88 protein-coding genes, 1 tRNA gene and 1 riboswitch are annotated in these 96,760 nt (G+C 45.9%); of the genes, 43 read left to right on the top strand and 46 right to left on the bottom strand.

The genetic code is table 11. From position 1 onward, the window contains the following. A partial coding sequence (gene glnE, locus AND4_RS12615; protein WP_009843362.1) for a bifunctional [glutamate--ammonia ligase]-adenylyl-L-tyrosine phosphorylase/[glutamate--ammonia-ligase] adenylyltransferase occupies positions 1 to 1,108 on the bottom strand: 1,108 nt, incomplete at its 3' end. A 119-nt stretch (positions 1,109 to 1,227) separates the two neighbouring features. Beyond that, positions 1,228 to 2,484, bottom strand: a complete 1,257-nt coding sequence (locus AND4_RS12610) for a methyl-accepting chemotaxis protein (RefSeq protein ID WP_009843361.1) — start codon at positions 2,482 to 2,484, stop codon at positions 1,228 to 1,230. An 82-nt stretch (positions 2,485 to 2,566) separates the two neighbouring features. On the opposite strand from AND4_RS12610, the gene AND4_RS12605 reads away from it, so the two are divergent. After that, positions 2,567 to 3,340: an ion transporter gene (locus tag AND4_RS12605; protein WP_009843360.1), complete on the top strand. Its 774-nt coding sequence runs from the start codon at positions 2,567 to 2,569 to the stop codon at positions 3,338 to 3,340. Between the two features lie 24 nt (positions 3,341 to 3,364). On the opposite strand, the gene AND4_RS12600 is transcribed toward AND4_RS12605, so the two are convergent. Further along, positions 3,365 to 4,897 (bottom strand): inorganic triphosphatase, encoded by a 1,533-nt coding sequence (locus AND4_RS12600; RefSeq protein ID WP_009843359.1) that lies wholly within the window; start codon positions 4,895 to 4,897, stop codon positions 3,365 to 3,367. 205 nt (positions 4,898 to 5,102) lie between these two features. Here AND4_RS12600 and AND4_RS12595 point away from each other — a divergent pair, with 205 nt between their 5' ends. The 3 genes from AND4_RS12595 (at position 5,103) to AND4_RS12585 (ending at position 7,979) form a co-directional block, all read left to right on the top strand. Next, the gene (locus AND4_RS12595) at positions 5,103 to 5,783 is read left to right on the top strand and encodes a TIGR00153 family protein (RefSeq protein WP_009843357.1); all 681 of its coding nucleotides are present in this window, start codon (positions 5,103 to 5,105) and stop codon (positions 5,781 to 5,783) included. Positions 5,784 to 5,914: 131 nt separating this feature from the next. After that, positions 5,915 to 7,174, top strand: a complete 1,260-nt coding sequence (locus tag AND4_RS12590) for an inorganic phosphate transporter (protein WP_009843356.1) — start codon at positions 5,915 to 5,917, stop codon at positions 7,172 to 7,174. A 193-nt stretch (positions 7,175 to 7,367) separates the two neighbouring features. Further along, on the top strand, positions 7,368 to 7,979 hold the full coding sequence (locus AND4_RS12585) for a TIGR04211 family SH3 domain-containing protein (RefSeq protein ID WP_009843355.1): 612 nt from the start codon (positions 7,368 to 7,370) through the stop codon (positions 7,977 to 7,979). A 255-nt stretch (positions 7,980 to 8,234) separates the two neighbouring features. Here AND4_RS12585 and AND4_RS12580 read toward each other — a convergent pair whose 3' ends face one another. Beyond that, complete coding sequence (locus AND4_RS12580) at positions 8,235 to 8,957, bottom strand: general secretion pathway protein GspB (RefSeq protein WP_009843354.1); 723 nt, start codon at positions 8,955 to 8,957, stop codon at positions 8,235 to 8,237. Beyond that, on the bottom strand, positions 8,957 to 10,582 hold the full coding sequence (locus AND4_RS12575) for an ExeA family protein (protein WP_009843353.1): 1,626 nt from the start codon (positions 10,580 to 10,582) through the stop codon (positions 8,957 to 8,959). Before AND4_RS12575 ends, AND4_RS12580 begins: the two co-directional genes overlap by 1 nt. Before the next feature lie 326 nt (positions 10,583 to 10,908). Between AND4_RS12575 and AND4_RS12570 the strand changes: the two genes are divergently transcribed. Then, positions 10,909 to 12,129: a multifunctional CCA addition/repair protein gene (locus AND4_RS12570; protein WP_009843352.1), complete on the top strand. Its 1,221-nt coding sequence runs from the start codon at positions 10,909 to 10,911 to the stop codon at positions 12,127 to 12,129. An 82-nt stretch (positions 12,130 to 12,211) separates the two neighbouring features. Here AND4_RS12570 and AND4_RS12565 read toward each other — a convergent pair whose 3' ends face one another. From AND4_RS12565 to folB, 3 genes are read right to left on the bottom strand one after another with little or no spacing between them, the layout of a single operon-like run. Next, positions 12,212 to 13,015, bottom strand: a complete 804-nt coding sequence (locus AND4_RS12565; RefSeq protein WP_009843351.1) for an undecaprenyl-diphosphate phosphatase — start codon at positions 13,013 to 13,015, stop codon at positions 12,212 to 12,214. 14 nt (positions 13,016 to 13,029) lie between these two features. Beyond that, the gene (gene folK, locus AND4_RS12560) at positions 13,030 to 13,512 is read right to left on the bottom strand and encodes a 2-amino-4-hydroxy-6-hydroxymethyldihydropteridine diphosphokinase (protein ID WP_009843350.1); all 483 of its coding nucleotides are present in this window, start codon (positions 13,510 to 13,512) and stop codon (positions 13,030 to 13,032) included. Then, the gene (folB, locus tag AND4_RS12555) at positions 13,509 to 13,868 is read right to left on the bottom strand and encodes a bifunctional dihydroneopterin aldolase/7,8-dihydroneopterin epimerase (RefSeq protein WP_009843349.1); all 360 of its coding nucleotides are present in this window, start codon (positions 13,866 to 13,868) and stop codon (positions 13,509 to 13,511) included. Before folB ends, folK begins: the two co-directional genes overlap by 4 nt. A gap of 262 nt (positions 13,869 to 14,130) precedes the next feature. On the opposite strand from folB, the gene plsY reads away from it, so the two are divergent. Continuing rightward, a complete protein-coding gene (gene plsY, locus AND4_RS12550) occupies positions 14,131 to 14,742 on the top strand; it encodes a glycerol-3-phosphate 1-O-acyltransferase PlsY (RefSeq protein WP_009843348.1) in 612 nt (203 codons plus the stop codon). Positions 14,743 to 14,779: 37 nt separating this feature from the next. Here the strand turns inward: plsY and AND4_RS12545 are convergent, their stop codons facing one another. Then, positions 14,780 to 15,595 carry an alpha/beta fold hydrolase gene (locus tag AND4_RS12545; RefSeq protein ID WP_009843347.1) on the bottom strand — a complete coding sequence of 272 codons (816 nt, stop codon included), beginning with the start codon at positions 15,593 to 15,595 and terminating at the stop codon, positions 14,780 to 14,782. A gap of 183 nt (positions 15,596 to 15,778) precedes the next feature. After that, positions 15,779 to 16,795 carry a tRNA (adenosine(37)-N6)-threonylcarbamoyltransferase complex transferase subunit TsaD gene (gene tsaD / locus AND4_RS12540; RefSeq protein ID WP_009843346.1) on the bottom strand — a complete coding sequence of 339 codons (1,017 nt, stop codon included), beginning with the start codon at positions 16,793 to 16,795 and terminating at the stop codon, positions 15,779 to 15,781. Between the two features lie 258 nt (positions 16,796 to 17,053). Between tsaD and rpsU the strand changes: the two genes are divergently transcribed. From rpsU to AND4_RS12515, 5 genes are all read left to right on the top strand, one after another. Continuing rightward, positions 17,054 to 17,269 (top strand): 30S ribosomal protein S21, encoded by a 216-nt coding sequence (gene rpsU / locus AND4_RS12535; RefSeq protein WP_004396009.1) that lies wholly within the window; start codon positions 17,054 to 17,056, stop codon positions 17,267 to 17,269. Positions 17,270 to 17,297: 28 nt separating this feature from the next. Beyond that, the gene (locus AND4_RS12530) at positions 17,298 to 17,741 is read left to right on the top strand and encodes a GatB/YqeY domain-containing protein (protein WP_009843345.1); all 444 of its coding nucleotides are present in this window, start codon (positions 17,298 to 17,300) and stop codon (positions 17,739 to 17,741) included. Between the two features lie 141 nt (positions 17,742 to 17,882). After that, positions 17,883 to 19,643, top strand: a complete 1,761-nt coding sequence (dnaG, locus tag AND4_RS12525) for a DNA primase (RefSeq protein WP_009843344.1) — start codon at positions 17,883 to 17,885, stop codon at positions 19,641 to 19,643. Positions 19,644 to 19,742: 99 nt separating this feature from the next. Next, positions 19,743 to 21,605: an RNA polymerase sigma factor RpoD gene (rpoD, locus tag AND4_RS12520; protein ID WP_009843343.1), complete on the top strand. Its 1,863-nt coding sequence runs from the start codon at positions 19,743 to 19,745 to the stop codon at positions 21,603 to 21,605. A gap of 144 nt (positions 21,606 to 21,749) precedes the next feature. Continuing rightward, a tRNA-Ile gene (locus tag AND4_RS12515) sits at positions 21,750 to 21,825 on the top strand. Between the two features lie 95 nt (positions 21,826 to 21,920). Here AND4_RS12515 and AND4_RS12510 read toward each other — a convergent pair. From AND4_RS12510 to AND4_RS12495, 4 genes are all read right to left on the bottom strand, one after another. Continuing rightward, a complete protein-coding gene (locus AND4_RS12510; RefSeq protein WP_009843342.1) occupies positions 21,921 to 22,193 on the bottom strand; it encodes a hypothetical protein in 273 nt (90 codons plus the stop codon). A 212-nt stretch (positions 22,194 to 22,405) separates the two neighbouring features. Next, positions 22,406 to 23,125: an SIMPL domain-containing protein gene (locus tag AND4_RS12505; protein WP_009843341.1), complete on the bottom strand. Its 720-nt coding sequence runs from the start codon at positions 23,123 to 23,125 to the stop codon at positions 22,406 to 22,408. A 366-nt stretch (positions 23,126 to 23,491) separates the two neighbouring features. Further along, complete coding sequence (gene glmS, locus AND4_RS12500) at positions 23,492 to 25,324, bottom strand: glutamine--fructose-6-phosphate transaminase (isomerizing) (RefSeq protein WP_009843340.1); 1,833 nt, start codon at positions 25,322 to 25,324, stop codon at positions 23,492 to 23,494. Between the two features lie 112 nt (positions 25,325 to 25,436). Next, positions 25,437 to 26,198: a DeoR family transcriptional regulator gene (locus AND4_RS12495; protein WP_009843339.1), complete on the bottom strand. Its 762-nt coding sequence runs from the start codon at positions 26,196 to 26,198 to the stop codon at positions 25,437 to 25,439. 432 nt (positions 26,199 to 26,630) lie between these two features. Between AND4_RS12495 and pykF the strand changes: the two genes are divergently transcribed. Beyond that, positions 26,631 to 28,043: a pyruvate kinase PykF gene (gene pykF / locus AND4_RS12490; protein WP_009843338.1), complete on the top strand. Its 1,413-nt coding sequence runs from the start codon at positions 26,631 to 26,633 to the stop codon at positions 28,041 to 28,043. Positions 28,044 to 28,192: 149 nt separating this feature from the next. Then, entirely contained in the window at positions 28,193 to 28,876 is a 684-nt protein-coding gene (locus AND4_RS12485) for a GntR family transcriptional regulator (protein ID WP_083796289.1), read from the top strand. A 178-nt stretch (positions 28,877 to 29,054) separates the two neighbouring features. Here AND4_RS12485 and ilvN read toward each other — a convergent pair whose 3' ends face one another. From ilvN to AND4_RS12455, 6 genes are all read right to left on the bottom strand, one after another. Further along, positions 29,055 to 29,549 carry an acetolactate synthase small subunit gene (gene ilvN, locus AND4_RS12480; protein ID WP_009843336.1) on the bottom strand — a complete coding sequence of 165 codons (495 nt, stop codon included), beginning with the start codon at positions 29,547 to 29,549 and terminating at the stop codon, positions 29,055 to 29,057. Position 29,550: 1 nt separating this feature from the next. Continuing rightward, the gene (locus AND4_RS12475) at positions 29,551 to 31,275 is read right to left on the bottom strand and encodes an acetolactate synthase 3 large subunit (protein ID WP_009843335.1); all 1,725 of its coding nucleotides are present in this window, start codon (positions 31,273 to 31,275) and stop codon (positions 29,551 to 29,553) included. 447 nt (positions 31,276 to 31,722) lie between these two features. Beyond that, positions 31,723 to 33,531, bottom strand: coding sequence for a long-chain fatty acid--CoA ligase (locus tag AND4_RS12470; protein WP_009843334.1), 1,809 nt, complete (start codon positions 33,529 to 33,531; stop codon positions 31,723 to 31,725). 299 nt (positions 33,532 to 33,830) lie between these two features. Beyond that, entirely contained in the window at positions 33,831 to 34,790 is a 960-nt protein-coding gene (gene calR, locus AND4_RS12465) for a LysR family transcriptional regulator CalR (protein WP_009843333.1), read from the bottom strand. Between the two features lie 529 nt (positions 34,791 to 35,319). Beyond that, positions 35,320 to 36,366, bottom strand: a complete 1,047-nt coding sequence (locus AND4_RS12460; protein ID WP_009843332.1) for an MJ1255/VC2487 family glycosyltransferase — start codon at positions 36,364 to 36,366, stop codon at positions 35,320 to 35,322. 35 nt (positions 36,367 to 36,401) lie between these two features. After that, entirely contained in the window at positions 36,402 to 36,947 is a 546-nt protein-coding gene (locus AND4_RS12455) for a phosphatase PAP2 family protein (protein WP_009843331.1), read from the bottom strand. A 489-nt stretch (positions 36,948 to 37,436) separates the two neighbouring features. On the opposite strand from AND4_RS12455, the gene leuA reads away from it, so the two are divergent. The 5 genes from leuA to AND4_RS12430 all read left to right on the top strand — a co-directional run bounded on the left by leuA (position 37,437) and on the right by AND4_RS12430 (position 43,236). Continuing rightward, a complete protein-coding gene (gene leuA, locus AND4_RS12450) occupies positions 37,437 to 38,984 on the top strand; it encodes a 2-isopropylmalate synthase (RefSeq protein ID WP_009843330.1) in 1,548 nt (515 codons plus the stop codon). Positions 38,985 to 39,074: 90 nt separating this feature from the next. Then, positions 39,075 to 40,166 (top strand): 3-isopropylmalate dehydrogenase, encoded by a 1,092-nt coding sequence (gene leuB, locus AND4_RS12445; protein ID WP_009843329.1) that lies wholly within the window; start codon positions 39,075 to 39,077, stop codon positions 40,164 to 40,166. Between the two features lie 72 nt (positions 40,167 to 40,238). Continuing rightward, positions 40,239 to 41,657, top strand: a complete 1,419-nt coding sequence (gene leuC, locus AND4_RS12440) for a 3-isopropylmalate dehydratase large subunit (protein WP_009843328.1) — start codon at positions 40,239 to 40,241, stop codon at positions 41,655 to 41,657. An 11-nt stretch (positions 41,658 to 41,668) separates the two neighbouring features. After that, a complete protein-coding gene (leuD, locus tag AND4_RS12435; RefSeq protein WP_009843327.1) occupies positions 41,669 to 42,271 on the top strand; it encodes a 3-isopropylmalate dehydratase small subunit in 603 nt (200 codons plus the stop codon). 182 nt (positions 42,272 to 42,453) lie between these two features. Then, the gene (locus AND4_RS12430) at positions 42,454 to 43,236 is read left to right on the top strand and encodes a DUF547 domain-containing protein (protein WP_009843326.1); all 783 of its coding nucleotides are present in this window, start codon (positions 42,454 to 42,456) and stop codon (positions 43,234 to 43,236) included. A 150-nt stretch (positions 43,237 to 43,386) separates the two neighbouring features. Here AND4_RS12430 and djlA read toward each other — a convergent pair whose 3' ends face one another. Continuing rightward, a complete protein-coding gene (gene djlA, locus AND4_RS12425) occupies positions 43,387 to 44,241 on the bottom strand; it encodes a co-chaperone DjlA (RefSeq protein ID WP_009843325.1) in 855 nt (284 codons plus the stop codon). Between the two features lie 266 nt (positions 44,242 to 44,507). Here djlA and lptD point away from each other — a divergent pair, with 266 nt between their 5' ends. The 6 genes from lptD (at position 44,508) to apaH (ending at position 51,267) form a co-directional block, all read left to right on the top strand. Next, positions 44,508 to 46,853 carry an LPS assembly protein LptD gene (gene lptD, locus AND4_RS12420; RefSeq protein ID WP_009843324.1) on the top strand — a complete coding sequence of 782 codons (2,346 nt, stop codon included), beginning with the start codon at positions 44,508 to 44,510 and terminating at the stop codon, positions 46,851 to 46,853. Positions 46,854 to 46,913: 60 nt separating this feature from the next. Further along, entirely contained in the window at positions 46,914 to 48,197 is a 1,284-nt protein-coding gene (gene surA / locus AND4_RS12415; RefSeq protein ID WP_009843323.1) for a peptidylprolyl isomerase SurA, read from the top strand. Then, complete coding sequence (pdxA, locus tag AND4_RS12410) at positions 48,187 to 49,185, top strand: 4-hydroxythreonine-4-phosphate dehydrogenase PdxA (protein WP_009843322.1); 999 nt, start codon at positions 48,187 to 48,189, stop codon at positions 49,183 to 49,185. Before surA ends, pdxA begins: the two co-directional genes overlap by 11 nt. Then, positions 49,182 to 49,994 (top strand): 16S rRNA (adenine(1518)-N(6)/adenine(1519)-N(6))-dimethyltransferase RsmA, encoded by an 813-nt coding sequence (gene rsmA / locus AND4_RS12405; RefSeq protein ID WP_009843321.1) that lies wholly within the window; start codon positions 49,182 to 49,184, stop codon positions 49,992 to 49,994. Before pdxA ends, rsmA begins: the two co-directional genes overlap by 4 nt. Positions 49,995 to 50,067: 73 nt before the next feature. Beyond that, positions 50,068 to 50,448, top strand: coding sequence for a Co2+/Mg2+ efflux protein ApaG (gene apaG, locus AND4_RS12400; protein ID WP_009843320.1), 381 nt, complete (start codon positions 50,068 to 50,070; stop codon positions 50,446 to 50,448). A gap of 12 nt (positions 50,449 to 50,460) precedes the next feature. After that, positions 50,461 to 51,267 carry a bis(5'-nucleosyl)-tetraphosphatase (symmetrical) ApaH gene (apaH, locus tag AND4_RS12395; RefSeq protein ID WP_009843319.1) on the top strand — a complete coding sequence of 269 codons (807 nt, stop codon included), beginning with the start codon at positions 50,461 to 50,463 and terminating at the stop codon, positions 51,265 to 51,267. Between the two features lie 72 nt (positions 51,268 to 51,339). Here the strand turns inward: apaH and folA are convergent, their stop codons facing one another. The 6 genes from folA to rplU form a co-directional block, all read right to left on the bottom strand. Further along, entirely contained in the window at positions 51,340 to 51,819 is a 480-nt protein-coding gene (gene folA, locus AND4_RS12390; RefSeq protein WP_009843318.1) for a type 3 dihydrofolate reductase, read from the bottom strand. A gap of 9 nt (positions 51,820 to 51,828) precedes the next feature. Then, positions 51,829 to 52,302 (bottom strand): threonine/serine exporter family protein, encoded by a 474-nt coding sequence (locus AND4_RS12385; RefSeq protein ID WP_043991659.1) that lies wholly within the window; start codon positions 52,300 to 52,302, stop codon positions 51,829 to 51,831. Next, complete coding sequence (locus AND4_RS12380; RefSeq protein WP_009843316.1) at positions 52,302 to 53,102, bottom strand: threonine/serine exporter family protein; 801 nt, start codon at positions 53,100 to 53,102, stop codon at positions 52,302 to 52,304. Before AND4_RS12380 ends, AND4_RS12385 begins: the two co-directional genes overlap by 1 nt. Positions 53,103 to 53,268: 166 nt before the next feature. Then, positions 53,269 to 54,444 carry an Obg family GTPase CgtA gene (gene cgtA / locus AND4_RS12375; RefSeq protein ID WP_009843315.1) on the bottom strand — a complete coding sequence of 392 codons (1,176 nt, stop codon included), beginning with the start codon at positions 54,442 to 54,444 and terminating at the stop codon, positions 53,269 to 53,271. A gap of 211 nt (positions 54,445 to 54,655) precedes the next feature. Then, positions 54,656 to 54,913, bottom strand: coding sequence for a 50S ribosomal protein L27 (gene rpmA, locus AND4_RS12370; protein ID WP_005383095.1), 258 nt, complete (start codon positions 54,911 to 54,913; stop codon positions 54,656 to 54,658). A gap of 20 nt (positions 54,914 to 54,933) precedes the next feature. Next, on the bottom strand, positions 54,934 to 55,245 hold the full coding sequence (rplU, locus tag AND4_RS12365) for a 50S ribosomal protein L21 (protein ID WP_009843314.1): 312 nt from the start codon (positions 55,243 to 55,245) through the stop codon (positions 54,934 to 54,936). Positions 55,246 to 55,502: 257 nt separating this feature from the next. Here rplU and ispB point away from each other — a divergent pair, with 257 nt between their 5' ends. Further along, positions 55,503 to 56,474 carry an octaprenyl diphosphate synthase gene (ispB, locus tag AND4_RS12360; RefSeq protein WP_009843313.1) on the top strand — a complete coding sequence of 324 codons (972 nt, stop codon included), beginning with the start codon at positions 55,503 to 55,505 and terminating at the stop codon, positions 56,472 to 56,474. A gap of 91 nt (positions 56,475 to 56,565) precedes the next feature. Here the strand turns inward: ispB and AND4_RS12355 are convergent, their stop codons facing one another. After that, the gene (locus AND4_RS12355) at positions 56,566 to 56,757 is read right to left on the bottom strand and encodes a hypothetical protein (RefSeq protein WP_009843312.1); all 192 of its coding nucleotides are present in this window, start codon (positions 56,755 to 56,757) and stop codon (positions 56,566 to 56,568) included. A gap of 122 nt (positions 56,758 to 56,879) precedes the next feature. Further along, the gene (mdh, locus tag AND4_RS12350; protein ID WP_009843311.1) at positions 56,880 to 57,815 is read right to left on the bottom strand and encodes a malate dehydrogenase; all 936 of its coding nucleotides are present in this window, start codon (positions 57,813 to 57,815) and stop codon (positions 56,880 to 56,882) included. Between the two features lie 358 nt (positions 57,816 to 58,173). Here mdh and argR point away from each other — a divergent pair, with 358 nt between their 5' ends. The 4 genes from argR (at position 58,174) to AND4_RS12330 (ending at position 63,356) form a co-directional block, all read left to right on the top strand. After that, positions 58,174 to 58,644 carry a transcriptional regulator ArgR gene (gene argR, locus AND4_RS12345; RefSeq protein WP_009843310.1) on the top strand — a complete coding sequence of 157 codons (471 nt, stop codon included), beginning with the start codon at positions 58,174 to 58,176 and terminating at the stop codon, positions 58,642 to 58,644. A 379-nt stretch (positions 58,645 to 59,023) separates the two neighbouring features. Then, positions 59,024 to 59,992: a TAXI family TRAP transporter solute-binding subunit gene (locus tag AND4_RS12340; RefSeq protein WP_009843309.1), complete on the top strand. Its 969-nt coding sequence runs from the start codon at positions 59,024 to 59,026 to the stop codon at positions 59,990 to 59,992. Positions 59,993 to 60,295: 303 nt separating this feature from the next. Further along, complete coding sequence (locus AND4_RS12335; protein ID WP_009843308.1) at positions 60,296 to 62,875, top strand: TRAP transporter permease; 2,580 nt, start codon at positions 60,296 to 60,298, stop codon at positions 62,873 to 62,875. A 43-nt stretch (positions 62,876 to 62,918) separates the two neighbouring features. Beyond that, positions 62,919 to 63,356 carry a universal stress protein gene (locus tag AND4_RS12330; protein WP_009843307.1) on the top strand — a complete coding sequence of 146 codons (438 nt, stop codon included), beginning with the start codon at positions 62,919 to 62,921 and terminating at the stop codon, positions 63,354 to 63,356. Between the two features lie 67 nt (positions 63,357 to 63,423). Here AND4_RS12330 and thiQ read toward each other — a convergent pair whose 3' ends face one another. The 5 genes from thiQ to mpl form a co-directional block, all read right to left on the bottom strand. Further along, positions 63,424 to 64,128, bottom strand: coding sequence for a thiamine ABC transporter ATP-binding protein (thiQ, locus tag AND4_RS12325; protein ID WP_009843306.1), 705 nt, complete (start codon positions 64,126 to 64,128; stop codon positions 63,424 to 63,426). Then, positions 64,128 to 65,714, bottom strand: coding sequence for a thiamine/thiamine pyrophosphate ABC transporter permease ThiP (gene thiP / locus AND4_RS12320; protein WP_083796287.1), 1,587 nt, complete (start codon positions 65,712 to 65,714; stop codon positions 64,128 to 64,130). The genes thiQ and thiP overlap by 1 nt, the downstream gene beginning before the upstream one ends. A gap of 14 nt (positions 65,715 to 65,728) precedes the next feature. Then, positions 65,729 to 66,721, bottom strand: a complete 993-nt coding sequence (thiB, locus tag AND4_RS12315) for a thiamine ABC transporter substrate binding subunit (RefSeq protein WP_009843304.1) — start codon at positions 66,719 to 66,721, stop codon at positions 65,729 to 65,731. 68 nt (positions 66,722 to 66,789) lie between these two features. Beyond that, positions 66,790 to 66,939, bottom strand: a riboswitch (TPP riboswitch). A gap of 32 nt (positions 66,940 to 66,971) precedes the next feature. Beyond that, entirely contained in the window at positions 66,972 to 67,610 is a 639-nt protein-coding gene (locus AND4_RS12310) for a flavin prenyltransferase UbiX (RefSeq protein WP_009843303.1), read from the bottom strand. Next, the gene (gene mpl / locus AND4_RS12305; RefSeq protein ID WP_009843302.1) at positions 67,607 to 68,968 is read right to left on the bottom strand and encodes a UDP-N-acetylmuramate:L-alanyl-gamma-D-glutamyl-meso-diaminopimelate ligase; all 1,362 of its coding nucleotides are present in this window, start codon (positions 68,966 to 68,968) and stop codon (positions 67,607 to 67,609) included. The genes AND4_RS12310 and mpl overlap by 4 nt, the downstream gene beginning before the upstream one ends. A gap of 313 nt (positions 68,969 to 69,281) precedes the next feature. Here mpl and fbp point away from each other — a divergent pair, with 313 nt between their 5' ends. Next, the gene (fbp, locus tag AND4_RS12300; RefSeq protein WP_009843301.1) at positions 69,282 to 70,298 is read left to right on the top strand and encodes a class 1 fructose-bisphosphatase; all 1,017 of its coding nucleotides are present in this window, start codon (positions 69,282 to 69,284) and stop codon (positions 70,296 to 70,298) included. A 125-nt stretch (positions 70,299 to 70,423) separates the two neighbouring features. Beyond that, the gene (gene ppa / locus AND4_RS12295; RefSeq protein ID WP_009843300.1) at positions 70,424 to 70,960 is read left to right on the top strand and encodes an inorganic diphosphatase; all 537 of its coding nucleotides are present in this window, start codon (positions 70,424 to 70,426) and stop codon (positions 70,958 to 70,960) included. Between the two features lie 71 nt (positions 70,961 to 71,031). Here ppa and AND4_RS12290 read toward each other — a convergent pair whose 3' ends face one another. From AND4_RS12290 to AND4_RS12275, 4 genes are all read right to left on the bottom strand, one after another. Further along, the gene (locus tag AND4_RS12290) at positions 71,032 to 71,391 is read right to left on the bottom strand and encodes a DUF2799 domain-containing protein (RefSeq protein ID WP_009843299.1); all 360 of its coding nucleotides are present in this window, start codon (positions 71,389 to 71,391) and stop codon (positions 71,032 to 71,034) included. 120 nt (positions 71,392 to 71,511) lie between these two features. Then, complete coding sequence (locus AND4_RS12285) at positions 71,512 to 71,859, bottom strand: gamma-glutamylcyclotransferase (RefSeq protein ID WP_009843298.1); 348 nt, start codon at positions 71,857 to 71,859, stop codon at positions 71,512 to 71,514. A 33-nt stretch (positions 71,860 to 71,892) separates the two neighbouring features. Continuing rightward, complete coding sequence (locus AND4_RS12280; protein ID WP_009843297.1) at positions 71,893 to 75,708, bottom strand: translocation/assembly module TamB domain-containing protein; 3,816 nt, start codon at positions 75,706 to 75,708, stop codon at positions 71,893 to 71,895. Beyond that, positions 75,705 to 77,417 (bottom strand): autotransporter assembly complex family protein, encoded by a 1,713-nt coding sequence (locus AND4_RS12275; protein ID WP_009843296.1) that lies wholly within the window; start codon positions 77,415 to 77,417, stop codon positions 75,705 to 75,707. The genes AND4_RS12280 and AND4_RS12275 overlap by 4 nt, the downstream gene beginning before the upstream one ends. A gap of 166 nt (positions 77,418 to 77,583) precedes the next feature. On the opposite strand from AND4_RS12275, the gene msrA reads away from it, so the two are divergent. Beyond that, positions 77,584 to 78,222: a peptide-methionine (S)-S-oxide reductase MsrA gene (gene msrA, locus AND4_RS12270; protein WP_009843295.1), complete on the top strand. Its 639-nt coding sequence runs from the start codon at positions 77,584 to 77,586 to the stop codon at positions 78,220 to 78,222. An 80-nt stretch (positions 78,223 to 78,302) separates the two neighbouring features. Here the strand turns inward: msrA and AND4_RS12265 are convergent, their stop codons facing one another. After that, a complete protein-coding gene (locus AND4_RS12265) occupies positions 78,303 to 78,503 on the bottom strand; it encodes a DUF1107 domain-containing protein (RefSeq protein ID WP_043991658.1) in 201 nt (66 codons plus the stop codon). Positions 78,504 to 78,718: 215 nt separating this feature from the next. On the opposite strand from AND4_RS12265, the gene AND4_RS12260 reads away from it, so the two are divergent. The 7 genes from AND4_RS12260 (at position 78,719) to AND4_RS12230 (ending at position 84,333) form a co-directional block, all read left to right on the top strand. Continuing rightward, positions 78,719 to 79,270 carry a YtfJ family protein gene (locus AND4_RS12260; protein WP_009843293.1) on the top strand — a complete coding sequence of 184 codons (552 nt, stop codon included), beginning with the start codon at positions 78,719 to 78,721 and terminating at the stop codon, positions 79,268 to 79,270. A 169-nt stretch (positions 79,271 to 79,439) separates the two neighbouring features. Next, the gene (locus AND4_RS12255) at positions 79,440 to 79,739 is read left to right on the top strand and encodes a DUF2607 family protein (RefSeq protein WP_009843292.1); all 300 of its coding nucleotides are present in this window, start codon (positions 79,440 to 79,442) and stop codon (positions 79,737 to 79,739) included. Positions 79,740 to 79,837: 98 nt separating this feature from the next. After that, positions 79,838 to 80,539: a DUF2796 domain-containing protein gene (locus AND4_RS12250; protein ID WP_009843291.1), complete on the top strand. Its 702-nt coding sequence runs from the start codon at positions 79,838 to 79,840 to the stop codon at positions 80,537 to 80,539. 52 nt (positions 80,540 to 80,591) lie between these two features. After that, positions 80,592 to 81,320 carry an ABC transporter ATP-binding protein gene (locus tag AND4_RS12245; RefSeq protein ID WP_009843290.1) on the top strand — a complete coding sequence of 243 codons (729 nt, stop codon included), beginning with the start codon at positions 80,592 to 80,594 and terminating at the stop codon, positions 81,318 to 81,320. Continuing rightward, positions 81,317 to 82,576 carry an ABC transporter permease gene (locus AND4_RS12240; RefSeq protein WP_009843289.1) on the top strand — a complete coding sequence of 420 codons (1,260 nt, stop codon included), beginning with the start codon at positions 81,317 to 81,319 and terminating at the stop codon, positions 82,574 to 82,576. The genes AND4_RS12245 and AND4_RS12240 overlap by 4 nt, the downstream gene beginning before the upstream one ends. Before the next feature lie 5 nt (positions 82,577 to 82,581). Continuing rightward, positions 82,582 to 83,076 carry a DUF3299 domain-containing protein gene (locus AND4_RS12235; RefSeq protein ID WP_009843288.1) on the top strand — a complete coding sequence of 165 codons (495 nt, stop codon included), beginning with the start codon at positions 82,582 to 82,584 and terminating at the stop codon, positions 83,074 to 83,076. 351 nt (positions 83,077 to 83,427) lie between these two features. Then, complete coding sequence (locus AND4_RS12230) at positions 83,428 to 84,333, top strand: TIGR03899 family protein (protein WP_009843287.1); 906 nt, start codon at positions 83,428 to 83,430, stop codon at positions 84,331 to 84,333. 91 nt (positions 84,334 to 84,424) lie between these two features. Here the strand turns inward: AND4_RS12230 and cysC are convergent, their stop codons facing one another. The 5 genes from cysC to cobA form a co-directional block, all read right to left on the bottom strand. Beyond that, positions 84,425 to 85,042 carry an adenylyl-sulfate kinase gene (gene cysC, locus AND4_RS12225; RefSeq protein ID WP_009843286.1) on the bottom strand — a complete coding sequence of 206 codons (618 nt, stop codon included), beginning with the start codon at positions 85,040 to 85,042 and terminating at the stop codon, positions 84,425 to 84,427. 25 nt (positions 85,043 to 85,067) lie between these two features. Further along, entirely contained in the window at positions 85,068 to 86,792 is a 1,725-nt protein-coding gene (locus AND4_RS12220) for an SLC13 family permease (protein WP_009843285.1), read from the bottom strand. Positions 86,793 to 87,001: 209 nt separating this feature from the next. Beyond that, entirely contained in the window at positions 87,002 to 88,432 is a 1,431-nt protein-coding gene (gene cysN / locus AND4_RS12215; protein WP_009843284.1) for a sulfate adenylyltransferase subunit CysN, read from the bottom strand. 18 nt (positions 88,433 to 88,450) lie between these two features. After that, a complete protein-coding gene (gene cysD, locus AND4_RS12210; protein ID WP_009843283.1) occupies positions 88,451 to 89,359 on the bottom strand; it encodes a sulfate adenylyltransferase subunit CysD in 909 nt (302 codons plus the stop codon). Between the two features lie 58 nt (positions 89,360 to 89,417). Then, positions 89,418 to 90,293: a uroporphyrinogen-III C-methyltransferase gene (cobA, locus tag AND4_RS12205; RefSeq protein WP_043991657.1), complete on the bottom strand. Its 876-nt coding sequence runs from the start codon at positions 90,291 to 90,293 to the stop codon at positions 89,418 to 89,420. Positions 90,294 to 90,568: 275 nt separating this feature from the next. Between cobA and cpdB the strand changes: the two genes are divergently transcribed. Beyond that, positions 90,569 to 92,530 carry a 2',3'-cyclic-nucleotide 2'-phosphodiesterase gene (gene cpdB / locus AND4_RS12200; protein ID WP_043991652.1) on the top strand — a complete coding sequence of 654 codons (1,962 nt, stop codon included), beginning with the start codon at positions 90,569 to 90,571 and terminating at the stop codon, positions 92,528 to 92,530. A 123-nt stretch (positions 92,531 to 92,653) separates the two neighbouring features. Continuing rightward, complete coding sequence (locus AND4_RS12195) at positions 92,654 to 93,226, top strand: Crp/Fnr family transcriptional regulator (RefSeq protein WP_009843280.1); 573 nt, start codon at positions 92,654 to 92,656, stop codon at positions 93,224 to 93,226. 80 nt (positions 93,227 to 93,306) lie between these two features. Here the strand turns inward: AND4_RS12195 and dbpA are convergent, their stop codons facing one another. Further along, a complete protein-coding gene (gene dbpA / locus AND4_RS12190; RefSeq protein WP_009843279.1) occupies positions 93,307 to 94,686 on the bottom strand; it encodes an ATP-dependent RNA helicase DbpA in 1,380 nt (459 codons plus the stop codon). 146 nt (positions 94,687 to 94,832) lie between these two features. On the opposite strand from dbpA, the gene AND4_RS12185 reads away from it, so the two are divergent. After that, positions 94,833 to 95,285, top strand: a complete 453-nt coding sequence (locus tag AND4_RS12185; RefSeq protein ID WP_009843278.1) for a GNAT family N-acetyltransferase — start codon at positions 94,833 to 94,835, stop codon at positions 95,283 to 95,285. After that, entirely contained in the window at positions 95,286 to 96,146 is an 861-nt protein-coding gene (locus tag AND4_RS12180) for a DMT family transporter (protein WP_009843277.1), read from the top strand. Between the two features lie 83 nt (positions 96,147 to 96,229). Here AND4_RS12180 and AND4_RS12175 read toward each other — a convergent pair. After that, positions 96,230 to 96,760, bottom strand: a 531-nt coding sequence (locus AND4_RS12175; protein ID WP_009843276.1) for a LysM-like peptidoglycan-binding domain-containing protein, incomplete at its 5' end; no start/stop codon positions are given.

Here is a 96,760-nt window from a genome sequence, read left to right as displayed (position 1 = left end):
CCTCTGGTTGAGTCAATTGACCCAACTCACCGATTGCGCTCAAGGTTTCGAGTAGGCCGCGGCCACGCAAAGACGGCTCGCGACCACCACGAATTAACTGGAAAACTTGAGCAATAAACTCAATCTCGCGAATGCCACCAGCACCAAGCTTAATATTGTTGCTCAAACCACGACGACGCACCTCGCTACTGATCATCGATTTCATACGGCGCAGAGATTGAATCGCACTGAAGTCGATGTAACGACGGAAGACAAACGGACGCAGCATCTGACGCAACGCTTGGTATTGTGGGTACATTTCACTGCCCATCACACGCGCTTTGATCATGGCGTAACGCTCCCAATCTCGTCCTTGCTCTTGGTAATAGTCTTCAAGTGCTGCATAACTCATCACTAATGGACCACTTTCACCAAATGGGCGTAAACGCATATCAACGCGGTAGCAAAAGCCATCAAAGGTGTGTTGGTCGAGCGCTTTGATGATGCGCTGCCCCAGGCGGGTAAAGAACTGTGCATTGGCAATGCTGCGACGCGCACCTTGAGTCTCACCATTTTCTGGATAAGTAAAAATCAGGTCGATATCGGAAGAAAAATTCAGCTCACCGCCACCAAGCTTGCCCATACCGATGATCAGCATAGGTTGCGCTTTTCCTTCGGCATTGGTTGGTGTCCCCCACTCACGGCAGCAAATCTGGTATTGCCACTGGTAAGTTTCGACGATCATGGCTTCGGCCAGTTGCGACAGATGGCTGAGCGACGCTTCTAATGTCCAAGCATAAGTGAAGTCCTTCCACGCAATGTAGACCATTTCGCGATTACGAAACTGGCGCAGCGCCCGATGACCAGCCATTTCATCTTGGCATTCCGCTAAAAGCGCGGCGAGGCGTGCTCGATAAGTTTGGTGTCGACTGCTTTCTGCTAACATGATGGGTAAGTCTTGCGCCAGTCTTTCATCACGATGAATCGCTTCAGTAATAAAGGAGCTAAGACCAGAGACAAAATGAAATTGATCGGCAATCTCACTTGGCCATTGTTGAAAATATCCCGCTTGCTCGGCATTGTGAACCGCAGCATCGGCGGCAGAGATCAGTGACGAAGGCAGCTGCATGTTTCTTCCTTGTGTGAAAGCACGGTAGTTTGAGGGCGACAGTCCCTTTTATACCAGAGTTAGCGCAAATAAAAACGCCCACAAAAGGTTTGTGGGCGTTTTATCAAAGCTTGCTTAAGCTAGACTTCAAAAGATTTAATTTTCTTATCCAGTTCTTCCGCATTGTTTTGCATTATCTCAGAGGTTTCTAGTAGCTCGGAGACAACCACAACCGATGCTTCTACTAACTCACGCACATTCGTCAAGTTCTGGCTCATCTCTTCTGCAACACTACTTTGCTGGCCTGATGCCGTGGCGATTTGTAGGTTCATGTCATTGATCTGTGTTACTTGACCAACAATACCATCTAACTCGCTCCCCGCATTCGAAACCAGCTCGACACCTTCTTCCGCTTCAACCACGCTTTTCTCCATCAATGTAACCGCTGAGGTGGCGCTTGATTGCAGTTGAGAGATCATCTCTTGAATTTCCACTGTTGCCTGCTGAGTGCGCTGCGCAAGATTACGAACTTCATCCGCAACCACCGCAAAGCCACGGCCTGCTTCGCCCGCTCGTGCTGCTTCTATTGCGGCATTCAAAGCTAACAGGTTAGTTTGCTCAGAAATGCCTTGGATGGTACCAACGACACTGCCGATCGAATCAACTCGCTCTTCGACTTGATTAACCGCACTCGCCGAAGATGCGATATCAGTAGACAACTCACTCATCTTAGAAACGGTTTTCTGGAGGAATTTCTGCCCCGTCAAGGCTTGGGTTGATGCTTGCTCAGTGAGTGCAGAAGCACTTTGAGCATGGTCTGCAACCGTCTGAACTGTCGAGGACATTTCACTCATAGCCGTTGCAAGCTGGTCGATCTCGTTAAACTCTTCTTGCGCTGAATCTTTGGTTTCCGACATGCTGATTGTCATCACTTCCGTCAAGGTTGCGAGTTCATCAGATGCATTGATCTGCATTTGGATGACATCGTGCAACTGACGCCGTGTTTTCTCCAATTCACGCGCTACGTCACCGTATTCGTCTTTGCACTCCATGCCGAATGGCACCGATAAATTTTTGCTCGCCATTAACTTGATTGCGTCACTCAAATATTGTGTTTGGCGCAGCATGACGCGCGCTGCGGCCAAAAGCAGAACCACAAACACAACAATCAACAATACCGTTTGCCATGCAACTTGAGTGAGGTAAGCTTCATAGTGTTGTTGGGCAACTTGTTCATTCTGTGTTGCCGCAAGTAGTGAGTGATAAAAGGTGTTGGCGTCCCACAACTGCTTCACCACAATCAAGATGGTACTGAATACCATCAACATGACCATTTTCGGAACGAGCTTGATGTCGGATATCACCCTTTCCCACGGCTTAAATGCCAGCTTTTCCATTGTCAGTTCTCCGCTGAGTCTAATATAGTCATTAACTTCGATAACTTATCGCCACCGTTGTGCGATTTATTCCGAGCCTAGTATGAAAAACCATGATATCAAAGACAGTACGAAACCAATGGGGTTGCTATCACTAATCTTGTCCTTCATGGCGCTATTTGTGATCTCTGGGTTGTTGTTTTTCCCGCTCGATCACGAACCTCGACAAGTGCTTATCGGTCTGGATGTTATTATCTGTAGTATTTTCCTATTTCAGCTCACTGTAGATTTGATCCGATCCACAGATCGTCGGTCATTTCTTAAGCATCACTGGATCGATTTTGTTGCCAGCATCCCAATGATCGAACCATTACGCTATGCTCGCTTGTTCCACATTTTGCGCGTCATTTTGGTTTTACGTTCTTCCAAGTTTATTCTTTTCCAGCTTAAGCAAAACCGCCGTGAAACCACACTAGCCTCAATTTTATTGTTGATGGTCGTACTCATCACTCTGGGTTCGAGCGCGATGCTATTTATTGAAGGACAAAACCCCGAGGCTAACATTCAAACCGGAGCAGACGCTTTGTGGTGGGCTTTTGTCACCATCTCAACCGTAGGTTATGGCGATCACTATCCGGTCACGACTGGCGGAAAATTGTTAGCCGTATTGATCATTATTTGTGGTGTCGGCATCTTCGGTATGATTTCAGGTTTGATTACGTCAATTCTTACCGCGCCAACTCGCCAGCAAGACCATCGTTCAAAAAATAAAGAAAAGCTGTTAGAGCAGGTACTAGAAAGGCAGGAGCAGATCTTACATCGACTCCAATCGATCGAAAATGAACTGGACGAGCAAAAACAGCAGACAAAAAAATAGGACCTTAGGCCCTATCTTTTGCTCTTAGTCACGCCAGTATGGCTCGACTTCAACACCAATGGCGCGAGTCTGATCCATTGCGTGAAGGATAGAACGCTCTTGGCGGTGCAACCAACGTTCTAACTGGACTTGCTCTTCTCCTTCTAGCATGCCCACTAATGGCAGCAGATGGTTAAGCATCAGCAGGTCATCAATACCATGTACTAAGTCTGCCCACGGTAATCGAAAACTGTTGCGCTCTTCAGCATCATACAAACTCGCGAAACCAATTCCAGTGTAGAGGTTACGCAGCAGACGATAGCGTTGATCGACATAGTCTTGTGCCGACAAATCACGCTCAGCAGGAAACGCTTCCATTAACTCAGCCCAAGTGCGATCGAGTTGTTTCACTGAGAAAGCTTGAATGTTACTCGACATCTTCTCGCGCGCTTTGTCATCGAGGAATGGCTGCCAGCCACGCGTTAAAATCCAGCGGCTCAAGTCCAGCAGCAAACTGGTGTAACGCGCTGAACTTAATAGCTCTAGTACTGCTTCGCGGCGTGGTAGCTCACCTAATTGTTGAGTCAGCTCAGAGATAAGGAACTTACGTGCATCAAGCTTACGAAGCACGTTGCCTTTGTCTTCTAGTAACTCTTCTAAGTGCGCGTGTTCATCCAGCCACTCGAGTTCCTCTTCTAGCCACTTCATTTCTTGACGCAAAATCGCACTGGCTCGGCGCGGCACTGTACTGCCAAAAATCGTAAAGGTTTGGCGAATAAAACGAATCGCGTTGACGATTTCACGTAGTGCTTCAGCGCAATCACGTTCGGTGTAGATTTGCTCGTGATAATGCCAGTGCGATAATGCATGCTCCAGCGAGTTAATCAGACAATATTCCAAAGTATCGTTTTTCGTACTGTCTACTAAGGTGAGCGCTTTCACCTCATCACCAGCATAACCACTTGCTAAGCGGTACCCTTTGGCTGCTTTACTCAAATTGCCCAGACGCATCCCTCCTGCTTCACATAAGCTGCGAGCAAGCGTGAATAGAGCATCGGTTTGGCCCGATTTCAGCTCAAGTTCGACTTCACAGATAGGGTCTTGCTTCTCTTCGCTATCAGAATCTTGAGCAATCACCGCACCTTGATCAAAAGCGACTTCAATTTGGCTACCATCGGGCATACCAATCAGCCATTGCTCACGAATGAAGTTGGTAGAGAAGAGAGGGGTCAGTTCTGCTTGCAGAGTCGCAATACCTTTACCTGTTGGCCAGATGTCGGCAGGATGAAGCGTGAGGTCTGGCTCATTACTGATGTGCTCAGCGTTATATTCCGGTCTCTGATGAAGACCAGCAACGACACGTCCCGCTGTTTTTACGGTTTGAACATAAACATCATCAAAGCGGCGAATTCTTAAACCAATGTCGTGCTTTCTTAACCATTTGTCAGCGGTATCAAAGTAGATGTTGCCCAAGTCACGACAACTGTGCTGAAGCACCTTTGTTTCGGCGATTTTAGCTCTTAAAGTTTCTGAAAATTCTGGAGAAACAAAAAACTTAAGTTCTATCTCGGTTTCCATAGCTATACCTTTCAAAGCAGATAGAAACAGGATATTGCCTAATTTCTTACTCGGCAAGAAAGAAATATCACCGGAATGATGATCTAAAACTGTTTTAATGAGCGATTTAATGCGTTAACATGCGCGCCTTTATAGCCATAGTTCAACATTTCGCCAAGAAATAGTGTATGTTTTTTTAAGGTTATAGTTATTAGGTTGAATGACCATGCCAGTAAATACAATTATGGGGTTATTTGCAAAGTCCCCAATTAAGCCTTTGCAACGCCACGTTGTCTGCGTCAACGAATGTTGTTCATACCTAGTTAATTTCTTTGAAGTTTCTTCAAAGGGTGACTGGGAAAAAGCAGCTGAAATCCGTGCTCAAATTTCTCACCTAGAGAAAGAAGCAGATGTGCTGAAACGTGAAATCCGTCTAAAACTGCCTCGCGGTTTGTTTATGCCAGTCGATCGTACTGACATGCTTGAGCTTCTCACTCAACAAGACAAGCTTGCTAACCTGGCAAAAGACATTGCTGGCCGTGTATATGGTCGTCAACTTGTCATTCCTGAGGCTCTCCAATCAAACTTCCTCGCATACGTTCAACGTTGTCTTGATGCAGCTGACCAAGCGCAAAAAGTAATCAACGAACTTGATGAACTGCTAGAAACTGGCTTCAAAGGCCGTGAAGTAACACTCGTTGCTGAAATGATTCATCAGTTGGACGAAATTGAAGATGACACCGATTTAATGCAGATTGAACTTCGCCAACAATTGATGGCGATTGAAGCTGACATGAATCCTATTGATGTTATGTTCTTATACAAAATTCTTGAATGGGTAGGTGGTATTGCCGACCAAGCGCAGCGCGTGGGTGCTCGTTTGGAAGTCATGCTATCTCGATCTTAAAACATAAAGTTAACGACATAACGAAGAGCATGATTAACGCGCGCCAGATAGACGATGACAGAACTCACCGTCATATGGCTTAATGCGCTTTATAGATTGCTCCGCTTGTTATAAAACAACTAGGTATTACGATGGATATCCTTGCGAACTACGGTACTGTCCTGATTATTGTTGCTGCGCTCTTTGGATTAATGATGGCAGTTGGTATTGGCGCGAATGACGTTGCTAATGCGATGGGCACATCTGTTGGCTCAAAAGCACTTACCGTAAAACAAGCCATCATCATTGCGATGATCTTTGAATTTGCTGGTGCATACCTTGCTGGCGGTGAAGTCACTGACACCATCCGTAAAGGTGTTATCGAAACATCGCTATTTGCTAGCCAACCTGACATCCTTGTCTACGGTATGATGTCAGCGCTTCTTGCTGCTGGTACTTGGCTTTTACTGGCTTCTTACATGGGCTGGCCTGTCTCAACCACTCACTCCATCATTGGTGCGATCATCGGTTTTGCATGCGTATCCGTAGGTACAGAAGCCGTTGATTGGGCCAGCGTTCAGGGGATTGTCGGTAGCTGGATCATTACCCCGGTTATCTCAGGTTTCTTTGCTTACCTGATTTTTGTCAGTGCACAGCGTCTGATCTTTGATACAGAGAACCCGCTATTTAACGCCAAACGTTTCGTTCCGGTTTACATGTTCATCACGACTATGGTGATTGCGCTTGTCACCATTAAGAAAGGACTAAAACACGTTGGTCTTCACTTAAGCAATGGTGAGGCATGGATGTGGGCATTAATGGTCTCTGCTGCAGTAATGATTGGTGGTTACTTCTACATTCAGAAGAAATTCGCAAATCGCGAGGAAGATCGTGGCTTTGCTGGTGTAGAAGGCATCTTCAGCGTGCTAATGGTTATCACAGCATGTGCGATGGCATTTGCTCATGGCTCAAATGACGTAGCTAACGCCATAGGTCCACTGTCTGCCGTTGTTTCAACCGTTGAACACATGGGTGAAGTCACAGCGAAGAGCACTATCGCGTGGTGGATTCTTCCTCTGGGTGGTTTCGGAATCGTGGTTGGTCTTGCGACACTCGGTCACAAAGTAATGGCAACCGTTGGTACAGGTATTACTGAACTAACCCCAAGCCGTGGTTTTGCCGCTCAGCTAGCAACGGCATGTACCGTTGTTCTCGCTTCAGGCACTGGCCTGCCAATCTCTACAACGCAAACACTTGTTGGTGCGGTGTTAGGTGTAGGTTTTGCTCGCGGTATTGCTGCACTTAACCTAGGTGTGGTTCGTAACATTGTTGCATCTTGGATCGTGACGCTACCTGCAGGCGCACTATTAGCCGTCATCTTCTTCTACAGTATCCAAGCAATGTTCTCGTAAGCTGTGTTAGCATAATGCGTCGAGTCAATGCAATGTAAACGCATTGTCATTATTGACTCAAACACACAGAAAGGGAGGTCTTGCCTCCCTTCTTTGTTGCACCAAAGTTTGAAACTGAATACTATTCATCTATTTCCGGCTCCAATAATTCGGTGCCAAAGCTGTATCCAAGAAAATCGTTAAGGGATTTACTGTGAAAAAACTAATCATCACGGTTTTGTTTACTTTGCTAGCAGCGCCAGCAGCACTAGCGGCAGACCGTTATATTTCTGATGACCTATTCACTTTTATGCACTCTGGCCCAAACAACACTTACCGCATTATGGGCAGTGTTAACGCCGGCTCTAAAGTACAACTTCTTCAAACAAACAAAGACACGGGTTACACAAAAATCCGTGACGCTCGCGGCCGTACAGGCTGGGTGCAAAACAAGTTTGTGACAAACCAAGAAAGCATGGCCATCCGCCTTCCTCGTATAGAGAAAGAGCTGAAAGAAGTGAAAGAACAATTGGCGAACGCACGCCAGAACTCAGACACTGAAAAGGCGGGTCTAGTGACGTCGCTGGAAACTCGCAACCAACAGATTTCAGATCTAGAAAAGAAATACTCTGAAATCAGCGATCAGCTGACTTCTGTTGAAACAGAAAACCGTGAACTTCGCGCGAAGCTAGACACTCAAAAAGACGACATGCTACTTAAGTACTTCACTTATGGTGGCGCTGTTGCTGGTCTGGGTTTGCTCTTTGGCTTGCTACTGCCACACCTCATCCCTCGCAGAAAGAAATCGCCAGCAGGTTGGGCATAATCGCTTTCAGCTAACGGATAAGATCTCGAATCAAAATAGCCAGTCATATGTGACTGGCTTTTTTGTTGGCCTCATCTCACCGAGCTCTGTGTAACGCCATCAATAAACCCTTTCGATATTTTACCCTCTCCCGCTGAAGTCATTAAAAATGACAAACGACGAGTAGGAGATACAAAAAAACCAGCGGTAGAAACTCACTGGCTAATTGAACTAAGAACAAAAGTAAGCGGATTAATTACCCTTTCCACTCATGCATTACCCCTCCCACTCATACAAAGCGGGTACACGGATTTGCTCACCTTGGAATTGAATGATCACCGCTTGTGGCTGGATCTCTTCCAAAGTCACTTGTCCATCAACCACATCCCCCTGATGGTAATCCACGTTATTGATCTTCACCCGACGGCGGTTCACATCACTTGAGTACAAGTGCGTCTGTAGGTTCAGCGCTGGCAATCTACCTTGCCACTGTTGCGTCTCACCTTCCAAATTACCGATGGATGAAGAAGGCTTCAGCAGCGGTTGATTATTGTTTGCTAGGGCGTTCTCGACCTTCATCGCCAGATCAGGTGACAATGAGGACAAGTCGATATCATTCAGTGATAAACCTTGATCATCATGCCTTTGCATTGTCGGGCTGGTTTTTAGCGTTTGCGGCAAAAATTCCAGTCGCTCCTGCTCTTTGGGAGTCGTATTGTTCGCCACGTAGTCTTGCTCAACAGCGGTACTGAAATTTTGCGGTAATTCGGCGATTGGCCACTCTCGATCGAGTGGCATCAATTGCGATTCATCGGGATAACTCAGGCTTTCAAATTTTGCTTTGACCACGGGTATTATTGGCTCGGCTACAGGTTGCGCTTTCTCTGTATCCATAGGAACGGCCGATTCTCGAGCAAACAGTTCCAAATACCAAGCGGCACCAACCGCAGTAAGAGTGATTGGCAATAGAAAGAGCCCAACATGCTTGATGACAGACATTATGCGTCCTCCTCATTAATCTCTTTAAGCGGCGGGGCATCAATTTGGACACTCTGCTGCAATCGTTCTAAGGTCTGTTTACCTGCAATGCCATCGACACCGATTCCTTGCCAACGTTGGAACAGCTCAACCCGCTCTTTGAGTTCACTGTCGTAAACCTCGCTCCCAAGCGGTTGCTCGTTTACCGCTTGTGCCAATAATTGGTCAAGAACATCAATCGCAGGCCCTTCCATATCTGAGCGCAGCGTATCTCTCAGCGGGGCTTGCCATAATTCGATAATGTTGCCCTGCCATAGCGGCTTGAGCCATGACACTGGCAAGCGAAGGCGCTGGCTACCATTGAGCACGTCGACTTTGTTGTCACCAAGCGCGTAAAGAATCACATAACCGACTTGGCTCTGGTAATTCAGTTCTAAAATCACTGGGCGGTTTTGTTGCACCAATAATGGCCATGTTGCCATTTTACGCTCACAACGCATGGTCGATTGAGGCTCTGATAAACACAAGTTGTCACGTACCGCAGCTCGATATCCCCATAACTTGTAAAGCTCGTTCACCGCTAGATTCGACTGAGTCTGCTGTAACAGCAAATTACGCTGTTCATCAGTGAGTTGTTCATCAATCGCAGGGACAACCGCTTGTGGTGCCATCACTTGAGCCATTGGCACGGGCTGAGCATCCAGAGTGGAGGGTAACGGCATTTGTTGCATGACTGCCCAGCCGATACCAACGGCAGCACAAACACCAATAAGAGCCGAGCCCCAAATTGGCCACTCAAAACCGCGACGAACGGGTCGCTCTTGCTGATAAATCTCCGCTTGGAATTGAATCACCTCTTCACAAGCTTGATGCACCGTTTGCTTATCGACAACCACATTTCCTTTGTGATAACTCATGTACAGCGATTTGTCACAAATTAGGTTAATCAAACGCGGGATACCATGGCTGTATTTAGCGATGAGCTTGCTAGAACTAAGGCCAAACAGCAGCTTATCACCTCCAGCGGTATGCAAACGAAAAGCAATGTAGTCAGCGGTTTCCTTTTCATCCAATGGCAGTAAATGGTAACGCCCCGTAATACGTTGAGCGAGCTGACGCAGTTGCGTGGTTTGTAATAAACGCTGTAGTTCTGGCTGACCAACCAACAAGACTTTAAGTAGCTTTCGCGTATCCGTCTCTAAATTGGTTAACAGACGCAATTGCTCCAGCACATCTGCTGCCAAGTGCTGAGCCTCATCAATCACTAACAAGGTTGTCCAGCCCGACTCATGATTACGTAGCAGGTAATCATGAATCGCTTGGTTAAGCTGCTTGAGCGTTGCCTCTTGCGGATAGGTCACTTTAAATTCATCGCAGATGGCTTCGAGTAAATCTCGACTCGAGAAAGTAGGATTTAGGATCAACCCCGCCTTGGTGTTCTCATCCAAGTTCGCCAACATCACTTTTGCAACAGTAGTTTTACCTGTTCCCACCTCGCCAGTAAGCATGGCAAAACCACCACCATCACCTAATCCCGCTTGAAGGTGGGTGATCGCCTCTTTGTGACGTTGGCTCAGGTACAGATAACGCGAGTTTGGAACAATAGAAAATGGCAGTTCAACAAACCCAAAAAAGTCCTTATACATAGGATCTCCAGCTAAAACCCACCCACAATCGTTCGGGCAATTCCTTGATAGACTTAAAAGAGACACTCACTCTTCGTTTTAGTTCTTTTTATCCCCAAGCAGTCTTACGTTTCAGCAGTTATTGTTGGATTCCGCGACACGGTTAAGACTTTGCGCACCAGAAACCATGCTTACCATCGCCAAAAAATCATTAAGGTAAACAACGGTATTTTCTCTGATAAAAGGGAAACTCTGCACACCTGACATTGAGGTGACTTGGGGGTATAAGCACGTTACCATTGCTTGCTACAATGTCCAACGTCATATCCATAAATTAGAGGTTATTCGTGCAGGTTTATTTAGTCGGTGGTGCAGTTCGGGATCATTTGCTCGGTATTGATAGTAATGACAAAGATTGGGTAGTGGTTGGCGCAACCCCAGAAATGATGCTCGCCCAAGGCTACACCGCTGTGGGAAAAGACTTTCCTGTCTTCTTACACCCTAAAAACAAAGAGGAGCATGCCCTTGCACGAACCGAAAGAAAATCTGGTGCTGGCTACACAGGCTTCGAATGCTTCTTTGACCAAAGCGTCACACTTGAAGAAGACTTAATTCGTCGAGACTTGACCATCAACGCCATGGCGATGGATGACAAGGGTAAGCTTTACGACCCCTATGGCGGTCAAAACGATCTGCAAAATAAAGTGCTACGCCATGTTTCACAGGCTTTTATCGAAGATCCACTGCGTGTTTTACGAGTGGCCCGCTTCGCTGCTAAGTTAGCCCACTTAGGTTTTAATGTCGCAGAAGAAACCATACAACTGATGCGCGACGTAGCAGAATCCGGAGAGTTAAGCACACTGACACCAGAACGTGTTTGGCAAGAATGGCATAAATCACTTTCGACTTCTTGCCCTGATGTCTTTTTATCTGTACTCAGAGAATGTGGTGCATTAGCCATTGTCTTACCAGAGGTTGATGCGCTGTTTGGTGTGCCTCAACCTGAGAAATGGCACCCAGAGATCGATACAGGTATTCACACATTAATGGTGGCGAAGCAGGCAGCGAAGCTAAGTGATTCGCTATCCGTTCGATTTGCTGCGCAAGTGCATGACTTGGGTAAAGGCGTCACGCCAGAAAGCGAATGGCCAAGTCATAAAATGCATTGCCACACAGGTTTAAAACTTATCAAGAAGCTGTGCGATCGCGTACGGGTGCCAAATGAGTTCCGCGACTTGGCATTAATGGTGTGCGAGCAACACTCTAATATCCACCGAGCAGCTGAGCTTAAACCACAAACCATCATCAAGATCCTCAACAAGTTTGATGTGTGGCGTAAAGCCGAACGCCTGCAAGATATCTTAATCTGCTGCCAAGCCGATCATGCTGGTCGCAAGGGGTTAGAAAACCAGCCATACCCGCAAGCAGAACTGTTTATACGAGCTTATCAAGCGGCGGCATCGGTTGATGTACAAGCCATTATTAAAGACGGTTTCAAAGGACCAGCAATACGCGAAGAGCAAGAAAAGCGCCGCGTTGGGGCAGTTAGAGTCGCTCTAGGTAAATAGGCCAGACGAGTAAGCCAAAGATGTTCAGACTCAAAAACAAAACGCCCGCTATAAAAAGCGGGCGTTTTCGTTCGAATTGGGTTTAAGCGGTCAGCAAGAAAGCAAACAAGCCGAAGCCCAGAATCAAGCGGTAAATCACAAACGGTGTCATACCCATACGAGAAATCATCTTCAAAAAGAAGTGGATACAGATGTACGCACTGATAAATGAAGTCACAATGCCTGTCAACAGGAAGCCTATGTGCACGGGCTCACCACTTGTCACCAATTTCATACCTAGGTAGCCCCCCGCCAAGGTGATGATTGGAATAGACATCAAGAATGAAAAACGCGCCGCCGCTTCACGGGTAAAGCCTAAATAAAGCGCTGCGGTGATGGTTGCACCAGAGCGTGACGTGCCAGGAATCATGGCCAAGGCTTGAGCAATACCAATGAACAGTGCTTTCTTCCAGCCTGTTTGGTACTCGTCTGCCACTAACTTCGCATTCTTATCCACCCACCAAAGCAGCAGACCGAAAATGATGGTCGTGGTTGCGATCACATAAGCACTACGCAAATAGATCTCAATGATGTCTTTCATTAGCAGGCCAAACACGCATGCAGGGATCGTTGCGAGAGCGATCATCCATGCCAGTTTGGCTTCTTTACTGCGGTCACCTTTGAAGATAGAGGCAAACAGTGCTTGGAAAAGTGTTATCACTTCTTGACGGAAATAGATCACCACCGCCATCAACGTACCAACGTGGACAGCAACATCAAATGCCAAGCCCTGATCTTCCCAACCAAGGATGGCTGAGGGTAATATCAAGTGAGCAGAACTGGAAATTGGCAAAAACTCTGTTAGACCCTGAATCAGAGCCAAAATAAAGGCTTCAAAGTAACTCATGTAAACAACTCAGATTAAAGTGAAAAGGAAACTGGTTTGAGTGAATCGACAGGCTGCATCGCCTGCCAAATATCGGCGATGGTTCTCCCATCGCCGGGGATCACCAATTGAGGATCGAGATCATACAGGGGCTTTGTCACAAATGGGTATTTGTAAATATCACTGCGAGGTAGCTCAGGTTTTTGCTGCGAAGTGCACTCACCGAACAAGACGATATCAAGATCTAAGGTTCGATCCTGATACTTTTGCGCGTTTTCTTCACGCCCCCACTGAAATTCAATCTCACGTAAACGGTAACTCAATTCTTCGAGTGACAACTCCGTGGAGAAACGAATCACGAAGTTGTAGAAGTTTTGACTGCTAAAGCCGACTGGCTCACATTCATATATCGGCGACACACACAGATCGCAACCAAGCTTTTGCAACTCTTGATAAGCGACAAGTGCGTGATGCTCTCTTTCAATATTAGTGCCTATACCGATATATGTTTTGATCATGCTTGGCCCCGTTCAATCACGACGCCTACTGCGCGTGCTTGAGGAACTGCACCAGGTTTAGCTAAACGAATTTTCACCCAAGGCACAGAGAAACGCTGCATGATAAGCTCTGCGACTTCTTCTGCAACGCGCTCAACCAACAGGAAACGACCATTTTCAATGTGGTTTAATACCGCTTCACTCACCTGTGAGTAGTCCAGCGCATCTTGAACATCATCACTCTTACCCGCCGGCTTGTTATCATGCGCCATTTCGATATCCAGAACCAGCTTCTGCTTGATTTGCTGTTCCCAGTCGTAAACGCCTATGGTGGTGATTACTGCTAACTGTTCAATAAAAACTTTATCCAGAGCCATCTTATGTCCTTCTATCTCAGAAGTCGGATACCCGGTTTGGGCAATGTGATCGTACTATTGTATCCAAGTGAGCTGTGTAGCCCTCGACAACGTCAATTGGCAGCAAAAGTCACTCGGGTATAAACTGCGAAGATTCTTTATATACAAGAAACCCCATAATGCAAGCTCTATTGAAGAGAGTATTTTTGCTCGCAGCGAAATCGCGGTATGATAGCAATTACTCAGGAAGTGAGCATTAAATTCAAATCCATCAAGGACTTCTATGGACGCACTGGCACTGATCATGACAATGGCCGCCTATTTACTGGGTTCAATTTCCAGTGCGGTGCTGATTTGTCGTTTATTGAAGCTGCCAGACCCGCGTAACGTGGGGTCCAATAATCCAGGAGCCACCAATGTATTACGTATTGGCGGCAAGGGGGCAGCGGTGGCGGTATTACTCTGTGACATGCTCAAAGGCACCATCCCGGTTTGGGGCGGTTACTTCCTTAATATCGAGCCTATCATACTGGGTGTCATTGCTATTGCCGCTTGTCTTGGTCACATGTATCCGATCTTCTTCCACTTTAAAGGTGGCAAAGGGGTAGCAACGGCACTTGGTGCCATTGCGCCGATCGGTTTGGACTTAACAGGGTTAGTTATACTGACATGGCTCGGGGTCGCCCTTTTATTCCGCTACTCTTCTGTGGCTGCATTAACTACTGTACTTTTAACACCGCTTTATACTTGGATGTTTAAGCCGCAATACACCTTACCCGTTGCCATGCTGTGCTGCTTAATCGTGTTTAAACATCATCAGAATATCCGCCGTTTACTGTCCGGTGAAGAGCCTAAGATTGGCGAGAAGAAACCGATAGAAAAAAACTCGGCCTGATACCGAGTTTTTTAGTTTTAAGCTTTTAAACTTAGCGCTATGCGTGCACTTTGTTTAGAAAGTCCAATAGCATTTGATTGACGAATTCTGGCTGCTCTAGACAACTCATGTGTCCAGCCTCTGGGATCTCAACGAGCTCACTGCCGGTAATGCAGTCATGCATTAAATAGGATTCAAAGACGGGACGAGGCTTATCTTCACGCCCAACCGCAATCAAGGTTGGCAACGCAAACATTTCAGCGTCTTCAATCACATCACGACGGCCAAACACCATACGACCAACACGCGCTACCTCAACGGCACGCTCCCCTTGCAGCCTTTCAAGACTCTGCTTAAAGGATGTAACCAAGCTTGGATTCACTTGCTCGACATTATTAGCGAAAAACAGCGGTGTCACGGCTTCTACAATGGGTGCTGGCACCGCTTGTAATTTGCTGATGGTATCCAGCATAGCAAAATACTTGTTATGCATCACCTCCGGCTCTAGACCAATGAATGTATCCATTAGAACCAATGACTTAACGCGCTGTGGCGCTTGAGAGGTAAGTTCAGCCCCCCACATGCCGCCCACAGACAAGCCAACAACAGAGAACTGTTCAATCGCTAAATGGTCCATCAGCGCCAACATATGCTGAGCGCAATCTGTTAAAGATCGTGTTGAAGCTGGCGCGGCATCCGACTCACCGTGCGCCCAAAGGTCCGGTACGATGCAACGGTATGATTGGCTCAACACTTCAATCTGTGGTGCCCACATTTGGCAATCCCAAAGGTAGTTATGACCAAACAGAAGTACAGGGCCCTCACCCGTATCTAAGTAAGCAAGTTTCTGGCCTTCAATTTCAAACTTATCCATCGTTGTATCCTTTTATTATTTTTACGACCTTTCCTACCACTAAAGCGATCAAGAAAAACTCGCATCAGTCTTTTATCACCAAATACGCAAAGCATTTCAATAAAGTACCTAAAAATAAAGGCCTCTGATATACAGAGACCTTTATTGGAATGCTTCTATTTCAAACCTTCAGCAGAGGTGTAATTACGCAACTGGCGTAAGCTGATCGATAGGCCAGCGTGGGCGTGCTTCCACTGACATATCAGCGACTTCACCGTTCTTCAAGCGCTGCATGCCTGCGTATGCGATCATCGCACCGTTATCGGTACAAAACTCAGTGCGAGGGTAGTAAACTTCGCCGCCCACTTTTTTTGCCAGCTTCTCAAGCTCTGCACGCAGACGGCGGTTTGCACTAACACCACCAGCAATCACAATGCGCTTCATGCCTGTTTGCTCTAGTGCACGTTTACATTTAATTGCTAACGTGGCACACACAGCCTCTTCGAATGCTAGCGCAATATCTGCACGTGTTTGCTCGTCATCGCCGTTTGCAGCTATCGTGTTTGCCGTAAACGTTTTTAGACCAGAGAAGCTCATGTCCAGACCCGGCACATTGGTCATAGGGCGTGGAAACTTAAAACGACCCGGGGTACCCTTTTCAGCCAACTTAGACAGCAACGGACCACCAGGGTAATCCAGACCCATGAGCTTTGCCGTTTTATCGAACGCTTCACCCGCTGCATCATCAATCGATTCACCGAGGATTTTGTACTCACCGATGCCTTTTACTTCTACCATCATAGAGTGACCGCCCGATACCAATACCGCCACAAACGGGAACGGTGGCGGATTGTCCTCTAACATAGGAGCAAGTAAGTGACCTTCCATGTGGTGAACCGGAACCGCAGGCACTCCCCAAGCGTAAGCAATACTTCGACCTATTGTAGCGCCAACAAGAAGTGCACCGACCAAGCCCGGGCCCGCCGTATAAGCAACACCATCGATGTCGTTGGACGTCAGATTCGCTTCTTTTAGCGCCTCTTTAATAAGAGGGATGGTTTTCTTTACATGGTCACGTGAAGCCAACTCAGGCACCACACCGCCGTAATCTGCGTGAAGTTTTACTTGGCTGTAAAGCTTGTGTGATAGCAGACCTTTTTCATCGTCATAAATCGCGATGCCAGTCTCATCACAAGAGGTTTCGATACCAATAATGCGCATGGTTTTCTCAGTATGCTTTTTATATAGAGGAAATTTGGGCGTCATATTACCTCGCCTTGGTGATTCAAACAAATTTTGTACAGACAATAGGCGATAAAAGGCTTTACAAAGCGGTATTGATCGGATTAAAATTCCGCACCATTTTTGATCAAGCTGGTTAATGGCCAAACGCGAATAGAAAGTTAGCTCAATGGGCGGCTTCTCTGATTTGGTACTGAGTAACCAGCAATAATGAATAACCCCTGAGGTGAAAGGCATATGCCAATAGTTAAAGTACGTGAAAACGAACCGTTCGACGTTGCACTACGTCGTTTCAAGCGCTCTTGTGAAAAAGCAGGTATCCTTTCTGAAGTTCGCCGTCGCGAGCACTACGAAAAGCCAACAACTGTTCGTAAGCGCGCTAAAGCAGCAGCTCAAAAGCGTCACGCTAAGAAGCTAGCTCGCGAAAACGCACGTCGCGTTCGCCTGTACTAATAACTGAGATCCGGTAAGGAATTTAGTTATGGCTCTGATTGAACAACTCAAAGAAGAGCAAAAATTAGCGATGAAAGCTAGGGACAAAATGCGCCTTGGTACTATTCGTTTGGCCTTGTCAGCCATCAAGCAACGTGAAGTCGACGAACAGATTACTCTGGGCGATGACGACATCCTTGCAGTGCTGACCAAAATGGTTAAACAGCGTCGCGATTCTGTTACGCAATTTGAAGCAGCAAATCGTCAAGATCTTGCTGATGCTGAACGAGCAGAAATTACCGTTCTTGAGGATTTTATGCCTCAACCACTGACGGACGAAGAAGTCGCAGCTCTTATTGAGAAGGCGATTACTGAATCTGGCGCAGCTGGCATGCAAGACATGGGCAAAGTAATGGGTGTTCTGAAGCCACAAATTCAAGGGCGTGCAGATATGGGTAAAGTGAGTGGTTTAGTTCGCGCTAAACTGGCTTAATACCCCATCCAATTGCAGCAAGCCGTGCTATCCTTTGGAACGCACGGCTTGTTTGTATCTGGCAGAGTGGAACAAAAAAGCCTTAGATGCTTTTTGATAACCCATTTGAGCCAATCATGACTTTCTTTTTTGTTAGGTTTTATGGCTGGACACATCCCTCGCAATTTTATTGATGACCTCCTAGCTCGACTCGATATTGTCGATATCATTGACGCACGCGTGAAACTGAAGAAGAAAGGCAAAAACTACGGCGCTTGCTGCCCTTTCCACAACGAAAAGACCCCATCATTCAGCGTTAGCCAAGAGAAACAGTTTTACCACTGTTTTGGCTGCGGCGTGCACGGTAATGCCATCGACTTCATCATGGAATTCGAACGTTTGGAGTTTGTCGAGGCCATTGAAGAACTGGCGTCTTACCTTGGTTTGGATGTGCCACGTGAACAACGCAGTGGCAGTGGTGGCCAGTTTAAATCTGGCCCTCAGGCAAGCAGCAGTGAAAAACGTAGCCTCTACGATGTAATGGGTAGCATTGCTCAGTTCTATCGTAACCAACTCAAACAGCCAGCAAGTAAAGTGGCGATTGAGTATCTTAAAGATCGCGGTCTTTCCGGTGAAATTGTACAGAAGTTTGGCATCGGCTATGTAGCGGATGAATGGGATTTAGTCCGTAAGAATTTCGGCCAAAATAAAGACAATCAAGACATGCTCGTGACTGGCGGCATGTTAATTGAAAATGAGAAAGGTAACCGATATGACCGCTTTCGTGGTCGTATTATGTTTCCGATTCATGATCGCCGTGGTCGAGTCATTGGCTTTGGTGGTCGTGTGCTTGGCGATGGCACACCAAAATACCTAAACTCACCTGAGACGCCTATTTTTCATAAAGGTAAAGAACTTTACGGCCTCTATGAAGTTTTACAGGCATATCGTGAACCGCCACGTATTTTAGTGGTTGAAGGTTATATGGATGTGGTCGCGTTAGCGCAATATGGCGTAGATTATTCTGTCGCATCATTAGGCACTTCGACCACGGGTGATCATATCCAAATGTTGTTCCGTCAAACTAACACGGTTGTGTGTTGTTACGACGGGGACCGTGCTGGTAAAGAAGCAGCGTGGCGTGCGCTCGAGAACGCACTTCAATACTTAAAAACAGGTAACACACTGAAGTTTTTGTTTCTACCAGACGGGGAAGATCCCGATAGCTACATTCGTAAACACGGCAAACAAGCGTTTGAGCAACAAGTCGAGCAAGCGACGCCACTTTCGAGCTATTTATTTGATAACCTGATCGAATTACACCAAATCAACTTAGGCAACAATGAAGGCAAATCTGCACTACGCGCCTACGCAAGTGGCTTAATTGATAAGATACCTGATCCTTACTTTCAGGAATTGCTCGAAAAGCTGCTTGACGAACGTACTGGTTTTGACAATCGCTTACGCAGATCGCGCAACAAGACAATTAATACACGACTTCAGCCGCATAAAGAGATCAAACGAACGCCAATGCGCGAGGTAATCGCTCTACTTATTCAAAATCCGAGCTATGCTCAAATGGTACCTGACTTGTCTTCGGTAAGGGAACTATCAATACCAGGACTAAGTTTATTTGTTGATGTACTTGATAAATGCGAGGCACATCCCCATATAAACACAGGCCAGCTATTAGAGCATTGGCGGAATAGCCAAAATGAGACCCTTCTGTCTCGTCTCGCGAGCTGGGACATTCCCCTCGATGAAGACAACCAAGAAGAAATATTTTTAGACTCACTGGATAAAATTATTGCTCAGTGTGTTGAAAAGCAAATTGAAAACCTGCAGGCCAAAGCAAGAAGTGTCGGTTTATCAACCGAAGAAATGAGGGAGCTGCAAGAACTAATGAAAGACTTGAAAGCGTAACCCTGTTTAATTAGTCAGCAACAATTTAATTTGCTATAGTAAGTGGTTTGCATTTCGCATACTGATTCCTTCACCAGATTACGAAGTTGGATACCGTCTATGGATCAAAATCCGCAGTCACAGCTAAAGTTACTTGTTATAAAGGGCAAGGAACAAGGCTATCTGACCTACGCCGAAGTAAATGACCACCTGCCTGCTGAAATCGTAGATTCAGAACAGGTAGAAGATATCATTCAGATGATCAACGACATGGGTATCAAGGTAGTAGAAACTGCTCCTGATGCTGATGACTTAGCACTCAATGATGACACCAATATTACCGATGAAGATGCGGCAGAAGCTGCAGCCGCAGCACTTTCTAGCGTAGAGAGTGAAATCGGCCGCACAACAGACCCCGTCCGCATGTACATGCGCGAAATGGGTACCGTTGAACTGTTGACTCGCGAAGGCGAAATCGACATCGCGAAACGTATTGAAGAAGGTATTAACCAAGTTCAATCGTCTGTTGCTGAATATCCAGGCACTATCCCATACATTCTTGAGCAGTTTGATAAAGTTCAAGCAGAAGAACTTCGTCTGACAGACCTAATTTCTGGATTTGTTGACCCGGATGCAGACGACACGGCTGCACCAACTGCGACGCACATCGGTTCTGAACTGACTGAAACTCAGTTGAAAGAAGAAGATAGCGAAGACGTTGATGACGACGAAGAAAGCGATGATGATTCAGATGATTCTGAAGAAGATGCTGGTATTGATCCAGAGCTAGCGCTTGAGAAATTCAGCCAGCTGCGTAACACGTATCAAAACCTTCAGCTTGCAATCAATGAGCACGGTTACGAAAGCCCTAAGGCGACACTTGCTAACGAGCTGATGCTAGACGTGTTCAGAGAGTTTCGTCTAACGCCGAAGCAGTTCGATCACCTAGTGAACGAACTACGTACGGCAATGGATCGCGTTCGTACTCAAGAACGTCTGATCATGAAGTCTACGGTTGAATACGGCAAAATGCCGAAGAAATCATTCATCGCACTCTTCACAGGCAACGAGTCAAGCGAAGCATGGCTTGACGAGATCCTAGCGTCTGACAAGCCATACGCTGAAAAGATAAAACGTAGCGAAGAAGACATCCGTCGTTCAATCACTAAACTAAAAATGATTGAAGAAGAGACGTCTCTTAACGTTCAAAATATCAAAGACATCAGCCGTCGTATGTCTATCGGTGAAGCTAAAGCTCGCCGTGCAAAGAAAGAGATGGTTGAAGCGAACTTACGTCTGGTAATTTCTATCGCGAAGAAATACACCAACCGTGGCCTACAGTTCTTGGATCTGATCCAAGAAGGTAACATCGGTCTGATGAAAGCGGTAGATAAGTTTGAATACCGCCGTGGTTACAAGTTCTCGACTTACGCAACGTGGTGGATCCGTCAGGCAATCACTCGTTCAATCGCGGACCAAGCACGTACGATTCGTATCCCGGTACACATGATCGAAACGATCAACAAGCTAAACCGCATCTCTCGTCAAATGCTGCAAGAGATGGGGCGTGAACCGTTACCGGAAGAACTGGCAGAGCGCATGCAAATGCCAGAGGATAAGATTCGCAAAGTACTTAAAATCGCTAAAGAGCCAATCTCAATGGAGACACCAATCGGTGACGACGAAGATTCGCACTTGGGTGATTTCATCGAGGATACGACGCTAGAACTACCGCTAGACTCTGCGACAGCAACCAGCCTGAAAATGGCAACGAAAGACGTACTTGCTGGTCTAACGCCACGTGAAGCAAAAGTACTTCGTATGCGCTTTGGTATCGACATGAACACTGACCACACTTTAGAAGAAGTTGGAAAGCAGTTCGACGTTACGCGTGAACGTATCCGTCAGATCGAAGCGAAAGCACTGCGTAAACTTCGTCACCCAAGCCGCTCAGAAACACTGCGTAGCTTCTTAGACGAGTAATCAACACGGTAAAACGCAAAAAAGGTGACCTAGTGTCACCTTTTTTATTATTTTTGAAGCTAAGTGAATAAAAAGTAAGCGCAAATACCCCACCTTGTGTCTAGACACATACTGATGCTTCCCTTATAATCGTTGTCCTATTAAGGCCCCTTAGCTCAGTGGTTAGAGCAGTCGACTCATAATCGATTGGTCCGCAGTTCAAGTCTGCGAGGGGCCACCAAATTCAGAAAGGCTCGTAGAGAAATCTACGAGCTTTTTTTCTATTCGGGGGAATGGAGAGTTCTTCCAGCATCTCACCCATCACCTAACTCTCATTCAGAGTACCCTTTCGCTCCGCTTGCTGGCTTGAAACCCTTCTGTCGCAGCGACAAGATCTGGGTGAGTAATCACTTTCCACAAAAAATAAGGCGGGATAAAAAACACGGCGAAGTAAAACGACTCGTGAAAGAAAATATGTGCGATCTCTTCTTGATGCCCACACAACGCCACAAGGGCAAAGAAATCCAATAAGATGCTCAAAGACCCGCACACCATAGAGATCACAATAGCCAAGCCCAAAGCCTCTCTGATGTAGTGTTTAAATGCCATTCTAGTTATTCCTTTTCGCTAGCCCAGAGTGTTCAAATTACGCTTCTAGCTCCTCCACAGGATTGATTTTTATCAACTTCATTGCCAAACAAGTAAGAACTTAGTTCTATCAAAGATCACTTGCGCAAATAAGAAATAGAGCGGCAAGCATAAAAAAAGCCAATCAAAAAATGACTGGCTTGTTCTTTTTTCAGGGTTAACAAAGGTCAGAGTTAATCTGACAAGTAATACTGAACCGTTGAAACAACACGCACTTTCTTAATGTAAGGAGTATTGCTATCGCGGTCGAAAATAGAGAACTGACCTTGCGTCGCACGCTTAATTTTACCGAGCGAGCTCTGTGAATCTTTCGCGAACTTCTCTGCTACTTCTCGTGCATTTTTAGTCGCTTCTTCAATCATATCTGGCTTGATGTCGTTGAGCTTAGTAAAGCTGTATTCAGCTCGGTTCGAGTAAGAGTCTTGCTTGAGCAAAACACCTTGCTTCCCTAACTCACCAATCTCATTGATGGCCGCTCTCACAACATCGATATTCTGGCTGTAGACCGTCACGGTTCGATTAGCCAAGTAACGATACTCTGCATCCTTTTCACTGCCGTATTGCTGCGCCTTACGGTCTGTCACAGCAGGAGAAGACAGAGAGAAGTTAGAATCATCCAGTCCTTTTGCCGCAAGAAAGTCGAGTACTAACTTGGTTTGCTGCTCGATCTCATCAAACATCGTCGGCATATCGTTACTTGCAACGGTAAATTGAATCGGCCAGATTACAGTATCAGCAGTGTATTCTCGCTCGGACAGGCCCTTTACAGTAACCACACGCTCGTAAGCTTTGTACTTAATCGCCGTCTGTTGGATAAAAAAACCCAGTACACCCAACCCGAGAATCAAACTCAACCCAAGCCACGCTGACGATTTATTGGAAATTCGCTCCATTTATGCTCCTTTTTTCATTGAATCGTTCAATTTTTCATCTCGACAAGATAGCCCAGTTATGACAATAAAATCGCGACAAGCGGCTAAATTTGTGTCATTTATCTCGATAATGAGTAGTAAAAAGATAACGTTATCCATAAAGCCAAGGGGTTGGATTTAATCGTGCCCCTTTAGTTCACTAAAAGGTACTCTCATTGAGATACTCGCCATCTAACCTATCAAGAAGTAACTACATGAATATCAAATAATTGCGCTGAAGAATCATATTATTAAACATAAAAAAACGAAGTCATTTGACTCCGCTCTAGATCCTCATTACTTATCCAGTCAAGCATGAATAAGTATCATCATGCTCACTAACACTGCTTACTCTACCGTGACCGCTTTCGCTAGGTTGCGCGGTTGATCTACGTCAGTCCCCTTAATCAAGGCGACATAATAAGAGAGCAGCTGCATTGGAATCGTGTAGTAGATTGCTGCTGTAATTTCGCTTACGTGTGGCATAGTGATGATCTTCATCGTCTCGTCACCCTCAAAGCCAGAGTCCGCATCAGCAAATACATAAAGCAAACCACCACGGGCACGAACTTCTTCAACATTTGATTTCAGCTTCTCAAGCAGATCATTGCTTGGTGCCACAACCACAACGGGCATGTCAGCATCAATGAGAGCCAGAGGACCATGTTTTAGTTCTCCTGCCGCGTACGCCTCAGCGTGGATGTAAGAAATCTCTTTGAGTTTGAGAGAGGCTTCCATCGCGATTGGGTAAAATTCACCACGACCTAGGAACAATGTGTGGTGTTTGTCCGCAAAGTCTGTTGCTAATGCTTCGATCTCTTTCTCAAAAGATAAAGCCGCGTTGATTTGACTCGGCAATGCGTGAAGCGCTTCAACAATCTCTTTTTCTTTCTCTTTGCTGATAAGATGTTGTTGCTTACCAAGCGCCGTGACGAGCATTAACAGTGCCGAGAGTTGAGTGGTGAACGCTTTTGTTGAAGCCACACCAATTTCGACTCCCGCACGCGTCATGAATGCAAAGTCAGATTCGCGTACCAAAGAAGATCCCGCCACGTTACAAATGGTCATGGCCGCCATGTAGCCTTTCTCTTTCGCAAGGCGGAGGGCTGCCAGTGTATCGGCGGTCTCACCAGATTGAGAGAGCGTGATCAATAGACTGTTTGGACGGGTCACAAATTTGCGGTAACGGAACTCGGAAGCAATTTCTACATCACAGCTCACGCCAGCAATATCTTCGAACCAATAACGCGCGGTCATACCGGCATTGTAAGACGTACCACAGGCGACGATCTGCACATGCTCTACTTTGCCTAGAATTTCTGCGGCATTGACACCGATGGCTTCAGTGACCACAGAATCTGCCGTGATACGCCCCTCCATCGTGTTGATCAACGCGGTTGGTTGCTCGTAAATTTCTTTTTGCATGAAGTGACGATATTGACCTTTATCGCCTGCGTCATGTTCTGCGTTTGACTCGATGACTTCACGCTCCACACGATCACCTGCGGCGTCAAATACGCTGACCTCGCGACGAGTGATCTCTGCAACATCACCTTCTTCTAGGTACATGAAACGGCGTGTCACATTAAGCAAAGCGAGTTGATCCGATGCTAGGAAGTTTTCCCCCACACCGAAGCCGATTACAATTGGGCTACCTGAGCGTGCCACGACAATACTTGAAGGATCTTTACGATCCAGAACAACCGTGCCATACGCTCCATTCAGCTGTTTCGCTGTATTTTGAACTGCTTCTCGCAGGCTGCCTGAAGAGCGAAGTTCCCACTCAACCATGTGTGCAATAACTTCAGTGTCCGTTTGAGATTCAAAGACGTAACCACGAGATTGAAGCAGTTCACGTAGCGATTCATAGTTTTCGATAATACCGTTGTGTACCACCGCAATATCGCCGGACATGTGTGGGTGCGCATTGGCTTCAGATGGCTCACCGTGAGTCGCCCAACGTGTGTGTGCAATCCCCGTACCGCCAACCACTTTTGTTTGGTCTACTGCATCCGCCAGCTCTTGCACTTTACCTAAGCGTCGAATACGTTGTAAGTTTCTGTCTTCATCAACGATCGCCACACCCGCTGAATCATAACCTCGGTATTCCAAGCGACGTAGCCCTTCAACCAAAATTTCTGCTACGTCTCGTTGTGCAACAGCACCTACGATTCCACACATGTTTTTATCTCCGTTTATTGTTTTGTTCTTCCCTGACCATGATTTAAATAGAGGCTCGATCAAGCGCCTTTATTCAGAGGGAAGTAAATATGAAATTACTTACTTATTTAGATTAGGCGCAAATAACTTTTACGCCATGTTGTGTGATCTTTGCACTGTGTTCTGGTTGAAGCTCAGCATCGGTAACCAGTACATCTATTTGTTCCCAAGCAAGCTCTAAGTTCGGGATCTTGCGTCCTACTTTCTCAGATTCGATCATGACGATGACTTCACGAGACACCTCTGCCATGACCTTACTTAAGCCAAATAATTCATTAAACGTCGTGGTTCCGCGCTCTAGATCGATACCGTCGGCACCGATAAATAGCTGATCAAAGTCGTAAGCTCTTAATACAGATTCGGCGACTTTACCTTGGAAGGACTCGGAGTGCGTATCCCAAGTACCGCCTGTCATTAGCAGGGTTGGTTCACTCTCTAATTCGTTAAGTGCATTGGCGACATGCAAGGAGTTGGTCATCACAACCAAACCACGCTTGTGATTTAATTGCTGAATTAATGCAGCCGTCGTGCTGCCACTGTCGATCACAATTCGATTATGATCTCGAATCAGTGATGCCGCTGCTGTTGCCAGACTTAACTTTCGACTCGAAACAATTGGACTCAACTCTTCATGAATGACTTCCGTTGGGATAGAAATGGCACCACCATAACGGCGTAAAAGTTGTCCGTTCTTTTCCAAAGAAGCCAAGTCCTTTCTAATTGTGACCTCTGAGGTTTCAAATTTCTGCGCTAGCTCATCAACGCTCACCTCTCCAAGCTCATTTACTAGGTTGGAAATAGCGTGTCTTCTTAGTTGAGTGTTTCGTTTCGACATGAATCGTTTGACTTTAAGTTTCGGTTTGAAAGTTATTATAGTTACATCGAAACTTTTAAGTCCATTTATTTCGATCCAAAAAATTAATACTTCTCGATAAAACCTTGTCCTAAGACAATTCTTAAACAGTGATATTGGATTCATTCAGTGATAGAATTCGCCACCGAAAAGAAAAAAAATTACAGAATTAAAGATTATCTTTTGCAACTTTCTGCATATAAAGTGGGATTAGTCACAAAAAGGTAACCATAATCGCCATTGTTTTAGTCATAAAATGACTAAACTTGGTGAAAGACTTACAGAAGCTGAAGTGGCAATAATGTGGCGAAGAATCGGTGGATGGCAGGCACTAAATGCCATCAAAAACGCCTCTACTTCAGACTAAACAACCGACTTTCAAATTGTAACCATACTTACCGGAGAGTATCTTCCATGAAAAAGACCAAAATCGTTTGTACGATTGGCCCTAAAACTGAATCTGTAGAAAAGCTGACTGAACTGGTTAATGCAGGCATGAACGTAATGCGTCTTAACTTCTCTCACGGTGACTACGCAGAGCATGGCACTCGTATTACGAACTTCCGCAAAGTAATGGAAGCTACAGGCAAGCAACTTGCGATTCTTCTGGACACGAAAGGCCCAGAGATCCGCACAATCAAGCTAGAAGACGGTAACGACGTTGATCTAGTAGCTGGTCAAGAATTCACTTTCACCACTGACATCTCAGTGGTAGGTAACAAAGACAAAGTTGCAGTAACTTACGCTGGTTTTGCTAAAGACCTAAACGTTGGTAACACGATCCTAGTTGACGATGGCCTCATCGAAATGGAAGTGCTTGCAACTTCAGAAACTGAAGTTAAGTGTAAAGTTCTTAACAACGGTGCTCTAGGTGAAAACAAAGGCGTTAACCTTCCTGGCGTTTCTGTAAACCTGCCAGCTCTATCTGAAAAAGATAAGAACGACCTTAAATTCGGTTGTGAGCAAGGCGTTGACTTCGTTGCTGCTTCTTTCATCCGTAAAGCTTCTGACGTACAAGAAATCCGTGACATTCTTACTGCAAATGGTGGCGAGAACATCCACATTATCTCTAAGATTGAAAACCAAGAAGGTGTTGATAACTTTGACGAGATCCTAGAGTTGTCTGACGGCATCATGGTTGCTCGTGGTGACTTAGGCGTTGAAATCCCAGCAGAGGAAGTTATCTTCGCTCAGAAGATGATGATAGAGAAGTGTAACCGTGCACGTAAGATGGTTATTACTGCAACTCAAATGCTTGATTCTATGATCAACAACCCACGTCCTACTCGTGCAGAAGCAGGCGACGTGGCTAACGCGGTAATGGATGGCACTGACGCTGTCATGCTTTCTGGTGAAACTGCGAAAGGTAAGTACCCAGTTGAAGCAGTAACGATCATGGCTCAAATCGCGAACCGTACTGATTCAGCATTAAAAGCGGAGCTAGGCTCTCGTCTAGACAGCCCACGCCTTCGTATCACTGAAGCAGTATGTAAAGGTGCGGTAGATACAGCAGAAAAGCTAGCTGCTCCACTTATCGTTGTTGCGACTGAAGGTGGTAAATCTGCGCGTTCAGTACGTAAGTACTTCCCAACGGCAAACATTCTAGCACTAACGACTAACACTAAAACGGCTGCACAGTTAGTGCTAACGAAAGGTGTGACTCCTGTCGTTGTTGAGTCAATCGAAAGCACTGACGCGTTCTACGTAGCAGGTAAAGAACTTGCTCTAGAATCTGGTCTCGGTAGCAAAGGCGATATCGTTGTTATGGTTTCTGGTGCACTTGTCGCTTCAGGTACCACCAACACGGCTTCCGTTCACGTTCTATAAGACTTAACAAGTTAATCACAAGTTTAATAAAAAAGAGGGCTCCTGCCCTCTTTTTTTATATATTTAATCTTGCCCTCATAATCAGTACGCTGTATTATCAATCACAACAGAACTACGTACCGTTTACGTCACCACGATAATACAATTTCATGAGGTTGCTTGTGTCTAGTCCTACCCTTACAGACAAAGTTTCAAAAATGATCTGTCAGGACATCCTGATGGGTGAATTAAAACCAGGTCAAAAACTTGTGGTTTCTGATCTGAAACAGAAATACAACGTTGGTGCATCGCCTATCCGCGAAGCACTGGTACAGCTGTCCTGGAGCAAATATGTCAAGCTTGAGCCACAAAAAGGCTGTTGGGTTGCACCTGTATGTAAAAAAGAGTTGGACGACCTATACGAGAGCCTTCGTGTTGTCTCCTCTGTACTGCTGAAGAAAGCGATCTTGGCGGGTGATGAAAACTGGGAGTTGGACGTACTGACTTCATACCACAAACTTTCGCGACTGAAACTTGATGAAACATTCTGCTGGAGAGAGTGGGAAGAGCGTCATCATCAGTTTCATGTTTCCCTGCTCAAAGGTGCGGATTCAGTGAACATGTATAAGTTCTTCAGCGATCTGAGCAATCAAATCAAACGTTACCGCTACTTTGCAATGCAAAATATAAGCTCAGAGCAAAGTGCGCTGTTTAATATCGATGAGCATGAGATGATCATGAAATTGGTGTTGGCAAAAAACAGCGAAGAAGCGACAGAGCTTTTAGACAAGAACTTACAGAGCTCAATGCAATGCATTGACGCCGTACTAGATCTCGAACTAAAGTCGGCATAATCGTATCGCTCAACAGAGACAAAAATCGGGATTATCCCGATTTTTTGTTTTTGGTAAAACGTCTTGCGTGATGAACGTTTTTCGCTGCTGAATCAGCGAGGAAACATCATCCTCTCCGTTTATTTTCCAAACAAAAAAGCCACTTTATAAAGTGGCTTTTCGAGAGGGAGTAACCTAACTAAGGCTTAAGACATCGCTCTCCACGAGCAACACCGACAACACCGCTCCGCGCCACTTCAACCACTTCTGTTACTTCTGAAATCGCTTGAATGAAGGCGTCCAACTTCTCACTGGTCCCAGCTAACTGAACCGTATATTGAGAAGCCGTCACATCAACAATCTGCCCACGAAAGATGTCCGCCGTACGTTTTACCTCTGCTCTCGCAAAGCCACTCGCTTTCACTTTCACCATCATGAGTTCACGCTCAATGTGCTCAAACTCTGTCACTTCTTGGACCTTAAGTACATCAATCAACTTATGCAGTTGTTTCTGAATCTGCTCTAGTTGCATTTCATCAGAGTTTGTTGTGATATTCAAACGCGACAGAGTTTCATCATCAGTTGGAGATACATTCAAAGATTCAATGTTATAGCCACGCTGAGAAAACAGACCAACAACACGAGACAATGCACCTGGTTGGTTTTCCATCAATAAAGAAATAATGTGTCTCATATTACGTGCGCTCCGTTTTGCTTAGCCACATTTTGTCCATACCCTCGCCTTTTATCTGCATTGGATAAACATGCTCGGTTTCATCTACATTGATGTCGACAAACACCAAGCGATCTTTCATATCCAGCGCTTTTTGTAGACCCGCTTCGAGCTGATCTGGCGTTTCAATACGAATACCGACGTGACCATAAGCTTCTGCAATTGCGGCAAAATCAGGAACAGAACTCATGTATGAGTTAGAGTGACGACCTTGATAAATGATGTCTTGCCACTGTTTAACCATACCTAAGAATCGGTTATTTAAGTTAATGATCTTCACTGGAATATCGTACTGCATTGCAGTGGACAATTCTTGAATATTCATCTGGATGCTGCCGTCACCTGTGACAACCACCACCTCTTCTTCTGGCATCGCGAATTTCACACCCATACCAGCAGGCAAGCCAAAGCCCATCGTGCCAAGGCCACCTGAATTGATCCAACGACGCGGCTTATTAAATGGGTAATACAATGCAGCAAACATTTGGTGCTGCCCTACATCTGATGCCACGTAAGCATCACCATTAGTTAGCTTGTGCAGCGTCTGCATTACTTGTTGTGGTTTAATTCGTTCTGTTGACGTTTCGTACGCTAGGCACTCACGCTCACGCCATACTTGAATCTCTTCCCACCACTGCGCAATAGCTTGTGCATCATTATTGCCATTTTGCTCATTCAACAAGCCAACCATGGTCGCAAGCACTTTCTCCGCAGAGCCGACGATAGGCAGATCCACTTTGACGTTTTTCGAAATCGAAGACGGATCGATATCGATATGCATGATCTTTGCGTTCGGACAGTACTTCTCTAAATTATTCGTCGTACGATCATCAAAGCGAACACCAATACCAAAAATTAAATCGGCTTCATGCATCGCCATATTGGCTTCATAAGTACCGTGCATGCCTAGCATGCCCAACGAGTTCTTATGTGTACCCGGGAAGGCACCCAACCCCATCAAAGTACTAACAACAGGCAGATTCAATTCATCAGATAAGGTTTGTATGTGCTCATGTGCTCCCGAAATAATCGCACCACCACCAATATAAAGAACGGGCTTCTTGGCCTCTACTAATGCTTTGAGTGCTTTCTTAATCTGACCTTTATGACCAGAGGTGGTTGGCTTGTACGAGCGCATTGAAATGTTTTTAGGATACTCGTAAGGGAGCTTAATTTGCGGATTTAAAATGTCTTTAGGCAAGTCGATCACAACGGGGCCCGGACGGCCAGTTGTCGAGATGTAAAACGCCTTTTTGATCGTTTCTGGAATATCTTCTGCTTTTTTCACCAAGAAACTGTGTTTTACGACCGGGCGCGATACACCCACGATGTCACACTCTTGAAAAGCATCATTACCAATAAGGTTATTTGGCACATTACCGGAAATAACGATCATAGGGATCGAGTCCATGTACGCCGTCGCAATACCTGTGATGGTATTGGTTGCGCCAGGGCCCGAACATACCAGCACAACGCCCGGCTTACCGGTCGCACGGGCATAACCGTCCGCCATGTGAGTCGCAGCTTGCTCGTGTCGTACTAATACGTGTTTAATTTGGTCGGTTTTTGCATGCAGTGCGTCGTAGATATCCAAAACGGATCCACCGGGGTACCCAAAGATTTGCTCTACGCTCTCTTCGATCAGAGATTGCACTACCATCTCTGCGCCTGACAACATTGCTGTCATAGTTGCTCTCCTCACCAGTTTCCCTCTCCGTAAGGCCAACGGATTGAGCTGGTTTTACATAGTCTAGGTCTTATTCGTAGCCTAATAGAAATACTTTCAATTTTTCAGCTATGTCCTGTGCTTGTCATAACAAAACGCCAGGTAACACAACAAATGTAACTTTTTATTATCAATGGGTCTAATGAGAAGTGAATCAAATTTTAAACAAGATACTATAAATTAGAATAAAATTAGGTTTAGACGCTGTAAATAGAGACGACCTTGGGATCTAAAAGCGGATTATCTAAAAATAAAGTGAATAATTTCACTAAAAATGGCAGTTCAGAGTGTGTTTTTCTCTGTGCCGAGAGAAAAGAAGTGTGATGGGCAGTCATAAAAAATCCCCAGCAGCATAATACTTGCCAACTGGGGATTTTTTCACCAATCTGAAATCTCAATTAACTTACGTTACTTTTTATCAGCCTTATCGTCGTACATTTCTTCGATTTCATCTTGGTATTTATCGTTAATGACTTTACGACGCAGTTTTTGCGTTGGGGTCAACTCACCATCGTCCATTGAGAACGCTTTCGGTAACAGTTTAAACTTTTTGACTTGTTCAAACTTGGCCAGTTCTTTCTGAAGGTTATTAACACGCTTTTCAAGCATTTCAACAATTTGGTGGTGTTTGATCAATTCAACACGGTCGTGATACTTGATGTTCAGCTCTTTCGCATACTCTTCCAGCGAGTCATAGCAAGGTACAATCAGCGCGGATACAAACTTACGTGTATCGGCAATAACCGCTATTTGCTCGATGAAATGGTCTTTACCGATCGCCCCCTCAACAACCTGAGGCGCAATATACTTACCGTTAGAGGTCTTCATCAGCTCTTTAATACGATCTGTGATGAATACGTTGCCATTCTCATCAATGTAACCCGCATCACCCGTCTTTAAGAAACCATGCTCGTCAAACGTCTTCTCTGTCTCTTCTGGCATTTTGTAATAGCCACGCATCACCATTGCACCACGAACCAAGATCTCGTTATTGTCGCCGATCTTAACTTGTGCGCCCGGCATAGCCATACCGATAGAGCTTGGGTCAAAGCATTGGTCATCCCAACATGACACCGTTGCGGTCGTCTCTGTCATGCCGTAACCCAGCTTTACGTTGATACCAATTGCGTGGAAAAAGCGACCAATCGTCTCATCCAACTTAGCACCACCACATGGCATAAAGTTAATGCGACCACCTAATAGTGCACGCAGTTTACTCAGGACCAGTTTATCCGCCAGAGCATACGACTTCCGCAATAACAAAGATGGCTTACGTCCCTCTTGATGGCAAGCCGACATTTTTGCACCCATATTCACAGCCCATGTCAGGATGATCTTACGATGAACTGGCGCACGGGCGACTTTCTCATGAATAGCCGAGAAGATTTTTTCGTAAAAGCGAGGGACAGCACTCATCACTGTCGGACGTACTTCGCTGAGTGCATCACGTACTTGCATCGTGTCTTGTAGATAGCAATTAGTACCGCCTTTATAGAGGACATAAAACGTCCAAGCACGCTCGAACACATGTGATAGTGGTAAGAAACAGAGCGATACGTCGTCTTCGGTTAGACTGAGGCGTTGGTCGTGACCTTCAAGCTGTGCAGAGATGTTGGCATAATCCAACATCACGCCTTTTGGCTGGCCTGTCGTACCCGAGGTATAAATTAGAGTCAGGAGATCATCTTCTGTCGCTTGCTCTAATCGAGCATCGAGTTCCGCTTGTTGGCGACCATCACTCTTGGCAATAAAGTCTTTCCAAGACATCGCAAATGCGTGCTCACCCAACTCAATATCATCCGACATGGCAACGATCAGCTCGAGCTGCTGACATTCATCATAGATACTGACAGCGGCATCAAATTGCGGCTGCTCACCAACAAACAGTACTTTTACGTCTGCATTGTCGATGATGTAAGCGGACTGTGCTGCCGTGCTCGTTGGATAGATAGGTACGGTCACACCACGCAATTGCAACGCGGCAAAATCAGCAATGGTCCATTGCGGCATGTTATTTGAGAAGATGCCTATCTTATCTTGAATGCCCAATCCCTGAGCCAAAAGAGCAAGCGATAGAGCATCGATTTGCTGACCAAACTGCTCCCAAGTAATACCCTGCCATGCGTCGCCAACTTTATGCTTTAGCGCAACACGAGCACCACCTTTCGCAATTTGTTCACGAATACGTTTTACGATATGAAAATCTAACTTGGCCATTCTTTACATTACCTTTTGGCTTACAGACGTAAGCTAATTGAGCGTACAAGTGTAACCTCAACGCTTAAAAACGCAACTGACCATTATCAAACTTAGTATTATTAAGAGACAACCATCGCTAAATAGAGCATAGCTCATATTTAACTGGCGGAAATTCAACCAACTTAAGTCACTATTTAAACAGTCATTTGGCGGATATAAAAAGACCCCGAAAGACGGACATCTCTCAGGGCCAAGGAATTGTAAAAATTGATGATTACAAGTCCAGTCTGACCAGTTAGTCAGGCTAAAAAATCGGCTTATTTAAGCGCTACCACTTCACCACAAGTGACCATTAGCAGATCACGCAACCAGATGTGACCTTTGTCTTTTTCACTTGATTCGTGCCAGCTCAGATAACCGCTGATTTCTTTGTTTTCAAATGGTAAGTCTAGAATTTGCAGTTGGTCACTGTTTATTGCATTTTCTGCCATCCAACGTGGAGCGATAGTCACAAGTTCCGACTGGCTGACAACGTAAAGTAAGTTACTTAGACTTGAACCTTCATACGCTGCTCGGCAATCGAGTTCACGGTAAGCTTGCTCAGAGAAGCTACGCTGGCCGTGTACGCGTGATAGTTTCGCATGTTTTTCGTTAATCAGTTGCTCAGAAGATACGCCACCTTGAATACGAGGATGCGTCTTAGAAGCAATCACAACGAGCTCATCTTTAAAGATTTCAGTGCTTGAGAAGCCTTGATCATCAAAACGAGCGTAGTCGATTACGAAGTCGATTTCTTGGTAGCGCATACGCTCAGACAGAAGACGATCGAATTCCGCATCTAGGTGAAGCTGTACGCTTGGAGCCTGCTCGTTGATGTTTGCCATAATACGAGGAGCGAAACGCATGTCACATGGGCTACAAATCGCTAGCTTGAATAGGCGAGTTGAAGATTCAGGCTGGAAAACTGAACTTGGTAATTCGTTACGAATAAGTTGCAATGCTTGGCGGATTGGACCAAACAGTTGACGAGCACGTTGAGTTGGTTGGATACCACGACCCTGACGCATAAATAGCTCATCATTAAACATCACTTTTAAGCGAGCGACCGCGTTACTTACCGCTGGTTGTGACATACCTAGGTTGTGTGCTGCACGAGTAATGTTTTGCTCTTGCATTACAGCATCAAATACGGTCAATAGATTTAAATCTACACCACGCAATGTGCTTTCCATACGGTAGCTAGCAATTGCGCTCATCGCGTCTTTTTTATCTAACATGGGGGCGCCTCTTGTGTAATCGTCAATTTGGTTCAATGAATTCTTAACGAATAGAATCCCATCGCACACAGACGACCGTGGCTGGATTCAAATCATTTGTAAGGAATAGAAAACCGAACTTGTTTTATATTTATTGTCCGGATAATTCCGGCTTAAACCGTACTATCAACTAATTGATTATGGTTAATCAACTAGATTGATATTTAATCATTAAATTTTAGCCAATTAGTTATTTATACAATATTTATCATAATGTTAAGGAAAACATAAAAAAGTATAAAACAACTAAATTAGAGGTTTACAACAACCCATTTAGCAAACTAATGATAATTAGCAGGAATCATACAACTCATTTACTGAGAATATCATTAATAATTAAACTTAAAAGGCAATATCAATAACTTGGTTCAAAAAACATACGAAACGGTGAAGAAATCGATAAAATTACGCGAATAGGGATAGTAATGAGGATATAAAAATGCAGCTATTAAGCGAGTGGATGACCGCAGATATTTGATGCAGAGAGCGGCTAAAGTGTGGATACATAACTGGGAAAATCAACTTGGTCCCAAAGCTGCTGTGAGAGTTTTTCAGTTCTATCCCAAGCCCCTTCCATCACCCAACTGGCAATCGCTTTTGCCACATTAGGGTACTTCACACTTTCCGCGTGTTGCTCCTTAAGCCACTGGCGGACTATGGAGTTATCTAAATTATCCATTGATGTCGCCAACCCAAGGTCCTCCAATGTTGCGACATTACTTTGCTGTTCGAATTGTCCAGCTAAGGGTTTGAGCAAAAGTTTCTTACCTAACGACAGTGCCTCTGACGGCAGCTCAAAGCCACCATTAGCAATCACACCACTGCAACGCTGTAAGTGATAGTGAAAGTTGGCGTGACACAAAGGCCTCAACTCAATATTTTCAATGCGTTCGCACTCAATCACGTTCGGGTGATAACAAACAAAATTCTGCTGATTGAAGTGAAACAGTAAGTCGCTGATGTCTTCTATCGATTCAAACGGTAAGTATACCAAGACAAAATCTTCACTTTCCTCTGTAGAATCGAGCGTATGCACAATGGGTGGAAGAATAGGCTGGTCAAAGTGATACCAATGTAGCCCTAGGTGATACATAGAAGGAGCAAAGTATCTAATCACCGACTTATCAAACCAACTTGCTCCTTTTTGTGGTATCGGATGACGAAATGCGTTCTGATGACTAATGCCAATACAAGGTTTGTTTTGCTTACGTGCCGCCCAAGCCGAAACTGGTTCAAAATCATTGATAATTAAATCATAACAAGAGAGGTCAAGCTGCTTCACTTCTTTGAAAAACTGAATCAGATTATTACTCAGAGCGGTTTTGGTGTAGTTCACCGCACCATTTTCCGTAACAAAAGTAAATCCACGTCTGGTCTGATAATCACCAAATACTTCCATCGAGAAATACTTACTTGGCTCTCGACCAGAAAAGAGAAAATCGACCTGCACTTCATGTGCTTTGAATGCCTCATTCATCGCCCGCGCTCGAGCAATATGACCATTTCCTGTTCCTTGAACGCCATAAAGGATTTTCATCAATTAACTTCCTATCATAGCTAACGCACTCATAATTAAGCGGTCAACGTTAAAGCGATAGAGCCACAAAAGCTGCCCAGTAGAGCACCTATGATGACATCTGTAAAAAAATGCACGCCAAGCAGGAGCCGTGAAGTACCGATTAACCCAGCCCAAACGAAGGAAAAGGCCCCCAGTTCAGGATAAAAATGGTTGATGAGCGTCGCCATCATGAAGCCAGCTGCCGTATGACCAGAAGGTAAACTGTAGCGATCAGAGGGAGTAATAAAGGCGGGAAGCAGTGAACTAAGCTCTTTTGGGCGACGACGTTTAAAACCGTTTTTTAACGTCCAGTAGATGGGCAACTCAATTGCAAACGCAACCAGGCCAGTAAGTAAGAACCACAACCCTTGCTGTTCATCCAGAAACCAAGCCAGCAAACCCAACACCAAATAAAGATGCCCGTCCCCACTGTGTGATACACCTTTACTTATCTTAGCGACTTGCTGGTTAAAACGATGCTGTAAACACACACTAGATAAGGCAAAATCAAATTTAGCAATACTGGCCATCGGATGAATTATTGCCTCTAAAGCTCGCATGTAACTGTCCTTTCCTTTGACAACGACTTTAATATGAAAACTAGGCGTTGAAAGTGACAGCTAGATGACGGTAAGTTGGACAATTAATGACATGCACTCATCGAGGCAAACCCGGTTGTTATTACACACTCAGAGCGCATCTTATTCTTAAATGATCCATTCAACAGGCATATCATTCCCTAACTACTCATTAGTATACTCATCCGATATGAATAAAAAATCGACTTTAGGGTTGACGCGCTTCGTTGAGTGCGGTACTAATTTGTTAACTTAATTTTGTGGAATGCTTAACAACTATGTCAGCACATTTTTCTATCCTGCTTAGCCTCCTCCTGATCGTGACCAATTCGCGCGGGTAGGCTGTGGAAGAAAAATAACCACACCAATTTCAAAGAAGCCCGCATGAAAATGCGGGTTTTTTTATATCTAAATACCGGAAGTAAACGATTAAATAGCACGAAACGTGCAGAAATCATGAAGGAAGCAAACATGAACAATCAAGTCATTATATTCGACACCACATTGCGTGATGGCGAACAAGCGTTGTCAGCAAGCTTGACGGTTAAAGAAAAACTGCAAATTGCCTATGCGCTGGAAAGGCTAGGTGTTGATGTTATTGAGGCTGGTTTTCCTGTTTCCTCTCCAGGTGATTTCGAATCTGTACAAACCATCGCCAAACACATCAAAAACAGTCGAATTTGTGCCCTTTCGCGTGCCGTGGCGAAAGATATTGATGCTGCTGCTGAAGCGCTGAAAGTGGCAGATGCATTTCGAATCCATACTTTTATTTCAACGTCGACCGTTCACGTTCAAGACAAACTGCGCCGTAGCTACGACGATGTAGTAGAAATGGGCGTAAAAGCCGTCAAACATGCGCGGAACTACACTGATGACGTCGAGTTTTCTTGTGAAGATGCGGGACGAACTCCTATCGACAACTTATGTCGTATGGTTGAAGCCGCTATCAATGCAGGTGCAACTACCATCAACATTCCAGATACCGTTGGTTACACAGTACCAAGCGAGTTTGGTGGCATCATTGAGACCCTATTTAACCGCGTACCAAACATCGACAAAGCGATCATTTCTGTTCACTGCCACGATGATTTAGGTATGTCTGTTGCGAACTCTATTGCTGCCGTTCAAGCGGGGGCTCGTCAGGTAGAAGGCACCATTAACGGTATAGGTGAACGCGCGGGTAACTGTTCTCTTGAAGAAATCGCAATGATCCTAAAAACCCGTCAAGAATTCATGGGGGTGCATACCGGTCTAAAACACGACGAAATCCATCGCACCAGTAAGTTGGTCAGCCAACTGTGTAACATGCCAATCCAGAGCAATAAAGCCATCGTGGGTGCTAACGCATTTAGCCACTCTTCAGGGATCCACCAAGATGGCATGCTAAAGAACAAAAACACTTACGAGATCATGACGCCTGAGTCGATTGGCCTTAAGAACCAAGCATTAAACCTAACCAGCCGCAGTGGACGCGCTGCCGTGAAAAGCCACATGGACACCATGGGCTACAAAGAAGAGGAGTACAATCTAGATGCATTGTACGAGGACTTCCTAAAGCTTGCCGACCGCAAAGGTCAAGTATTTGATTATGACCTTGAAGCACTGATGCATTTCTCGAACTTGCGTGAAGAAGACGACTTTTACAAGTTGAACTACCTAAGCGTGCAATCTGGCAGTGTGATGGCGACCACCAGCGTTAAGATGCAATGCGGTGATAAAGAGATGTGTGAAGCGGCCGTCGGTAATGGTCCGGTTGATGCGTTATACCAATGTATCTACCGAGTAACTGGTTACGACATCGTGCTAGATAAGTTTGACCTAACCGCAAAAGGCGAAGGTGAAGACGGTCTTGGCCAAGCTGACATCATCGCTAACTACAAAGGCCGTAAGTACCATGGTACTGGCGTTTCTACCGATATTGTTGAAGCATCAGGTCAAGCACTACTGCACGTCATCAACAGCATTCACCGGGCGGATACGATTGCAGAGATGAAGCAAAATAAAATAGCGGCGGTTTAATGAGTAACAAATAGAGCTTGAACCTCACAACTCAGGCTCCACCAAATTCGTTGAGACAAAACAAAAAAATCGAACATTTAAAGGATTAACATGACAGACAAAGCATACAAAATTGCCATTTTACCCGGCGACGGCATCGGCCCAGAAGTAATGGCGCAAGCACATAAAGTATTGAACGCAATTGAGAAGAAACACGGCATTACGTTTGAGCGTGACGAACACGACGTAGGTGGTATTGCGATCGATAACCACGGTTGTCCTCTTCCAGAGAGCACGGTGAAAGCGTGTGAAGAGTCTGATGCCGTTTTATTCGGTTCGGTTGGCGGCCCTAAGTGGGAACACTTACCACCAAACGATCAACCTGAGCGCGGTGCTCTACTGCCACTACGCAAGCACTTCCAACTGTTCTGTAATCTACGCCCAGCGCAAATCCACTCAGGTCTAGAGGCTTTCTCACCACTGCGTGCGGACATCTCTGGCCGTGGTTTTGACATCGTAGTGGTGCGTGAGCTAACGGGCGGTATCTACTTCGGTCAACCTAAAGGCCGTGAAGGCGAAGGCCCAACAGAGAAAGCCTTCGATACAGAGATTTACCACCGCTATGAAATCGAACGTATCGCGAAGATCGCTTTTGAGTCTGCACGTTTACGTCGTAAAAAAGTCTGCTCAATCGACAAAGCGAACGTTCTACAAAGCTCAATTCTATGGCGTGAAGTGGTCGAAGAGATCGCAAAAGACTACCCAGACGTTGAGTTGTCACACATGTACATTGATAACGCAACGATGCAGCTTATCAAAGACCCTGCACAGTTCGACGTAATGCTGTGTTCGAACATCTTCGGCGACATCATTTCTGATGAGTGCGCGATGATCACAGGCTCTATGGGGATGTTGCCTTCAGCGAGTCTAAACGAGAGCAAGTTCGGTCTGTACGAACCTGCTGGCGGCAGTGCCCCAGATATCGCAGGCAAAAATATCGCTAATCCTGTAGCGCAAATCCTATCAGCGGCACTGATGCTGCGTTACAGCTTAGGTGAAGAAGCGGCGGCACAAGACATAGAAACGGCCGTATCAAAAGCGCTATCAGCGGGTGAACTAACAGGCGACCTTGCCAGTGACAACCCTGCACTTTCGACGTCTGAAATGGGCGATAAAATCGCTGAGTACATCTTAAACTCTTAATACAAGAGACTTAATAATAATTATTTGCTCCTGATGAGCCGTTATCGGGAGCCATACACGAGATAGCAAACAATGGGCAAAACATTATACGAAAAAGTCTACGACGCACACGTTGCCGTCGCAGCCGATGGGGAAAACCCAATCTTGTACATCGACCGTCATTTGGTACACGAAGTGACGTCTCCTCAGGCATTTGACGGCCTGCGTGAAAAAGGTCGAAAAGTGCGTCAGGTTAGCAAAACTTTTGCCACCATGGACCACAACGTTTCGACCACAACCAAAGACATCAACGCATCCGGTGAGATGGCACGCATCCAGATGGAAACGCTATCAAAAAACTGTGAAGAATTTGGCGTCACGCTTTACGACATCAACCACAAATACCAAGGCATTGTCCACGTCATGGGCCCAGAGCTTGGTATTACCCTACCGGGCATGACGATTGTTTGTGGTGACTCACACACGGCGACACACGGTGCATTCGGCTCTCTCGCTTTTGGTATAGGAACCTCTGAAGTTGAACACGTATTAGCCACACAAACGCTTAAACAAGCGCGTGCAAAAACGATGAAGATCGAAGTAAAAGGCAAAGTAGCGCCAGGCATCACAGCTAAAGACATCGTGCTAGCAATCATCGGTGAAACGACAGCGGCTGGCGGTACGGGGTACGTGGTTGAATTCTGCGGAGAGGCCATCACAGACCTTTCAATGGAAGGCCGCATGACGGTATGTAACATGGCGATTGAGCTCGGCGCCAAAGCCGGTTTGATTGCGCCAGATGAAACCACATTCGAATACATTAAAGGCCGTAAATTCTCACCTCAAGGTGCGGACTTTGATGCCGCAGTAGAGTACTGGAAGACATTAAAAACTGACGATGACGCCCAGTTTGATGCGGTCGTGACACTAAACGCAGCGGATATCAGACCACAAGTCACTTGGGGTACTAACCCAGGCCAAGTGATCGCGGTAGATCAACCGATCCCAGCACCGGAAAGTTTTGCCGACCCAGTAGAAAAAGCATCGGCAGAAAAAGCCTTGGCTTACATGGGTCTAGAAGCGGGCAAGTCATTGTCTGATTACAACGTCGATAAAGTCTTCGTTGGCTCTTGCACTAACTCACGTATCGAAGACATGCGTGCAGCCGCTGAAGTAGCGAAAGGTCGCAGAGTCGCGTCTCACGTTCAAGCTCTCATCGTTCCTGGCTCTGAGCAAGTAAAAGCGCAAGCAGAAGCCGAAGGCCTAGACATTATCTTTAAACAAGCTGGCTTTGAGTGGCGTTTACCGGGCTGCTCAATGTGTCTAGCAATGAACAACGACCGCTTGGGTCCACATGAACGTTGCGCGTCTACTTCAAACCGTAACTTTGAAGGCCGCCAAGGTCGTGATGGCCGCACCCACCTAGTGAGCCCTGCGATGGCAGCAGCAGCAGCAATCGCAGGTCACTTTGTCGATATTCGTCAACTCGCTTCTTTTGATAAACAGAACTAGGGGAAAAACAGATGTCAGGTTTTAAACAGCACACAGGCTTAGTGGTTCCTCTCGATGCAGCGAACGTGGATACTGATGCCATCATTCCAAAGCAGTTCCTACAAAAGGTCTCTCGTCTAGGTTTTGGTAAGCACTTGTTTCATGACTGGCGCTTTCTAGATGACGCTGGCGAACAGCCAAACCCAGAGTTCGTGATGAACGCTCCACGCTACCGAGGCGCTTCTATCCTACTCGCGCGTGAAAACTTTGGTTGTGGTTCTTCTCGTGAGCACGCTCCATGGGCACTCGCGGATTACGGCATCAAAGCAATGATCGCACCTAGCTTTGCCGATATTTTCTACGGCAACTCGATCAACAACCAAATGATCCCTGTCCGTTTGACTGAGCAAGAAGTGGATGAAATCTTCAAGTTTGTTGAAGCGAATGAGGGGGCTGAAGTCGAAGTGGACCTAGAAGCGAATCTGGTCCGTGCCAATGGCAAAGAGTACAGCTTTGAAATTGATAGCTTCCGCCGACACTGCTTACTAAACGGGCTAGATAACATCGGTCTGACCCTTCAACACGAAGACAAGATTGCCGAGTACGAAGCGAATATCCCGAACTTCTTAAGCTAATTCAAAGCGCAATTGAAACAAATATACCCAAGTAACCTCGAGATGTTAGGTTCAGCGAGACTGACTTGGGTCTACAAGGTTGGCATAGGCCAACCTTTTTTCTTTATATTCCTATATCAGGAAAGAAATCCCGTCGTAGACGGGTCTACACTAGCAACAAGGTTTAACCCAAAGGTCTCTCTATGAAGCGTCTATTCTTGCTATTTTGTGCTCTGGTTTCTTTCTCGACATTTTCCGCACCTAAATCGGATTTATGGCCGTATTGGAAGCAGTCGAATCAAGCTAACCAAGCCCAAATTTCCCATCAAGAGTGGCAACAGTTGCTTGATGCTTACGTCGTTGAGCAAGGAGAGAATACCTTGTTTCGCTATAGCCAAGTCACAGTTTCTGACAAAGAAAAGCTGAAACAATATATCCAGCGATTAGCCAAACTTAACCCTTTGCAATACAACCGAGCAGAGCAGTACGCGTATTGGGTGAACCTCTATAACGCCATCACGGTTGATCTCATTCTGGATAACTACCCTGTCGAATCGATAACCAAACTGGGTGGTTTATTTAGTTTTGGGCCTTGGGCCGATGATGTGGTGGTGATTAACGATAAGGCACTGACACTAAACGACATTGAACATCGAATTTTGCGCCCGATTTGGAATGATCCCAGAACACATTACGCGGTGAACTGTGCAAGTTTAGGGTGCCCTAACCTTCAACCTCAAGCATTTACCGCTGAAAACACCCCAAGGCTACTCGATTCCGCAGCAAAAATATTTATCAACAGCAACAAAGGCGTGCTCATTAGCGGGAATACAGCTCAACTTTCTTCCATTTATGATTGGTTTGCAGCAGACTTTGGCGGAAAAAAACAAGTATTCAACCACATCGCGAAATACGCGCCACACTACAAAGACTTCTCTGGTAACGTGAAATACAAATACGATTGGAACTTAAATCAAGCCAACTAATGTAGATTCTGACAAGTTAATCAGCTTTTGAGCGTCTCCTGCCCCCTAAAAAGGGAAAATCAAAAGACTCCAATAAATCAAGGCAGGGCATAAGATCGAAAAAGGGCACCGAGTGCCCTTTTAGTGTAACGATTATTAGAAAATATCTGGCTACTTAAACCCTTTGACACTCTTTATCAGATCGTAAGCACTTTGAATTTCCTGTGACTTTTCTTTCGCCACGTTCATCATCTCTGGCGGTAGACCTTTTGCCATCAATTTATCTGGATGATGCTCATTCATCAGTTTACGGTAAGCACGTTTTACTGTTTTACCGTCCGCATCTGAAGACACATCCAGAATTTTATAGGCATCCGCAAGTTGATCCGCTTGTGATGCTTGTTGCCAGCCAGCAGATTGGTATTGTCCCTGCTGCTGGCCCTGAAAACCACCTTGGCTTTGGAAACGGAACGCTGCCTCTTGCATGTGCAGGCGACGCTCTAACTGCTCAGAGGAGAACCCCAAGCCTCGAGCAATTTTATGCAAGACATTACGTTCACTCGGATGAATCGAACCATCAGCAAAGGCAGCTGAGATTTGCAGCTCTAGGAAGAATTGCAACAGGTCAAAACGCCCTGCCGAAGAGATCTTCACACGAACCAATACATCTTCTAGAGGAAAGTCACTCTCTTTACCTTCACGGAAGGCTCCTTGTGCAGCGCGGCGTTGCTCTCCATGAAGGTTCATACGTTCCATCATAGTCGAAGCCAGTTGGATCTCTTCTTTGGTGACTTGACCTTTGGCTTTTGCGACGTGTCCCATCACGGCGAATGCTGCCTTAAAAAATTCTTCTTGGCGCTGAGCTTGGCTAGGTCCTTTGCCGAAACCACCTGCCGAAAATCCAGCTTGGCTTAGGCGGCGTGCTTTATCGAATTGGTGACCGACAAATAGGCCAAACAACAAACCGAATGGACCACCGAGTAATAAACCAAAAAAAGCCCCCAAAATTTTGCCAAAAATATGCATTATGTGTTCTCTATCAATGAATTTTTATCGACGACAGCGGACTTATAGTGCCGGACGCAACGATTTCCTTTATGATAATGGAATTCGTTTTTTTAGGTCAGGCTATTTCGCTTGGCTATCTTTGCAGCTATTTTATATCGGCATTATGCCACAGCGAACCCAGTTCTGGCATAATTGCAAACAATAGTTGATTCATTTGGCTATCAAGCAAGGGTGTAAACACCCTATAGCCATCGAGTAGCAGTGACAAAGGAAAGTTCAATTCAATGCCACATTTCTCCCGCACATGTTTAGCAGCCTCTATCAGCACCGCCTTGTTTGTACCGACCACTCAAGCTGAAGCGAATATCAATGATAGTGTGCAGGAAATGCCCGCCACAGATCAATGTTCGGTCGAAACAAGTGGTGAAGAGGACGCGCTTAACTCACCAGTTGTCGTACAAGCAGACAGTCTACAGGCCATCAACGGTGATAAAGCTCAGTACTCTGGTAATGTTGAAGTAACGCAAGGCCCGAAGAAGATCACCGCAGATAACGTAACGCTGCACCAGCAAGAGAATGTGGTTGTAGCCGAAGGTAATGTAAACTTTAATGATGGTAAAGTGAAAGCACGCTCTGATCGTGTAACCAACAACATCAATGAGGATACTTTCTCTCTAGAAAACACCAATTACCAATTCCTTTGCCAACAAGGTCGAGGCACAGCGGCATACATCGCACGTACTGGTCAATCTGTCTATGAACTGGAAGATGGTACGATAACCTCTTGCCCTCAGGGTGACAATGCTTGGCGCTTGGTTGCATCTGGTATCGACGTCGACCAAAACGAAGAGACAGCAACCCTGCACCACCCTCGTTTCGAAATATTGGATGTCCCCGTTTTCTATATACCGTACATAACCATGCCTATTGGCAATACGCGTAAAACCGGCCTCCTATTTCCATCTTTGTCTTATGGTTCTAGTGATGGTCTGGAAGTCGAACTTCCCTTTTACTGGAATATTGCTCCGCAGTACGACATGACTATTACGCCTATGTATATGGAAAAGCGTGGTAATAAGCTCGATACTGATTTCCGCTACCTAACCGAAGGTTGGGGTGGGGGTGAAATCAAAGGCGAGTACATGGGCAGTGACAAAAAGTACTCTGATAAAACACGTTGGGGTTACCAATTTAAGCACGACGGTATTATCAACAAACAATGGGTGGTTAGTCTTGATTACTCCAAAGTAAGTGATGTCGACTACTTCCGAGATCTAGACTCGGACATTGGTAATCGGGAAGACGGTCAATTGCTCCAAGCAGGGGAAGTCAAATACCGTTCAGATTTCTGGGATGCATCACTACGAGTTCGTGATTTCCAAATCCTCCTTGAGGATGAAAACCAACCGTATCGTATCCTCCCTCAACTTGAGCTGAACTACTACACGCCACTGTGGGGCGACTACGTAAACTTCGATGTTAACAGCGAAGTTAGCCGCTTCGAAAGTGACGATACTGACAAACCAGACGCCACTCGCGTGCACGTAGAGCCGGGTATTACGATACCGCTATCCAACTCATGGGCGACTTGGACCACAGAGGCGCGCCTCTTGTCGACGTACTACTCACAAGAACTAGCAGGGCTTACTGACCCAGTTCAACGTAATGCACTCGACGAAAGCGTATCACGTGTGATGCCAGAATTTCGCTCCCATGCACGTATATACCTAGAGCGAGATACGAGCTGGATTGAAGGCTACACCCAAACGCTAGAGCCGCAATTGCAATACTTGTATGTGCCAGATGAAGATCAAAGCAACATCTACAACTATGACACCACGTTGTTGCAAACCGACTACTACGGCCTTTTCCGCAGCCGTAAATACAGTGGTATAGACAAGATCGCCTCGGCAAATCAGTTAAGCTATGGTGCAAGTACGCGTTTCTTCGATGAGGATTACAAAGAGCGTCTGAACGTCTCATTTGGCCAGATCTACTACTTCGATAAGAAAACCAAGATCAACAATAACCCAAACATGCCCGATGAAACGTCAAACTACTCTTCATGGGCAGTTGAAGCCGATTTTAACTACAACGATTATCTGCTCTACCATGGTGGACTTCAGTACGATATCGACTTGAGCTCGATGCAGTTAGCTAACAGTACACTAGAATACCAATTCAAAGATGGTTTTATTCAAGGTAACTACCGCTATGTAACACAAGAGTACATTGAAGATACCATCGCTGTTAAAAACCTAGATATGCTCACTCGCAAAGGCATTTCACAAGCAGGTATTGTAGCGGCATACGAGTTTAATCCTAGCTGGTCTGCTAGTGGTCAGTACTACTACGACCTGAATGAAAATATTGATATGGAGTGGCTAGCCAGCTTACGTTATCAATCAGATTGTTGGTACTTGGGTTTAACCTACTCAAACCAACTATTAGGTTGGGATGACAAAGTGATCGGTAGCGATGGTTCATCACCGGAATACGAAAACAACATCAGCGTTAACTTCGGTATTCAGGGTTTTGCAACCAACCAACGAGCAGAGACCGCTGCGGAAGAGCTTGATGGCTCAGATAACGCGATCAAATATGGTCGTCCATTCTATTTGAACAATTAATCAAATTAACCGTCTTACCTATAACAAGACGCTCAATCACAATTACCGACGGAATTTTTAATGAAAATTTGGAAATCACTCATAGTCACCACCCTACTTTCTTGTGGTGTAACAGCAGCACCAGCAGAGCTTGATAAGGTTGCCGTCATCGTAAACGATGGGGTGATTCTACAGAGCGACATCGATACTGCGATGAAAACGCTCCAAGCCAACGCTCGCCAAAGTGGTAAGAGCCTTCCTTCAGCAGGTGTACTGAAAGAGCAAGTGGTGGAAAAACTGATTATCGATACGCTGCAAGGTCAGGAAGCAAAGCGCATCGGTGTGCGTATTGATGACAATCGCCTTAACCAAGCAATTGCAGAAATTGCTCGCAACAATAACCAAAGCGTGGAACAGCTGGCCGCCTCGGTGCAAATGGAAGGTCTAAACTACTCAGAATTTCGCGAACAGATCCGTAAAGAAATTGCTGCATCTGAAGCACGGAACGCACTGGTTCGCCGTCGAATCAACATTCTTCCAGCTGAGGTAGATAGCCTTACAGACCAATTGGCACAAGAAACCAACGCAACCGTTCAATACAAAATTGGCCACATTCAACTTCGTTTCTCTGATGACAAAGACAAGTCAGAAGTCGAAGCTGAGGCTAATGCATTGGTTAAGAAACTCAAAGCTGGCGCAGATTTTTCTGAAATGGCGTACACCTACTCAAAAGGCCCGAAAGCACTGCAAGGTGGTGATTGGGGTTGGATGCGTAAAGAGGAAATGCCAACCATTTTTGCAGACCAGATCAAGATGCAAAACAAAGGTAACATCATTGGCCCATTCCGCAGCGGCATCGGTTTCCATATCCTAAAAATTGAGGATGTGAAAGGCCTAGAGACAGTCGCCGTTACCGAAGTAAACGCTCGCCATATTCTGATTAAGCCAACCGTTATTTTAAGTGACGACGGAGCGAAGAAAGAACTGAACGAGTTCATTCGTCGCATCAAAGCCGGTGAAGCAAGCTTCGGCCAATTGGCAACACAATACAGCCAAGACCCAGGTTCAGCAGCACAAAACGGTGAACTCGGCTTCCAAACACCGGACCTGTACGTGCCTGAGTTTAAACACCAAGTAGAAACGCTACCTGTAGGCTCAATCAGTGAGCCGTTCAAAACCGTACACGGTTGGCACATTGTTGAAGTCTTAGACCGTCGCCAAGTAGACCGCACAGACTCAGCAATAAAGAATAAAGCTTACCGCATTTTATTTAACCGTAAGTTTAACGAAGAAGCTGGAGCATGGATGCAAGAGCTACGTGCAAGCGCATTTGTTGAAATCGTGGATAACAATAATGGCAACTGATTCGATTCGTAGGATCGTCGTGACCGCAGGAGAACCTGCGGGCATCGGCCCCGACTTGGTGCTGGCTCTGTCTAAGGAAAACTGGCCACATCAAATTGTCGTGTGTGCAGATAAAAATGTACTCGTGGAAAGAGCCCAGCAACTTGGCATTGATGTTCAACTGTTTGATTACAATCCAGAACAACAACCAAAACCGCAACAAGCTGGCACGTTAATCGTCGATCACATCGAAATCGCAGAGAGTACGGTGGCAGGTCAACTTAATGAAGCCAACGGCCACTACGTTGTAAAAACGTTAGAAAGAGCCGCTTTGGGCTGTATGAATGATGAATTTGATGCTATTGTCACCGGCCCTGTACACAAGGGGGTAATTAATCGCTCAGGTGTTGCATTCAGTGGCCACACCGAATTCTTTGCCGATAAGTCCAATACGCCATTGGTCGTGATGATGCTTGCCACTGAAGGTCTACGAGTTGCACTAGTGACAACGCATATTCCTTTGGCTTACGTATCAAAAGCCGTAACGAAAGAGCGATTAGAAAGAATCATCGATATTCTTCATAAAGATCTGGTAGAAAAATTTGCCATCTCGCAGCCAAACATCTATGTTTGCGGATTAAATCCACACGCGGGAGAAGATGGCTGTTTGGGTCGCGAAGAGATCGAAACCATCACTCCAACATTGGAAAAGATTCGACAAGAAAAAGGAATCAAGCTGATCGGCCCATTGCCGGCAGACACCATTTTCAATGAAAAGTATTTAAACGATGCTGATGCTGTTTTAGGTATGTACCACGATCAAGTGTTGCCTGTATTAAAATACAAGGGCTTTGGTCGTTCAGTAAACATTACGCTTGGTCTACCATTTATTAGAACCTCGGTGGATCATGGTACTGCATTAGAACTGGCAGGGACAGGTCAAGCGGATACAGGGAGCTTCCGAACAGCGCTCACGCATGCGATAGAATTGGTAGAGAAGAAACAATGAGAAATGATGTCCATCTAGGACACAAAGCGCGTAAACGTTTTGGTCAAAACTTCCTGAACGATCCATACATCATTGATGGTATCGTATCAGCAATCAACCCGCTACCAGGCCAGAACCTCGTTGAGATCGGCCCTGGCCTTGGCGCAATTACTGAACCTGTCGGCCGCGAAGTCGATAAGTTCACCGTTATCGAGTTAGACCGAGATCTAGCAGAGCGTCTACGCAACCACCCTGAACTGGCCGACAAGCTAACCATTCATGAAGGCGATGCAATGCGCTTTGACTTCTCTCAGTTAGTGAAGCCAAACAACAAGCTACGTATCTTCGGCAACTTACCATACAACATCTCTACACCATTGATGTTCCACCTGTTTGAATTCCATAAAGACATTCAAGATATGCACTTTATGCTTCAAAAAGAGGTGGTCAACCGTTTAGCGGCGGGCCCAGGTAGCAAAGCATACGGCCGTTTAACGGTAATGGCTCAGTACTTCTGTAAAGTTGTTCCTGTTCTAGAAGTACCACCAACAGCCTTTGTACCACCACCAAAAGTAGATTCAGCCGTTGTGCGCTTAATGCCTTACGACGTCCTTCCACATCCAGCAAAAGATCTGCGTTTGTTGGAGCGCGTATGTCGTGAGGGCTTTAACCAACGTCGTAAGACCGTCCGAAACTGCTACAAATCGCTACTGAGCACAGAAGTATTAGAAGAGTTAGGCGTAAACCCAAGCATGCGTCCAGAGAACCTGACGCTACAACAGTTTGTTGCCATGGCAAACTGGCTTGCCGATAACCCGAAGCACCAATAACTCAAACGATGAGCCAAACCCTTCGCGGTTTGGCTTATTATTATTGAGAGAATTCGTTTTTCAAGGAGTGCACATGGACGTCATTCAACCCTGCATCAAAATTCAAGTTCATACCAAATATATTGAAGAACAGTCCAACCCTGAACTGCAACGCTATGTTTTTGCTTACGTCATTACGATAAAAAACCTCAGTCAACAAACCGTGCAATTGATCAGCCGTCGCTGGTTGATTACCGACTCCAATGGCAAACAGATGACCGTAGAGGGCGAAGGTGTCGTCGGTCGGCAGCCTTTCATTCCTGGTAGTGATGAATACACCTACAGTAGCGGTACCGCCATTGAGACCCCAGTTGGAGTCATGCAAGGACACTACACTTTGCTGGATGCAAAGGGCAACGAATTCATCACTGAAATCGACCCGTTCCGTTTGGCGATACCAAACGTCTTAAATTAATCAGGAGAGTCAGTGGCTACCTACATCGTTGGTGATATTCAAGGCTGTTTTGATGAGCTGCAGCAGCTACTCGACCAAGTCAATTTTTCGCTTCCACATGACCAACTTTGGTTGGCTGGGGATCTTGTTGCGAGAGGACCAAAGTCACTAGAAACACTGCGCTTTGTGAAATCCCTCGGTGACAGTGCTTGCGTCGTTTTGGGTAATCATGACTTACACCTGATGGCGGTCTCTCAAGGGTTCAAGAAAATCAAAGAGAAGGATCAAACCTCTCCTATCTTCTCAGCACCAGACAGAGAAGAACTAATGACCTGGCTCGCCCAACAGCCGCTATTAGCAGAACACAATGACTTTGTCATGTGCCATGCAGGCATCTCTCCGTTATGGGATCTCGATACCGCCAGAGCCTGCGCACGCGAAGTAGAAGCGATAATTCAAAGTGACCAATTGCCTTGGCTGCTAGAAAACATGTACAGCAACCAACCTGATCTCTGGGATGAATCTCTATCGGGGCTCACTCGCTACCGCTATACCATCAACGCACTTACCCGTATGCGCTTTTGCTTCCCTGATGGTCGCTTAGATATGGATTGTAAGTTGCCACCGCAACAGGTCTGCGAAGAAGAGTTAGTGCCTTGGTTTAAACTGCCGCAACGTATCCCCTTAGAAAAAGCGGTGTTGTTTGGCCACTGGGCGGCACTGCAAGGTCATATAGATGAAAGCATCATTGGTCTTGATACTGGCTGCGTTTGGGGAGGCTCGCTCACCATGATTCGTTGGGAAGACAAGCAAGTTTTCACTCAACAAGCACTCAGCTAACGGCTCTGATGTTCGGGCTAGAAAACCAAAAGCACCGCAAATGCGGTGCTTTTCTTGTTCGACTCAATTTGATTACTTTTCCAAAATCGTAAAACGCATGTTATAAGCATTTTTCTCATCTGCTGGGTACACTTCTGAATATGTTTCTTTGAACTCACCTCCCCAGTCTGGGAACTGAGTATCGCCCTCAATTTTGGCTTCAATATGAGTGATATACAATTTATTGACCCGAGGTAAACAAGCAGTATAAATCGCCCCACCACCAATTATCATCACTTCTTCTACCTGACCCGCCACTTCAAGCGCTTGTTCAATCGACATAACAGTCGTTACTCCCTCGATTGAAAGTGATTGATCACGGCTGATAACAATATTCAACCGACCGGGTAAAGGACGTCCAATCGATTCATAAGTTTTGCGTCCCATCACGACTGGCTTACCCATGGTGCAACGCTTAAACCATGCAAAATCGGCCGGAAGATGCCAAGGCATTTGGTTGTCTTTACCGATGATTCGGTTGTCTGCCATCGCGGCAATCATACTGATGATCATATTGGGTCCTTATACTATGGGTCTGCGACGATAGAATAGCAGCCCCGGAACCGCCAAGCCAACCGCTAAGCCTGCAATAATAAACATCGCCTTAAGAAAGTTCTCCATACACGTCGCAATCAGCTCAGGTGAATAGCCTAAATGATTAATCTCAACCACTGCGATCATTGCTTTATACGCAAAGACCCCAGGTACCATTGGGATTAATGCCGCGACGGTGAATACTTTAGGGTGAGCCAGAAAACGACGGGACCAGTGAACACCGATTAAACCAACTAGAGTTGCAGCGAAAAACGTCGCCCATTCAATTGGTAAACCAAGATGCATCATCAGATAGCGGCTACCATGACCAATCGCACCGCCTATCGCACAATACTTCAACGCCTTCTGCGGCACATTAAACACCATGGCAAAACCAACCGCAGGAATAGCGGCAAAGAACATATCTTTTACGATCTCTAAAAATAGGTCAAATACACTCATCAGCTCGCCCATCCCCAAATTCCGGTGACTTCCATCGCAGCGACGATACCAAGGCAAGTGGCAAGAGTAAGCAAACTTGCCATAGTGAAACGTGCAATGCCCATATTGATATGACCTTTCAGCATATCCGCGACCGAATTAATTAACGGGAAGCCGGGAACCAACATTAAAACCGAGGATGCCATCGCTACTGTCGGCAGGTTACCAATATTAAAAATCACCGCTTGAGCGGATATTAACGTGGTGACAAAAGCCGTAACGGCAAAGTTAAGAAGTGGGTTAAACTGGCGATGACCAATTTCTTGTCGTATGACCATTCCACCAGAGGAAGCAAGAAACGTCATAATAAACACTCCTAAGTTCCCGCCAGCTAGGTGACTGAAAGCCGCACAAGAAAGGCCAATCATCAACACGACTAACCAGCGGTTATAACGCTCTGGGCTAATAGCATTGAGTTTTTTCTGCGCCATTCTTACGTCGAGAAACCCACGCTCCATCATGATACAGATACGCTGAATCTGAGTAATCACTCGCATATTGATACCACGATCCACACCGCTTCTTGTCGTGGTAATACAATGCTCACCTTTGACAGTTGTAACCACGAGTGCATTAGCTGATAACGCAACCTCAACTTCACTGACGCCACATGCAAGACCAATCCGCTGCATGATATCACCGACTAACGCACTCTCTGCCCCGTGGGCTAATAACATTTGCCCAGCTTGGGCGACAAGCCGAGAAATGGCTCTCTGCTTGGATGCTGTCGTAAAACAAGACGGCGAGGCTCCCGATGTCATAAATACTCCCTAACTCCATTCATCCCCAAATAACCTCGAGACACTTGGTTCAGCGAGCATGACTTGGGCATCATTGATTATTGTGCCGTAAATAATATCTGCTAAACATGATTTAGATACAAAAAAAGCCGCAATATACATTGCGGCTTAATAAATCAGCTAGTGATCAGTCACGGACATAAACAACGTGACCGTCGTCTTCTTCGTCGTCCCAATCATCCCAATCGTCATCATCTTCTTCGGTGATCACGTCTTTACCAGCCATTGCGTCTTTATGGTAGTCATCCCACATGAAGTTTACTTTATCTTCTTCTGCAACTTCTTCCTCTTCACGAGGTAGGTTTTCCATAAAGTCAGCGAGCTTGTAACATAGATCTTTTGTGCCGTTGCGGTTGATCGCTGAGATTTTGAAGTACTCATCCTCCCAACCTAACGCATCCAAGATCTCTTGGATCTTTTCATTCGCTTCTTCTTCGAGCATCAAATCTGTTTTGTTAAAGACAAGCCAGCGCGGTTTACCTGCCAGTTTTTCGCTGTACTGCTCAAGCTCATCAATGATGGTTAAAGCATTTTGAACTGGGTCTGACTGGTCAACTGGCATGATGTCAATCATGTGCAACAAGACACGACAGCGCTCAAGGTGTTTCAGGAAACGAATACCAAGGCCAGCACCGTCAGCAGCGCCCTCGATTAGACCAGGTATATCTGCAACAACAAAACTCTTCTCAGGAACCACACTCACAACGCCCAGACTTGGGATTAGTGTGGTAAATGGGTAATCTGCCACTTTAGGTTTGGCTGCCGATACCGCGCGGATAAAGGTTGATTTACCAGCATTAGGTAGACCAAGCATGCCCACATCAGCCAATAGCAATAGCTCTAAACGGATCTCACGGATTTCACCTTTGGTTCCTAGCGTTCTCTGACGAGGAGCTCGGTTCACTGAAGATTTAAAACGCGTGTTACCAAGACCGTGCCAACCACCTTTCGCGATCATCACTTTCTTACCGTGCTCTGCTACTTCTGCAACAATTTCGTTAGTGTGGATATCGACGGCGCGAGTACCAACAGGCACGCGAAGTATAATGTCTTTACCACGTTTACCAGTACAGTTACCACCGCGACCATTTTCACCGCGCTCGCCTTCGTAAAAGCGTTGGAAACGGTAATCGATCAGGGTATTTAGGTTTTCATCGGCTTGGATGTAAACATCACCACCATCACCACCATCACCGCCATCTGGGCCACCTTTAGTGATGAACTTTTCACGCCAGAAACTTACAACGCCGTTACCGCCGTCACCAGCCTGAACCTTTACTACCGCTTCATCTACGAACTTCATCTTTTACTCCGACTACTTCGTGCGTGACTTAAATCTGATTTGTCATCAAACAATCTTAGCAGATAACAGATCTAAGCTCCCAGAAACCAACCGTTAGTGGCCAAGAACGAGAAACTTCGATATGTCGACTGCTATAAATAAAAAACCCTGCCGAATCGGCAGGGCTTTTGAATTCAGCTATAAAGCTTAAATAATTAACCTAGAAGGTAAATTACTCAGCTTCGATGCTTACAAACTTGCGGTTCTTAGGACCTTTAACCTCGAACTTCACCTTACCTTCAGTAAGAGCGAATAGAGTATGGTCTTTACCGATACCTACGTTGTTACCAGCGTGGAATTTAGTACCACGTTGACGAACGATGATGTTACCTGCAAGAACAGATTCACCACCGAAACGCTTAACACCTAGGCGTTTGCTTTCTGAATCGCGGCCGTTACGAGTAGAACCACCAGCTTTTTTGTGTGCCATTGTTAAACTCTCCTAATAGATTAAGCGTTGATACCAGTGATCTTCACTTCAGTGAACCACTGACGGTGACCCTGTTGCTTACGAGAGTGCTTACGACGACGGAACTTAACGATTTTGATTTTATCGCCACGACCGTGTTGTACAACTTCAGCAACAACTTTGCCGCCCTCTAGAAGAGGAGCACCAACTTTGATGTCTTCGCCGCTAGCAACAAGAAGAACTTTATCAAATTCTACAGTTGCACCAGTTTCAACGTCTAATTTCTCTAAACGAAGAGTTTGACCTTCGCTTACACGGTGTTGTTTACCACCAGATTGGAAAACAGCGTACATATTTTACTCCGCTTTTTCCGCACAGCCTTTTCATGAGGGTGTGCGCTAAACTAATCATCAATAGGGCGCAGATTCTACAGAAGAGATGTCCCTATGACAAGCCATATTTTGAAAAAATTGGCGAAAAGCTAATCGCCAATGAAAAGTGCGGCAATAATGCCCTTAAGGAATGTATTAATCAACGTTTTTTAGTGTATTATCCCGCAATTATATAAATCGAATAAGCCTTGCAGGGTCTAACTTCAGCCGGATATACGATGGATTTTAAAACTATCCAAGCGCTTACTGCCGATGACATGGCAAAAGTGAATGAAACAATTCAAGCCCAACTAAATTCTGATGTCTCTTTGATCAACCAGCTCGGTTTCTATATCGTGAGTGGTGGAGGCAAACGCTTAAGACCACTTCTGGCGATATTGTCAGCACGTGCTCTGGGTTACCACGGTAATGGCCATACAATGGCAGCGGCGTTTATCGAATTCATCCATACGGCAACTCTGTTGCACGATGATGTCGTTGATGAGTCAGATATGCGCCGTGGTAAAGCGACAGCGAACGCGGCATTTGGTAATGCGGCGAGCGTGTTAGTTGGGGACTTTATTTACACTCGCTCATTCCAAATGATGACAGAGCTAGGATCAATAAAGATCCTCAAATTAATGAGTGATGCAGTCAATGTGATCGCAGAGGGAGAAGTTCAGCAGTTGATGAACTGTAATAACCCTGATACCACTGAAGAGAACTATATGCAGGTCATTTACTCGAAAACGGCTCGTTTGTTTGAATCTGCTACTCAGATTGGCGCCATACTCAATGATGCTCCAGAAAACGTAGAGGTTGCGCTGCAAAACTACGGTAAATTTCTGGGTACCGCATTCCAGCTTATCGACGACGTAATGGACTATACGTCTGACGGTGAGGACATGGGTAAGAATGTTGGCGATGACTTGGCAGAGGGAAAACCGACCCTGCCGCTTTTGCATGCCATGCATAACACAACGCCAGAAAATGCAGCAATGATTCGCGAGGCTATCGAAAAAGCTAACGGCATGGATAGATTAGAAGAAATCTTAGCCGTGATGCAAGATGCGGGCTCTCTCGCCTACACAGAGCAAAAAGCTGTAGAAGAGGCCGATAAAGCGATCGCAGAACTGTCTGTACTGCCGGAATCGGATTATAAGCAAGCACTGATCACTTTAGCTCACATGGCAGTAAAAAGAACCAGCTAAAACTACAGAGTCAGCCCTAAAAGCAAAAAGGAAGAGCTCGCTCTTCCTTTTTGATATCTGGGAATAGGGCTTGTGTAGCGGATCCATCAAGCTAGTAGTATTTATCACAACTGTCATGAAGTTGAGGGTTTTCTTCTATCTCATCAAAACTCACCGCCAACTGCTCCTCTGATCCCTGTTTGGCCAGCAATACCGTCTCTGCCTCTTGGTCTATCACCAAAATGGTTCCTACGCCCTGCTGACACTCTACAACCATACCTTTACGGACACGATTCGCTTCCATCACCTTCTCCTTCGCAAAATAGCCTGACACTGAGGTACTACGCGCAATATGATGAAAGGATCAAAAAAGCCGATCCTAAAATCGGCTATCTTCTTTATGCAGATTTCTAAAAAGAAAGCAGCTTATTGAGCAAACTCAACACCAATATTGATATCGCCATTTAGTGTTTCTAGCATTCCGTCAAGGGCAGACTTCTCATAGTCACTTAGTGCGCCATAACTTAGTACTTCTTCTACGCCGTCTTTACCTAGCTTCACTGGTTGCGCGAAGTATGGTGCATGCTCGCTATCGCCTTCAACGTAAGCACACTCAACCACACCTTCTTCACCTTGAAGAGCACGAACTAGCGCTAGGCCAAAGCGACATGCCGCCTGCCCCATAGACAGAGTGGCACTTCCACCACCCGCTTTTGCTTCTACTACTTCTGTCCCTGCGTTCTGGATACGCTTAGTCAGAGCTTCCACTTCTTCAGCCGTGAACTCAACGCCTTCAACTTGAGATAACAGAGGAAGAATGGTTACACCAGAGTGACCGCCGATAACAGGAACGCGAATGTCACTTGGATCTTTACCTTTTAGTTCAGCGACAAATGTTTCTGAGCGGATAACGTCTAGCGTTGTGACACCAAACAGCTTACGCTTGTCGTAAACGCCGGCTTTTTTAAGAACTTCAGCAGCAATTGGCACTGTTGTATTAACTGGGTTAGTGATAATACCTACACATGCTGCAGGACAAACAACGGCGATCTTTTCTGCCAGCGATTTAACGATGCCAGCATTTACATTGAACAGATCCGCACGATCCATACCAGGTTTACGTGCCACACCTGCAGAGATCAGTACCACATCCGCACCCTCGAGTGCGGGGGTTGGATCTTCGCCAGCGTAGCCCTTAATAGAAACCGGAGTTGGGATATGGCTCAGATCAGCTGCCACACCAGGAGTTACTGGAGCAATATCGTATAGGGCTAAATCAGAACCTGCAGGAAGGCGGTTCTTAAGTAGAAGGGCCAGAGCTTGACCAATGCCACCAGCGGCACCAATAACGGCTACTTTCATGTAATTCTCCTTGAGAGTGTTTCTCTTATAAACGTATTCTGAAGATGTTTTGCATCTAGTGAGACAAAATTATCGAAACCACAACTTGATTACAATCAATTAACGTCAGCTTTGCGACCTCACGCAACTCAGTATTAAGCAACGACTGACAGAGGCTCAATCATGTAGTTATTCTGTTGAAATAATAAGAAATTCAGTGCAATAAATAGAAAAATAATTGCATCATTAGGGAGTGGCATTCTGTATGGAATTTACAGTGATGTACCTAACATATTGCCATACCTTTTTTGCTACTACATGAATATCTATGCGAAAATATGCACAATTTCTGCCCCTTAAGAAGAGAATGATAACGACTATGCGCAATTCAGAGAAACAAGATAGCTTAGTTCGCGCTTTTAAAGCCTTATTAAAAGAAGAGAGCTTCGGCTCACAAGGCGAGATCGTCGAAGCATTGAAGCAACAAGGTTTTGAGAGCATCAACCAATCTAAAGTATCCCGTATGCTGACAAAGTTTGGCGCGGTTCGTACACGCAATGCAAAAATGGAGATGGTTTACTGTCTACCTGCAGAATTAGGGGTTCCTACGGTAAGTAGTTCCCTGCGTGAATTGGTCCTAGATATTGATCACAACGCTGCGCTAGTTGTCATTCACACTGGCCCGGGAGCAGCTCAATTGATTGCCCGCCTACTGGATTCTTTGGGTAAATCTGAGGGGATTCTTGGTGTTGTAGCTGGCGATGACACCATTTTCATCACCCCTACCATGCCTGTCTCGACACAACAGTTGTTCAAATCTGTCTGTGAGCTTTTCGAATACACTGGCTAGCAGCGGTTACGGGCTATGAAATAAATTGGATTTCATAGCCCACAACAATGTGATTTTTTTGATTGTCTGGCTTGTTTATTGCCCGGAAACTCTGTGACAACCCTCACGCTGTTGATCTTTTAAAACCCTTCTCAAAGTTATACATAACTATCTGTTATAAAAAGATTTAAACCCCAAGTTTACCACCTGAACATGTCGTTTAATGTAGGCTAATTGATTGTAAATTTTAACAATCAGATAATTTTCTGCCAATTTTTTGTTATGATTCGCCCGCTTTTTCAAATAATCGGATTGGAAAAGATGCCGTTTCCAAATAGGAAACTCCAGAAATAATTTACGTTTATTTCTGGGTTAATAATGAATATAAGGAAAGAAATTCATGGCATTGAACAAACTTTTAAAAGTAGGCGCTATCGCTGCTGCTGTTATGGGCGCAAGCTCAGTAAACGCTCAAGAGTTTATCACTATCGGTACTGGCTCTGTTACAGGTGTTTATTACCCTACTGGTGGTGCGATTTGTAAATTGGTAAACAAAGGTCGTAAAGATCACGACATTCGTTGTTCAGTAGAATCGACTGGCGGCTCAATTTACAACGTCAACACTATGCGTGCTGGCGAGCTAGACTTTGGTATCGTGCAATCGGATTGGCAATACCATGGCTATAACGGTACGAGCAAGTTTGCGGAACAGGGCCCGTACAAAAAGCTACGAGCGATGTTTTCTCTTCACACAGAACCTTTTAATATCATCGTACGTGCTGACTCTGGTATCGAAAACGTTAAAGATCTTAAAGGTAAACGCGTCAACATCGGTAATCCAGGCTCTGGAGACCGTGCGACAATGGGTGTAGTGATGGATGCAATGGGCTGGACACAGGACAGCTTCAAACTGACCTCTGAGCTAAAAGGCTCTGAGCGTTCACAAGCACTATGCGACAACAAGATCGACGCATTCATCTACATGGTGGGTCACCCGAACGGTTCGATCAAAGAGGCAACAACCTCTTGTGATGCAAAACTTGTCTCAGCAACAGGGGCTGAAATCGACAAGATCGTTGCAGATAACCCTTACTACGCATTCAGCACAGTGCCTGCTGACATGTATCGTGGTACAGATAAAGACATAAACAGCTTCGGTGTTGCGGCGACAATGGTAACGACTTCTGATGTTTCAGATGACGTCGCTTACAACGTAGCTAAAGCCGTGTTTGAAAACTTCGATACATTTAAACGTCTACACCCTGCATTTGCAAACCTGAAAAAAGAAGACATGGTGCAAGCGGGTCTTTCTATCCCTCTTCACCCAGGTGCGGAAAAATACTACAAAGAAGTAGGTCTGCTTAAGTAAGCAACTACTGACTTCAAGCTCAGGCAGAAAAGGATGGTTTTCTGCCTGATTAAGTATGCTGGTAACTATCGTTTGCCAGCATGTTTTGTTCAAATTGCAAATGCAATCTGCCGATTTCTTTCAGAAGTCGCGCTCACACCTAAAAAAGAAACCGCACATTTCCCTCTCCCAACAATCAATGGGTTGCAGATTTGTCGCGATTCACTCGAAAGCAAACTTCGCTCTATTCACTACACTGTTATAGCGAAGCGGGGTTCTCGATACACGATACAGACAGGACCATCAATAATAAGGAAAAAGTACATGGCGACGAACAACACTCCGTCACAAGATGTGCAAGAAATGGTGGCTCAGGCAGACACAGGTGCACGAAACCCGATGGGTTTACAAGGTCGAATCTTATGGTTCGTACCACTGTGCTGGTCACTATTTCAATTATGGTACGCGTCTCCGCTACCGTTTATTTTTAATTTTGGCGTACTCAACGATACTGAAGCGAGAGCAATTCATTTAACTTTTGCCACTTTCCTCGCCTTCACTGCTTACCCTGCAATGAAAAACTCTCCACGTGACCATATTCCATTAATAGACTGGGTACTGGCATTAGCGGGTAGCTTTGCGGCGGCATACATTTATATTTTCTATACCGAACTGGCTGGTCGCTCTGGCGCACCAACAACTGTCGATATTCTAGTCTCAGTGACAGGAATGATACTGTTACTTGAAGCAACACGTCGTGCACTGGGCCCCCCATTAATGGTCGTTGCTGCAGTATTCCTGACTTACACCTTTGCTGGCCCATACATGCCAGACGTAATTGCTCACAAAGGCGCAAGCTTGAACAAAGCAATGTCACACCTATGGTTAACCACTGAAGGTGTGTTCGGTGTCGCATTGGGCGTATCGACTTCGTTTGTGTTTTTGTTTGTGCTTTTTGGTGCCATGCTAGAGCGCGCAGGTGCAGGCGCTTACTTCATTAAAGTTGCCTTCTCGCTGCTTGGCCACATGAAAGGTGGCCCAGCGAAAGCGGCAGTGGTTGCTTCGGGCTTATCTGGCCTCGTCTCAGGATCATCCATAGCAAACGTAGTGACCACAGGTACCTTCACCATTCCGCTGATGAAACGTGTTGGCTTTCCCGGAACCAAAGCAGGTGCGGTTGAAGTCGCCGCGTCGACCAACGGCCAGCTAACGCCACCTATCATGGGTGCTGCTGCTTTTCTAATGGTGGAATATGTCGGTATCTCGTATGTTGAAGTTATCAAAGCTGCCCTACTTCCTGCACTTATTTCTTACATCGCGCTGATATACATCGTTCACCTTGAGGCGTGTAAAGCCGGCATGACTGGCCTCCCTCGTCGTCATAATCCAACCATGCTACAAAGCCTATTATCTTTTACTGGCACCATCCTTGGCTTGTGTATCATCAGTGCACTGGTTTACTACGGTGTAGGTTGGACAAAAGATGTCTTCGGCGATGCGGCGACCCTCATAGTAACGGTTGCTTTGCTGATTGCTTACGTTGGGCTGGTGAAGATTTCTGCCAACCACGTCAAAGATGCTTCGATTGAAATTGATGCGGAACTCACCGAAGTACCCGAACCGGGCCCAACAATTAAATCTGGTCTGCATTACCTATTGCCTATCGTTGTTCTGGTTTGGTGTTTGACCGTCGAGCGCTTCTCACCGGGTCTGTCGGCATTTTGGGCAACTGTGTTCATGATCTTTATCTTGCTGACACAACGCCCATTGATCGCATTGCTATCAAAACAAGGTGACTTGATTAAACAAACTAAAGATGGCTTTGTTGACCTTGCAGAAAGCTTGGTCTCTGGTGCTCGCAATATGATTGGTATCGGCGTGGCAACGGCTGCAGCTGGTACAGTTGTTGGTGTGGTCACCCTTACTGGCATAGGCCTTGTAATGACCGACTTCGTCGAGTTCATCTCTGGCGGTAGCATCATTCTTATGTTGCTATTTACTGCGGTGATCAGTTTGATTCTGGGTATGGGTCTACCAACAACGGCAAACTATATCGTGGTATCAACGCTAATGGCACCAGTCATCGTTACTTTGGGCGCGGCTCATGGCCTGATCATCCCACTGATTGCGGTGCACTTATTTGTGTTCTATTTCGGTATCCTCGCCGATGATACACCTCCAGTAGGTTTGGCTGCCTTTGCCGCTGCTGCGATTGCCAAGTCCGATCCAATCCGTACTGGTATTCAGGGCTTTACCTACGACATTCGAACCGCAATTCTGCCATTTATGTTCGTCTTTAACACTCAGCTTCTTTTGATGGGCATTGACTCATGGTGGCATCTAGCGTTAACCGTGATCTCGTCAATTATTGCGATGCTGATCTTCTCTGCGGCAACACAAGGTTGGTGGTTCACTCGCAACAAGTGGTGGGAAACGCTGCTGCTATTGGTGCTGACCTTTTCATTCTTCCGCCCTGGATTTTGGTGGGACATGATCTATCCAGCGAAGCTTCTTTCACCTGGAGTTGAGATAGCTCAAATCACTGAAGGGCTGAATGTAGGAGAATCGATTGAGTTACGTGTCGCAGGTGAGAACCTCGAGGGTGACTACGTTGAAAAAACGGTACGCCTTCCGTTCGAAGATAAAGCAGTAACCGCTGAAGAGCGACTTTCTTCAATGGGCCTTATGTTGACTGAGAACGACGGCAAAATGATCGTAGACATGGTTGAGTTTGGCAGCCCTGCGGAATCCTCAGGAGTCGACTTTGATTGGGAGATTAAGTGGGTAGTTCAAAATGCCGAAAGACCAATGAAAGAGTGGGTATTTGTGCCTTGCTTAATGATCTTGCTGGTACTCGCCATGAACCAAAAACGCCGTGCTCATAAGGAACAGCTGAGCGCATAACCGATTGGCCCCGAGGTTATGGGGCCATGATGAGAGACACAGAATGTATAAACAAATTCTTGTTCCGGTTGATCTAAATGACCAAGGCTTTTCTGATCGCGCAGTCGAACTCGCGGTCTGGCAAGCTAAGCAGGCCAATGCAGAAGTCCACTTACTCACTGTGTTGCCAGGTATTCATATGTCAATGGTCGCAACTTACTTCCCGAAAGACGCGGCAACAAAAATGAAGCAAGACGTGAAGCAACAACTCAAAACCTTTGCTGACCAACACATTGATGATGAAGTGATTTACAAAGTCCATGTTGCAGAAGGCAAGACGTATACAACCATCCTTGATTACGCAGAACGTTTAGGCGCAGACCTTATCATTATGCCAAGCCATAAGCGCTCAAAAATCAACAAAGTGGTGCTGGGCTCTGTGGCCAGTAAAGTGGTAGAGAACTCACCCATCAATGTTATGGTGGTGAAGCCTCAAGGCTAGTGCACCCATTTAAATATCCAAAAGGTTGGTGCTCGGCATCAACCTTTTATTTTTTAATTTAAAACACTTATCCTGCTGCTTTGACAAAGGCCTTCAATACATCACTACTGTGTTGCACGTTAAGTTCACTGATTGTCCCTGCCGCCTCAACCTGCCCACCAGCAACAAAAGCAAAATGACTCGCAATCGCTTTGGCGTCACTCAAATGGTGTGTCACCATTAACACCGTAATATCACGCTCAGCAGCAAGTTGCTTAACCAGTATTAACATCTCTTCTCGCAGTACTGGATCCAAGGCGGAGAAAGGCTCATCGAGTAGCCAGATTGAGTGCGGTTGAACAAAACAACGTGCCAATGCCACACGCTGACGCTGACCGCCAGAAAGGTGTTCCGGTAGGCGATCGAGATACTCAGCAACCCCCACTTGCTTCGCCGCTCGCTCCACAAGCAGGTTTTGCTCTGCCGTGAGCTTTAGCCCCGGATGCAAACCTAAACCTATATTGTCTCTCACTGACAGGTGAGCAAACAGATTATGCTCTTGAAACAGCATTGAGAACGGACGTTGGTAAGGATCTTTGCGGATAATCGATTCACCATCAACCAAAATATCACCTTGCTCAGGATTGATAAAACCCGCAACTAGCGCCAATAAGGTTGATTTACCTGCCCCACTTGGTCCCATCAGTGAAACGATTTGTCCACGTTGAATGGCTAACTCAAAACGAAACAGTTCACGTTGATAGGTGTACTGCACGTCATCCAACATTAACATTACGTTCTCTCCTTTGTTTTCAATACTTTTTCAATCAAAGTAAAACAGCCCACGCTGAGTAACAGTAAGGTAACAGATACCACCGCAGCCGCATCCATTTGATAACTGCCCAGTAGTTGGAATAGATACAGCGGTAGCGTTCTAAACTCTTGCCCACCGAACAAGGCAATCGCACTTAAATCACCAATCGCCAACATAAAGCTGATGGCAAAAGCATGTGCAAACGGCTTACGCAGTGCTTGCCACTCCACCACTTTAAAGCGTTGCCAACCACGCATCCCCAAACTGGCACATACATATTGGTATTGCTGCTCAATGTGCAACATTGGCTGGGATAAGGTCTTCAGCACATACGGCAATGCCATTAAACTATTGACGAGAATGACGACAAAAAAAGCGAGACTAAATACATCGGTAAATGAGCGCAGCAAAAGGAACAACCCCGTACTCATTACAAGTCCCGGCGTCACCAAGATAATGGTACCGATAAGCTCAATCTGATCGGCACTATGGTTCTTATACTGCAAACGCCAACGTCGGCTGGTCAGAAGAATCGATACCCCCGCCGCAACAGCAAGCGAGCTCGCCAATACAGCCACTTTGACCGAATTGAACAACGCTGACCAAAAACGTTCATCGGTCAGCACCGTCCAAACTTGCTGGTTGATCCCACTAATCACCACCATCACAAGTGGCGGTATCACCAGTAAAAAGGCACCTATGATCCAAACGCTATCCCAAGCTTTTGACCACCCATGATCCTTGGTTAAATATTGCTGTACCGATGTGCTGCCAACGCTGATTGACATTGGTCTCGTTAACTTCTGCACACCAATCACCAACAAGCCGCATAGTAGCATTTGCCATAGCGCCAAAAGTGCCCCCGCTTGCAAATCAAAATCGAACTTAATCGCCTGATAAATGGCCAGTTCAATCGTGGTCGACTTTGGCCCTCCACCTAACGCCATCACAGTAGCAAAACTGGTAAAGCACAGCATAAACACTAAGCCACTCACATGCGGCAGTTGCTGTCTTAGGCGTGGCCATTCCACCCAACGAAATTTGTCCCAATGACTCATTCCAAGATGTGCACACAGTTTATGTTGCTCAGCAGGAATCGACTCTAAAGCCTGCAAGAGTAACCGCACAGCATAAGGCATATTGAAGAATACATGCGCGAGTAAAATACCGTTCAGGCCATAAATAGAAAACGGCAACTCAGCGCCGTTACTTTTCAGCCACAGCGCCAATAAACCGCTATTGCCATAAATTGCCAGCAAACCGAAGACCCCCACCAACACAGGCAAAACTAGGGTAGAAGCGAACAATTTTAGTAGCAGAGACTTACCAAAGAACTCTCGTCGAGAAAGCGCATGAGCGACAGGAATCGCCAAGCCAACACTCAACAGCATAGAGAGAAGAGCTTGATAGAAGCTGAATTTGGTAACGTGCTGATAATAGGGATCTTCCCACACCACAGACACATCAAGAGAAGGCGCTTGAACAATCAAAGCGCCGAGGGCAGAAATCACAAAGGTCGCGATAATCATCGCGACCCCTAACCCTAGTTTCGGAACAGAATTCAAAAGTAGAGCCTATGTTAAAACGTCAACGCGCTTTGCCATTCACGAATCCAAGACTTACGCATTTTCGCCACGTCATCAGCACTAAAGCTTAATGGCTTGCTTGGTACATTCAGTGTTTCAAAACCTTTTGGCAATTCAGCGTTAGTGACTGGGTACATCCAGTTACCAGTTGGTATCGCAGCTTGAAAATCGTCACTCAAAATGAAGTTCATGAACTCGTCGACAAGCTTAGGATTTTTTGAACCTTTCACCTTAGCTGCCACTTCTACTTGCATGTAATGGCCTTCAGAAAAAGCGGCGCTTGCGTATTTCGCATCATCTTCTGCAATCAAGTGATAGGCCGGAGAGGTTGTGTAAGACAGCACAAGATCGGATTCGCCGTTTAAGAACATCGAGTAGGCTTCTGACCAGCCTTTAGTAACCGTGACTGTTTTCTCAGCCAACTGCTTCCAAGCTTGAGTCGCATTGTCGCCGTAGATAGACTTCATCCACAACATCAAACCCAGGCCCGGCGTTGAAGTGCGAGGGTCTTGGTAAATCACTTTTAGATCATCACGCGCTTCCACCAACTCCTTCATACTCTTTGGAGGGTTCGCTAGCTTGTCTTTGTTGTATACAAACGCAAAGTAACCAAAATCATATGGAACGAAGGTCTTATCCTGCCAACCGTTAGGCAAAGTCGTCTGCGAAGTGTCGACATTGTGCTCAGCCAGCAACCCAGTCTTTTTCGCTTCCGCCATCAGGTTATTATCCAAACCCAACACAATATCCGCTTTGCTATTATTTCCCTCTAACCGAAGACGGTTAAGAATGGAAACACCATCGTCCAGCGCAACGAAGTTAACATCGCAGCCACATTTGGCCTCGAAGGCTTTTTCGATTTTAGGACCCGGCCCCCAATCAGCAGCGAAAGAATCGTACGTGTAGACAGTTAAGGTGTTTTCAGCGGCAAACGCTGAAGTCGAAGTGATGCCTGCAAGGGCAATCAGACTAAGAGTGGTTTTCACTGCTCGCTCTCCATTTGTATTAGTTACATGCGCGGAGCGGCACAGGGTTGAGGCGGTATTAAGGATTTCCAATATCCAGACTCAATTCCTACGCCAGCATTATCTGGTTCAGGTAATACGGGTCCCTGTTTGCTCAACAACGTTAAGCGGTTAGGTCTCAGCGCCCAATGGCATTGACAAGATCAATACCAACAAGGTTTGCTCCCCGATGAGTTGCTTGGATTGTAAAGGTCTTTTGTTGATTACACAATCAACGTTGATCATAACCCCAACGTGGCACCAAACCTTGTTCAATGCCGAGGTGATCAAGTATTCTCGCCACCATAAAATCCACTAAATCTTCAATACTCTTTGGTTGATGATAAAAGCCAGGTGCTGCTGGCATAATAGTGACCCCCATCTGAGAGAGCTTGTGCATGTTTTCCAGATGTAGGGTAGAGAAAGGTGTTTCACGTACCACAAGCAGTAACTGTCCACGTTCTTTCATCACCACATCAGCAGCACGCTCAATCAAATTATCTGACATGCCGTGTGCAATAGCCGCGACACTGCCCGCAGAACATGGGCACACTACCATTTGCTTTGGCGCTGCGGAGCCCGATGCCACAGGTGAGAACCAGTCGTCTTTACCGCAAACGGTGATATTATCTGGATTGCAGTTTAGATGCTCAATAAGCACTCTTTGCGCCGCTTCAGGACCACTTGGTAATTTCAGGTTGTGCTCAGTCGCCATCACCACACGGGCGGCCGAAGAAATCAACACATACACGTGATAATCTGCTGCGACTAGGCACTCGAGAAGACGAAGTCCATACGGAGCACCAGACGCGCCCGTTAGTGCCAATGTGATGGCTTTTTTTGGAGTTACTTTTTGCTGCATAGGTGTCATTTGGCTTTTTGTTTGAGTTGTTCAAGAAGCTTGCCGTGGATACCGCCAAAACCACCGTTACTCATAACGAGGATTTGATCACTTGGCTGCGCGCGTTCGACGATTTTGGCGACAAAAGTGTCCATGTCAGCTTCAACAAAGGCACGTTGTTGACACTGTTCGGCAATGTCTTGTACCGACCAATCAATATCATCAGGTTGGAACAAGAACACTTCGTCTGCACTGTGCAGTGACGCAGCTATCGTATTCTTGTGAACACCACGCTTCATGGTTGCAGAGCGAGGCTCTAAAACGGCAAGGATTCGTTTTTGGCCTACTTTGTTACGTAAACCGCCTAGTGTCAGTTCAATCGCCGTTGGATGATGTGCAAAATCATCATAAACGGTCACACCTTGCTCTTCGCCTTTAAGCTCTAAACGACGTTTAGTGTTAATAAAGCGCCCCAGAGCCTGGCAAGCCAGCTCAGGAGCAACCCCAACATGACGGGCTGCAGCGATTGCCATCAGAGCGTTATCTACATTATGGTCTCCGACAAGATCCCAATCAACAATACCGACTTTCTCACCTTGCAGTAACACTTCAAATTTGGACCCATCAACCAACAATTTGCTCGCTTGCCAGTCGCCATCAATACCCGAGAATTGTTTTTCTGTCCAACAACCGCGCTCGATCACGTCTTGCAGAGATGAATCTTGCTTCGGCGCTAGGATCAAGCCATTACCCGGTACAGTACGCACCAAATGATGAAATTGCCGCTTTATCACTTCAAGATCGTCGAAGATGTCTGCATGATCGAACTCAAGGTTGTTCATGATGAGTGTACGCGGATGGTAATGAACAAACTTAGACCGTTTATCGAAAAAAGCACTGTCATATTCATCCGCTTCCACGACGAAAAACATGCTCTCACCCAAACGAGCCGACACTCCGAAGTTACCCAGTACCCCACCGACCAAGAACCCTGGTTGGTAGCCACAGTCTTCTAAGATCCAAGCTAGCATACTTGAAGTGGTGGTTTTTCCGTGAGTGCCTGACACTGCCAGTACCCAGCGGTCGTGCAATAAGAACTCTTGCAGCCACTGCGGACCCGAGGTGTAACGTATATTGGTATTTAACACATGTTCAACACATGGATTACCACGACTCATCGCGTTACCAATCACCACAAGGTCAGGTTGTGGTTCAAGCTGAGAAGGGTCAAAGCCTTCAATAATTTCAATACCTTGAGACTCCAGCAGGGTACTCATTGGTGGGTAAACGTTAGCATCCGACCCCGTCACTTTATGACCTAGCTGACGCGCTAGAATTGCTGCGCCGCCCATAAACGTGCCGCAGATACCCAAGATATGAATGTGCATAGACTTAGCCTTGTAATGCGTTCTTTAATTCCTTCATTATCGTGATAACCACCAGAAAAGCGAGTGACTTTCACCCTGTTCGTGCAGTCTCTTTCACAAATCTAACAAGGCCTAATGCTGACTGACTAAGCATTAACCAAGAGATTGACCTTTTATGCAATAAGACAAATAAATTGAGATCTCAGTCGGTTACTTCATTACCATTAATAAGATCTGCGATTTAAACTTACAACTCGCGCAATCGTTTAACATCCAACAAGAGATGTCTCCATTGCGTCATCCCCCCACGAAATAAAAAATGTAAGGATAAACCATGTCAGGACTGCGTACCCTAGGTGAGTTCATTGTTGAGAAACAAGCGGACTTTCCCCACGCTAACGGTGATCTTTCATCTCTTTTAGCCTCCATTCGTTTAGCTGCAAAAATTGTTAACCGCGAAATCAATGCGGCCGGCCTTGGTGATATCACCGGTGCTGTGGGTACAGAAAATGTACAGGGCGAAGACCAACAAAAGCTTGATGTGTATGCGAATGACAAGTTCAAAGCAGCACTCGAGGCACGCGACCAAGTTTGTGGCGTCGCTAGTGAAGAAGAAGATGAAGCGGTGGCGTTTAATAAAGAACTCAACCAAAACGCCAAATACGTCGTGCTAATGGACCCGCTGGATGGTTCATCGAATATTGATGTGAACGTGTCAGTAGGTACGATTTTCTCTATTTATCGTCGAGTTTCTCCTATCGGCACGATACCAACAGAAGAGGACTTCCTCCAACCAGGTCACAAACAAGTGGCAGCAGGCTACGTCATTTACGGCTCATCGACCATGCTGGTTTACACCACTGGCAATGGCGTAAATGGCTTCACATACGATCCATCAATTGGCAGCTTTTGCCTATCTCATGAGAATATGATGATCCCAGAAGATGGCAAGATTTACTCGATCAATGAGGGTAACTATATCCGCTTCCCACTGGGTGTGAAAAAGTACATCAAGTACTGCCAAGAAAACGTGCCTGAAGATGGCCGCCCATACACATCACGCTACATAGGTTCCTTAGTTGCAGACTTCCATCGCAACCTGCTGAAAGGTGGTATCTACTTATACCCAAGCACGCAAAGTCATCCTCAAGGTAAACTGCGCCTGCTGTACGAATGCAACCCAATGGCATTTTTAATTGAACAAGCTGGTGGCCTGGCCTCCGATGGTGTTAATCGCATTCTGGACTTGAAGCCAACAGAACTGCACCAGCGTGTGCCTTTCTTTGTTGGTTCAAAGAACATGGTCAACAAAGTCGAAGCGTTCCTTGAACTGAATCGCGAAGAAGACTAATTTCAGACCTTTGCCCAACGCGGCTGGTGTTTACCTGCCGCGTTTTTGTCGTTAAAGTAAATTGCGAAAATGTTAGCCAGATTAACCCCTTCCACGCTTAATCTTCAATGAAAAGGAGTATTCAAATGAGCCTAAATAACGTACCAGCAGGTAAATCACTGCCTGAAGATATCTATGTCGTCATTGAGATCCCGGCCAACGCAGACCCAATCAAATACGAAGTAGATAAAGACTCTGGTGCAGTGTTTGTTGACCGTTTCATGTCTGCACCTATGTTTTATCCATGTAACTATGGCTACGTGAACGATACTCTCTCCCTTGACGGTGATCCTGTCGACGTACTGGTCCCAACGCCTTATCCATTAATGCCTGGCTCTGTGATTCGCTGCCGTCCCGTTGGTGTATTGAAAATGACGGATGAATCAGGTGAAGATGCCAAAGTGTTTGCCGTGCCGCACTCAAAAATTTCCACAGAGTATGAGCATATTCAAGACGTTGGTGACATCCCTAGATTGCTGAAAGCACAAATTACACAGTTTTTTGAGCGCTACAAAGAACTTGAAGCAGGAAAATGGGTGCAAGTCGATGGATGGGAAGACGTAGCGGCTGCAAAAGCAGAAATCCTAGAGTCTTACCAGCGTGCACAAAACAAAAAGTCGTAAACACTAACTATGTAGACATCAAACAAAAGAGCAGCCAATCAATCGGCTGCTCTTTTCTACTATCGCAGGACTTAATACCCACCAGCCTTCGACATTCGGCCTGATTCATAGTCGTTACGGAAAAACGGGTTCACATCGTCACAGATGCCCGAGTAAGGAGCGCCTCGAACACCAAGGATATAAGCACTTTGTGCGCAATATTCCTGTTTCCCTTCCTGATAGCCAGTTTGATAAGCCATGATGAGCTCAGCGGTAGCGAGGTTTGTATTATCTAACTTAGCAATACCTTCTTCAGATAACTCAATCGAGCCGTTAAGTGCAGTTTGCTTACCAAAGCCTTGCCAGTCTGTTGCGTTAGTAGAGCTTGGCAGTGTTGTTTGCGCGCAGGCGTTTAGAAAAAAAAGCATAGCGCCGATGATGATAAATCTCATAAATCCCCCTTGGGCTTCACCAAAACCATCGGACTTACACTCACATTCGCATCAACGAGTACTCATTCGACAGTCATCACTTTCTCTACTCAATGCTTACGCTGAATCGGCAACGACAGTTCACACTCTTTGGCACCAATCGCCAGAAGCAATCTCTTCCGTTAATTGCTCGGTATCTTGATATAAGTAGATCCAAGCTTGGCCAAATGGCGTGGCGATGTTCTCTCTACGGTACTCAACGGGAACATCTTCAAGCTTGTCCAACTCGCCCAGCATGTCGTTATCAATCAAATACACTTCGCCTTGTATCGCTTTCTTCCCGGAAACCAGTGCGGGATAACGGCCTAAATCATACAAAGAGAATTGGGCATCGGTCTCATGATGCCCAAGAAACTCAGCGGTTTTCAAAAAGTGATGATTGCACTCTCCTTTGCGTAAGGTGCCATACACAAATACCAAATGCTGCATAACCACTCCTTAGTTATGGGTTAAAAGCTAAGCTTAGTTGAATTCAAACTGGTAGAGCAGGTCAACGGCACTATCAACGCCTGATACCGCTTCGAGATACAGGTCTGTCATCAAGCGATAACGAACAGTAAACTCCCCCAACGAGGTAAAGATACCTACGCCGTATTTCACTTGCAGACCCGGCAAGATATAACCACTTACGGTGACCTGTGAGTCATCACCCGAGCCCGCCGTATCTAATTGAAGATCTTGTACCCCAAAAGCCTCACCTATCTCACCGACCACTTTGCCGCTCTTCGCCAAACTCAGACCAATCAAGGTTGTGGTCATCGAGTTCCCCCCTGACTCTGCATCGATATCCTGGCCACGCAATAGGTAAGAAAGCGCATTGGCCTGCGGCATAGCCGGATCTGAGAAGATTTCCACCGAGGGATCACTCGCAGGCCCCGTCACTCGGACACCCGCTGTCACATCATCTTGAGTATTATCTGGGTTACGAATCGCTTTAATTGACACATAAGGCTGATCCGCAGGGCCGTTCATCATGATTTTACCTTCTTCGATCACCAAGTCTTGACCGAATGAACGGTAAGAACCATCAACGATGTTCACTTCACCAACAATGAACGGTCCTTTGTCTTTTTGCGTTACATTCAAATCACCTTGCAAGTCACCTTTTAAGCCAAATGCCGACAATTGGAAGTCATCGCCTATCGTAATATTGATGTCGGTTTCGACATCAAACGGCAACGCTTGCTCGCCATCGACTGGCTGCATATCTTTATTTAAGATGACGGTATCGCTAGACACCCCAACCGCACTTGGTGGTAGCTCATCCACCAAAATTCGTCCCCATGGCAAGTTAATATCACCTTCGATCTTGGCCAATTGAGGGGTCACATCAATACGCATGTCTGGCTCAACTTTGATTCTCACCATTGGCGGCATATCGACTTTCAGTTCTCTGGCAAAAACACTTGCTTTGGTGTGCCAGTTTTCTAGGTCGCGCCAATCCGCATCACCGTTAATTTCCAGCTTGCCGTCAGGCGTAATAATGCTTGAATCTAAATCCGCTTGATGTCCTTTAAAGTTAATCGCGACTTTGCCAGAGTTAATATCGATTGGCGTCACGTCACCTTGCAGTTTAATTTGATCGATTAAGAATTGGCCATTCACTTTCGGATGCATCACATCACCAGACAAAGCCAGATCCGTGTTCATGTTCGCTTTAAACAGGCTGTACTCGCCAATCAGTGGTGCTAAAAAGTCCAAATGAAACGTTGAGAGTGATACATTACCGTCGATAGTTGGACTCTCTGACGAGACATCATTCAAGGATACCTTTCCGGACAAATCACCGTTATCTGTGACATCCAAAGACCACTCTGCATTCAGTTTATCTTGGGCTAAATTCGCTTTTAGATTGACTCTGTCCCACCCAACTTTAATCGGCTGCTCCAGCGCCTGCTCCACCTGCCCTTTCGGCATCTCCACGTTCACCGCTACTTCCGGTTTCATGTCTGGCGCCCATTTCGCATAAGCATCCGCATTGACCAAGCCCTGTAGCTTAGTTGCTGCTGGTAAGAACGATTTGATTTGTTCAAAATCGAAGTTTGTTATGGCTAACTTAGCTTCGCCACTCTTGCCGACGCTGATGTCTTCCGTGAGGCACACTTTTGAGTTTGCTTGCAACCAACAATGCGCTTGAACCTTGGCGATCTGCTTATCGATGTTGACATTAACTGAGGTGGATTTTTGCAGAGACCAGGGGCCTTGAGGCGTGTCTAGCGTAAGACGACGTAATGCGCCATCCCAGATCATCTGTGGCTTTTGCTTTAAGGTACCTGCGATCTCTAAACTGCTTGAAACAACGTCTGAAACCACATCCAGCGTCAGTTGATGTAACTTCTCATCGCCAGACACTTCAAGGTCTGCACTGTCGATTTTGATGTCATCGTAACTAATGTTCTTCGCAATCAGACTCACATCGGCTTTTGGCGCAGGTAATGGTGTCACATCACCTTTCAGCGTAATGGTTTCAACCTGCGCTTGTTGTTGCCAATTCACTTGGTTTAGCGCTAAGTCTAAGTTGATGTTTGGCTGCTTCAAACTACCACGTAGCGCAACCGTACCATTCATCTGACCGCCAAGGTCCGGCACACTTTTCGCGAAATCGGGGAAGTTAACCTTAACATCCATCAAGATCTTCTTGTCGATCTTACCTTTTGCTCGCAGTAAATTGGGGCCATGGGACAAAACTAAGCCTGGGGTATTGAGCTGAATATCCTCGCCTTTACCCGTCTTGTCAGATGCCTTTAGCTGACCTTCAATATTCAGCGGGTAACCTCGTAAAATACCATCAATATCCAATTTCGGTAGGCTCACCTGCCACCCGCCTTGCTCAGTTAAAGAGCCAGATGTTGATAGACTGCCACTAATGTTACCTTCAACCTCTTTCCACTGCAGGCCTGGTTGAATGTTCTTCAGGTTCAGATCGGCTTGCCAGTTGATTGGCGCAGCCCAGTTGGCCATCAGCTTACCAGCTAATTCACCACCTAGTGTTTTTACAACCATCTTCTCTAGGTCGATCTGCTCCAGAGTCCCTTTGCCGTTTAACACCACGTCTACATCAGGAATATCTTTACCCGACGCCATCGTTTCTAGTGCAACCTTATAGCCCTCTAGTGAACCTTTGGCCGCGAGACTCGGAACTGAGACTTGGTAGTCACTCTTACCACTCAGTGGCCATTGCGCAGAGAGATCTTTCAGTTGGATATCGAATGGCAACTCAGGTTTGAGCGGTTGGACTTGACCTTCAATCTTGGCTTTCACCAAATCAGATAGCGTCGCCTGTAATGATAAATCCCCCACCGAACCCGATGCAGACAATGACAGTTTTTGACCTTTTACGTCCGCTTGTTTAACCAAGGCGTCAATCTGTGCTTGAATTGGATAATCGGCTGATAATGTCACCTGTGTACTTAGCTGACCTTCGACCTCTGGCATATCAAGCTCTAGCGTTTTAACATCAACTTTGTCACCACCTGCCGTTGCCTCTAAACCTAAGTGATGAACAATCACGGGAGTGTCACCAGCTAATTTAAAGTCATGAATATCTAGCCGTTTTGCTTCAATAGTAAGCGGAATCCATACCTCTGGCAGCATAATACCTTCTGGCTTGGTTTCAGCGGTTGGTTTCACTTCTTCGCTAGCTTGAGTTTTCGTATCCTTTGGCTGGCTTTGTGTTGCCTGTTCTGGCTGCTTTTCTGACGCTTCTTCAGTCGGTGCCAGCGCCACATTGATCGCCTTCAACGCCGTAGGGGCAATCACCAAGCGATCGCCTTGCATTGACAATGCCGTTGAGAAATCTTGCCAATCTATCTTATTGCCTAAGATGTTAAGGCTGATGTCGTTCAAGCTCACTTTATTAACGAAGATAGGCACTGGTGTGCTGATAGATCGCAATGGTGGCGATGCTTCCGGCTCATCGCCTGCTGGTGGCAACGCTGGCATTTGGAACTTAACCCCCTTTAGCGCGAGCTCATCCACACACACTTTAGGGTCGAAGAAACAACGGAAGTTCATCGCCAGAGTGACGCTTTCCACTTGGGTATCGATATGGAGAGAATCATCCACAAAGCTGACGTTATGCAGTGTAAAACCAGGGAATAATGAACCTTGAATTTGCTCGACTTTAAGTTGCGGTAACGCTTTCTCCGCGCCCCAAATCGCCAGCTTTAACCCCGGATGGGTAGATAAAATGGTGCCGACAAAAATGACCAGCAAAACCATGAGAGTTAGGAGACCGATTGAGAACCATTTCGTCCACTTCAGCGTCGTTTTTATCATAGCTCTGGCCCCAAAGAGAAGTGAACACGGAATTCAGGATGGGGTTCAGAGTCCAGACCCCAAGCAAAGTCAAAACTCACCGGCCCCACCGGTGATGCCCAGCGGATACCTACACCTGCACCCGAGTTCCATTCAGGGGTCTCATTAAACGCATCACCAATATCATAGAATACTGCACCCCACCAGTTGCCATGTACACGATATTGGTACTCCAATGAACTGGTTACCATGTATTTCGCACCAGTCAATGCGCCACTTGAATCCTTTGGTGAGATCGATTCGTAGCCGTAACCACGAATGTTGTTGTCACCACCAGCAAAGAAGCGCAGCGATGGCGAGAGTTTTTCAAATTCCTCGGTGATATTGGCACCACCTTCAAGGCGGAATAAGCCACGGTGGTTTTTCCCAATTCCACGGATCCAAGATGTACGGCCTAACAAGCGAAGCACACGAGTCTCAGACAGTAATGCTGGATCACCGTACTCAAGCGTCACGTTCTGTTTGTCCCCCCACATTGGCATGTTACCGCCACGAGTTCGCGTCCGAGAGAAAGAAGCCCCAGGCAAGACAAACTGCACACCATCTTCTTGCAAACCTTGCGAGAAGTTTTCGTATAAGTGACGAACATACAAGGTTTTGTGCCAACCACCATCGGTAATCCAGTGACGTTCGACCGCCAAGTTCGATTCCAAACTTTCTGTATCGCGATTATCGAGATGCTTTAAACCAAACTGAAGTTGGTAGTATTCGTGCAGTACGTCATCAAGTGGAATTTTGTAGCCTGCTGTAATCGTCTGCTCAGGTTTAGAGAGAGAGAGCGCCGTATCGAAGCTATGCCCTCTTCCACTCACCCAGGGCTTTTTCCACTTTAACGTACCGCGTACACCAGTATCAGTAGAGTAACCAATACCCGTTTCAATCTGGTTTCTCGCAGCAGGCTCAAGCGTGACCTTGATAGGTAAATCTCGACCTTCATCAAGCTTAGTTAAGTCTGGCTCAACAAATACCGATGAGAACCAATCTGTATTCGATAAGTTTTGGTTGTATTCACCCACTTCTGAAACCAAGTAGGGGTCACCGCTCTTAAATGGACGTAAAGAGTCAACACGTTCGTCCCAGATCTGACTGTTTATGATATCAACTTTACCAAAGTGATAACGGATACCGCTGTCATAATGCAGACGAACGTTAGCTTGATTAACCTCCGGCACCACTTCTAAACGGCTCAATGTAAAATCACCATTAAAGTAGCCGCGCTGTAGCGCTAGATTACGAATACCCGATTTCAGAGAATCGTACGCCCCTTGATTTAAAATTCGGCCCTCTTTCAAACGCGATTTTTTTATGAGCTTGGTAAATTGCTCATCTTGCGCCGCTTCTCCCGAAATCACCACATCCATTTGTTTGATTCTAACTGGTTCGCCAGGTTGAATGTTGACGATCAATTCATCATTTTTTTTCGTAACAGTGTATGAGATTTTCGCATGATAGTAGCCAAGTGCATTGAGCGCTTCATTGATGCTTTTCTCTAGTCGCGCCTGAAAGCGCAACGACGTGGAATAGTCCTCTTCAGGAACGGAAGACAAGTAGGCATTCACATTATCTTCTAGCGCACCATCAATACCCTTAATTGTTAGGGCGACATCGGCGTAGGCGCTATGAGAAAAGAGAAGTAAACTGACAGTGATCGGGATAGCTTTTCTTATCATGCTTTTTAGCTGGGTGAGGTTAAATAAATGTAAACAATAATAACGCCAAATAAAGGCCAAGTCTGTAATTTTAGTAGGTTTATCACGGTCTATGTCATCATAAAATCATATTCGCAACAAACACAATCATTCGCAAACTTAAGACTCGTATTAAGGGACAAATACCATGCTCAACAAACCGACAATTATCAGTATAGAAGATGCTTTGCCAGGTAGAAAAACGTCAATACAAATTGATGACACACATTTTGTTAATCAGTCGAGTCTAACGGCACAGCCGCAAGCTCACCAACAACAGATTTTATTAGGGATGGGTTGTTTCTGGGGGGCTGAGCGATTGTTCTGGCAAATCGAGGGCGTAGTATCAACGTCTGTCGGTTACGCCGGGGGTTATACGCCAAACCCAACATATGAAGAAGTGTGTACAGGTAAGACCGGCCACACTGAAGTGATTCGTGTGGTCTTTGATGAGCGCGTGATTTCTCTGGCACAATTACTCACCGTTTTTTGGGAAAAACACGATCCAACACAAGGCATGCGCCAAGGTAACGACTTAGGAACCCAATACCGCTCTGCGATTTACACTTACTCGCAAAAACAACAAGACATAGCCGAGCAATCAAAAGCTCAATATCAAAGCGCACTACAACAAGATCAACGCTCGACCATCACCACAGAAATTCACCCCGCAGGCCCTTACTACTTTGCTGAAACTTACCACCAGCAGTATCTGGCCAAAAACCCAAATGGCTACTGTGGATTAGGGGGGACTGGCGTGTGCTTCCCACCAAACCTTCCAAGTTGAGTGCAGATCAAAAAGAGCGACAAAAATCGCTCTTTTTTAACTAAGCACCTCAAGGTGACTTAGGTTCACAGTGATTATCATTAAATCGGGAGAGATAAAATTGCTTGGTTTACCTCTCTAAATACAGAGAGTTGTTGGGGGTTCTTGGTATCGGGCAACAGCACCTTTCCGTTGTCAAAGCGAAACTGGCCTACACCTGAAATTGAAAACTGACCTTTGAATAAAGTCTTAACGAAACGCGCCACTTGACGTGGACGGTATACAGAAAACTCACGTAGCATAAACACCTCAATATCCTTTTGAGAAACACCGATTGCTCTTTCCATGGCAATCTTTGTGCGCAATTTGCGACACACTTCATTTTATCAAATCTCGCTCTTAACGCAACAAAATTAAAACATCATACGTTAAATTGTTGTTATTGTATGCTCTACGTTTTTGTTCATGGTAAGTATATACTTGGAAAGTCTCACACCTCATTATGGAATATAACAATATGAAAACTAAGATTCTCCTCCCTTTTTTCCTTGCGCTTGCTCCGGGTCTAGCACTGGCTCACAATTTATCAGTTGGTGAAAGCGTGCCAGCGGCGAAAGTTGATGCTTATGGTGAAATCGTATTACAAGGTGAAGGCGTGGCTTATCAACCTTGGGCGACACAACAAATGCTAGGTAAAGTCCGTGTCATTCATGCCATCGCTGGGCGCAGTGGTTCAAAAGCGATGAATGCACCACTAATGACAGCAATCACACAGGCAAAATTCCCCGAAGATGCTTATCAAACCACAACCATCATCAACCAAGACGATGCCGTTTGGGGTACGGGGTCATTTGTAAAATCATCGGCACAAGACAGCAAACAAGAATTTCCTTGGTCATCAATGGTTCTAGATGAAAATGGTGTCGTGGCAAATAGCTGGGCGCTAAAAGAAGAAAGCTCGGCCATCATAGTGCAAGACAAACAAGGTAAAATCCTTTTCATTAAAGAAGGAGCTCTCAACACAGATGAAATCCAGCAAGTGCTTGGCCTGATCGAGCAAAACATCTAATCCTAACTTGCTCCTTACTCCTTTTGAGTGAGGAGCAAACTCCAGCCAAAATATTAGAACGTAAGCTCTTCTTTCATCAAAAATAATCTCTCTCCATTGCATAAAAGAATGAACTTTTCGTCTAAATAGATGTTATATTATAACACTAGGTATCGTTTCGGGCTTTAAGATGCACTATCGCTGGCAAGCAATCTCACATCATGGGTGTCGCACTGTGGTCTTACTCAGTGTCACACTACTGCTCGTCTGGAACTTTGCCGCCATCGCGCACCAGCTTGACCTAGTCCCTGAACACCATGACCACCATCATTGCCAAATGTTTTCTGGCGCACATCATGGCTTGATCAAAGCCCCACTAGAATTTCTCGCACCAACTTATCAACGCTCGACATACTCAGACGTTATCAAAAAACATGTAAATGTCAGTGATGTGCGTTACACAGCGCGAGCCCCCCCTGTATTTGCTTAAACTTAACCAGCCTCCATACTAGAAACTAAACGAGTTGCTAACCAGATGATCTCATTTAGCAATTTCAGCAAAAAATTTAAGCAAATTAGGAAAAGAAAATGCCTTCTAAACACGCTCTAGCTCTTGTTATCGGCCTATCACTTACGGCAACTGCAAACGCAGAAGAATACCGTCAGCACGAAGCACACGTGCACGGTCACGTAGAATTCAATATTGCTCAAGACGGCAAGGACCTACTGATCGAAGTCACTTCCCCTGGCGCAGACATTGTTGGCTTTGAGCACGCACCGGAAAACGTACAACAAGAGCAGGCACTTAAGGATGCGGTTGCCGCTCTAAAAAATACCGAGCAGTTGTTTGCTATTAACAAACAAGCGAAATGTGTGATTGAAGATGTTCACGTATCTCACACCCTAGGCCAAGATTCTCACGAAAGTCATGACCACCATGATCATGAAGGCCACGACCACGATAAGCATGACCACGAAGGTCACGATCATGACAAACATGAGCACGAACACAAAGGCCATGACCATGAAGAGCATGCGCATGACGGCCATGAGCACCACGATCACGAAGGTCACGACCATGAAGGCCACGATCATGAACACGGCGGCCACGGTGAATTTACAGCAGAATACCGCTACCACTGTGATTCTGTTGCTGACCTAAACAACATCAACACCACTTGGTTTAAACAGTTCCCTGCAACAGAATCAATCAGTGCAAACCTATTTACTGATACCACTCAGTCTGCAATTGAACTTAACAAAGACAATACTAATATCGCTATTAAATAACTCGCATGGCGTGTAAGTAACCGCTTACACGCCATCGCTTTGGTAATTGATTATGACTGAAACCACGTCAAACGTTGTTGAGTTATCTAATGCCCAGTTTGTCTGGCCCGGCTCAGAAAACGCGACCATTCACATTCCCCAGCTACACATTGCTCAAGGCGAGCATGTCTTTATCAAAGGTCCGAGCGGCTGCGGTAAATCGACTCTGCTTGCCCTGTTAACCGGCATCAATACGCTCACATCCGGTTCACTGTCGGTATTAGATACGGATATCGCGAGTTTAAGAGCAAGTCAAAGAGACAAATTTCGTGCCGATCACATTGGCTATATCTTCCAGCAATTCAATTTGTTGCCTTATCTCAATGTGATAGAAAATGTCCTCATTCCGTGCCAATTCAGTAAAATTCGCTGCAACCGCGTCGCTCCAAATGCTGCAGCCGCATCACTGGAAGAGCAAGCGACGACGCTACTAGAACGTTTACGTTTACCAAAAGCACTGCATAGCAAGCCAGTATCGGAGCTCAGTATTGGTCAGCAACAACGTGTCGCTGCTGCGCGTGCACTCATTGGTCAGCCTGAACTGGTGATTGCCGATGAACCGACGTCGGCACTGGATCATGACAACCGCAAAGCATTCATTGAACTCTTGATGGAACAAGCCAACCTTGCCAACGCAACATTGGTTTTTGTCAGCCATGACCCAACGCTAGAGTCCTTATTCGACCGAACACTCAATCTGCCTGAAATCAATCAAGCCCAAACCTTAGGAGCCGCATCATGAGTGCCGTTGTCAAGCTCGCTTGGAAAAGCCTGATGAACCGTAAAGCGACTGCTATTCTTACCATCATGACGGTCGCCATTTCTGTTGTCCTTCTATTGGGCGTAGAGCGTATTCGAACCCAAGCAAAAGACAGCTTTGCCAACACGATTTCTGGAACCGACTTAATTGTCGGAGGGCGATCAGGACAGGTTAACCTGCTACTGTACTCAGTATTCAGAATCGGTAATGCCACCAATAATATTGACTGGAAAAGCTACCAAGAGTTTGCCAGTCACCGTGCCGTAGATTGGGCAATTCCAATTTCATTGGGTGACTCGCACAAAGGCTTTCGAGTCATGGGGACCAACCACAGTTATTTCGAGCATTACAAGTACGGAAGTAAGCAACCACTAACCTTGTCTAAGGGCAAAGAATTCAATGGTTTATTTGAAACTGTCCTCGGCTCTGATGTCGCGAAACAACTCGGCTATAAAATAGGCAGTGAGATCATCATTGCCCATGGCATCAGTGATGTTGGCTTTAGTCGTCACGATAACCTGCCCTTTAAAGTGGTCGGCATTCTGGAACCGACAGGAACACCAGTAGACAAAACTGTCCACGTCTCACTCGAGGCGATTGAAGCCATTCATGTCGGCTGGGAAAGTGGCGCCCGCTTAGGGCCAACGCCAAGTGCAGCCGATCTCAAAGTTAGAGACTTTCAACCAAAGCAGATCACGGCAATGTTGGTCGGATTAAAATCACGCATTCAAACTTTTGCCCTTCAAAGACAAATTAACACTTACCCAAAAGAGCCGCTCAGCGCAATCATGCCGGGTGTAGCATTGCACGAACTTTGGGGCATGATGTCTGTCGCTGAACAAGCATTGATGGCCGTCTCTGGTTTTGTGGTGGTTGCAGGTTTATTAGGCATGTTGAGCAGTCTGCTGACCAGCTTACAAGAGCGTCGCCGTGAAATGGCTATCCTGCGAGCAATGGGAGCAAGACCAAGACACGTGTTCTCATTGCTGATCAGTGAAGCAAGTTTGCTCACCTTCGCCGGTATTATTACTGGAGTTGCGGGCCTATATTCCATTCTCGCCCTCTTGCAACCAATAATCCAACAAAGTTATGGTATACACCTAAGCTTAACGGCATTGTCGCCGTATGAATGGATGTTACTTGGCTTTGTGCAGTGTGCTGGTATTGTAATTGGCTTTATCCCAGCATTCCGTGCTTACCGACAATCGCTCAGCGATGGAATGACAATTAGGATTTAGTAAAGATGTGGAAAAAAATACTCGCTAGCTGTTTGCTACTGATCTCCTTCACTGCGCCAGTCATGGCCAGTGACGAACCACTGACACTTGATTGGATTGATCTGGTGCCAGAGAGTGAGCGCAAGATGTTCGACAGTGTTGGTATGCCTGCCGCTGACCACAATGGTGGCGCAGCGCCGCAATCAAAAATCGGCAACGTTCGCACAGAGCTTAACGGCAGCAAGGTGAAAATCCCTGGTTTTGTCATCCCACTGGAAGGTGATGCGAATACGGTGACGGAATTCCTATTGGTGCCATACTTTGGCGCCTGTATCCACGTTCCGCCCCCCCCACCAAATCAGATCATTTATGTAAAATTCCCGAAAGGCGCCCCCGTACAGGAGCTATGGGATGTCATTTATGTGGTGGGAACACTGAAGACAGAAACCATCGAGCATGAATTGGCGGAAACTGCTTATGTAATTGAAGGCTCATCAATCGAAGCCTACGATGATATGTAGGTGGTATGAAGAATCCCTTCGTGAGCTTCTAGGTGATACTGACTAGGCGTCGATTCGGCGCCTTTTTTATGCCTATTTCGCTGTATATTTAGCTAAACGATATAGCGAGACAAATACACAAGTACGCCGACATACAAAACCAAAAGTAGCGTTATCGGCAGGAGTTTTCTCAGTTTGCTTGCGTCTGTATATGTCATTGTTCCTCCAAAAGCACAATAACAACTTTAACAATTTATTATCATTTAAGATAGTCTTTATTCTGTCAAAATCCAGACATACGACTCTGGTCGAGAAAACAAGAAACGTGTAAATTTAAGCAAGCGCTAATCGCAAGCCTTGGTAGGAAATAAAATGACAGAACCAACAAAGCAACCTGTTGTTATCGAAGACGAATCCACCCAACAAAGACACACGCACCATGAAAAAAAGTCTGGCTACATCAAAGACAGTGCTAGCCGTGTCCAAAGTATTGCTCAAAGCTACGGGTTAGACGCTTTACTGCACAGCGATCCTCCCACTAAAACAGCACTTGAGCGAGCCCAGTTACGCGAACAGCGCCACCAAGAACAAAGACAAAAGAACTTAGAGCAGATCTTAAAACTGGCACACAGTTCATGTCGAGACGAAACCGCAGGTGAACCAGACCAAGATTGGTTGTACCGCTTTTTCGATATGGCGCAAGACATCCACAACAGATCAATGCAAAAGTTATGGGCGCAAGTCATAAAGCGTGAAGTGACCAATCCGGGGTCAACATCAATGAAAGCGCTTAAAGTGCTCAAAGACATGTCACCAAAAGAAGCGCAAACCCTACAACGAGCAGCAATGTTGGCGTGCAGCTTCGGTGGCGATACAAGTCGAAAGCTCTTGATTGGCTACAAAGCACATAGTGGAATGCTCAGTTTTGGTAAACGCGACACCATTAATAACCTGAATATGGGCAACTTCCAACTGCCTTATTCAAGCTTATTGGTGTTGATTGAATTAGGGCTAATGCACAGCACCGAATTAGAATCAGGAGAGATTGGCATTGAGACGCCGTTGATGCTCACCTATCAAGGCAAGGACTTGTCATTGCAAGTGAACACAAAAGGTGTACGCCTGCTGTACTACCGCTTTACTCCGACAGGCAATGAGTTGTGCAAACTGCTTGGGAACAAATCACATAGCCAATACTACGATCAGATGTTAGCACTTTTAAATCATAAGTTTACTGTTCACAGCGAAGCAAAAACCACAGTGCATCACACTGTATAGGACAACCAACAATCGCTTTTGGCCACCAATGTTCCAAAAGCGTTTGAAAGTACTCAGTGACTTGTTGACCACCCATGATCCGATTGCTTTTTTATCGGATCACTCCACGTCGTTTTAGATCGACTAAACACAAGGCCACCAACTCTTCGACGCTCTTTTCGCCTGCTGGCAAATCAATGTCTGGATTTACTGGCGCTTGATATTCTGAATCAATACCAGTGAAATTCGAGATTTCACCCGCGCGTGCTTTTTTGTACAAACCTTTCGGATCGCGCCCTTCACACACTGCTAAAGGCGCGTTGACGAACACTTCAATAAACTCGCCCTCTGGCAGCAAATCACGCACCAATTGACGCTCTGCACGATGAGGTGAAATAAACGCCGACAGAACAATCAAGCCAGCGTCTGCCATCAACTTTGCTAATTCACCAATACGACGAATATTCTCACGGCGGTCTTGCTCTGAAAAGCCCAAATCGCTACACAAACCATGGCGAACATTATCACCATCGAGTAAATAAGTGTGATAACCCAGCTGAGCTAGGCTGTTTTCCAATGCACCTGCTACTGTGGATTTACCCGCACCAGATAACCCGGTAAACCAAAGTACCGCAGGCTTTTGCTTTTTTAATCCAGCACGAAACTGTTTATCAACCGAGTGCTGATGCCAAACGATATTTTCATCTTTTATCTGAGTGTCGGCAGTCATAACGTATCCTTGTAAAATTTACAGATTAAAACGGAAAGAAGACCGGAATCAGCGTCAGTACCAGCACTGAATAGACAATGGAAGTCGGCACGCCAATTCGCACATAATCGGTCAATTTGTAATTCCCCACGCTGTACACCAACAGATTAGTTTGGTATCCATAAGGAGAGATAAAACTGGCGCTGGCACCAAACAATACCGCCATAATAAAAGGCATAGGATCAACGCCATAGCCTAACGCCATGCTATAACTAATAGGGAAAGACAACGCCGCCGCCGCATTGTTGGTCACTAACTCAGTTAACACCAAAGTCATGATGTAAGTCGCGACGAGCGCGCCAAACACCCCCCAACCATTAAAGGCTTCGATAAACATATTACCCATACGCACCGACAAACCAGATGTCATCATTAACTGAGCGATAGAGAGCGCGGAACCAACAATCACCACAATATCAATTGGGAAACGGCGACGAAGTTCAGGCAGTTGAATCACACCAAAGGCAAGTAAAGCAATCAAATACGCCGCTAACCCTTTAATAAGCGGCACGAACTCCAACAACGCACAGCCTATCACGGCAGTAAAACCAAGTAACACCAAGGCCGATTTGTTGCCGTCCAAGCGCGCACTGGAATCCAAATCATTCACCAAAACAAACTCTTTACGATGTGCGCGGCGCTCGGTTTCAAAACGTTTGCCAGGAACCAAAACTAACGTGTCTCCCGCAGCCAAAGTGATGTTGCCTAAGCCTCCTTCAAGCCGCTCATGGCCGCGGCGTATCGCCACAACCACTGCGTCAAATCGATCACGAAAGCGGCTTTGTTTAAGCGTTTTATTACAGAAGGTGGCCGATGAACTCACCACCACTTCCATAAAATTTTGCCCATTGAGGTGCTGATGACCAAACAAGGTCAAACCTGGAATTTCCTGTAGCGTGGCAACGCTCTCTACATCACCACAAAATAGCAACCTATCTTTCGCTTCGAGAACAAAATCTGGACCAACAGACGGTACGCTGCCACCGTCACGAATCACTTCAGCCAAAAACAGCTTTCTTAATGCACGCAGATTGTTTTCAGTGATGGTGCGCCCAACCAGTGGCGAGCCGGGTTCAACGCGAGATTCTAAGAAGTAAGGCAAATCTTCTTGATTTTGGTCATCGTAATTGGGCAATAGGTAGCTCAGCGGGATCAGAATAAGCACACCGCCCACCAGCACCGCCAAACCAATCATGGTCGGCGTGAAAAAGTTCAAACTTGGTAAGCCCGCATCCTCAACAAAGCTGTTGATGATTAAATTGGTCGAGGTGCCAATCAGCGTCAGCGTTCCACCAAAAATCGCCGTATAAGAGAGCGGGATCAAAAGCTTAGAAGGCGCGTGCTGTTGGTTACGTTTTATCGCACCAATTAATGACACCACGACTGCGGTATTATTTGTGAAAGACGAAAGCAGAGCGGTAGAGAAACCCAATTTAGCAATCACACTGCCAAGGTGACCTTTAGAAATACTGCGGCTGACCCAGCTGATCAATAAGGTTTTTTCTAATGCGCTCGATGCGAGAATCAATAGCACTAAAGTCAGGAGTGAAGTGTTGGTAAAGTTTGCCGCGATAGTATTGAGCTCAATCATACCCGCCATAAACGCGATGAAAGCCGCACTGGCAAATACGTAACTTGGTTTAAGTTTGGTCACGAGTAAACAAGTGATAATGCCAAGCAAAATCGCTAATACAAACCCTTGTTCCCACATAGCCAATCCTTACTAATAAACCCAATACGGACACAACAGCAACTCGTGCAAACCGAGCTGCACGAAGTGACAAACGAGTAACCAGACAAAAAGCAAAGCAAGCGAAAAAGAACGCCAGAATGTTCGGTTTCTTCGTTTTCCGTAACATTCTGGATTCGAGGAAAATCAGCCTGACGGAGTTCGCCATCCCATCAGGCTCGGTAAAGCAGTTATTTCTTCAATAACTGACTCAGATCTTTGGCTTCCCAATGCGGAAAATGCTTACGAACAAGAGCATTGAGTTCAAGCTCGAACGCGGAAATATCCGCAAGCCCAAGCTCAACAGCAGCCAAGCTTTCTTTCACCATGCCCGCACCAACGGTGACATTGGTAAGACGGTCGATGATGATGAAACCACCGGTATCGGCACAGTCTCGGTAGTTATCCAAGGCGACAGATTCAGTCAGAGACCATTCGCACAAACCAATGCCGTTGAGTGGCAGTTCAGCCGTACCGTGAGTAGAAAGATTATTGATGTCGTATTGATGGCGAATGGCTTCAACATGACCCACCGTCTTCTTCCCGGCAATCTTAATATCGTAATCACGACCCGGTTGCAGTGGCTGCTCTGTCATCCACACGACGTCAGCTAACAAGTGGTTGGTTGATTCTACTTGCGCATTTTCTAGTACCAGTAAATCTCCACGGCTGATGTCAATTTCATCATTCAGAGTCAACGTAACAGCGAGCCCTGCTTGTGCTTCCTGCACATCACCATCAAAAGTCACAATACGCGCAACGGTTGATGTTTTGCCTGAAGGCAGCGCTTTTATCGCATCGCCTACTTGCACTGACCCCGATGAAATCGTGCCCGCAAAGCCACGAAAATCGAGGTTAGGACGATTTACATACTGAACAGGAAAACGGAAGTTGCTTTCACCTTGCTTGCGATCAACACCAACAGTCTCAAGCAGTTCAAGTAGAGATGGACCTTCGAACCAGCTTAGGTTTTGTCCTTTCTCTACTACGTTGTCGCCCTCAAGTGCTGACAACGGAATAATTTGGATATCCGTCTCACCCGCTAGGTTTTCTGAAAACTCTAGATACTCATCGCGGATCGCTTCGAAACGAGCTTGTGAGTAATCCACCAAGTCCATTTTATTGATCGCCACAATAAAGTGTTTCAACCCTAACAAATTAGCAATGAATGAATGGCGACGCGTTTGGTCCAACACACCTTTACGTGCATCAATCAGAATGACGGCCAAATCACAGGTCGATGCTCCTGTTGCCATATTACGCGTGTACTGCTCGTGCCCTGGTGTGTCAGCAATGATGAACTTACGTTTCTGCGTCGAGAAGTAACGGTAAGCCACATCAATGGTGATGCCCTGTTCGCGCTCTGCTTGTAGACCATCAACCAGCAATGCCAAATCGGGTTTTTCACCCGTAGTGCCCACTCGTTGACTATCTGAGTGAACGGCTGCTAGCTGATCTTCATAAATCTGTTTTGAGTCGTGGAGTAAACGACCGATTAAGGTACTTTTACCATCATCCACCGAGCCACAAGTCAGGAATCTAAGTAACGACTTATACTGGTGTTGTTTTAAATAGCCCTCAATACCAAGCTCGGCTAATTGAGCTTCAACTGCACTGTTCATTGTCTTTCCTTAGATCCTTTAGAAGTAACCTTGACGTTTCTTAAGCTCCATCGATCCTGATTGATCGTGGTCGATCGCACGGCCTTGGCGCTCACTTGAGGTTGCCACCAGCATTTCTTCGATAATGCCTGTTAACGTGTTTGCTTCTGACTCAATCGCACCAGTCAATGGATAGCAACCCAGCGTGCGGAAACGTACGCTCTTCTCTTCAATCACTTCGCCTGGTTCTAACTCCATACGATCATCGTCTACCATGATCAACATGCCGTCGCGCTCAACAACTGGCCGCTTGTCTGCAAGGTACAGAGGGACGATCTCGATATTTTCTAGGTAGATGTATTGCCAGATATCCAGCTCTGTCCAATTAGAGAGCGGGAACACTCGAATACTCTCCCCTTTGTTTACTTGACCGTTGTATGTCTTCCAGAGCTCTGGTCGTTGGTTTTTCGGATCCCAGGTATGGTTCTTATCGCGAAATGAGTACACACGCTCTTTCGCACGTGACTTCTCCTCATCCCGACGCGCACCACCGAATGCCGCATCAAAACCGTACTGATTCAGAGCCTGCTTCAAACCTTGAGTCTTCATAATATCGGTATGCTTAGAAGAGCCGTGGACAAATGGGCTACAACCCATAGCGAGACCTTCTGGGTTCTTATGGACCAAAAGTTCAAAGCCGTATTTCTCTGCGGTACGATCACGAAATTCGATCATCTCACGAAATTTCCAATCGGTATCAACGTGCAGCAGTGGGAATGGAATTTTACCCGGATAGAAGGCCTTACGCGCAAGGTGCAACATGACGGATGAATCTTTACCAATCGAATACATCATGACTGGGTTATCGAACTCAGCAGCAACTTCGCGGATGATGTGAATACTCTCCGCTTCGAGTTGTTGAAGGTGAGTTAAACGTTGTTGGTCCATGTTTTGTCTTTCCTTTTTAAGCTTGAAGACTCATTAGTCCCTGATCTTTGGTTTGAAATTATATCGAGCTGGCAATCACGCTTTTGCTGAATTCAGTACTAGACAAAAACCAATCCAACTTTTGAGACAAGCGCACAACCTCTCCGACAACAATCAAAGACGGAGCTTGAGCTTCTTTAGATAATTCAGATAGTTGGCAAAGTTCTCCGGTGAAAACTTTTTGTTGGATTTGCGTACCACGTTCAATAATGGCGACAGGGGTTGAGGCAGACCTACCATGCTTGATGAGTTGATTCTGAATATAGTGTGATTTCATCAGCCCCATGTAGATCACTAAAGTTTGATTCCCGCGCGCGAGTGTTGACCAATCCATGTCGTCACTTTCTTCTTTCAAGTGACCGGTGACAAACAGCGCCGACTGCGCGTAATCACGATGCGTCAACGGAATTCCGGCATAAGCAGTCGCGCCCGCAGCGGCCGTAATACCCGGAACGACTTGAAAACGAACCCCTGAATCTGCCAAGACCTCCAGCTCTTCCCCACCACGGCCAAACACAAATGGATCGCCACCTTTAATGCGCACCACTTTGTGGCCTCGCCTAGCAAAGTCCACCAAGAGTTGATTGGTCTTCTCTTGTGGCACGCTGTGGTGGCCTGCTCGTTTCCCTACACAAACCAAAATGGTCTCACTGGGGATTAACGCCATGATCTCATCAGAAACTAGGTAGTCATAAAGCACGACATCAGCTTGTTGCAGGCAGTTAAATGCTTTTAACGTTAGTAGCTCTGGATCACCAGGGCCAGCACCGACAAGAGCAACTTCACCCGGTTGAAGCGACGGTTTATTGAAATGCTTAAGATCAGCAGCTCGGTTCTCTGAAACGAGTCGAGGCTTATTGATCGGGAAGTTCGCTACTGAATCGTTCACTGCCATGTGCTTGCTCATCATTCATTGATATCATTATGGATGGCATTATGGCGTCGGGTTTATATTACCGGAAATTCTAAAATTTCATTTTTTATTCAAAAAACTGCTAAGAAGCTTTTGTTAGGTCTCATTCAAAATGGTGAAAAGGGTACCACTCTGACACTTTCCTCCACATATAATCGCCTAATGTTCACAGTTTTCTGCATCTTAATCTGAGCTTGTATTGAGATTTGTTACATTACGCTATACGACCCTTCTATCCCATTTAATTGGAGCTACTCATGAAAATGGCAGTTAATCCCGTATCCGTCGCAGTTTTAAGTGGCATGTTAACGCTTGCTGGTCCTGCAATGGCGGACACCATCAAGCTTCGCATTATCGAAACCACTGACATTCACACCAATGTGATGGATTACGATTACTACAAAGATCAGCCTTCACAACAAATCGGTCTTAGCCGTGCAGCGACATTGGTTAAGCAAGCTCGTGAAGAAACAGTGAACCATGTTTTGGTCGACAATGGCGATCTGATTCAAGGCAGCCCTATGGGTGATTACATGGCTGCAAAAGGGATAAAAGCTGGTGAAATACATCCAGTTTACAAAGCAATGAACCAACTGGGTTACGATGTGGGTAACATTGGCAACCACGAATTCAACTACGGTCTTGAGTTTCTAAAAAAGGCCACCGACGGTGCAAATTTCCCTTACATTAACGCGAACGTTTTCGACAAGAAGACAGGTGAGCACTACTTCACACCTTATCTAATTAAAACGCACACCTTCAAAGACACGACGGGTCAAAGCCACGAAATCAAAGTGGGCTACATCGGCTTCGTACCGCCGCAAATCATGGTATGGGATAAGAAGAACCTAGAAGGCAAAGTCTTCGCTAAAGACATCACAGAGACAGCGAAAAAGCTGGTTCCTCAGATGAAAAAAGAAGGCGCTGACGTGATTGTCGCCATTCCACACTCGGGAATTTCGACTGACCCATACAAATTAGGTGCAGAAAACTCGGTTTACTATCTCACAAAAGTTAAAGGCATTGATGCGATCGCTTTTGGTCACTCCCATGCCGTATTCCCGGGTAAAGATTTTGCCAAGCTGCAAGGCGTCGACAACGCAACAGGTACAATTAATGGCATCACGGCCGTCATGCCAGGTCGCTGGGGTAGCCACGTTGGCGTAATGGACTTGGTGCTTAAAGAAAAAGACGGTAAGTGGCAAGTGGTTGAAGGCCAATCTGAGGCTCGCCCTATCTTCGATAAAGCCAATAAGAAGTCCTTGGCAAAAGCTGATAAAGGTATCGTGGATGCGCTGGTTGAAGACCACAAAGGCACACGTGAATTCGTCAACCAACCAATTGGTAAAGCCAATGACGTGATGTACAGTTTCCTAGCGCTTGTGCAAGATGACCCTACGATTCAAATCGTCAATTTAGCACAAAAAGATTACGTTGAACGCTTTATCCAAGGCGACCCAAACCTTGCAGATATTCCGGTATTAAGTGCCGCTGCCCCCTTTAAAGTAGGCGGTCGTAAAGACGATCCTAATGGTTTCACCGAAGTAGAGTCAGGTCAGTTGACTTTCCGTAACGCCGCAGACCTTTACCTGTATCCGAACACGCTGGTTGCGATGAAGGTTAAAGGCAAAGAAGTTCACGAATGGCTAGAGTGCAGTGCCGGTCAGTTCAACCAGATTGATACAGCCAGCACTAAGCCTCAGTCTTTGATCAACTGGGATAGCTTCCGTACTTACAACTTCGACGTGATTGATGGCGTGAGCTACCAAGTCGATGTTACCCAACCGCCGAAATACGATGCTGATTGTAAAGTGATCAATCCAGACTCACAGCGTATCGTTAACCTGACTTACCAGGATAAACCGGTTGATCCGAAGCAAGACTTCATCATCGCAACCAACAATTACCGAGCCTACAGTGCCACCTTCCCAGGTACAGGTCCGGATTTTATCGCGTTTGACTCTCCAGATGAGAACCGCTCAGTGGTTGCTGCTTATATCTCTCGCATCAGCAAAGAGCAAGGCGAAGTCACACCAAGCGCCGATAACAACTGGTCTTTCGCACCAATCAAATCGGATAACAAACTTGATGTTCGCTTTGAAACCTCACCAAGCGACAAAGCCGCACAATTCATCAAACAAAAGGGCCAATACCCAATGAAACGTGTCGCCACAGACGAGGTTGGTTTCGCGATTTACCAAATCGACCTAACTAAGTAACCAGCCATTCGTAATGAGTAACTGAATAAGAAAAATTAGTCATCATATTGAGCGGCTCTCATGAGCCGCTTTTTTATTGGCAATAAACCATTAGAATAAACCAAACCCTTTCTGAGTTATCACATGCACTGCGATCTTTTTACTGACTTAATCAATCATGGCTTCCTCGAAGAAGAGGTAAATCAGCTTATTGAACACGGGCAACAACTCGAGCTACCAACGCGCCATATACTCAATCATCAAGGTGAATTCAGCTCACACATCTACTTTGTGTTAGAAGGGCTATGTCACGCCAGTTACCTGACCGACAAGGGGAAAGAATTCAGTAAAGAGTTCTACTGGGAAAAAGATTGGATGATCGGCTTTGAAGGGCTTATCAAGAATCGGCCTTCGCCGTACTTATTGGAGACACTGACGCCTTGTCATCTGTTTTGCTTGCCGATTGAGATGCTACACCTGTGGCGTACAGAAAAACACCCAATCTACTTAAAGCTGCTCGAAGCACAGTTAATGCATAAAGAAAACAAAGAACGCTTTATGTTGCTTTACTCTCCAGAGGAGCGCTACCAACTGTTTTGCCAACATTATCCAGACTTGGCGCAACGCATTACCGATAGCCAAATAGCCGCTTACTTGGGGATTACCGCGATCAGTCTCAGCCGGATTAAAGCGCGCTTAAAGAAAGGCCAAGACTAACCGTAAACTCAAATCATCGCAGCTACGATAGAAAAAACTAAGGCGCTCACGGAGCGCCTTAGGTATAAATACGATGGTGATTATTTCAGGATACGAGCACGGAATTGGCGCCCTTTCATCTTACCATCGCTGATGACTTGCAGTGCTTTCTTCGCCACAGATTTCTCAACCGCAACATAAGCACGCATCGCCATCAATTGAATCTTACCCACTTGCGCACCCGTGATCCCCCCCTTGCCCGTTAAGCAACCGAGAATATCGCCCGCGCGTACTTTCTGCTTCTTACCGCCATCAATGCTAATTGTCACCATCTTCGCTTGGTATGGCTGTAGATTTGACTTCGCTGGCAGCGTCGCCGGTACGACATCCATATCTAGGTACTCTTCAATGCGAGCAACCCGTAAACCGTCTTTCTCACCAAAGAAACTGAACGCTAAGCCCTTGCTACCTGCACGACCCGTACGACCAATTCGGTGAACGTGTACTTCTGGGTCACGAGACAGTTCAAAGTTGAATACCGCATCCAGGTTATCAACATCCAAACCACGTGCCGCCACATCGGTTGCCACTAAAATAGAAACACTCTTGTTAGCAAACTGTGTCAAGGCTTGATCGCGCTCACGCTGTTCCAGATCACCATGCAGTTCAATGACACTGAAACCTTTGTGATGCAGTTCATCAGCCACGTTCTGCACTTCTTTTTTGGTATTACAGAACACAACGGCCGACTCTGGTTGGTGCGTCAATAGCAGGTTGGCTAGCGCCTCATCACGAGCCTCAGTGCCTTCAACCTTATAGAAGTGCTGCACAATGCTGGAAGTATCGTGTGTCGACTCTACTTTGATCATCTCTGGCGAGCGCATAATACGTTGAGCAATCTGCTCTATCTTTTTAGGGAAGGTGGCACTGAATAACAAAGTTTGACGCTGTTTTGGCGCCGCATCAATGATCGCATCCAACGCATCTTGAAAACCCATATCCAGCATACGGTCGGCCTCATCAAGAACCAGTGTGTTTAGCTCTTCTAGGTTGATACGGCCTTTATCTAGATGGTCAAGGATACGACCCGGCGTTCCGACTAAGATGTGCGCACCGTGCTCTAGAGAACCAATTTGAGGCCCCATCGGCATGCCACCACACAATGTCAGTACTTTAATGTTGTGAATACCACGACCTAACGTACGGATCTCTTTCGCCACCTGATCAGCCAGCTCACGCGTTGGACACAACACCAAAGATTGCACACGGAAGCGCTTCACATTCAAATTGGATAATACACCGAGGCCAAACGCTGCCGTTTTACCTGAGCCAGTTTTACCCTGACCGATCACATCGCGCTGATTCAAAATCACAGGTAAGCTCAACGCTTGAATTGGCGTCATATGGGTGTAGTTCAATGATTCAAGCGTCTCGAGTAGCGCTGGATTAAGCCCTACTTGGTCAAAAGTTTGTTTGCTCACGGGGAGGTATCCTCAGATAGGATGAAAGAGAGGGCTCATTATCGCTGGATTTGTCACGAAGACCAGTGAAAATTAACCATTGTTAATGAGTATTAGCAGAAAACGACGTAAAGTCAGTGACATTCGCTCATTAATGGATATTGGAAATGATCAATTGGATAGCCCACCCTTTCTCTCAGCTGACGACGACACAACTCTACGAGATGCTGCGCCTGCGCGTTGATGTCTTTGTGGTGGAGCAAACCTGTCCTTATCCAGAGCTGGACGGTAAAGACACTCTAGAGGGCGTTTTTCATCTATTGGGTTACCAAGATGACGAGCTGGTTGCCTGCGCCCGCTTACTGCCCGCTGGTGTAAGCTATGACAATGTGAGTATCGGTCGCGTGGTAACCAAACAAAGCGCTCGCGGTAACGGCCTTGGGCATGAGCTGCTTGACCAAGCCTTACAACACTGTCAACAACGTTGGCCTGGTCAAACGATCGACATCGGAGCACAAGAACACTTGATGGCTTTCTATGCGAGTCACGGCTTTGAAGTCATATCTGAGAGCTATCTTGAAGATGGTATCCCCCACGTGGATATGCGTCGAGTAAGCTAAATGGCATCGCACCAGCTGGCGTTGCTCTTACTGGTTATCGGTAACTTGGCGGCATCACTCTCAGATGTCGCCGTAAAACTGATTGAAGGTGGTATTAACCCATTCCAGTACATGTTTGTGCGTCAGCTCGCTTCCCTGCTGATCATCTTGCCTTTTTACCTCAACCAAAAACCGAATAGGCGAGTCCTGAATCAAGCGCCTATTACTATTTTACGCGCACACCTGATATTGATTGGCAGCGGCTGTATGGTAGTCGCGGTTACCCATCTTCCTTTAGCAACGGCGAACGCCGTCTTTTACGCGGCACCGATTTTAATGTTGCCGCTGTCAATCTTGTTCCTCAAAGAACATCCACCACTGAGTAAGATCTTGCTTACTTGCTTTGGTTTTATCGGAGTCTTAGTGGTACTCAGACCGGGCCATTTTCATTGGGCAGCTTTATTTGCACTCGGTACAGCAACAACGCTGGCTGTATTCAATATATTGGTAAGAAAACTGCCGAGCCAACAATCGGTCGTCACAACACTTTGGTGGACAACACTGTTTTCATTGCCAGTCTCTGCGGTATTGGCTTGGTATTACTGGCAACCTATGAGTGGGCAAGAACTGACCTTAGTCATCGCGAGTGGAGTTTCTATCCTAAGTTATAACGGTTTGGCAGTATTAGCGTACCAAAAAGCCCCTGCTGGAGAGATAGCGCTGGCCGAATACTCTGGTCTAGTATTTGTTACGCTCTTTGGGATAGGGTGGTTTGATGAGATCCCTGATTGGTTGACGGCAATAGGGATCTTAATGATCGCAGTGCCTATCTTTCCGTGGATAAAAGGAAGACGACTCGCCAAACGACAGCCACAAGATTGAACAAGACTGTTTAGCTACACACAAACAGGCGAAGACAAAAAAGACGTGAATCATCACGCCTTTAGTATGTTTGTGTACTAACCCTACTTGTTACGACCAAAGGTCCCATCGGATAAACGGAAGAACATCACCGACTCACCACCTTTCTCGAGTTGAAGCATATCTAACTTGCCATCATCAGCGAGTTTAAAGCGCACCAATTGACCTTGCTTGATTCGACTTAAAGGCTTGTCGCTACCTTCAATTTTGACTAACGCATTTAAATCTGTCATTGGCAGCTGGTTACTACGGAAAACTTGAGCCAGCGTGTCACCGTTCTTGACCTTGTACTCTCGCCATTGTTCAGATTTTGCTTCAGAGTTGTGCGCTGAACGCTGCTCACTCAAACTCTGCGCGTTCAACTGAATGGCTACACGTTGGTTTTCGGCTTGAGTGTCATCAACAAGCACTTCAGTGTCTTTTGGAACTGGGATAAGCAAAAGCAACAACACTAATGGTACTAATACCATCAGCGCACGTTGATGTAATTTGGGAAGCCCCTGCCAAAAACCAGTAACCGGTTGCGCTCTTTGCTGCCACTTCTCTTTGTTAAACGGCTGCTTCCAATCGATAGC

It is taken from the genome of Vibrio sp. AND4, assembly GCF_000171815.1.
Classification (GTDB): domain Bacteria; phylum Pseudomonadota; class Gammaproteobacteria; order Enterobacterales; family Vibrionaceae; genus Vibrio.
Note: the sequence above shows the minus strand (reverse complement) of the source record. Positions and strands in the feature narration are given on the sequence as shown.

Coding starts and splice junctions, on each gene's coding strand:
- AND4_RS12610 (WP_009843361.1), bottom strand. CDS start 2,484: ATGGAAAAGCTGGCATTTAAGCCGTGGGAAAGGGTGATATCCGACATC.
- AND4_RS12605 (WP_009843360.1), top strand. CDS start 2,567: ATGAAAAACCATGATATCAAAGACAGTACGAAACCAATGGGGTTGCTA.
- AND4_RS12600 (WP_009843359.1), bottom strand. CDS start 4,897: ATGGAAACCGAGATAGAACTTAAGTTTTTTGTTTCTCCAGAATTTTCA.
- AND4_RS12595 (WP_009843357.1), top strand. CDS start 5,103: ATGCCAGTAAATACAATTATGGGGTTATTTGCAAAGTCCCCAATTAAG.
- AND4_RS12590 (WP_009843356.1), top strand. CDS start 5,915: ATGGATATCCTTGCGAACTACGGTACTGTCCTGATTATTGTTGCTGCG.
- AND4_RS12580 (WP_009843354.1), bottom strand. CDS start 8,957: ATGTCTGTCATCAAGCATGTTGGGCTCTTTCTATTGCCAATCACTCTT.
- AND4_RS12575 (WP_009843353.1), bottom strand. CDS start 10,582: ATGTATAAGGACTTTTTTGGGTTTGTTGAACTGCCATTTTCTATTGTT.
- AND4_RS12565 (WP_009843351.1), bottom strand. CDS start 13,015: ATGAGTTACTTTGAAGCCTTTATTTTGGCTCTGATTCAGGGTCTAACA.
- folK (WP_009843350.1), bottom strand. CDS start 13,512: ATGATCAAAACATATATCGGTATAGGCACTAATATTGAAAGAGAGCAT.
- folB (WP_009843349.1), bottom strand. CDS start 13,868: ATGGCTCTGGATAAAGTTTTTATTGAACAGTTAGCAGTAATCACCACC.
- plsY (WP_009843348.1), top strand. CDS start 14,131: ATGGACGCACTGGCACTGATCATGACAATGGCCGCCTATTTACTGGGT.
- AND4_RS12545 (WP_009843347.1), bottom strand. CDS start 15,595: ATGGATAAGTTTGAAATTGAAGGCCAGAAACTTGCTTACTTAGATACG.
- tsaD (WP_009843346.1), bottom strand. CDS start 16,795: ATGCGCATTATTGGTATCGAAACCTCTTGTGATGAGACTGGCATCGCG.
- rpsU (WP_004396009.1), top strand. CDS start 17,054: ATGCCAATAGTTAAAGTACGTGAAAACGAACCGTTCGACGTTGCACTA.
- AND4_RS12530 (WP_009843345.1), top strand. CDS start 17,298: ATGGCTCTGATTGAACAACTCAAAGAAGAGCAAAAATTAGCGATGAAA.
- dnaG (WP_009843344.1), top strand. CDS start 17,883: ATGGCTGGACACATCCCTCGCAATTTTATTGATGACCTCCTAGCTCGA.
- rpoD (WP_009843343.1), top strand. CDS start 19,743: ATGGATCAAAATCCGCAGTCACAGCTAAAGTTACTTGTTATAAAGGGC.
- AND4_RS12510 (WP_009843342.1), bottom strand. CDS start 22,193: ATGGCATTTAAACACTACATCAGAGAGGCTTTGGGCTTGGCTATTGTG.
- AND4_RS12505 (WP_009843341.1), bottom strand. CDS start 23,125: ATGGAGCGAATTTCCAATAAATCGTCAGCGTGGCTTGGGTTGAGTTTG.
- glmS (WP_009843340.1), bottom strand. CDS start 25,324: ATGTGTGGAATCGTAGGTGCTGTTGCACAACGAGACGTAGCAGAAATT.
- AND4_RS12495 (WP_009843339.1), bottom strand. CDS start 26,198: ATGTCGAAACGAAACACTCAACTAAGAAGACACGCTATTTCCAACCTA.
- pykF (WP_009843338.1), top strand. CDS start 26,631: ATGAAAAAGACCAAAATCGTTTGTACGATTGGCCCTAAAACTGAATCT.
- AND4_RS12485 (WP_083796289.1), top strand. CDS start 28,193: ATGAGGTTGCTTGTGTCTAGTCCTACCCTTACAGACAAAGTTTCAAAA.
- ilvN (WP_009843336.1), bottom strand. CDS start 29,549: ATGAGACACATTATTTCTTTATTGATGGAAAACCAACCAGGTGCATTG.
- AND4_RS12475 (WP_009843335.1), bottom strand. CDS start 31,275: ATGACAGCAATGTTGTCAGGCGCAGAGATGGTAGTGCAATCTCTGATC.
- AND4_RS12470 (WP_009843334.1), bottom strand. CDS start 33,531: ATGGCCAAGTTAGATTTTCATATCGTAAAACGTATTCGTGAACAAATT.
- calR (WP_009843333.1), bottom strand. CDS start 34,790: ATGTTAGATAAAAAAGACGCGATGAGCGCAATTGCTAGCTACCGTATG.
- AND4_RS12460 (WP_009843332.1), bottom strand. CDS start 36,366: ATGAAAATCCTTTATGGCGTTCAAGGAACAGGAAATGGTCATATTGCT.
- AND4_RS12455 (WP_009843331.1), bottom strand. CDS start 36,947: ATGCGAGCTTTAGAGGCAATAATTCATCCGATGGCCAGTATTGCTAAA.
- leuA (WP_009843330.1), top strand. CDS start 37,437: ATGAACAATCAAGTCATTATATTCGACACCACATTGCGTGATGGCGAA.
- leuB (WP_009843329.1), top strand. CDS start 39,075: ATGACAGACAAAGCATACAAAATTGCCATTTTACCCGGCGACGGCATC.
- leuC (WP_009843328.1), top strand. CDS start 40,239: ATGGGCAAAACATTATACGAAAAAGTCTACGACGCACACGTTGCCGTC.
- leuD (WP_009843327.1), top strand. CDS start 41,669: ATGTCAGGTTTTAAACAGCACACAGGCTTAGTGGTTCCTCTCGATGCA.
- AND4_RS12430 (WP_009843326.1), top strand. CDS start 42,454: ATGAAGCGTCTATTCTTGCTATTTTGTGCTCTGGTTTCTTTCTCGACA.
- djlA (WP_009843325.1), bottom strand. CDS start 44,241: ATGCATATTTTTGGCAAAATTTTGGGGGCTTTTTTTGGTTTATTACTC.
- lptD (WP_009843324.1), top strand. CDS start 44,508: ATGCCACATTTCTCCCGCACATGTTTAGCAGCCTCTATCAGCACCGCC.
- surA (WP_009843323.1), top strand. CDS start 46,914: ATGAAAATTTGGAAATCACTCATAGTCACCACCCTACTTTCTTGTGGT.
- pdxA (WP_009843322.1), top strand. CDS start 48,187: ATGGCAACTGATTCGATTCGTAGGATCGTCGTGACCGCAGGAGAACCT.
- rsmA (WP_009843321.1), top strand. CDS start 49,182: ATGAGAAATGATGTCCATCTAGGACACAAAGCGCGTAAACGTTTTGGT.
- apaG (WP_009843320.1), top strand. CDS start 50,068: ATGGACGTCATTCAACCCTGCATCAAAATTCAAGTTCATACCAAATAT.
- folA (WP_009843318.1), bottom strand. CDS start 51,819: ATGATCATCAGTATGATTGCCGCGATGGCAGACAACCGAATCATCGGT.
- AND4_RS12385 (WP_043991659.1), bottom strand. CDS start 52,302: ATGAGTGTATTTGACCTATTTTTAGAGATCGTAAAAGATATGTTCTTT.
- AND4_RS12380 (WP_009843316.1), bottom strand. CDS start 53,102: ATGACATCGGGAGCCTCGCCGTCTTGTTTTACGACAGCATCCAAGCAG.
- cgtA (WP_009843315.1), bottom strand. CDS start 54,444: ATGAAGTTCGTAGATGAAGCGGTAGTAAAGGTTCAGGCTGGTGACGGC.
- rpmA (WP_005383095.1), bottom strand. CDS start 54,913: ATGGCACACAAAAAAGCTGGTGGTTCTACTCGTAACGGCCGCGATTCA.
- rplU (WP_009843314.1), bottom strand. CDS start 55,245: ATGTACGCTGTTTTCCAATCTGGTGGTAAACAACACCGTGTAAGCGAA.
- ispB (WP_009843313.1), top strand. CDS start 55,503: ATGGATTTTAAAACTATCCAAGCGCTTACTGCCGATGACATGGCAAAA.
- AND4_RS12355 (WP_009843312.1), bottom strand. CDS start 56,757: ATGGAAGCGAATCGTGTCCGTAAAGGTATGGTTGTAGAGTGTCAGCAG.
- mdh (WP_009843311.1), bottom strand. CDS start 57,815: ATGAAAGTAGCCGTTATTGGTGCCGCTGGTGGCATTGGTCAAGCTCTG.
- argR (WP_009843310.1), top strand. CDS start 58,174: ATGCGCAATTCAGAGAAACAAGATAGCTTAGTTCGCGCTTTTAAAGCC.
- AND4_RS12340 (WP_009843309.1), top strand. CDS start 59,024: ATGGCATTGAACAAACTTTTAAAAGTAGGCGCTATCGCTGCTGCTGTT.
- AND4_RS12335 (WP_009843308.1), top strand. CDS start 60,296: ATGGCGACGAACAACACTCCGTCACAAGATGTGCAAGAAATGGTGGCT.
- AND4_RS12330 (WP_009843307.1), top strand. CDS start 62,919: ATGTATAAACAAATTCTTGTTCCGGTTGATCTAAATGACCAAGGCTTT.
- thiQ (WP_009843306.1), bottom strand. CDS start 64,128: ATGTTAATGTTGGATGACGTGCAGTACACCTATCAACGTGAACTGTTT.
- AND4_RS12310 (WP_009843303.1), bottom strand. CDS start 67,610: ATGACACCTATGCAGCAAAAAGTAACTCCAAAAAAAGCCATCACATTG.
- mpl (WP_009843302.1), bottom strand. CDS start 68,968: ATGCACATTCATATCTTGGGTATCTGCGGCACGTTTATGGGCGGCGCA.
- fbp (WP_009843301.1), top strand. CDS start 69,282: ATGTCAGGACTGCGTACCCTAGGTGAGTTCATTGTTGAGAAACAAGCG.
- ppa (WP_009843300.1), top strand. CDS start 70,424: ATGAGCCTAAATAACGTACCAGCAGGTAAATCACTGCCTGAAGATATC.
- AND4_RS12290 (WP_009843299.1), bottom strand. CDS start 71,391: ATGAGATTTATCATCATCGGCGCTATGCTTTTTTTTCTAAACGCCTGC.
- AND4_RS12285 (WP_009843298.1), bottom strand. CDS start 71,859: ATGCAGCATTTGGTATTTGTGTATGGCACCTTACGCAAAGGAGAGTGC.
- AND4_RS12280 (WP_009843297.1), bottom strand. CDS start 75,708: ATGATAAAAACGACGCTGAAGTGGACGAAATGGTTCTCAATCGGTCTC.
- AND4_RS12275 (WP_009843296.1), bottom strand. CDS start 77,417: ATGATAAGAAAAGCTATCCCGATCACTGTCAGTTTACTTCTCTTTTCT.
- msrA (WP_009843295.1), top strand. CDS start 77,584: ATGCTCAACAAACCGACAATTATCAGTATAGAAGATGCTTTGCCAGGT.
- AND4_RS12265 (WP_043991658.1), bottom strand. CDS start 78,503: ATGCTACGTGAGTTTTCTGTATACCGTCCACGTCAAGTGGCGCGTTTC.
- AND4_RS12260 (WP_009843293.1), top strand. CDS start 78,719: ATGAAAACTAAGATTCTCCTCCCTTTTTTCCTTGCGCTTGCTCCGGGT.
- AND4_RS12255 (WP_009843292.1), top strand. CDS start 79,440: ATGCACTATCGCTGGCAAGCAATCTCACATCATGGGTGTCGCACTGTG.
- AND4_RS12250 (WP_009843291.1), top strand. CDS start 79,838: ATGCCTTCTAAACACGCTCTAGCTCTTGTTATCGGCCTATCACTTACG.
- AND4_RS12245 (WP_009843290.1), top strand. CDS start 80,592: ATGACTGAAACCACGTCAAACGTTGTTGAGTTATCTAATGCCCAGTTT.
- AND4_RS12240 (WP_009843289.1), top strand. CDS start 81,317: ATGAGTGCCGTTGTCAAGCTCGCTTGGAAAAGCCTGATGAACCGTAAA.
- AND4_RS12235 (WP_009843288.1), top strand. CDS start 82,582: ATGTGGAAAAAAATACTCGCTAGCTGTTTGCTACTGATCTCCTTCACT.
- AND4_RS12230 (WP_009843287.1), top strand. CDS start 83,428: ATGACAGAACCAACAAAGCAACCTGTTGTTATCGAAGACGAATCCACC.
- cysC (WP_009843286.1), bottom strand. CDS start 85,042: ATGACTGCCGACACTCAGATAAAAGATGAAAATATCGTTTGGCATCAG.
- AND4_RS12220 (WP_009843285.1), bottom strand. CDS start 86,792: ATGTGGGAACAAGGGTTTGTATTAGCGATTTTGCTTGGCATTATCACT.
- cysN (WP_009843284.1), bottom strand. CDS start 88,432: ATGAACAGTGCAGTTGAAGCTCAATTAGCCGAGCTTGGTATTGAGGGC.
- cysD (WP_009843283.1), bottom strand. CDS start 89,359: ATGGACCAACAACGTTTAACTCACCTTCAACAACTCGAAGCGGAGAGT.
- cobA (WP_043991657.1), bottom strand. CDS start 90,293: ATGGCAGTGAACGATTCAGTAGCGAACTTCCCGATCAATAAGCCTCGA.
- cpdB (WP_043991652.1), top strand. CDS start 90,569: ATGAAAATGGCAGTTAATCCCGTATCCGTCGCAGTTTTAAGTGGCATG.
- AND4_RS12195 (WP_009843280.1), top strand. CDS start 92,654: ATGCACTGCGATCTTTTTACTGACTTAATCAATCATGGCTTCCTCGAA.
- AND4_RS12185 (WP_009843278.1), top strand. CDS start 94,833: ATGATCAATTGGATAGCCCACCCTTTCTCTCAGCTGACGACGACACAA.
- AND4_RS12180 (WP_009843277.1), top strand. CDS start 95,286: ATGGCATCGCACCAGCTGGCGTTGCTCTTACTGGTTATCGGTAACTTG.